The 82188-nt window shown below is 69.7% G+C and carries 72 protein-coding genes and 3 tRNA genes; 35 read left to right on the top strand and 40 right to left on the bottom strand.

The window, feature by feature from the left end:
- The first annotated feature begins 121 nt into the window (after nt 1–121).
- The gene (locus CEY15_RS06735) at nt 122–1312 is read left to right on the top strand and encodes an N-acetylmuramoyl-L-alanine amidase (protein WP_017835147.1); all 1191 of its coding nucleotides are present in this window, start codon (nt 122–124) and stop codon (nt 1310–1312) included.
- 41 nt (nt 1313–1353) lie between these two features.
- On the opposite strand, the gene CEY15_RS06730 is transcribed toward CEY15_RS06735, so the two are convergent.
- The 9 genes from CEY15_RS06730 to rpmH all read right to left on the bottom strand — a co-directional run bounded on the left by CEY15_RS06730 (nt 1354) and on the right by rpmH (nt 7815).
- Nucleotides 1354–2016 carry a hypothetical protein gene (locus CEY15_RS06730; protein ID WP_095717796.1) on the bottom strand — a complete coding sequence of 221 codons (663 nt, stop codon included), beginning with the start codon at nt 2014–2016 and terminating at the stop codon, nt 1354–1356.
- Entirely contained in the window at nt 2013–3113 is a 1101-nt protein-coding gene (locus tag CEY15_RS06725) for a ParB/RepB/Spo0J family partition protein (protein WP_095717795.1), read from the bottom strand. Before CEY15_RS06725 ends, CEY15_RS06730 begins: the two co-directional genes overlap by 4 nt.
- Nucleotides 3110–4033: a ParA family protein gene (locus CEY15_RS06720; protein WP_095717794.1), complete on the bottom strand. Its 924-nt coding sequence runs from the start codon at nt 4031–4033 to the stop codon at nt 3110–3112. The genes CEY15_RS06725 and CEY15_RS06720 overlap by 4 nt, the downstream gene beginning before the upstream one ends.
- Before the next feature lie 114 nt (nt 4034–4147).
- Nucleotides 4148–4855 (bottom strand): 16S rRNA (guanine(527)-N(7))-methyltransferase RsmG, encoded by a 708-nt coding sequence (gene rsmG, locus CEY15_RS06715; RefSeq protein WP_095717793.1) that lies wholly within the window; start codon nt 4853–4855, stop codon nt 4148–4150.
- 311 nt (nt 4856–5166) lie between these two features.
- Complete coding sequence (locus CEY15_RS06710; RefSeq protein WP_017835142.1) at nt 5167–5655, bottom strand: protein jag; 489 nt, start codon at nt 5653–5655, stop codon at nt 5167–5169.
- 129 nt (nt 5656–5784) lie between these two features.
- Nucleotides 5785–6984: a membrane protein insertase YidC gene (gene yidC, locus CEY15_RS06705; RefSeq protein ID WP_095717792.1), complete on the bottom strand. Its 1200-nt coding sequence runs from the start codon at nt 6982–6984 to the stop codon at nt 5785–5787.
- Nucleotides 6985–6997: 13 nt separating this feature from the next.
- Nucleotides 6998–7291, bottom strand: a complete 294-nt coding sequence (gene yidD / locus CEY15_RS06700) for a membrane protein insertion efficiency factor YidD (RefSeq protein WP_081615060.1) — start codon at nt 7289–7291, stop codon at nt 6998–7000.
- The gene (gene rnpA / locus CEY15_RS06695; protein ID WP_031264349.1) at nt 7288–7653 is read right to left on the bottom strand and encodes a ribonuclease P protein component; all 366 of its coding nucleotides are present in this window, start codon (nt 7651–7653) and stop codon (nt 7288–7290) included. The genes yidD and rnpA overlap by 4 nt, the downstream gene beginning before the upstream one ends.
- 18 nt (nt 7654–7671) lie before the next feature.
- Complete coding sequence (gene rpmH, locus CEY15_RS06690) at nt 7672–7815, bottom strand: 50S ribosomal protein L34 (RefSeq protein ID WP_007629603.1); 144 nt, start codon at nt 7813–7815, stop codon at nt 7672–7674.
- Between the two features lie 566 nt (nt 7816–8381).
- Here rpmH and dnaA point away from each other — a divergent pair.
- The 5 genes from dnaA to gyrB all read left to right on the top strand — a co-directional run bounded on the left by dnaA (nt 8382) and on the right by gyrB (nt 15749).
- Entirely contained in the window at nt 8382–9884 is a 1503-nt protein-coding gene (gene dnaA, locus CEY15_RS06685; protein ID WP_017835139.1) for a chromosomal replication initiator protein DnaA, read from the top strand.
- Nucleotides 9885–10541: 657 nt separating this feature from the next.
- Nucleotides 10542–11717: a DNA polymerase III subunit beta gene (dnaN, locus tag CEY15_RS06680; RefSeq protein ID WP_095717791.1), complete on the top strand. Its 1176-nt coding sequence runs from the start codon at nt 10542–10544 to the stop codon at nt 11715–11717.
- A 25-nt stretch (nt 11718–11742) separates the two neighbouring features.
- Nucleotides 11743–12930: a DNA replication/repair protein RecF gene (recF, locus tag CEY15_RS06675; protein WP_095717790.1), complete on the top strand. Its 1188-nt coding sequence runs from the start codon at nt 11743–11745 to the stop codon at nt 12928–12930.
- Nucleotides 12927–13481 carry a DciA family protein gene (locus CEY15_RS06670; RefSeq protein WP_176475036.1) on the top strand — a complete coding sequence of 185 codons (555 nt, stop codon included), beginning with the start codon at nt 12927–12929 and terminating at the stop codon, nt 13479–13481. The genes recF and CEY15_RS06670 overlap by 4 nt, the downstream gene beginning before the upstream one ends.
- Before the next feature lie 117 nt (nt 13482–13598).
- A complete protein-coding gene (gene gyrB / locus CEY15_RS06665; protein ID WP_095717789.1) occupies nt 13599–15749 on the top strand; it encodes a DNA topoisomerase (ATP-hydrolyzing) subunit B in 2151 nt (716 codons plus the stop codon).
- A 74-nt stretch (nt 15750–15823) separates the two neighbouring features.
- On the opposite strand, the gene CEY15_RS06660 is transcribed toward gyrB, so the two are convergent.
- Nucleotides 15824–17173, bottom strand: a complete 1350-nt coding sequence (locus CEY15_RS06660) for an alpha/beta fold hydrolase (protein ID WP_245847331.1) — start codon at nt 17171–17173, stop codon at nt 15824–15826.
- Nucleotides 17174–17437: 264 nt separating this feature from the next.
- On the opposite strand from CEY15_RS06660, the gene gyrA reads away from it, so the two are divergent.
- The 5 genes from gyrA (at nt 17438) to CEY15_RS06635 (ending at nt 22191) form a co-directional block, all read left to right on the top strand.
- A complete protein-coding gene (gyrA, locus tag CEY15_RS06655) occupies nt 17438–19960 on the top strand; it encodes a DNA gyrase subunit A (protein ID WP_017835133.1) in 2523 nt (840 codons plus the stop codon).
- A 6-nt stretch (nt 19961–19966) separates the two neighbouring features.
- On the top strand, nt 19967–20590 hold the full coding sequence (locus CEY15_RS06650; protein WP_095717787.1) for a DUF3566 domain-containing protein: 624 nt from the start codon (nt 19967–19969) through the stop codon (nt 20588–20590).
- Between the two features lie 91 nt (nt 20591–20681).
- A tRNA-Ile gene (locus CEY15_RS06645) sits at nt 20682–20755 on the top strand.
- Between the two features lie 59 nt (nt 20756–20814).
- Nucleotides 20815–20887 (top strand) — tRNA-Ala (locus CEY15_RS06640).
- A gap of 86 nt (nt 20888–20973) precedes the next feature.
- Nucleotides 20974–22191 carry an MFS transporter gene (locus tag CEY15_RS06635; RefSeq protein WP_095717786.1) on the top strand — a complete coding sequence of 406 codons (1218 nt, stop codon included), beginning with the start codon at nt 20974–20976 and terminating at the stop codon, nt 22189–22191.
- Here the strand turns inward: CEY15_RS06635 and CEY15_RS06630 are convergent.
- Both CEY15_RS06630 and CEY15_RS06625 read right to left on the bottom strand, forming a co-directional pair.
- Nucleotides 22184–22651, bottom strand: a complete 468-nt coding sequence (locus tag CEY15_RS06630) for a hypothetical protein (protein ID WP_095717785.1) — start codon at nt 22649–22651, stop codon at nt 22184–22186. The genes CEY15_RS06635 and CEY15_RS06630 overlap by 8 nt on opposite strands.
- Nucleotides 22652–22661: 10 nt before the next feature.
- Nucleotides 22662–23216 (bottom strand): nuclear transport factor 2 family protein, encoded by a 555-nt coding sequence (locus CEY15_RS06625; protein WP_095717784.1) that lies wholly within the window; start codon nt 23214–23216, stop codon nt 22662–22664.
- Nucleotides 23217–23268: 52 nt separating this feature from the next.
- Here CEY15_RS06625 and CEY15_RS06620 point away from each other — a divergent pair, with 52 nt between their 5' ends.
- From CEY15_RS06620 to CEY15_RS06610, 3 genes are read left to right on the top strand one after another with little or no spacing between them, the layout of a single operon-like run.
- Entirely contained in the window at nt 23269–24720 is a 1452-nt protein-coding gene (locus CEY15_RS06620) for an FAD-dependent oxidoreductase (protein ID WP_095717783.1), read from the top strand.
- Nucleotides 24720–25451, top strand: a complete 732-nt coding sequence (locus CEY15_RS06615) for a PaaI family thioesterase (protein ID WP_245847329.1) — start codon at nt 24720–24722, stop codon at nt 25449–25451. The genes CEY15_RS06620 and CEY15_RS06615 overlap by 1 nt, the downstream gene beginning before the upstream one ends.
- 51 nt (nt 25452–25502) lie before the next feature.
- A complete protein-coding gene (locus CEY15_RS06610; RefSeq protein ID WP_017835126.1) occupies nt 25503–26198 on the top strand; it encodes a PaaI family thioesterase in 696 nt (231 codons plus the stop codon).
- 16 nt (nt 26199–26214) lie between these two features.
- On the opposite strand, the gene CEY15_RS06605 is transcribed toward CEY15_RS06610, so the two are convergent.
- Nucleotides 26215–27036, bottom strand: coding sequence for an SDR family NAD(P)-dependent oxidoreductase (locus CEY15_RS06605; protein WP_095717781.1), 822 nt, complete (start codon nt 27034–27036; stop codon nt 26215–26217).
- A 12-nt stretch (nt 27037–27048) separates the two neighbouring features.
- Between CEY15_RS06605 and CEY15_RS06600 the strand changes: the two genes are divergently transcribed.
- A complete protein-coding gene (locus CEY15_RS06600) occupies nt 27049–27807 on the top strand; it encodes a PaaI family thioesterase (protein ID WP_095717780.1) in 759 nt (252 codons plus the stop codon).
- Nucleotides 27808–27835: 28 nt separating this feature from the next.
- Here the strand turns inward: CEY15_RS06600 and CEY15_RS06595 are convergent, their stop codons facing one another.
- Complete coding sequence (locus CEY15_RS06595; protein WP_238556188.1) at nt 27836–28471, bottom strand: TetR/AcrR family transcriptional regulator; 636 nt, start codon at nt 28469–28471, stop codon at nt 27836–27838.
- A gap of 43 nt (nt 28472–28514) precedes the next feature.
- Entirely contained in the window at nt 28515–30074 is a 1560-nt protein-coding gene (locus tag CEY15_RS06590; RefSeq protein WP_245847328.1) for a fatty acid desaturase, read from the bottom strand.
- 254 nt (nt 30075–30328) lie between these two features.
- On the opposite strand from CEY15_RS06590, the gene CEY15_RS06585 reads away from it, so the two are divergent.
- The gene (locus CEY15_RS06585) at nt 30329–32194 is read left to right on the top strand and encodes an ABC transporter ATP-binding protein (RefSeq protein WP_095717807.1); all 1866 of its coding nucleotides are present in this window, start codon (nt 30329–30331) and stop codon (nt 32192–32194) included.
- Between the two features lie 34 nt (nt 32195–32228).
- Here the strand turns inward: CEY15_RS06585 and CEY15_RS06580 are convergent, their stop codons facing one another.
- The 4 genes from CEY15_RS06580 to CEY15_RS06565 all read right to left on the bottom strand — a co-directional run bounded on the left by CEY15_RS06580 (nt 32229) and on the right by CEY15_RS06565 (nt 35776).
- Nucleotides 32229–33158 (bottom strand): SDR family oxidoreductase, encoded by a 930-nt coding sequence (locus CEY15_RS06580; RefSeq protein WP_017835120.1) that lies wholly within the window; start codon nt 33156–33158, stop codon nt 32229–32231.
- A gap of 96 nt (nt 33159–33254) precedes the next feature.
- Nucleotides 33255–34586 (bottom strand): TrpB-like pyridoxal phosphate-dependent enzyme, encoded by a 1332-nt coding sequence (locus CEY15_RS06575; protein ID WP_095717779.1) that lies wholly within the window; start codon nt 34584–34586, stop codon nt 33255–33257.
- Nucleotides 34587–34626: 40 nt separating this feature from the next.
- The gene (locus tag CEY15_RS06570) at nt 34627–35109 is read right to left on the bottom strand and encodes a GNAT family N-acetyltransferase (protein WP_017835118.1); all 483 of its coding nucleotides are present in this window, start codon (nt 35107–35109) and stop codon (nt 34627–34629) included.
- 10 nt (nt 35110–35119) lie between these two features.
- Nucleotides 35120–35776, bottom strand: a complete 657-nt coding sequence (locus CEY15_RS06565) for a hypothetical protein (RefSeq protein ID WP_095717806.1) — start codon at nt 35774–35776, stop codon at nt 35120–35122.
- Nucleotides 35777–35847: 71 nt separating this feature from the next.
- On the opposite strand from CEY15_RS06565, the gene CEY15_RS06560 reads away from it, so the two are divergent.
- Both CEY15_RS06560 and CEY15_RS06555 read left to right on the top strand, forming a co-directional pair.
- Entirely contained in the window at nt 35848–36378 is a 531-nt protein-coding gene (locus CEY15_RS06560) for a peptidylprolyl isomerase (protein ID WP_017835116.1), read from the top strand.
- Nucleotides 36379–36496: 118 nt separating this feature from the next.
- Nucleotides 36497–37231: a rhomboid family intramembrane serine protease gene (locus CEY15_RS06555; protein WP_095717778.1), complete on the top strand. Its 735-nt coding sequence runs from the start codon at nt 36497–36499 to the stop codon at nt 37229–37231.
- On the opposite strand, the gene CEY15_RS06550 is transcribed toward CEY15_RS06555, so the two are convergent.
- Together CEY15_RS06550 and crgA are read right to left on the bottom strand one after the other, a co-directional pair.
- The gene (locus CEY15_RS06550; RefSeq protein ID WP_245847327.1) at nt 37221–37727 is read right to left on the bottom strand and encodes a PH domain-containing protein; all 507 of its coding nucleotides are present in this window, start codon (nt 37725–37727) and stop codon (nt 37221–37223) included. The genes CEY15_RS06555 and CEY15_RS06550 overlap by 11 nt on opposite strands.
- Before the next feature lie 334 nt (nt 37728–38061).
- Nucleotides 38062–38328 (bottom strand): cell division protein CrgA, encoded by a 267-nt coding sequence (crgA, locus tag CEY15_RS06545; protein WP_031264343.1) that lies wholly within the window; start codon nt 38326–38328, stop codon nt 38062–38064.
- Between the two features lie 103 nt (nt 38329–38431).
- Here crgA and CEY15_RS06540 point away from each other — a divergent pair, with 103 nt between their 5' ends.
- Nucleotides 38432–39112 carry an aminodeoxychorismate/anthranilate synthase component II gene (locus tag CEY15_RS06540; protein WP_095717776.1) on the top strand — a complete coding sequence of 227 codons (681 nt, stop codon included), beginning with the start codon at nt 38432–38434 and terminating at the stop codon, nt 39110–39112.
- A 151-nt stretch (nt 39113–39263) separates the two neighbouring features.
- On the opposite strand, the gene pknB is transcribed toward CEY15_RS06540, so the two are convergent.
- From pknB to CEY15_RS18950, 7 genes are all read right to left on the bottom strand, one after another.
- Nucleotides 39264–41282 (bottom strand): Stk1 family PASTA domain-containing Ser/Thr kinase, encoded by a 2019-nt coding sequence (pknB, locus tag CEY15_RS06535; protein ID WP_017835111.1) that lies wholly within the window; start codon nt 41280–41282, stop codon nt 39264–39266.
- The gene (locus tag CEY15_RS06530) at nt 41279–42850 is read right to left on the bottom strand and encodes a serine/threonine-protein kinase (RefSeq protein WP_095717775.1); all 1572 of its coding nucleotides are present in this window, start codon (nt 42848–42850) and stop codon (nt 41279–41281) included. The genes pknB and CEY15_RS06530 overlap by 4 nt, the downstream gene beginning before the upstream one ends.
- Nucleotides 42847–44319 carry a penicillin-binding transpeptidase domain-containing protein gene (locus CEY15_RS06525; RefSeq protein ID WP_017835109.1) on the bottom strand — a complete coding sequence of 491 codons (1473 nt, stop codon included), beginning with the start codon at nt 44317–44319 and terminating at the stop codon, nt 42847–42849. Before CEY15_RS06525 ends, CEY15_RS06530 begins: the two co-directional genes overlap by 4 nt.
- Before the next feature lie 7 nt (nt 44320–44326).
- Nucleotides 44327–45769: an FtsW/RodA/SpoVE family cell cycle protein gene (locus CEY15_RS06520; protein WP_017835108.1), complete on the bottom strand. Its 1443-nt coding sequence runs from the start codon at nt 45767–45769 to the stop codon at nt 44327–44329.
- Nucleotides 45770–45772: 3 nt separating this feature from the next.
- On the bottom strand, nt 45773–47287 hold the full coding sequence (locus CEY15_RS06515) for a PP2C family protein-serine/threonine phosphatase (RefSeq protein WP_017835107.1): 1515 nt from the start codon (nt 47285–47287) through the stop codon (nt 45773–45775).
- Complete coding sequence (locus tag CEY15_RS06510; RefSeq protein ID WP_017835106.1) at nt 47284–47742, bottom strand: FHA domain-containing protein FhaB/FipA; 459 nt, start codon at nt 47740–47742, stop codon at nt 47284–47286. The genes CEY15_RS06515 and CEY15_RS06510 overlap by 4 nt, the downstream gene beginning before the upstream one ends.
- Before the next feature lie 86 nt (nt 47743–47828).
- Entirely contained in the window at nt 47829–48707 is an 879-nt protein-coding gene (locus CEY15_RS18950) for a DUF3662 and FHA domain-containing protein (protein ID WP_017835105.1), read from the bottom strand.
- Nucleotides 48708–48917: 210 nt separating this feature from the next.
- On the opposite strand from CEY15_RS18950, the gene CEY15_RS06500 reads away from it, so the two are divergent.
- The 3 genes from CEY15_RS06500 (at nt 48918) to pntB (ending at nt 52493) form a co-directional block, all read left to right on the top strand.
- Nucleotides 48918–49000: transfer RNA gene (locus CEY15_RS06500), tRNA-Leu, on the top strand.
- 480 nt (nt 49001–49480) lie between these two features.
- Entirely contained in the window at nt 49481–51064 is a 1584-nt protein-coding gene (locus CEY15_RS06495; RefSeq protein WP_095717805.1) for a Re/Si-specific NAD(P)(+) transhydrogenase subunit alpha, read from the top strand.
- 4 nt (nt 51065–51068) lie between these two features.
- Nucleotides 51069–52493: a Re/Si-specific NAD(P)(+) transhydrogenase subunit beta gene (gene pntB, locus CEY15_RS06490; protein ID WP_095717774.1), complete on the top strand. Its 1425-nt coding sequence runs from the start codon at nt 51069–51071 to the stop codon at nt 52491–52493.
- Nucleotides 52494–52514: 21 nt separating this feature from the next.
- On the opposite strand, the gene CEY15_RS06485 is transcribed toward pntB, so the two are convergent.
- Nucleotides 52515–53912 (bottom strand): ammonium transporter, encoded by a 1398-nt coding sequence (locus CEY15_RS06485; RefSeq protein ID WP_095717773.1) that lies wholly within the window; start codon nt 53910–53912, stop codon nt 52515–52517.
- Between the two features lie 403 nt (nt 53913–54315).
- On the opposite strand from CEY15_RS06485, the gene glnT reads away from it, so the two are divergent.
- The 7 genes from glnT to CEY15_RS06450 all read left to right on the top strand — a co-directional run bounded on the left by glnT (nt 54316) and on the right by CEY15_RS06450 (nt 62201).
- Complete coding sequence (glnT, locus tag CEY15_RS06480; RefSeq protein WP_245847343.1) at nt 54316–55608, top strand: type III glutamate--ammonia ligase; 1293 nt, start codon at nt 54316–54318, stop codon at nt 55606–55608.
- Between the two features lie 80 nt (nt 55609–55688).
- Complete coding sequence (locus CEY15_RS06475; RefSeq protein ID WP_095717771.1) at nt 55689–56594, top strand: glutamine amidotransferase; 906 nt, start codon at nt 55689–55691, stop codon at nt 56592–56594.
- A gap of 63 nt (nt 56595–56657) precedes the next feature.
- Nucleotides 56658–57407, top strand: coding sequence for a protein glxC (locus tag CEY15_RS06470; RefSeq protein ID WP_217987084.1), 750 nt, complete (start codon nt 56658–56660; stop codon nt 57405–57407).
- A gap of 32 nt (nt 57408–57439) precedes the next feature.
- Nucleotides 57440–58822, top strand: coding sequence for an FMN-binding glutamate synthase family protein (locus CEY15_RS06465; RefSeq protein ID WP_245847325.1), 1383 nt, complete (start codon nt 57440–57442; stop codon nt 58820–58822).
- Nucleotides 58823–58918: 96 nt separating this feature from the next.
- Nucleotides 58919–59575, top strand: coding sequence for a helix-turn-helix domain-containing protein (locus CEY15_RS06460; RefSeq protein ID WP_031264431.1), 657 nt, complete (start codon nt 58919–58921; stop codon nt 59573–59575).
- A gap of 133 nt (nt 59576–59708) precedes the next feature.
- Nucleotides 59709–60965 carry an allantoate amidohydrolase gene (locus tag CEY15_RS06455; RefSeq protein ID WP_095717770.1) on the top strand — a complete coding sequence of 419 codons (1257 nt, stop codon included), beginning with the start codon at nt 59709–59711 and terminating at the stop codon, nt 60963–60965.
- Nucleotides 60966–60992: 27 nt separating this feature from the next.
- Nucleotides 60993–62201, top strand: coding sequence for an NAD(P)/FAD-dependent oxidoreductase (locus tag CEY15_RS06450; protein ID WP_095717769.1), 1209 nt, complete (start codon nt 60993–60995; stop codon nt 62199–62201).
- A gap of 42 nt (nt 62202–62243) precedes the next feature.
- Here CEY15_RS06450 and CEY15_RS06445 read toward each other — a convergent pair whose 3' ends face one another.
- The 6 genes from CEY15_RS06445 to CEY15_RS06420 all read right to left on the bottom strand — a co-directional run bounded on the left by CEY15_RS06445 (nt 62244) and on the right by CEY15_RS06420 (nt 69992).
- The gene (locus CEY15_RS06445) at nt 62244–63104 is read right to left on the bottom strand and encodes a PhzF family phenazine biosynthesis protein (protein ID WP_095717768.1); all 861 of its coding nucleotides are present in this window, start codon (nt 63102–63104) and stop codon (nt 62244–62246) included.
- A 28-nt stretch (nt 63105–63132) separates the two neighbouring features.
- Nucleotides 63133–63609, bottom strand: a complete 477-nt coding sequence (locus CEY15_RS06440) for a hypothetical protein (protein ID WP_095717767.1) — start codon at nt 63607–63609, stop codon at nt 63133–63135.
- Nucleotides 63610–63640: 31 nt separating this feature from the next.
- On the bottom strand, nt 63641–64603 hold the full coding sequence (locus tag CEY15_RS06435) for a TIGR03885 family FMN-dependent LLM class oxidoreductase (RefSeq protein WP_095717766.1): 963 nt from the start codon (nt 64601–64603) through the stop codon (nt 63641–63643).
- Complete coding sequence (locus CEY15_RS06430; RefSeq protein ID WP_095717765.1) at nt 64600–66498, bottom strand: glycoside hydrolase family 15 protein; 1899 nt, start codon at nt 66496–66498, stop codon at nt 64600–64602. Before CEY15_RS06430 ends, CEY15_RS06435 begins: the two co-directional genes overlap by 4 nt.
- A gap of 2 nt (nt 66499–66500) precedes the next feature.
- The gene (locus CEY15_RS18945; RefSeq protein WP_281254054.1) at nt 66501–68540 is read right to left on the bottom strand and encodes an SDR family oxidoreductase; all 2040 of its coding nucleotides are present in this window, start codon (nt 68538–68540) and stop codon (nt 66501–66503) included.
- A gap of 168 nt (nt 68541–68708) precedes the next feature.
- Nucleotides 68709–69992, bottom strand: a complete 1284-nt coding sequence (locus CEY15_RS06420; RefSeq protein WP_095717763.1) for an acyl-CoA dehydrogenase family protein — start codon at nt 69990–69992, stop codon at nt 68709–68711.
- A 155-nt stretch (nt 69993–70147) separates the two neighbouring features.
- On the opposite strand from CEY15_RS06420, the gene CEY15_RS06415 reads away from it, so the two are divergent.
- Nucleotides 70148–71167: a TIGR03620 family F420-dependent LLM class oxidoreductase gene (locus tag CEY15_RS06415; RefSeq protein WP_017835409.1), complete on the top strand. Its 1020-nt coding sequence runs from the start codon at nt 70148–70150 to the stop codon at nt 71165–71167.
- A 17-nt stretch (nt 71168–71184) separates the two neighbouring features.
- On the opposite strand, the gene CEY15_RS06410 is transcribed toward CEY15_RS06415, so the two are convergent.
- Entirely contained in the window at nt 71185–71721 is a 537-nt protein-coding gene (locus CEY15_RS06410) for a hypothetical protein (protein WP_245847323.1), read from the bottom strand.
- A gap of 103 nt (nt 71722–71824) precedes the next feature.
- On the opposite strand from CEY15_RS06410, the gene CEY15_RS06405 reads away from it, so the two are divergent.
- The gene (locus tag CEY15_RS06405) at nt 71825–73243 is read left to right on the top strand and encodes an MFS transporter (RefSeq protein ID WP_095717761.1); all 1419 of its coding nucleotides are present in this window, start codon (nt 71825–71827) and stop codon (nt 73241–73243) included.
- A 233-nt stretch (nt 73244–73476) separates the two neighbouring features.
- Here the strand turns inward: CEY15_RS06405 and CEY15_RS06400 are convergent, their stop codons facing one another.
- From CEY15_RS06400 to CEY15_RS06390, 3 genes are read right to left on the bottom strand one after another with little or no spacing between them, the layout of a single operon-like run.
- Nucleotides 73477–74364, bottom strand: a complete 888-nt coding sequence (locus CEY15_RS06400) for an alpha/beta fold hydrolase (protein ID WP_095717760.1) — start codon at nt 74362–74364, stop codon at nt 73477–73479.
- Nucleotides 74357–74881, bottom strand: a complete 525-nt coding sequence (locus CEY15_RS06395; RefSeq protein WP_017835413.1) for an SRPBCC family protein — start codon at nt 74879–74881, stop codon at nt 74357–74359. The genes CEY15_RS06400 and CEY15_RS06395 overlap by 8 nt, the downstream gene beginning before the upstream one ends.
- Before the next feature lie 56 nt (nt 74882–74937).
- Nucleotides 74938–77190, bottom strand: a complete 2253-nt coding sequence (locus CEY15_RS06390; protein WP_095717759.1) for a catalase — start codon at nt 77188–77190, stop codon at nt 74938–74940.
- 226 nt (nt 77191–77416) lie between these two features.
- Between CEY15_RS06390 and CEY15_RS06385 the strand changes: the two genes are divergently transcribed.
- The 4 genes from CEY15_RS06385 to CEY15_RS06370 all read left to right on the top strand — a co-directional run bounded on the left by CEY15_RS06385 (nt 77417) and on the right by CEY15_RS06370 (nt 81401).
- Nucleotides 77417–78622 carry an AI-2E family transporter gene (locus tag CEY15_RS06385; RefSeq protein ID WP_095717758.1) on the top strand — a complete coding sequence of 402 codons (1206 nt, stop codon included), beginning with the start codon at nt 77417–77419 and terminating at the stop codon, nt 78620–78622.
- A gap of 56 nt (nt 78623–78678) precedes the next feature.
- Nucleotides 78679–79890: an acyl-CoA dehydrogenase family protein gene (locus CEY15_RS06380; protein ID WP_095717757.1), complete on the top strand. Its 1212-nt coding sequence runs from the start codon at nt 78679–78681 to the stop codon at nt 79888–79890.
- Complete coding sequence (locus tag CEY15_RS06375) at nt 79887–80366, top strand: hypothetical protein (protein WP_095717756.1); 480 nt, start codon at nt 79887–79889, stop codon at nt 80364–80366. The genes CEY15_RS06380 and CEY15_RS06375 overlap by 4 nt, the downstream gene beginning before the upstream one ends.
- Before the next feature lie 135 nt (nt 80367–80501).
- A complete protein-coding gene (locus tag CEY15_RS06370) occupies nt 80502–81401 on the top strand; it encodes an alpha/beta fold hydrolase (RefSeq protein WP_095717755.1) in 900 nt (299 codons plus the stop codon).
- Between the two features lie 114 nt (nt 81402–81515).
- Here CEY15_RS06370 and CEY15_RS06365 read toward each other — a convergent pair whose 3' ends face one another.
- Nucleotides 81516–81989, bottom strand: coding sequence for a hypothetical protein (locus CEY15_RS06365; protein WP_095717754.1), 474 nt, complete (start codon nt 81987–81989; stop codon nt 81516–81518).
- Between the last annotated feature and the right edge of the window lie 199 nt (nt 81990–82188).

Raw genomic sequence — 82188 nt, 5'->3', positions numbered from 1 at the left:
GGACACCCACTTTGTTCAGCAGTCTCCTAGCCCCCGACCCACTCGGGTGCGTGCCGGGCACGTCCGCGCCGAAGGCGGTAAGTTCATCCGGGTACCCAGTCGAGTCGAGCGGAGGAGAACCATGGCGTGGCGACGCGGTGACCGTGGGCCCGAGGTGGCCTCGATCCGGGCGACCCTCGCGGGCATGGGCCTGCTGCACAACATCGACTCCGTCGGGCTCACCGAGCCGGAGACGGGTTCGGTCCTCGCCCGGACCGACGCCGTCTTCGACGCGGACCTGGAGACCGCCGTGCTGGCGTTCCAGCAGGCCCGTGGACTGATCTCTGACGGAATCGTGGGCCCGTCGACCCAGGCGGCGCTCCGAGACGCCACCTACGTCCTGGGGACCCGCGACCTCAGCTACATCGTCTCCAAACCCATGGCCGGGGACGACGTCGCGCAGTTCCAGCGACGGCTGGGTGAGCTCGGCTTCTACGCGGGGCTGGTCGACGGGACCTTCGGCCCTCTCACCCACGCCGCCGCGACCGATTTCCAAAGGGACTGCGGTCTGCACGCCGACGGCGTCGTGGGAGCGGAGACCCTGGACACCCTGAGCAAGTTCTCGACCTTGTTCAAGGGTGGTGATGTCTCGTCACTGGTCGAGCGGGAGCGCGCGCGGACCTCCGGCCCGATGCTCGCCGGCAAGCGGATCGTGCTGGATCCCGGACCCAGCGGTTCGGAGAACCCGATCCGCATCGACACGCCGCTCGGAACCATCACGGATGCCGAACTGTTGTGGGACATCACCCGCCGGCTCTCCGAGCGGATGAACCAGGCCGGCGTGGAGGTCTTCCTCTCGCGGCCCGAGGCCATGATCCCGACGGACCCGGAACGGGCCGAGATCGCCAACGCCTTCAACGCCGATCTCATGATCTCTCTCCGCCTGGACCGCCATCCCAACCCGGTCGGCAACGGGATCGCCACGTTCTACTTCGGCAACTCCCTGGGAGCGGAGTCGATGCTCGGGGAAGCCCTGTCCGGCTTCATCCAGCGGGAGATCGTCAGCCGCACCGACCTGCGGGACTGTCGCACCCACGGTCGGAGTTGGCCGCTTCTCCGGATGACGCGGATGCCCTCCATCCAGATCGTCCTGGGGTACGCCTACAACCCGCGTGATCTGTCCATCCTCGGGGACCGGGCCGCCCAGGACACCATCGTCGACTCGATCCTGGTCGGCGTGAAGCGTCTCTATCTTCTCGACGAGGACGATCACCCCACGGGATCAATGTCCGTGAACGAACTGATCGACTACGAGCAGCGTCAGCGGGACTGAGGTAGCGGGACCGAGATAGGGCCCGCGCCGACCGTGCCGTCTCAGCCGTGCCGCGCTGTCGCCCCGGACAACACCCCCAGGGTTCTGGTGGCGAAACCCCGCTCTGCGAAGAGCTGATCGAGAGCTCTCTCCACGTCGGCCTTCCAGAGGTGCTCGCTCTCGATGTCGAGACGGAGCCGCGGGTGGGTCTCGTGCTCGGCCACCACGGTGAATCCGTGCTCGACGAGGAAGCCAGTCGGCGCGATGCACGACTCTGCTCCGCACATGTCACGTGACATTACGTCCCCGGTGTCCGACGTCGTGACCCCGAAAGCCTCGATCGCCTTGATTCCGCGCCTGCGGAGGTCGGTCACGACCGCGTCCAGCAACGAGGTCGGCGCACCTCCCGGCGCACCGTGCTCGATGCTCATGCCCGCCAGCAGGATGGCGTCCGAGCCCACCGGTGACGTCGGGAAGCACGCTGCACGCGGAACCATCGCCGGCGGCGCGTAGAAGGCTGCGCCGTTCGCGCGGTCACCCTCACTCGCGATCTGACCGCACACGCCCCACTCCAGGGAGACGTGGGAGATCCAGGCCTCCTTCTCGAACTCCGGATCTCCCGGCTGATCGCCGTGCTGCCCATCGGTCTGCCAGTACACACACTTGCGAGCACGCGGTCCGAGCTGGTCCACGGCCGAGAGGTCGAGTGGTCGGATCGAGTTCATCGTGACGGACCGGGCGACCCGCCCTCGAGTAGCGACAGGACCCGCTGAAGATCGTCGGCGTCCCCCACGTCTATGGTGATTCGCCCCTTACGTCGGCCCATCGTGACCGACACCGAGGTGTCGAATCGGTCGGACAGTCTGCCCGCGACCGCCTCCAGCTCGGGGTTTCGGCGGCGGCCCTTTGGGGCGGGGGAGGAGGTCGGCGCGGAGCCGTTGCCTTCTCGGTTCAGCAGCGTGACGATCTCCTCTGTCGCCCGGACCGACAGACCCTCCGCCACGATCCGCGCCGCGAGTTCGTCCTGCGCCGGCACGCCGGCTTCCAATCCGAGCAATGCCCGCGCATGTCCCGCTGACAGGACGCCCGCGGCCACTCTGCGTTGGACAGCGGTCGGCAACTGAAGGAGACGAATACTGTTGGTGATGGCCGGTCGTGATCGACCAATCCGGTTCGCGAGTTCGGCCTGGGTGACGTCGAACTCCTCGAGCAGTTGCTGATAGGCCGCAGCCTCTTCGAGGGGATTGAGCTGGACCCGATGGATGTTCTCGAGCAGAGCGTCCCGGAGCAGGTCTTCGTCCTCAGTCTGCCGGACGATCGCTGGAACGGTCTGGAGTTCGGCCCGCTGGCTCGCTCGCCACCGCCTCTCACCCATGATGAGCTGATAGCGACCGGCCGCGATCTCGCGGACCACGATCGGCTGGAGAAGTCCGAACTCCTTGACGGAGTGCGCAAGCTCGGCCAGTGCCTCCTCGTCGAAGTGAGTCCGCGGCTGTTTCGGGTTCGGCACGATCGCAGAGGGAGCGATTTCACGGTAGACAGCCCCCGGATCCACCAACTCTTTGGTTTCACGTGAAACGGTGGTGTCGTTCGCATCCTCGGCGGCCGGTCGCTGACCCGACCCCACGGTGGAGTCGGTGCCGGGCGCGGCCGGGCCTGATCTGCCCGACCGTGGTGTGGGGGGAGTGGTCCTGGGACCACTTCCTCTCGGTCCGAGGATCACATCTGCCGCGTCGCTGCCCAACCGCGGACCCTCGTCCGGTCCGGTGGGGATCAACGCCGCGAGCCCGCGGCCGAGCCCACCCCTACGTTGCTGACTCATCGACTGCCTTCCGTACCGGCCGAATCCCGGGTCCCCTCGCTGTGTGACACCAGGCGATCACTGCGATCGTTCAGTTCTTTTGCCGCATCCAGGTATGCGAGAGCTCCTCGAGATCCCGCGTCATACTGGAGAATCGTCATACCGTATCCAGGCGCCTCGGACACCTTCACGCTACGAGGGATCACCGTGCGGAGAACGGCGTCGCCGAAGTGGTTCCTGACCTCTCCCGCCACCTGCTCGGCGAGCTTGGTGCGTCCGTCATACATTGTCAGCATGATGGTGGAAATCTGGAGTTCCCGGTTGAGGTGCTGTTGGATCAGCTCCACGTTGCGCAACAGCTGGCCTACGCCTTCAAGGGCGTAGTACTCGCACTGGATCGGGATGAGGACCTCACTGGCGGCCACCATCGCGTTCACGGTGAGAAGGCCCAGTGAGGGCGGGCAGTCGAGGAAGACGTAGTCGATTCCCAAGGACACGAGATCGTCGATGTTGAGAACCTCGGCGAGCCGGCGTTCCCGATGCTCCAGCCCGACCAACTCGATCTCCGAACCCGCAAGGTCGATCGTCGCCGGGATGCAGAACAGTCGTTCGGCGTGTGGGCTGCGCTGCATGAGATCCTCGATCGCACTCTCCCACATGAGAAGCTCATAGCTCGACGGCGTTCCCTCGCGGTGGTCGACCCCGAGTGCGGTGCTGGCATTACCCTGCGGGTCCATGTCGATCACCAGGACCCCGAGTCCCCCGAGCGCGAGGGAGGCCGCAAGATTGACCGTCGAGGTGGTCTTTCCCACGCCACCCTTCTGGTTGGCGATGGTGATGATCCGGGGATGGGACGGCCTGGACAGCGGGCGAGCCTCCCCGTGCAGAAGCTCGTTCGCCTGCCGCGCGGCGGCGAAGATCGGTGTGTCGTGTTCGGACATCCGTCACCTTTCAACTACGTGTCAGGGCATGTCGGGCCCAGAGGTCATCACGGCGTATGGGCGCGCCATCAGTGTTTCACGTGAAACCGACATCCACTCCTGCGAGCCGGGCGGTCATCGCCCACCGCGAGAACCACGGGCGCGGGAGCGACCGCCACGAGTACCCACTCTAGTCGCGAGGGTCGCAATCACCAGCCTCGTCTCCTCAGCATCCGGCGCGGAGACCACATCGACCCCCATGTCCTCGAACCCGAGCTTCCGGAGGGCACGCCTGTCGCGCTCCACCTCGTCGGCAGCGGACGCCCCCTTCAGCGCCACCATCCGTCCACCCGATCGGAGCAAGGGTGCAGACCACCCGGCGAGCTTGGCCAACGGGGCGACGGCACGGGACGTCACCACGTCTGCTCCCCCCACCTCGGCGACGACAGACCTCTCCTCTGCTCGACCACGGACGACCCGCACGTCTATCCCGAGATCGTCCACCACCTCTTGGAGAAACGTGGAACGGCGCAACAACGGCTCGACCAGGGTGACCCGGAGATCGGGACGTGCGAGAGCCAAGGGTATGCCCGGGAGCCCGGCACCGCTTCCGATGTCCACCACTGTCTCACCGTCGGCGAGCGCCGCAGCGGCGGCCGCGCTGTTGAGGACGTGGCGATTCCACAGACGTGGGCGCTCGCGAGGCCCCATCAGCCCTCGCTCCAGGCCTGCGGTCGCCAGGAATTGGACGTACTTCTCGGCGAGGACCAGACGGTCGCCGAACACCGACCGCGCCCCTGCCGGGACTCCGGTGGAGCCCTCCCCGTCGATGGAATCCTCCACTCCGTGCGATGGCGATGTCCTCGCCGGGGCCTCGGGCGCAGGCTTTAGAGAACGGTCGTCGCTTTCGCCGTCACGTGTCGTTTCTCCGGTGGTGTCCTTATTCATCTTCCCTACGTTCACAATCGATCGATTTACCGACCGGTTTCACGTGAAACCGCGCCGGAATGACATACCTGTAAGTCGCCGAGGTCCAGCGTTGGCGGCCGGACACAACACAGGGGCGCGGGCTCCGCGCCCGCGCCCCTGAACCTCCCGCCGAGACACCTCCCGCCCGACCTGGCTTCCGCCAACCCATGGACCCAACCTAGAAGTCACTCCGGCAACACGACGACCCTCCGATTCGGTTCGGCACCCGTCGAGTCCGACGACACTCCTGCGATCTCCGCGATCGCATCGTGGATGATCTTCCGCTCGAACGGAGTCATCGGTTCGAGTTCCTCCGAGTCCCCCGTCTCGAGCACTCGCTGCGCCGCCACGCGGCCGGCCTCCGTCAGTGCCTCGCGCTTGGCGGCCCGCCATCCCGAGATGTCCAGCATCAACCGACTTCGATCGCCCAACTCCTGCTGAACGGCCAGCCTGGTCAGCTCCTGGACAGCGTCCAGAACCGAGCCATCCGAGCCCACGAGGCGGTCGAGGTCCTCACCGCCGTCGATACTCACGATCGCGCGGTCACCCTCGACATCCAGATCGATGTCCCCGTCAAAATCCAAGATGTCCAGGAGCTGCTCGAGGTAATCGCCGGCTACCTCGCCCTCCTCGACAAGACGCTCCTCCGATACCTCGATATTCTTCTTCGACATGGATCCGCCTCCGTCATCACCGCCGATCGCCGGGCCCGTCCTGGCCGGCGAGTAACTCTCCCAAGTATGGGACAAGGTCCCCAATCGCGGAGCATCGGGGACCTTGTCGGCCTTCTGATTGACCTGACGTCAGCGCTTCCGTTTCTTCTTCTTACCCTTGCCGCTTCCGCCGCCACCCTTTTGGGCGGGCCGGGTGCGTTGGCCGCCGGGTCGTTGAGGCTTCTGACCCGGCCTCGGGGCTGACCCGGGAGCAGATCCGTCAGCATGCCCGACGACCGCCGGGGCCGCCGTCGTACCGTCGTCGTCCGGCGACGCGACGCCAGCGGCCGTCGCCTGGGGCGCCACCGCGGTACCCGCCACGGCTGGCCGGCCCCTCTTCGGATTCACGGGCTTCACACCGACCCGGGGAGCGAGGGACTTCTGCTCCTCACGGCGCTTGAGCGCGGCCGCGTCATCCTCCTTGGCCATCTTCTCGAACAGGTAGTACTGCTGTCCGAGGGTCCACAGGTTGTTGGTGACCATGTAGACGAGGATGGCCAGCGGCCAGAACGCGCCGGTCACCAGAATGCCGATGGGGAAAGCCCACAGCATCAACTGGTTCATGATCTTCGCCTGCGGGTTCGCGGCGGCCTCAGGGGACTGGCGTGAGAGCGAGATCCTCGCGTTGAGGTGGGTCGTGACCGCCGAGATGATCATCAGCGGGATGGCGACGACGATGATGTTCCACCGCTGGAAGTCCAGCGCCGCGCCGGGATCGACGAACGCCTGGAACTGCTCGATGGGCTGGGAGATGAACGCGGACAGGGGAGAGCCGAACAACCGCGCATCGAGGAAGCTCTGGACCTCGTCCGCATTGAAGACGTAGTTGCCCGTGTTCCGCGTCTCCTCGGCGGTCATCCCCAGAGCGCCGAAGTTGTTCCCCATCCGGTTGAAGGACCGGAGGACGTGGAACAGGCCGAGGAACACCGGGATCTGGATGAACATCGGTAGGCATCCGAGAACGGGGTTGAACCCCTCGGCCTTCTGCAGCTTCCGTGTTTCGGTCGCCAGCTTCTCCCGGTCGTTCTTGTACCGCTTCTGCAGTTCCTTCATCCGCGGCTGCATCTCCTGCATCTTCCGCGAGAAACGGATCTGCTTGGCCGCCGGCCAGAACAGCAGGATGCGGAGGGTCACCACCAGGAAGATCACGGAGAGTGCCCAGATGGCGCCGTTGGAATCCGGCGCCTCCACCCAGGGGAGGAACCCCCCGAGGAACGCGAAGATCTTGTGCCAGAACCAGAGGATCCCGGAGATCGGGTAATAGACCAGAGGGTCGGTGATGAACGACATCGGTGGTGGAGTCCTAGCTTCGTTCGGAATTGTCGGGATGCTGGTGGTCCCCGCAATGGTCAGGGGCGCGGGGTTCGGGGACCGGATCCCAACCGCCGGGGGTCCATGGCCCGCACCGCAGTAGACGCCACACCGCGAGCCACGTCCCGTACCAGGCGCCGTGCACTCGAACCGCCTCGACCGCGTAATTGCTGCAGGTGGGTTCGAACCTGCAGCTCGGCGGGGTCAGCGGCGAGATGCCCTTCTGATAGAAGTCGAGCAACCACAGCAGCACCCGGGCGCCGGGGCCATGTCGACTCTCGGTCATCGCCGTGCCTCCCGCGCCCGGGACACGGCGGAGGTCAGACCGGTCCGCATGTCGTGAAGCAGATCCGCATGGGAGGCCGAGACCGCAGCCGGATTCGCGCGGACCACCACCAGGAGATCGGACTCGAGCCCGGGGAGGACTTCCGATGCGATGTGACGAAGCCGCCGGCTGACACGGTGGCGGGTCACCGAGTCACCGACGGCTTTGCTGACGACCAGGCCGAAACGAGGTCCGCCCACGCGGACATCGGAAGAGTCCACGTGGGCGTGTACGACCATGGTCCGGCGGCCCTTCCTGGCACCCTTTCGCACCACCGTCGCGAAGTCAGCGGATCGGTGGAGACGATGGGTCCTGGGAAGCACGCGCCACCCCGGCCCGGATCAGGCCGTCAACGAGGCGCGGCCCTTGCGGCGACGGGCGCCGACGATGCCGCGGCCGGCGCGGGTGCGCATCCGGAGCCGGAAGCCGTGCACCTTGGCACGACGACGATTGTTCGGCTGGAAAGTCCGCTTGCCCTTGGCCATGGTTGGCTCCTCACGTGAAGTAGGCGCCTCGTGTGCGCCTGATCCGGTTCCTGATGACGTCGAGACACAACCGACAGGCGGTACCGCGACGCGACGCGCGCCCCTCAGGCGCGCGACAGACCGTTCAAGATTACGCGCATGACGCCGCGCCCACCAAACCGCGCGAAACCACAGGCACCATCCGTACCATCCCGCAGGCCACCGCAACACGCCGGAACCGTCGATGCTTGACATCCGCCCTCCAGTTGATCTTGAGGGTTGCCCACTAGTTCACGGAGTTGTTACCGTCATTCATCATCGAGCCCCACGCGGGCCGCCTAACGTCACCACAACGCACAACAACCACGCCGAATCCACATAGAACACCCATGCGGCGGAACCCACCGTCGCAGAACCCAGGCCGAACCCGTCATCCCGGGGTGGTCTGTCTTCCACATCTGTGGACAACCGTGTGGATACCTCAGTAGACCTGGGTCGGAGCCTGTGGATAGAGTGTGGTCCCCGGTCGGGTCAGATCGCCCGGTGGCCCGGAACCGCTACCCATCGACGAGAGGAGACCGCCCACCGTGTCTCCCGATCTCGAACACGTGTGGAGTGCGGTACTCGACAAGCTGACCGACCCCTCTCTGGCGAGCGATGACAACCCGGCTCTGTCCCGCCAGCAACAGGCCTGGCTACGCCTGGTCCAACCCATCGCCGTGGTCAACGGATTCGCGATGCTCGCCGCCCCGTCGGCATTCGCGAGGGACAACATCGAATCGATCCTCCGCGGACCGATCACCCGGGCCCTGAGCTCCCAACTCGGAGAACCGGTCGATCTGGCGGTCAAGGTCGACACCTCGCTCGCCGGCCAACGCAACCACGTCGACGTGGACGCTCCACCGATCGACGTCGACGACATCCACCGGCCGGTGCCGGAGCAGGCCCAGACCGACTCCACACCTCGCCCCACGCGGATGACCGAAGAGCAGATCGCTGCAGAACGCCTGCTGCACGGCAGCGATCGCGACGAGGCCCTGTCCGCGGCGACCGCGCCCGGTCTCAACGAGCGATACACGTTCAGCGCGTTCGTCCAGGGCAACTCGAACCGGTTCGCCCGCGCCGCGGCTCTCGCGGTGGCCGAGGCCCCCGCACGGGCGTACAACCCGCTGTTCATCTGGGGAGAGTCGGGGCTCGGGAAGACGCACCTTCTCCACGCGATCGGGCACTACTCCCTGCGGATGTACTCCGAGCAGAAGGTCAAGTACGTCTCGACGGAGGAGTTCACCAACGACTTCATCAACTCCGTTCGCGACGGCCGCCAGAACATGTTCAAGAAGCGGTACCGCGAGGCGGACATCCTCCTGGTGGACGACATCCAGTTCCTCATCGGCAAGGAGCAGGTGCAGGAGGAGTTCTTCCACACCTTCAACACGATCCATAACGCGCAGAAGCAGATCGTGATCTCCTCCGATCGCCCCCCCAAGCAGCTCCAGCCGCTCGAGGACAGGCTGCGTACCCGCTTCGAGTGGGGACTGATCACCGACATCCAGCCCCCGGAACTCGAGACGCGCATCGCGATCATCGACAAGAAGGCCAAATCGGAGAACTACGTCGTCCCGCGGGATGTCCTGGAGCTCATCGCCACCCGGGTCCAACGCAACATCCGCGAGCTCGAGGGGGCGTTGATCAGAGTCGTCGCGTTCGCCTCCCTGAACGGTCACGACATCGATGTCCCGTTGGCGGAAGTCGTCCTCCGGGACGTCGTCTCAGACGACGACTCCCTGCAGATCTCCGCCGCGACGATCATGGCGGTGACGGCTGAATTCTTCTCGACCAGCATCGACGAGCTCTGCGGCACCTCCAAGACCCGGTCCCTCTCCCGCGCCCGGCAGATCGCCATGTACCTCTGCCGAGAGCTCACCGACCTCTCGCTCCCCAAGATCGGCGTGACCTTCGGCGGCAAGGACCACACCACGGTCATGTACGCCCAGCGCAAGATCCTCAAGGAGATCAAGGACGACCGCCGGATGTACGACCAGATCCAGGAGCTGACCGCCCGGATCAAGGAACGCTCGCGGTCCCTCTGACCGTCTTCCGACTTCCCTGCGCGTCTTACACCCCTCCGTTGGACGTCTCGGGCCCTTGGCCGCCGTCCGGCGCCCGCCGACCGGTGCCCTGATCGACCTCCCTCTCCGGTACGACGCAGCAGCCGACCGCCCCTGGGGAAGACCCTCCGGGACGAGAACCCCACCCGCTCAGCGGAGTCGACGACCCACGCACTACGCAAATGTGACCCCCCTCACACCACTGGTATCACCCTTCACAGCTGTGGACAACCCTGTGGTTTTCTGTGGACCGACGGTGGACAGACGGTGGACCGAGACTTGTGATTCCACTGCGCTCGCGGACAAGTCACAAGATCAGCAGAATCGGTCCACAAGGCTAATCACGCTTTGACCTGCATGGACAGCGGTCGGCTCACAAATTCACAGGACCTACTACTACTTCTTGTCTCTCTCTAGAGTTCTTGTAAGAAGTAGGGATGTGGAACGGCGAGCCTGCTTGACCGGGTTACAGGAGTCCGTGTGTTCACTGTCGGTGCGAGCGGTTACTCTCATGGAGATGATCCGCCGGACCCCGTCGGACGCCAGTGAACGACACCAGCGAACGCAGTTGCCACCGCCGCGAACAGGCCCACCGTCCAGATGCCGGCGGTGTGCACCCCGCCCAGAAAGAGGTCACCGATGGAGATCACGGATCCGACGTTCCGCGTCACCCGCGAGGACTTCGCCGATTCGGTGGCCTGGGTCGCACGGACCCTCCCGTCCCGACCGTCCGTGCCGATTCTCGGTGGTGTCCTCCTCGAGGCGGACTCCGGTCTGACGATCTCCGGATTCGACTACGAGACCTCCGCTCAGGTGTCCGTCCCGGCAGAGGTCTCCGAACCGGGGAGCACTCTCGTGTCCGGCCGGTTGCTGGCCGACATCGCGCGGGCACTTCCCGACCGTCCCGTCGAGGTGACCGTGAGTGCGCAGAAGATGTACATCAACTGCGGGTCCGCCAAATTCACTCTGCCGACGATGCCCGTCGAGGACTACCCGCAGCTCCCGGCTATGCCCGGGGTCACCGGTTCGGCCGCGGTCGACGCGTTCTCCGAGGCGGTGGCCCAGGTCGCGGTGGCGGCCGGCAAGGACGACACGCTCCCGATGCTCACCGGGATCCGGATGGAGATCGAGGGGTCGCGTGTCACCCTCATCGCCACCGACCGGTTCCGCCTCGCGATCCGGGACCTCGAGTGGGAGCCCGCTCGCGAGGACGTCTCGGTCGAGGTGCTGATCCCGGCCAAGACCCTGTCCGACGTGACCCGGTCAGCGGGTCAGGGAGGGCGAGTCGATCTGAGTCTGGGCGCGGGTTCCGAGGTGGGCGCCGACGGCATCATGGGCGTGTTGGTGTCCGGTCAGCGCACGACGACCCGGTTGCTCGACGCCGAGTTCCCCAAGGTCCGCCAACTCCTGCCCACCCAACACACCTCGATGGCCCTCGTCCAGGTGGACACCCTGGTCCAGGCCATCAAGCGGGTCGCCCTGGTGGCGGACCGGGGAGTACAGGTCCGGATGGCGTTCTCGGACGGGGAGGTCGCGCTCTCCGCGGGCGGTGACGACGCGGCTCAGGCGTCCGAGACCCTCCCGGTCGACTTCCTCGGTGAGCCCCTGACCATCGCGTTCAACCCCGGTTATCTCCTCGACGGGCTCGGCAGTATGCATTCGTCCCGGGTGGCGTTCGGATTCACCCAGGCCAGCCGGCCCGCGGTCCTGCGTCCGGCGCCCGAGGCCCTGCCTTCCCCGGAGGCGGACGGTGCGATCGCGCCCGTCGAGTCGGACCACACGTATCTGCTCATGCCGGTCCGCCTGCCGGGCTGACCGCGCTGACGCGACACCGCCCGGTATGCACCTGCGTCACCTGAGGCTTCTGGACTTCCGCTCCTGGCCGCTGCTCGAGCTGGAGTTACAACCGGGGGTCACCACCCTGGTGGGACGCAACGGGCACGGGAAGACCAACGTCCTCGAAGCCGTGGGTGTGCTCTCGACCCTGAGATCCCACCGGGTGGCCTCCGAGGCACCGATGATCCGCACCGGTGCGGAGACGGCCATGATCGCCGCGCTCGCGCACAACGCCGGGCGTGAACTCACCGTGGAGCTGGCACTCAACTCGGGACGGGCGAACCGCGCGCGGCTCAACACCTCTCCGTGCCGCCGACTCGGGGACATCCTCGGGGTGGTGCAGTCCGTCCTGTTCGCGCCCGAGGACCTGGCACTGATCCGGGGCGAGCCCGCCGAGCGGCGAAAACTGCTCGATGAGCTCCAGGTCCAGCGACGGCCCGCTCACGGGGGTGTCCTCACCGAGTACTCGTCGGTGCTCAGACAGCGCTCCGCCCTGCTCAAATCCGCCTCCGGCGTGCTTCGCCGTGGGAGGGGAGAGGGCGCGGACGCGGCGCTGGAGACGCTCGACGTGTGGGACGGCCGCCTCGCTCACCTCGGCGCGGGGATCGTCGCGGGGCGGATCGCCCTGCTCGACGAACTACGGCCGCTGGTCGCCGACGCCTATCGGGGGCTGGCTCCGGAGTCCCGGCCGGCGGACCTGGCCTACCGGTTTCGCGTGGCCACCCCACCGGACGAGTCCGAGCTCGCCGATCCGGAACTCGTCGAAGCGGTCCTGCTGGCCGAGTTGGGCCGCCGGCGTCAGGACGAGATCGACAGGGGTATGTCGCTCGTCGGGCCGCACCGGGACGACCTGGTCCTGTCTCTCGGCGAGGAACCCGCGAAGGGGTTCGCGAGCCACGGCGAGACGTGGTCGTTCGCTCTGGCACTGCGCCTCGGGTCGCTCGAGCTGTTCCGCGCGGACGGGGTCGAGCCCGTGTTGCTCCTGGACGACGTGTTCGCCGAACTCGACCGCCATCGCCGAGCTGCTCTCGCCGAGGCCGCGACCGGGGTGGAGCAGGTCCTGGTGACTGCGGCGGTCGGTGAGGACGTCCCGGACGGTCTGAGGGGGACCCGTCATGACGTGGTGATGACGGGGGAGGGAGCCGGTCGTCATTCGGTTATCACGGCAACGGACAGTGAGGTGCACTCGTGACCGACGAACACGGTGGGCGGCCGATAACACCGTCTGACGGGCCGCAACGTGGTTATGACATCGCCCGACAGGCCCTCGAGGAGGCCCGGAGTCGTGCCCGGGCGGACGGCAAGCAGATCGGGCGCGGCCGAACCGGGCCGGTGGGGGGTGCGAAGCGACTGCGCCGACGTGGCTGGACCGGTTCGGGCGCCGACCCCTGGGATCCCCAGCCACTCGGGCGGCTCGTCGGCCAGGTCGCCAAGAAGCGAGGCTGGGACGACAAGGTGACCACCGGCAGGTTGTTCGCGGAGTGGGACCGCATCGTCGGGGAGGACGTGTCCGCGCACGCGACCCCGGAGCGACTGGAGGAGGGTGTGCTGTACGTCCGTGCGTCGAGCACCGCGTGGGCGACCCAGCTCCGGCTCGTGGCGGCTGACATCCTCCGCAAGATCGCCGCGGCCATGGGGCCGGGTCACGTCCGGCGCCTGAGGATCCAGGGGCCCGATAAGCCGAGTTGGCGGAAGGGCCCGTTGCACGTGTCCGGTCGCGGACCCCGGGACACCTACGGCTGACGGGCGCGACCCGGTGGGCGTCCATCGGGGTCGTGTTGGCGAGCCCGGGGACCCCACGAGGGTTGTCGCAGGTAGACTGGGCCGGTCCCAGACCCCCGAGACGCGAGGAGTTCGCACGTGGCGGACGCCAAGAGCAAGGCCAGCACGCAGGGTGCGAACGACTACGGTGCGTCGTCGATCACCGTTCTCGAAGGACTCGAGGCCGTCCGGCTGCGTCCGGGCATGTACATCGGTTCCACCGGGCCCCGCGGTCTGCACCACCTGATCTGGGAGGTGGTCGACAACTCGATCGACGAGGCCATGGCCGGCCACGCGACCGGCGTCAAGGTCACCTTGCTCGAGGACGGCGGCGTCGAGGTGATCGACGACGGTCGCGGCATCCCTGTCGAGATGCACGAACAGGGCATGCCCACCGTGCAGGTCGTGATGACCCAGCTGCACGCGGGCGGCAAGTTCGACTCCGACTCCTACGCGGTCTCCGGTGGTCTCCATGGTGTGGGCATCTCGGTGGTCAACGCTCTGTCCACCCGGGTCGAGGTGCAGATCAAGCGTGACGGACGCCTGTGGCAACAGAACTTCAACATGGCGGAGCCCGAGGAACTCGTGGACGCCGGCCCCGCGGAGGGGACCGGAACCCGCGTGCGCTTCTGGGCGGACGCGTCGATCTTCGAGACCACCGAGTACGACTTCGACGTGGTCGCCCGACGCCTCCAGGAGATGGCGTTCCTCAACAGGGGCCTGACCATCACGTTGACCGATCGACGGTCCCGCGCGGAACAGGCCGCCGAGCTCGACGCGATCGCGGACAGCGAGGGTCGTGGATCCGACTCCGCTCCCGGGTCCGACGAGGGCTCGGACATCGAGCACGCGGTGGACGCGGAGAAGGCGTTCGCCGAGGGCGCCACCGAGACAGCCCAGACCGCCGAGGCGGTCGAGCAGTCCGAGGCCCAGACCACCGAGACCCCCAAGGTCCGCGAGCGCAAGCGCACCTTCCACTACCCCGAGGGCCTCAAGGACTACGTCACCGCGATCAACAAGTCCAAGACCGCGATCCACCCGACGATCCTCTACTTCGAGGGCAAGGGCACGGGACATGAGGTCGAGGTCGCGATGCAGTGGAACTCCGGGTACTCGGAATCAGTCCACACCTTCGCCAATACGATCAACACCCACGAGGGCGGAACCCACGAGGAGGGCTTCCGCGCTGCGTTGACCTCGCTGGTCAACAAGTACGCGCGGGATAAGAAGCTGCTCAAGGAGAAGGACCCCAATCTCACGGGGGACGACATCCGCGAGGGCCTGGCCGCGGTGATCTCGGCCAAGATCTCCGATCCCCAGTTCGAGGGGCAGACCAAGACGAAGCTGGGCAACACCGAGGTCAAGGGGTTCGTCCAGCGACAGGTCGCAGAACATGTCGGTCACTGGTTTGAGGCGAACCCGGCCGAGGCCAGGGTTATCGTCAACAAGGGCATCGCCTCGAGCCAGGCCCGCGTCGCCGCGCGCAAGGCCCGCGAGATGGTCCGCCGGAAGTCGGCGACCGATATCGGTGGGCTCCCCGGAAAGCTGGCCGACTGCCGCTCCAAGGACCCGGCCAAGTCCGAGTTGTACATCGTGGAGGGCGACTCCGCCGGGGGCTCGGCCAAGTCCGGCCGAGACTCCATGTTCCAGGCGATCCTTCCGCTGCGCGGGAAGATCATCAACGTCGAGAAGTCCCGGATCGACAAGGTTCTCAAGAACACCGAGGTCCAGGCCATCATCACCGCCCTCGGCACGGGCATCCACGAGGAGTTCGATCTCGACAAACTCCGCTATCACAAGATCGTGCTCATGGCCGACGCCGACGTCGACGGTCAGCACATCTCCACACTCCTGCTCACCCTACTGTTCCGGTTCATGAAGCCGCTGGTCGAGAACGGGAACGTCTACCTGGCGCAGCCGCCCCTGTACAAGCTCAAGTGGGGCAAGGGCGAGCCCGACTTCGCCTACTCGGACCGGGAGCGCGACGAGCTCCTCAAGATCGGGCTCGAGAAGAAGCGCAAGATCAACGTCGAGGACGGGATCCAGCGCTACAAGGGTCTCGGCGAGATGAACCCCAAGGAACTGTGGGAGACGACCATGGATCCGACGGTGCGCACGCTCCGGCTGGTCACCCTGGAGGACGCCGCCGCCGCTGACGAGCTGTTCTCGATCCTCATGGGCGAGGATGTCGACGCGCGCCGCAACTTCATCACGCGCAACGCCCGCGACGTCCGCTTCCTCGACGTCTGACCCTCGGCCCCGATCGGCGGGCATCCCGCGGGTGAGGCACAGACCTTCCCGCGGGATGCCCGCCGACCCGTGTGTTACAGGGTCCCGCAGTCGTTCGGGGCGGGCTCACCGGCCAGCCGGCGGGTGACGAAGTCCAAGGCTGCCGGGAAGTTGGTCGCGGCCGCCGCCGCGTGCGTGACGCCGGCGACGGGCGGGGTCGGCTCATAGCGGAAGTGCACGGCCGCCCCCTGTTCGCACCAGTCCCGGCCGAGCTGCTCGACCTGACCGAGCGGGATGATGTCGTCGTGGACCCCCCCGGCCACCATCACCGGGACGTCCGGTCGGAGGCGGCCGATCCGCTGATGATCGAGGACCCGCAGTGCCTCGGGTTCGGAACGGATCAGCTCTCCGAGGCTGCGGCCCGAGTGGGTCCATTCGTGAGTGGTGCGCATGCCGTACGCGGAGCGCAGGTCGAGGGTGCACAGGCCCGCGATGTCTGCGAGCGCGGCTCGCCCGGCGTCGTTCACCTGGCGGTCGACCACGTCCCGGACGGCGGGAAAGCGCTGGGACATCCCGTTGATGGCGTACCCGATCGCGCCGGTGAGCGTGGATCCGTCGATATGGTCGAGCACAGCCAGCAGATCCGCCGGGGGAGCGGAGGCGTAGGCGGCCCGCAGGTCGACATCCGGGGCGTACACGGGGGCGAGTTCGGTAGCGGCCGCCGAGGCACCTCCACCCTGGGAGTGACCCCAGAACACCACCGGGGCGTCCCCGCTCAGAGCACGTGCGGCCCGGGCGCCGTCCAGCATGGCGTGGGCCTGTTCCACCCGGTCGGAATAGGTGTGGACGCCTGGCGTACCGAGGCCGATGTAGTCGATCACCATCACCCGGAAGCCCTGGGCGGCCAGGACCAGCGCGAACGCCTGCTCATACGAGGGCACCGCGCCCCCGGTCTGCGGGTTCACGCCGAGCGCGGTCTCGAGATGCCGGGACGGAGCACACGCATCGCCCTGACCCTGCGTGCCGGGCCCGATCACGATGGTGGGCCGTGGGCCGGGACCGTTCCACGGTGCGGTCGAGTCGTACAGTGCACCCGAGGTGGCGACCGGTCGTCCGTCGACGTCTGCGGACTGGTACACGATTCGTTGGGCGCGAGCGGGTAGCGGCGAGGGCACGTGGGGGAGCCCTGGGAGGGTCACGGCCAGGGGGAGTTCGGAGTACTCGGCTCGCAGGACCTCCCCCGGAGCGCCGATGGGGAGGCCCCGGGTGTCGTAGAAGCCGCCCGGCTGGTCGAACTGGACGCTGTCCCGGTTCGCGCTCACCGCCGTCGACGGTTGTGCGCCGGCGGTCGCGGGAACGCCGCTGACGAGCGCGAAGACCGCGGCTCCTGCCAGCGCCACGAGACAACGAGTACGGAGGCCGGGTTCACTGCGGAGTGGCGACATGATGGAAATGTTACGTGCGGCACATCGTCCGGGAACGGAAATCCGTCGAGACGACACGGTCACCGGGACCACACGGACAACCAGGACGACCCAGGCCGTGGGTACGACGACGAGGAGATAATCGGGTGGCCGAGGCGTGCCCTCGAGCCCGTTTCCGCAGGACCTATAGACTGGGCGGGTCCTACGGCCGCCGTCTGAGCACGCGTGTGCCCGCGACATCGTCTGCGAGAGAAGCCAGCGCGACGAGGAACCGAAGAGGAGCCCATGACGGACACGACGTTGCCGCCCGACGCCGGGGGACACGACCGCATCGAGCCGGTCGACATCCAGGCGGAGATGCAGAGAAGCTACATCGACTACTCGATGAGCGTCATCGTCGGACGGGCTCTCCCGGACGTCCGGGACGGCCTCAAACCCGTCCACCGTCGCATTCTCTACGCGATGTGGGACAACGGCTACCGGCCCGACCGCAGCTACGTCAAGTCCGCGAAGCCCGTCGCCGACACCATGGGCAACTACCACCCCCACGGTGACTCGGCGATCTACGACACCCTGGTCCGGCTCGCCCAGCCCTGGGCGATGCGCTACCCGATGGTCGACGGCCAGGGCAACTTCGGTTCGCGCGGCAACGACGGCGCGGCCGCGATGCGCTACACCGAGTGCAAGATGACCCCGCTCGCCATGGAGATGGTGCGGGACATCGACAAGAACACGGTCGACTTCCAGCCCAACTACGACGGCAAGACCACGGAGCCGGCGGTCCTGCCGTCCAGGGTCCCGAACCTGCTGATCAACGGGTCCAGTGGCATCGCGGTGGGGATGGCCACCAAGATCCCGCCGCACAACCTCCGTGAGGTCGCCGAGGCCGTCTACTGGGTTCTGGAGAACCCGGACGCCGGGGACGAGGAGGCGCTCGACGCCTGCATGGGATTCATCAAGGGACCGGACTTCCCGACCCACGGGTTCATCGTCGGCGACCAGGGCATCAAGGACGCCTACACCACCGGGCGTGGGTCGATCCGGATGCGCGGCAAGACCTCCATCGAGGAGGACGGCAACCGCACCGTCATCGTGATCACCGAGCTGCCCTACGAGGTCAACCCGGACAACATGATCCTGTCGATCGCCGAGCAGCTGCGCGACGGCAAGATCGCCGGCATCTCCAAGATCGACGACGAGTCGTCCGACCGTGTGGGTCTGCGGATCGTCATCACGCTCAAGCGTGACGCCGTCGCCAAGGTCGTGCTGAACAACCTCTACAAGCACTCGCAGCTGCAGACCTCGTTCGGCGCCAACATGCTGTCGATCGTCGACGGCGTGCCGCGGACGCTCCCGATCCACCAGCTGGTGCGCCTGTACGTCGCGCACCAGATCGAGGTCATCGTCCGGCGCACCCAGTACCTGTTGGACGAGGCCGAGCGACGCGCCCACATCCTGCGTGGACTGGTCAAGGCACTCGACGCGCTCGACGAGGTCATCGCGCTGATCCGTCGGTCGCAGACCGTCGACATCGCGCGGGAGGGCCTCAAGGACCTCCTCGACATCGACGACGACCAGGCCCAGGCCATCCTCGACATGCAGCTGCGTCGTCTCGCGGCTCTGGAGAGGCAGAAGATCGTCGACCAGCTCGCCGCCATCGAGTTGGAGATCGCCGACTACAAGGACATCCTGGCCCGGCCCGAGCGTCAGCGCGCGATCGTCGGCGACGAGCTGCGTGAGATCGTCGAGAAGTACGGCGACGACCGGCGCACGGTGATCATCCCGGCCGACGGCGACGTCACCGACGAGGACCTGATCGCCCGCGAGGACGTCGTCGTCACCATCACCGAGACCGGCTACGCCAAGCGGACCCGCACGGACCTCTACCGTGCCCAGAAGCGCGGCGGCAAGGGTGTGCGCGGCGCGGAGCTCAAGCAGGACGACATCGTCCGGCACTTCTTCGTCTCCTCCACCCACGACTGGCTGCTGTTCTTCACCACCAAGGGCCGGGTCTACCGGGTCAAGGCCTACGAGCTCCCGGAGGCCAGCCGCACCGCCCGGGGACAGCACGTGGCCAATCTCCTGGCGTTCCAGCCGGAGGAGCGGATCGCCGGGGTCATCCGGATCAAGGGCTACCAGGACGCTCCGTACCTCGTGCTGGCCACCCGCAACGGACTGGTCAAGAAGTCCCGCCTCGAGGACTACGACTCCCCGCGGTCGGGCGGTCTCATCGCCGTCAACCTCCGGGACGGTGACGAACTCGTGGGCGCAGCGCTCGCCGGACCCGAGGACGACCTCCTGCTGGTCTCCGAGAAGGGGCAGTCGATCCGCTTCCACGCCAACGACGACACGCTCCGTCCCATGGGGCGGGCCACGTCCGGCGTCATGGGGATGCGGTTCAACGACGGCGACGCGCTGCTGAGCATGTCGGTCGTCCGCTCGGAGATGGACGAGAACCAGCTCTTCCTCCTGGTGGCCACCGAGCGCGGGTACTCCAAGCGCACCGCGCTCGCCGAGTACGCGGCCCAGGGCCGGGGCGGCAAGGGCGTGCTCACGCTCATGTTCGATCCCAAGCGCGGCAAGCTCGTGGGTGCGACGATCGTGGAGCTGCAGGACGAGCTCTACGCCATCACCTCCAGTGGTGGCGTGATCCGCACGTTCGCCAAGCAGGTCCGCAAGGCGGGCCGTCAGACCAAGGGCGTGCGTCTGATGAACCTGGCCGAGAACGATGCGCTGCTGGCGATCGCCCGCAACGCCGACGAGCCCGACGACGACGACCGGCGCGACGCCGCGTCCGAGAAGGAGTAGAGGGCTATGACCGAGCCGAGCGACGGGCCCGCGAGCGGCCCGGCACCCAAGGGTTCCACCCCTGCTCCGGGATTCGGCGGGTCGGCCGGATACCCGACCGGGCCGGAGGCGCCCGCCGGCCAGAACACCCCCGACGATGCGGGCGCGACCGCGTCGTTCCCCGCCGCGACCCACCACCGCGCGGAGGGGCTGCCCGGTGGCGTGTCGACCGCCCACTCGGGCGGCGCGGCCGGCCGCGCCGCCCCCATGGTGCCGCCGACGGAACGACGCGGACCGATGGAATCGGTGCTCGTGTTGCGGCGCATCGACCCGTGGTCGGCGTTCACCACCGTGCTCGGGCTGATGTTCGCGCTGTACCTGGTGTGGATGGTGGCGATCGGGGTCACCTACCTGCTGCTCTCCGGCATGGGCGTGTGGGACCGGCTCGGTGGACTGCTCTCCGGGGTCGCGGGCGACGAATCGGCTGCCGCCATCGGGCCGTCGACGATCTTCCTCTACAGCGGAGGCGTGGGGCTGCTCAACGTCCTGCTGCTGTCGATCCTCGCCACCCTCGCCGTGTTCATCTACAACCTCGCCGCCGGGCTGACCGGCGGCGGGGTCCAGGTGACACTGGGGGACCGTCGGAACTGAGACGCCGTCCGGCGTGAGCTCCTGCCGCTGCACCGAGCCCGCCGATTTGGGCGGGGGCGAGGGCGTCGGGTAGATTAACGCTTCGGTACGAGGGCCTATAGCTCAGGTGGTTAGAGCGCCAAACTGATAATTTGGAGGTCGGAGGTTCAAGTCCTCCTAGGCCCACCCCCGCACGGCAGACGCCGGATCGCCCGCCGCGGTCCGGCGTTCACGCTTTGCGGATCGGGGCCTTAGCTCAGTTGGTAGAGCGCTGCCTTTGCAAGGCAGATGTCAGGGGTTCGAATCCCCTAGGCTCCACTCACTCCCCTCCCGCCTCTCCCCTCCACGCTCGGTGGCCACCGGTGTGGACACCGGTCGTGGTGGACCCGACCCCAGGACCGCCCGTGGACAGCACACCCCGCTCGTGGACACCCTTCGTCCTGATGGCGCTCGTCGTGACCGCGGCTCTGATGTCGAGCGCGACACCGTCGCCCCTGTACGTCGACTACCAGCAGGCGTGGGGGACCAGCGGCACGATGATCACGGTCGTCTACGCGGTCTATGCGGTGGCGGTCCTGGTCCCACTACTGTTGTTGGGGCGCCTGTCCGACGCGATCGGTCGGCGGCCGGTGGTGATCACCGGACTGGTGCTGCTGGTGCTGAGTATGGCCGGGCTCGCCGCGGCACCCTCGGTGGCCTGGCTGATCGCCGCGCGGGTGGTGCAGGGCCTGGGCGTCGGACTGGTCACCGGATCGGCTGCGGCGGCGATCATCGAACTGCATCCGGCCAGGAACGCCCGCGTCGGTGCGCTCACCAGTAGCTCCACGACCAACTTCGGGATCGCGGCCGGTGTGCTCCTGTCGGGCGTGGTGGCCACGTCGTCGTCGTCGCCTCTCGTCCACCCGTACGTGGTGATGGGCGCCGCACTGGCCGCCCTGCTCGCCGGGGTGGTCTTCCTGGTGCCGGAGACCTCGGGAGCCGGGCCCCAGACCCTCCGGGACGCCGTGCGACTCCAACGCGTCGCGGTGCCCGCGGGGGCCAGGTCCGCGTTCGCCCTCGCCGCCCTGTGCGTGATCGCCTCGTGGTCGGTGGGCGGGGTCTTCCTCGGGCTCGGCGGGGCGATCGCCAAGGACCTCGTCGGTCGCTCGGACTACCTGGTGACCGGTCTGGTGGTCGCCTGCCTGCAGGGCGCCGCCGCACTGGCCCAGTTGGTGTGGAACCTTCGTGCGGGTCAGGAACGGTGGCGCAGTGGAGTGGTCATCGGCGGCGCGATGCTCGTCGTGGGGTTGGCGTCGGCCTCACTGGCACTCGAGGCGGCGTCGGTGCCGGCTCTCGTGGTGGGCTCGGCCGTCACCGGGGTGGGCATGGGACTGCTGTTCCTCATGGGCACGTCGCTCGTCGCGCAGAACGCTCCCGGCAGTTCACGGGGAGAGGTCTTCTCCGCCCTGTTCGTCATCGCCTACCTGTCGCTGGGGGTGCCCGCCGTCGTCGCGGCACTCCTGTCCGAGGTCGTCGGTCTCACCACGGCGTTCCATGTGATGTCCGTGGTGGTCTCGGTGATCGCGGTCGGCGCACTGCTCGCGGTGATGCGGATCAGACCACCGGGTCGGACCGTCAGCTGAGTGACTGCGCGGCCGCGACCACCCCGATCGCGGCCAGTCCGGTGCGGATCCGGTCCGAGGCCAGCAAGGTCTGGATGCGGTGCCGGGTGACCTGCTCCTGGGCGATCCCCATGTGGAGCGGGACGACCCCGGCGGTGAGGGCCGGCACGGCGACGGTGGTGAGGCATGCGACGACGGTGGCGGTCAGCCCGTCGCGGCCGGGCGAGCGGACTGATCCGTAGGCGGCCCAGGCGGCGGCACCCAACCCCGAGGCGTAGAGGGTCAGGGCCACCGGGGCGATCCGGCGGGCGTGGTCGGCCTGGCGTTCGCCGATCCCCAGCGTCGGTCCCTCGAAGAGCGTCGGGTAGACGACCGAGGTGACCATCGACTGGAAACCCAGATGGGCCGCGCACGTGGTGAGCAGGGCGAGCCGTCCCGCGCGGAGGGTGGGGTCGGGGACCGCGGGTCGTCGGCGGGTCATGGGCCCCACGCTACCCCTCGCGGGACCTGCCGAGCAGGCGTCTGCCCTCTCCGTCGTCGGTGACCGCCCGGGCGGTCCGCATCACCACCCTCCAGCCACGGTCCGGCGCGTCCACCGGACCGAGACGTTCGAGTTCCCACCTGTTCGCCGTCACCCGCGTCACCGTGTAGCGCCCCGGCCGGGAGGACCGGACCACCAACTGGGTGTACCCGGTCGCCACCGCCCGGTCGCCGACGAGGAGGACCACCGGTAGGCCGGGCACGTGACCACACCCGTGGGCGATGAGTCCCTGGTGGGCGTCACCGCGCACCATCCCCGCGAGGTCCGCGTGGCCCTCAAGGACGCCGGTGTCCACGTCGTAGACCCCGTCGGCGGCCCAGAGCTCGGCGACTCCCTCGGCGTCCCCGGAGTCGACCCGGGGGCAGTAGGCGGCGACGAGTCTGAGGATCGCGAGTTCATCCGTGGCCCGGAGCAACTGGTCCCGGATCGAGGCGAGAGCGAGCTCGGTCGACTCGAGCCTCGCCTCGAGCGCGTCCAGACGATCGGTGTCGGGAGCCGGAGTCATGAACCCGACAGTAATGCACGAACTGAAACACGTTACACGTAGAGTGTGGCGCATGACGGACAAGAGTTCAGACACCCGTCCGACCGTGCACTCGGCGGACGTGGTGGTGGTGGGGATGGGCATCGCGGGCGCGTGTGCTGCGATCGAGGCCGCGGAGACGGGGTCGTCGGTCATCGTGCTGGAGGGCGCCTCCGGCCCGGGGGGATCGTCCTCCCAGTCGGGCGGCGAGGTCTATCTGGGCGGGGGCACCGCCACGCAGCGGGCGCTCGGCGTCGAGGATTCCGAGGAGGACATGCGCGCCTTCCTCACCGCGGCACTCGGTCCGAACGCGGACGAGGCCAAGATCGCCGACTACTGCGCGGGTGCGGTCGAGCACCACGACTGGCTGGTCGCCCACGGTGCGGTCTTCAACCACAAACTGTGGGACACCCCCACCTGGATGCCGGGTGACGACTCGGGCCTGATGTGGATGGGTGAGCGTGCCGAGCCCTACGCCTCGATCGCGCGCCCCGCGGCCCGTGGTCACCGCCCGCCCGCCCCGAACTTCGCCGGGAACGTCCTGATGGACGCCCTGGTGGCCACCGCGCAGAAGGCCGGGGTGACACTGCACTGCGATGTGAGGGCTCGGTCGTTGATCACGGACGACGGTCGGGTGGTGGGCGTCCGGGCGACCGAGTTCGGGGAGGACCGCGAGTACCGCGCGGCCGGCGGGGTGGTCCTGGCGACCGGGGGGTTCGTGGACAACGACCGCATGCTCGAACAGTGGGCGCCGCAGCAGGTCGGCAAGGACAAGGTGTCCGACGGCCGCGATGACGGGTCCGGGATCGAGATGGGGATGGACGTGGGCGCTGCCGTGCGCCGCATGCACCAGACCGAGACGGCGATGCTCATCATCCCCCGCCTGGCGGTGGGGGCGATGCTCGTCGACGGCGACGGCCAGCGCTTCATCAACGAGGAGGTCTATCCGGGCCTGTACTGCCACGCCGCCGTGCACCACCGTCGGCCGCCGGTCTGGGTGATCATCGACGAGAAGGGCATCGAGGACGTCCCGGAGAGCGAGCTGTGGGGGATGCAGCCCATGCACGCCGCCGAGTCCATCGAGGAGCTCGCCGCGGACTGCGGGCTGCCCGCGGAGGCACTGGCCGACACCCTGCGCAGATACAACGCCGGCGCCCGGAACGGCGAGGATCCCCAGTTCGGGAAGAGCGCGCGCTGGGTCCGCCCGCTCGAGCCGCCGTTCGGCGCCTATCCCACCGGGGCCGGTGGGCCGGATTCCTTCAACGGACTCCCCCTCAAGGCGCAGGGATTCACCCTGGGCGGGCTCCACACGGATCTGCAGTCCAGGGTCCTGGACCGGGCGGGTGAGGCGATCCCCGGTCTGTTCGCCGCCGGCCGGTGCACCCACGGCCTGCACGGCGAGGGGTACATCTCCGGCACCTCCCTGGGCGACGGGTCCTTCTTCGGTCGCCGCGCCGGGCGCGGGGCGGCGCAGGGAACCGCATAGTGGCCGATCGACCGCCGGGCGGGGGCGTGGAGCAGCCGGTTGTCCCGCGGCGGGCGCGACCCGTGGTGGACACGGGTCCTCTGGACCCGTCCCCAGGTGGCGGGGCGCGGATCGACGAGGTCGACGACGACGAGGCCGGCCTCTACGCCCTGGTGGAGCAGGTGCGTCGGATCCGCGCGCTGACCACCGGGGGGTTGTTCGACACCGACCTCGCCCCGCTGACCGACCGGGTGCGCGAGGTGGCCGACCGGCTGGAGGCCGCCTCGGCGAGTACGGAGCGCAGGCAGGCGGTCACGTGGTCGTCGGGTGACTACGTCACCAACTGCCCGGTGGTGGGCCGCTCGAACGTCCTCGCCCCGCCGGTGGACTTCGACATCCTGGAGGACGGCACCCTCCGCGGCGAGGCGACACTGGGTCTGGAGTACCAGGGACCGCCCGGGTGCGTGCACGGCGGAGTGGTCTCGCTGCTGTTCGACGTGGTCCTGGGCAGGGCGAACTTTCACACCGGGGTCACCGGGATGACCGTCTACCTCGACGTGGACTACCGCAGCCCCACCCCTGTCCTCGAGCCGATCGTGGTGACCGGTCGCCAGGTGAGGGTGGAGGGTCGCAAGATCTGGGCCCAGGGCGCCATCCACGCGGGGGACCGCGTGTGCGCGACCGCCGAGGGCATGTTCGTCGATCCCGGCGGGCTGCTCCTGGAGAACATGCGTCGGCTGGCGGAAGGGTGAGCGGAAGGGTGAGCCCGGCGCGCGGGTGAACGCGGAGTAGATTCGGTTTTCGTGACCTCCGATGCCTCCGCCACCGATCCCCTCCCCGGAACCACCGGCACCGCTCCGGGCGACGAGACGGGTGTCCCCTTCCTGCCCTGGGATGACGACGCCACCGGCGCCACCGACCTGGCCCGCGAGCTTCGCCGGGTGCGGGGACTGGTGGCGGGGTCGCGCTTCGACGACGTCCACGACGCCGTCACGACGGTGCGGGAGCTCGCCGACCACCTCGAGGCCGTCGGCACCATGGTGCGGCCGTCGGACTATGCGACCTGGGGGGTTCCCGAGCATCTGGCCTCGAACCCCGCCATCGGCAGCCGCAACCCGGTCTCCCCGCCGTTGGAGCCGGTGGTGTTCCCCGACGCCACCGTGCGGGCGGATCTGCGACTGGGCATCGAGTACCAGGGCCCTCCCGGCTGCGTGCACGGCGGGATCGTCGCGCTGATCTTCGACGAGATGCTGGGCCTGGCCAACGCCGCCGCCAAGAGCGTGGGGATGACCGCCGACCTCCGGGTGATCTACACCTCGCCGACACCGCTGTACGCCCCGCTGAGGTTCGAGGCGCGCCAGGACCGGGTGGAGGGCCGCAAGATCTGGGCCAGCGCCACCCTGCACACCGGCGAGACGCTGTGCGCGCGTGCCGAGGCGTTGTTCATCGAACCCAGGGGTATCTCGGACGCGCAGCGGGACCGGCCGGTCGAGGGCTGAGCCGGCGGGCGGGGGGTCAGCTCTTCCCGCGCAGGGCCTTCATGCGCCTGTGCGCCCCGGCCACGATCCGGCCGCGATCCACCCCGGAGCTGAACTCGACACCCGCGCGATTGCCCTCCCCTCCGCAGACGTGGACGGGTCCCCGCCCGATCGACTCGAGCACCTCCTCGGCGACCTCGGCGGGCTCGCTCACGGTCATGCCCGGCAGATCCATGTCCAGACCGGCGCGGATCATGGCCGGGGTGCGGGTCACGCCGAGGATCACCTCGACAACGTCCACACCGTGGTCGCGCATCTCCAGCCAGAGGCCCTCCACGAAGACCCGGCTGAACGCCTTGGCGGCCGAGTAGATGCTCATGTCGGCGTGCCCGAGGTAGCCGGCCATCGACCCCATGACCACGATGCCGCCCCGGCCGCGGTCCCGGAGCGTGGGGGCGAAGTGACGGATGATCTGCAGCGGCGCGGTGATGTTGAGGTCGATCACCTGTTGGACGCGGTCCATGTCCGACTCGGCGAACTCCGACCCGTAGGTGTTGGCCCCGGCGTTGAGAACCACCAGCCCCACGTCGAGGCCGTCGCAGGCGGCGGCGATCCCGTCGGCGGCACCCGGTTCGGTGAGGTCGACCGAGAGCACACGGCACTCCACGCCCCTGGCGCGGACCTCGCCGGCGGTCTCCTCCAGGGGTCCGGTCCGACGGGCGACCAGCACGGTGCAGACCCCGGCCTCGGCCAGGAGGAGGGCGATCTCGGCCCCCACCCCCTCGCTGCCGCCCACGACCAGAGCCCAGGGTCCGTACGTGGAAGGGTCGAACTGTCTCTTTCTGACGGGTGTCGACATAGTCTTCAGAGTATGGCCCAGAACAACAACAGCCCTGAAGTCGGTCGCGGTCCCCTCCCGAGGATCGAGGGTGTGGACGATTTCCAGCTCAGCAGCATGCGGGCGCGGCTGGGGGAGACCTTCGATCCCATCCCCGTCCCCGACCTCCCCACACCGGATCCCGATCTGGATCGCACGGTGGCGGAGCTGCGCAGACTGCGCGAGGCGGTCTCCGGACTGGCCCACTCGGAAGTCCGGTTGGACGACGTCGCCGACCGGTTGGCCGAGGTCGCGGACCTCCTCGAGTCGCGCGTCCCGGAGCCCGTCCGCCGGCTGGAGACGATGTGGACGGGCGCCGGTTCCCGCAGGGCGAATCCCGTCGGCGGGCCGGAGAACCCGATCGCCCCACCGGTGCGGTTCTCCGCGTGTGATGACGGTTCGGTGACGGCCGAGGTCACGCTCGGACTGGCCTATCAGGGCCCCCCGGGATGCGTTCACGGCGGGATCAGCGCGCTCATCATCGACCACATGATGGGTTTCGCTAACCACTGGGGAGGCCGGTACGGAATGACCGCCCACTACGAGATCGACTACCGCTCACCAACCCCGCTCCTGAAGCCCCTGACGTTCCGCTCGTGGGTGGACGAGGTGGACGGGCGCAAGACCTGGACCAAGGCGACCATCCACGCGGGGGAGCGGTTGTGCGTGGAGGCCCGTGGTCTCTTCCTCGAGGCCAGTGTCGCGGTCCCGGGTCGACCGGATCAGCGGTCGACGGTGGGGGACGGAGCCTGACCGGTCCGTCGCATCCTGGGCCGCACCGTCACTGCTGGACGTCGACCTGCACGACCTTCTGTAGGTAGGGGGCGATCACCTCGGTCAGGCCCGAGGCCAACTGGTCCGGGTCCTCGGGCGGGAGCGAGATGAAACTGATGCCGATCCGGGCGATGATCGACGCGGCCAACCGGGCCTGGCTGGCCTCGATCCGCATCCAGCTCTCCGACAAGGCCGGCATGAGAACTTCCGTGGCACGCTCGATGAGCGGCCCGGCCTCGGTGGTGATCAGACGCAGCAGGTCCGGCTTGATGTCCCCGGTCACGAGCGCCCGGATCAGCGGATCGCGGCTACTGGACCGCAGGAACCCGTTGATCCCCTCGCTCAGGGCGAGCTCGATCTGCCCTGGGTGCCTGATGATCGAGTCCCGGATCTCGCCGGCGAACTTCTCCGACAGCTGGAGCGCGTACGCCTGCGCCAGCCCCTGACGGTTGCCGAAGGTGCTGTAGAGCGTCTGCCGACTCAGTCCCGCGGCCTGGGCCACGTCCGACATGGTCACGGCCGACCAGTCGCGGGACTCCAGTAGCTGGTGCATGGCGTCGAAGACGGTGAGGCGGGGCGACCAACGCCCCCCCTGGGAGTCCCCGGAGGAGCGTTGGTCACGTGTCGACGGGCGGCGCGGCATGAGGTCCATTGTTCCTGATCTGATGTCCGCGCGGAGTGGTGGGCTACTTCACGGGCAGGAAGTCGACCTTGTCGCGGACGCCGCAGTCCGAGCACCGCCAGGTGGAGGGGATCGCCGACCACGGGGTACCGGGAGGGAAGCCCTCGCGGGGCTCACCGGCCGCCTCGGAGTAGTGGTGCCCGCAGTTCGGGCACACGTACTCGCCGGTCGGTGAGGACTGGTCGGCGGCGATGTCGGTGTCGACGACGACCTTCTCCGCCACCGCGGTGGTGCCGTCACCGGTCGCGTCGACGCCGTAGCGGGCGAGGATCTTCTCGCGCTTGGACGGCTGGATGTTGGCCCGCGTGATGTCGCCCTCGTAGTGGGCCAGGACCCGCTTGTCCATGACCTTGCGCCACAGCGGCGGCACGTAGGCCAGAACCATCATGGTCGCGTAGCCGGACGGAAGCTGTGGGGCCTGGTCGAAGCTGCGCAGCACCTGGTAGCGGCGCATCGGGTTGGCGTGGTGATCGGAATGACGCTGCAGGTGGTAGAGGAAGATGTTCGTCACCAGATGATCGGAGTTCCACGAGTGCTCCGGGCGGCAGCGCTGGTAGCGGCCGGCCGAGGTCTTCTGTCGCTTCAGACCGTAGTGCTCGAGGTAGTTGACGACCTCCAGTAGCGAGAAGCCGAAGACCGCCTGCACGAGGAGCCACGGCGCGACCTCCCAGCCGAACACCGCGATGAGTCCGCCGAACAGGACGACCGTCATGAGCCAGGCGTTGAGGTTGTCGTTGCGGATGGTCCACGGCCCCTTGCCCAGACGACCGAGGCGCTCGACCTCGAGGTGCCAGGCCGATCGTGCGGAACCGACGACGCTGCGCGGGAGGAACGCCCAGAACGACTCACCGAAGCGCGAGCTGGCCGGGTCCTCGGGGGTGGCGACACGGGCGTGGTGACCGCGGTTGTGCTCGATGAAGAAGTGCCCGTACCCCGTGGTGGCCAGGGCGACCTTGGACAGCCACTTCTCGCTCCCGGCGATCTTGTGCCCCAGCTCGTGGGCGGTGTTGATCCCGATCCCTCCGGTGATGGCCACGGTCCAGGCCACGCCGATCGACGCCGCGATACCGAGACCCCCGTCGTACCCGAGCCACGACAGGTCCTGGGCGGTCCAGAGGTAGCAGGCGACGATGAGCGACGCGTACTGGAAGGGGATGTACAGGTAGGTGCACCACCGGTAGAACGGGTCGGCCTCGAGCTTGTCCATCACCTCGTCCGGCGGGTTCTCGCCGTCGGCGCCGATCGCCAGGTCACCGAGGGGGATCACGATGTACACCAGGACGGGGAGCAGGAACCACGCGGCGGAGGCGGCCCAGCCCAGACCCAGGGAGTTGAACCCGGCGACGAACGGCATCGACAGGAACAGGCCCATCGCCGGGATCAACCCGAGAAGCCACAGGTACCGCTTGGCGTCGGTCCAGGCGTAGGGCTCGACGGCGCCCTCGGTGGCTCCCTCGGCGGCGTCGCCCACGGGGGAGTCGGCCCGCCCCGCGGGAGACGTCAGGTGGTCCCGGTCGGGATTCTGGGCTCCGCCGCGGGGGCGGATGTATTCGGTGCTGGACATCGTCACGACCTCCGAAGTTCACTCGGGATGTGGCATACGCCACTGCATGAAGTCGAGATTAGACAAAATCCAGTGGCTTGTCTAGACACGATCTCCCGCTTTGTCCAAACGTGACCCTTCCGTGGCCCCTCCGCGTCGTCGGCCCGGTGGCCCGGTCAGCTCAGCCACCGCGGAATAAGGGCACCACACGCCCGGTTGTACCGTCAGGTCGTCGGAAACCCCTCTCCGACGCAGGAGGAGTGGCGGACGTGACGATGCAGCAGGCCGCCATGCGCACCCTGATGCGGGCCGAGAACAACAACATCACCCTCGACCGCAGCGTGTTCACCCGCGAGAACTTCCGGCGGATCGGACAGTTCGCGAGACCGCACACCAGGCGGATCGTCCTGTTCCTGATCCTGTCCGTGTTCGGCGCCTCCCTCGCGGTGGTGACCCCGCTGCTCGCCGGCCGCGTCGTCACGGCGATCGTGGACGGCACCGCCGTACGAGTGGTGTTCCTCCTCGCCGCCGCCATCGCGGTGATCGGCGTCGTCGAGGCGGTCAACGCCGTGGTGACCCGATTCTGGTCGGCCCGCATCGGCGAGGGCCTGATCCTCGACCTGCGCCGTGCGGTATTCGACCACGTCCAGACCATGCCCGTCGCCTTCTTCATGCGAACCCGGACGGGTGCGCTGGTCAGTCGACTCAACAACGACGTCATGGGCGCCCAGCGTGCGTTCTCGGACACCCTCTCCGGGGTCGTGTCCAACCTCGTCCAGCTCATCCTGACCCTCGTCGTGATGGCCGGGATCAACTGGCAACTCACACTCATGTCAGTGCTGTTGCTGCCGGTGTTCCTGTTCCCCGCGCGCTACGTGGGCAGGCGGCTGGCCAGGCTGCGTCGCGAGGCCTCCGACCTCAACGCGTCGATGAACGACCAGATGACGGAACGCTTCAACGCGGGTGGCGCGACCCTGGTCAAGCTCTTCGGCCGCCCCGCCGCCGAATCAGCGGAATTCGCCTCCCGCGCCGGCCGGGTGCGGGACATCGGGGTCCGGACCGCGCTGCTGATGAGCGTGTTCATGAACTCGCTGACACTGGTCTCCACCCTGGCACTGGCGCTGGTCTACGGCGTCGGTGGCTGGTTCGCCCTCTCCGGCGGGATGGACGCCGGGTCCGTCGTGGCACTCGCGCTCCTGCTGACCCGCCTCTACGGACCCCTGACCTCTCTGGCCAACGCGCCGATGGACGTGGTGACCGCCGTCGTGAGTTTCGAGCGGGTCTTCGAGGTCCTGGATCTGGACCCGCTGCTCAAGGACGCCCCCGACGCGGTCGACGTGCCGGAGGGACCGGCCGCCATCGAGTTCGACGACGTCCGGTTCTCCTACCCCTCGGCCGACAAGGTGTCCCTGGCCTCGCTCGAGGAGGTCGCCGTGCTCGACACCCGCGGTGGTCAGGAGGTCCTGCACGGGGTCAGCTTCCGTGCCGAACCAGGTCAGACGATCGCCCTGGTCGGGTCCTCCGGCGCGGGCAAGTCCACCATCGCGTCGCTGCTTCCGCGCCTCTACGACGTGGACTCGGGAGCGGTGCGGGTCGCGGGCCTCGACGTGCGTGGGGTCACCTCGTCGTCACTGCGCCGGACGGTGGGCATGGTCACCCAGGACGGTCATCTCTTCCACGACACGATCCGCGCGAACCTGACCTTCGCCCGCCCGGAGGTCACCGACGAACTCGTGTGGGACGCCCTGCGCCGGGCGCGGCTGGAGGACCTGGTCCGGTCGCTGCCCGACGGGCTGGACACCGTCATCGGAGACCGCGGGTACCGCCTGTCCGGCGGCGAGCGCCAGCGGCTGACCATCGCGAGACTGCTCATCGCGGAGCCGTCCGTCGTGGTCCTCGACGAGGCCACCAGCGCGCTGGACTCCACCAACGAGTCCGCGGTCCAGGAGGCCCTGACCGAGGCCATGTCCCACCGGACGTCGCTGGTGATCGCGCACCGGTTGTCCACCGTCCGCGCCGCCGACCTCATCCTCGTGCTGGAGGACGGCAGCGTGGCGGAGTCGGGCACCCACGCCGAACTGCTGGCAGCGGGCGGGCGGTACACCGAGTTGTACGAGACACAGTTCGCCGACCAGGAGTGACGACCCCCGCGCGGCGGCGCGGGGGAGGGCGTGGTCAGCTCTCCAGGTGGAGCCCCAGTTCGCGCGCCGCGAGCGCGGCGTACTTGGAGGTCTGTTCGAATGCGCTCTCCAGGCTCTGGGCGTCGGTGAGGTCGGCGATCTCGTTCCACCTCTCGGCCACGACCTCCGGGGTGCGGGCGTTGTCCGGGAGGTAGACCCCGCGGCTCTCGACCATCTGGGAGACGGCGAACACGCCGGCGCCGGCACCGAGGATGGTCTTGGTGGGCGCGTCCTCGCTGACCATGAACAGCGCGCCGGGCGCGATGGTCTCCGGGCCCATGATGTCCAGCACCCGCTGCGGCAGGAGGTCCTCGGTCATGCGGGTGGCGGCCGTGGGCGCGATGGAGTTGACCTTGATGTTCTTCTTGGCGCCCTCGATGGCGAGCACGTTCATGAGACCGACGAGGCCGGACTTGGCGGCGGCGTAGTTGCTCTGGCCGAAGTTGCCGTAGATGCCCGAGGACGAGGTGGTCATGAGGATGCGGCCGTATCCGGCCTCGGCCATGTGGGGCCAGACGGCCTTGGTGCAGTTGACCGAACCCATGAGGTGGACCTCGAGGACCTTGCGGAAGTCGTCGTTGTCCATCTTGGCGAACGACTTGTCGCGCAGGATGCCCGCGTTGTTCATGAGGATGTCGATGCGGCCCCACTTGTCGATGACCGAGGAGACCAGCGCGTCGACCGCGGCCTCGTCGGTGATGTCGTTGCCGTCGACCATGGCCTCGCCGCCGGTGGCGACGATCTCGTCGACGACTCGCTGGGCGGGTGAGGACGTGCCACCCTCGCCGTGGACGTCGCCGCCGAGGTCGTTGACGACGACCTTGGCGCCGCGCTCGGCCAGGGCGAGGGCGTAGGCGCGGCCGAGGCCGCCTCCGGCGCCGGTGATGATCGCGACGCGGTCGGTGAAATCGATGGGATTGACCATGGGTGACTCCTGATGTCGAGAGGGGGTCGGTTCAGTTGGTGGGTGGCTGTGCGGCGACGAGGCCGTGACCGCGCGAGGTCCCCGCCGGCTCCGGGCTCAGCCCAGCTCGCCGCGGACGTACGACTCGTAGGCCGGGAGATCGAGGAACCCGTGACCGGACAGTCCGATCACGATGGACGGGCCCGTGCCCGCTTCCCCGGTGTGCCGGCGGGCCTCGTCGAGCGCTCCGGCGAGGGCATGGGTGGACTCGGGCGCGGGCACGATTCCCTCGGCCTTGGCGAACTCCACACCGGCCGCGAAGGCGACGTTCTGCTCCACCGCGATCGAGTCGAGCAGCCCGAGGTGCTTGACGTGGCTGACCAGGGGTGCCATCCCGTGGTACCGCAGACCGCCCGAGTGGATCGGGTCCGGAACGAAGTCCTGGCCCAACGTGTACATCTTCATGAGCGGGGTCAGCCCCGCGACGTCCCCGTGGTCGTAGCGGAACTCGCCCTCGGTCATGGACGGGCACGCGGACGGCTCGACCGCGACGATCCTCGTCCGCGCGCCGGCCAGGTTCTCGCGGATGAACGGGAACGCCAGACCGGCGAGGTTGGAGCCGCCTCCGGCGCACCCGAACACGTAGTCGGGGGCCGTCTCGCCGAACATCTCCAACTGCTTGAGGGCCTCCTCGCCGATGATCGTCTGGTGCAGGCACACGTGGTTGAGGACGGAACCCAGGGAGTAGCGGGCCTCGGGATCACCCGCCGCCACCTCGACCGCCTCCGACACCGCCATGCCCAGCGAACCGGGGGTCCGGGGGTCCTTGGCGAGGAAGGACCGTCCGGCCTCGGTCAGGTCGGAGGGGCTGGGGTGAACGGACGCGCCGAAGGTCTCCATGAGCATGCGGCGGTACGGCTTGGACTCGAACGACGCCTTGACCTGCCAGACCTCCACCTCGATGCCGAAGGCCTGGCCTGCGAATGCCAGCGAGGCACCCCACTGCCCGGCGCCCGTCTCGGTGGTGAGCTTGGTGATGCCCTCCGCGGCGTTGTAGTACGCCTGGGCCACGGCCGTATTGGGCTTGTGCGAGCCGACCGGGCTGGTGCCCTCGTACTTGTAGAAGATCCTCGCCGACGTACCGAGCGCCTTCTCCAGTCGGCGCGCACGGATGAGGGGCGAGGGCCGCCACAGGCGGTAGATCTCCCGCACCTCCTCCGGGATCTCGACGTACCTCTCAGCGGTGACCTCCTGCTCGATGAGCGCCATGGGGAAGAGCGGGGCGAGGTCTTCCGGGCCGAGCGGCTCCTTGGTGCCGGGGTGCAGGTGCGGCGCCATCGGCTCGGGCAGGTCGGCCTGGATGTTGTACCAATGGGTCGGCATCTCGCTCTCGGGGAGCAGTGCCTTGACCAGAGGGGCCGTGACCGGCGGTGCAGCGTCAGACGTCATGTGGTGTCCTCGGGAGATGTCGGGAGGGGTGAGCCACACCTCATCTTACGAGGTCGCGCCGCATGGGGAGGTGTGGGATCCGCTCATCCAGATACTCCGGTCCGCAGCGGAGGAACCCGAACTGCTCGTACCACCCCTCGAGGTGGGACTGGGCGCCTATCTCGACGGGCATCGCGCCGCAGAGCCCGAGGCCGTGACGGATCAGGACACCGGCGATCCCCCGCCCTCGCCACCCGGGCGCCGTACACACCCGGCCGAGGTGCATGACCCCACCGTGGACCCCCGACCCGAACACGCGCAGGGTCGCCACCAACTCCTCCGGGCCGGACTCGGTGGCCGGAGCCCAGGCCAACAGGTGCGTGGTGCCGGGGTCGGCATCGACCTCGTCGATCTCCGCGTACGGGCAGTCCTGCTCGGCGACGAAGACGTCCACGCGCAGCTTGTACAGCGCGTGGACGTCCAACGGCCCCAGCCCGGCCAGCGGAGAGGCGACGACTCTCCACGGAGGGTCGTGCTCACCCATCAACTGCAGGTCAGGGCTTGTCGGCCGGGGAACCAGCGGCCGGGTCGTCGTCCGACGGCTGCGGCGCGGAGCCGGCGGCCGGGCCGGGCGCGGCGCTTCCGGCCGCGGGCGCCGTGCCGTCGGGCTGATCTGCGGGACCCTCGGGGTCGGGGGACTCGATGGTGAGGTCCTCGCCGGCCTCGGATTCACCGGCGGTGCCCGCCGGTTCGGTGGAGGCCGTGGTCCTGGGGGTCGTCGTGGGCGCGGCCCCGGAGTACTCCTGGCCACGCAGGAAGTACGCGGCAGCACCCGCGACCGCGGCGCCGCCGGCGAGTCCGACGATCCACAGGGGCGCGAGGCGCCGCCGCTTCTTCGGCGTGTCCTGGGGGGCGGTGAGAACGGAGGTCTGCTCCCGGAGGGACTCGGCGTGTTCCTTGGCGTCCGCGGCGAGGTTGCCCAGGATCTCCGCCTGCTCCGCGCGCCGTTCGCGCAGCACCTGGATGCCGCGGCTGGCGCCGAACAGGGCCAGACCCGCGGGCCCGCGGGTGGCGGCCACCGCCGCTTCACCCAGGAAGCGGGGATCCTTGAGGTCGAATGCCTTCCGGGCGGCGGTGCCGGCCTTCTCCAGGTCCTTCTCGGCGGACTTGATGGCCTTACGTTCAGCGGCTCGATCACTTCGTGTGCTCATGGGTAGATGGTGGCACAGGGCCCGGACCCCGACCACCACCTCACCGACATCCACCGGTACCGCGTGGCAGGATGGTCGCCGTGAGCATCGCAACGCAGAAGGCAACCATCCACACCACCAAGGGCGACATCGTCGTCGAGCTGTTCGGCAACCACGCCCCGGAGACGGTCGCGAACTTCGTCGGCCTGGCCGACGGTTCGAAGGACTACTCGCAGGCCAACGCCAAGGGCGAGAAGAGCGGCCCGTTCTATGACGGTTCGATCTTCCACCGCGTCATCTCCGGGTTCATGATCCAGGGCGGCGACCCCACGGGCACCGGTCGTGGCGGTCCGGGTTACCAGTTCAAGGACGAGTTCCACCCGGAGCTCCAGTTCAGTGAGCCCTACCTGCTGGCCATGGCCAACGCGGGCCCGGGGACCAACGGTTCGCAGTTCTTCGTCACCGTGGGCCCCACGCCGCACCTGAACAACCGGCACACCATCTTCGGGAAGGTCGCCGACGCCGACTCGCAGAAGGTCATCGACGCCATCGCCACCACCAAGACCGGGGCCATGGATCGTCCGGTCGAGGACATCGTGATCGAGTCCATCGAGATCTCCTGACAGTTGATCCCCGGGGTCGTGGCGACACGACCCGGCCAGCGGCGCGGGCACCGGTACCCCGGTCCCGCGCCGTCGCTGTCTCCATGACGATGCAGAAACGGTGACACCCCACCACGCCATGACCACTCAGACCCACAGCGGCGGCGCAGTCTCCCGCTTCTTCCGCCTCCAGCCGGTGACCGCGTGGCTCATCACCGCCAACCTCGCGGTCTACGCCGCGACGGTCGCCCAGTCGCGGAGTCTGCTCGCCAACCATTCCGCCGCGCTGTTCCAGGCCACGGCGCTGTATCCGCCGGTGGTCGCCGCCCGGGACGAGTGGTGGCGTCTGATGACATCGGCGTTCCAGCACTTCGGCCCCATGCATCTGCTGCTCAACATGTACATGCTGTGGATCCTCGGTCTGGGTGTCGAGCGCAGCATCGGCCACGCGCGGTTTCTCGCGCTCTACCTGGTCTCGGCCCTCGGCGGGTCCGCCGCCGTGATGTTCTACGGCCAGAACGCGCTCACGGCCGGGGCGTCCGGCGCGATCTTCGGGCTCATGGGTGCCTATGCCATCGTCGCGATGTCGATGCGCGTGGACGTCAAGGGGATCGGGATACTGCTGATCCTGAACATCGGCGTGAGTTTCCTGGTCCCGGGCGTCTCGCTGGCAGCGCATCTGGGCGGTCTGCTGGTGGGTGCGCTCGGCGCGCTGGTCCTGGTGGCGTTGCCCCGTCGGTTACCGAGGCGGGTGGGCCGTGGCGGACGGGAGGCCGTGTCGTGGCTCGGCTACCTGGTGCTGGTGGCGATCGTCGCGGCGGCCGCCTGGTACGCGGCCGACACCATGTCGCCGGGGTTCGTCCTCAGAGGGTAGAGCCCCCGAACCCCAGTTCCACCAACCGGTCGGTCACCTCACGCGGATCGGTCCCCAGGTCGCCTCGCGTGAACACCTCGAGTACCTCCCGACCCCGGTCGTCCACGTACTCCAGCCGCATGAGGTGCTGCCGCACGCCCCATCGCGCGACCCCCAGTGCCCGCGCCTCGACGACCCGGGCGGGCGGGACGAACACCACGCCCCTGAGCTTCCTGATCGCGAGCTGCCCGTCCACCACCTCGATGCGGGGACGCCGTATCAGCTGCATCACCCCCGCGGGGATCACGAACAGCGCCAGGAGTCCGGTGAGGATGAGCCCGAGCGGGTCCCCGTTCGCCGACCCCACCGCCACGGCACCGACACCGAGGGCGATCTGCGCGCTCGGCCACAGCACCCCCGGACCCCACGAATCCGCATCCCACGAATCCGCACTCGCCGAATCCGGACCCCCCGAACCCGAACCGTGCCCGCCGGGAGACGCCGCTGGCTCACTCATCCCCCCATCCTCCCTCATCCACAGGCGGCATCCACAGTGTGGATGAATCACACGGGTGGAGTTCGATCCGCGTTCGAGAGCCCGGCACCCCGACCTGCGGAGTCGTCTTCGTCGTCGTCGTCGGCGGTTTTTCCCCAGTGTGGAGGGAGTTGTCCACAGCCTGTGTGGGCGGGTCGGGTCAGCGGTAACAGCGGTCACTTCGCCGTATGCACCACGTTGACCTGCGTTGATGTCAATTCGATAAGAAAATGCAGGTCACCCCCCGCGTGATGCGGGGGGTGACCTGTGTATAAGACTGTGGATTACCCGGAACGGGGCTCCGTGAGAACGGGTGTCAGCGCCAGTTCATCGTCATGAGGAGCCCGACGACAGCCAGACCGAACCCGATGGCGAAGTTCTGCCACGTCTCGAGGGACTGCATGAACGGGATCCGCTCACCGGCGATGTAGTAGGTCACCAACCACGCGAGCCCCAGGATCATGAGACCGAACATCACGATGATGTACCACTGCGACGTGGGCGTCCCCTTGACCTTGACGGGGGTGCGGCTGACGGCCGCGTCTGTGTACTCGGTCTTCGACCGGACCTTTGACTTGGGCATGACGTCCTCGCGCTGGTGGGGCTGCACTGGTGGGGCTGATCCAGGGCAGTCTACCAAGCCCCACCCCGGACGTTCATCCCACCGACGGCAGTACGCTGCATCTATGCGCATCCTCGTCGTCGACAACTACGACAGCTTCGTCTACAACCTGGTCCAGTACCTGGGCCAGTTGGGAGCCACGTGCGAGGTGTGGAGGAACGACGACGAGAGGCTCGCCGGACCCGACGGTGGCTACGACCCGGCGTCGCTGGCGAGCGTGGTCGCGGAGTTCGACGGCGTCCTGCTCAGCCCCGGCCCGGGTACGCCGGACCGGGCGGGGGCCACGATCCCGCTCATCGGGGTCTGCGGGCGCGCCGGAGTCCCGGTGCTGGGCGTGTGCCTGGGACACCAGGCGATCGGGGAGGCGTTCGGGGCCACGGTCGACCGGGCCGCCGAACTCATGCACGGCAAGACGAGCCGCGTCACCCACGACGACTCCGGCGTCCTCGCCGGGATCCCCAGTCCCTTCACGGCGACCCGCTACCACTCGCTGACGGTGCTGCCGGAGACCATCCCGGAGGACCTCGTGCCCACCGCATGGACCGCGTCCGGTCTGGTCATGGCGATGCGGCACCGCGAGATGCAGGTGCACGGGGTGCAGTTCCACCCCGAGTCGGTGATGAGCGACGGAGGCCACCGCATGCTCGCCAACTGGTTGGGGATGTGTGGCGAGCAGCCGGAGGAGGCCCTGGTGGCGGGTCTGGAGCAGGAGCTCGACCGGGCCCGGGGCGCCGCGCTCGCCTGAGCCGCCGCGCCGCCCCGGCCGCGCCCACCCGCGCCCGCCCGCCCGCGCCCGCCCCCACCCGGCGGCCCTGCGCTTTCATCGATAAGAGCGTTCCGCACAGATCCACTCGGCCGATGTGCGCGGAACAGTCTTCTCGACGGAGGGGCGGGGCTCAGCCGGGGCCGGGTACCAGCCCGAAGCGGATCACGCGCACCACGACCTGGTCGTTCACCCCGGCCTCGCCGACAGGCGGCTGTTGCGAATAGATCTGCCCCACCCGGGTGAGATCCGGGTCGTTCTGCGGCAGCTCGACCAGCTGACCGCGGCCTCCCCGCCACCCGGCGCGCTCGAGCTCGGCCAGCGCCTCGGGCACGGTGTCTCCCACGAGGTTGGGCATGAGGAACCGGTTCCCCGCCGAGACCTGCAGCGTGATCGTGGCTCCCTTGAGCTGCGTCTGCCCGGCCGGGGTGGACTGGTCCACCACCTGACCCTCCGGCGCGGTGCCGTCGACCCTGCGGGTGTCGACCCGGAATCCCAGGCCCTCGAGGGTCGCCCGGGCCGAGTCGATGGACTGCCCCACCACCCCCGGCACCTGCAGTTCCTCGGGGCCGGACCCCACCGTCAACCTGACGGGACGGTCTGAGGGCACCTGGGCGCCCGGGGGCGGATCGGTGTCCACGACCTTGTCCTGGTCCTCGGTTGTCGAGGGGCGGGCCTCGTTCTCCGGGACCACCTCGAACCCTGCTTCCTCGAGGGCCACCCGCGCGTCCACGGGTGACATCCCCATGACGTTGGGAACCGTGAGGATGGGCCGGCCGGTGGATACCAGGAGAATGATCTCCGAGCCGACGGGGAGGCGCTTGCCGGCGATCGGGTCGGAGGCGACCACCAGGCCCGCGGGGACCCTCTGATCCGGTTGCGGGTTCTGGACCGGCTCCAGGCCGAGGGCGGTCAGTTCGTCGACCACCTCCTGCACGGGCCGCTGGGCGACCTCCGGGACGGTCACCTCCTGGACCTGGACGACCGCGCCGTTGCGGTCGGACGTCGCCCAGATCGACAGACCCGCCACGACGGCGAGGACGAGCAGGGCCGCGATCGCGATCGTCGCCGCGCGGGGGCGTCTCCGGCCGCCGTCACCGTCGCCGGGGCCCGCAGCCCGCGAGGCCCCGACACCGGTGGCGGCACCGGCGGTGAGCCCGGGCAGTGCGTGCGCCTCGGTGGGCGCCTCGGACGGCGGGATCCGGTCGGGCCGGCCCGAGCCGAAGCCCGCCCCGGCGAACCCGTGGGGGGCGTCGGGCCGCTGGCCGTCGTCGAGTTCGTCGTCGGAGAGCACCAGCGGCGCGGCGGGACGACCCCCGCTCAGGACGGTGAGCAGGTCGGTGCGCATGTCCCCGGCGGTCTCGTACCGGTTCTCGGGGTTCTTCGCCATCGCCTGCATGACCACGGCATCGACGTACCGGCCGACCTCGGGGTTGATCGCCGACGGAGGCTGCGGGGACTCCCGGACGTGCTGGTACGCCACCGCGACAGGGGACTCGCCGCTGAACGGGGGGGTTCCGGTGACCATCTCGTACAACACGCAGCCGGCCGAGTACAGGTCCGATCGGGCGTCGACCGTCTCGCCGCGGGCCTGTTCGGGACTGAGGTACTGGGCGGTGCCGAGCACGGACGAGGTGGTGGTGAGCGTCGAGGTCGAGTCGCTGACCGCGCGCGCGATGCCGAAGTCCATCACCTTGACGGCCCCGTCGCGCGAGATCATGATGTTCGCCGGCTTGACGTCCCGGTGGATGATCCCCTTCTTGTGGGAGAAGTCGAGAGCACCGCAGACGTCGGCCATCACCCCGAGAGCGCGTTCCATCTCCATGGGGCCGTCCATCTTGACGATGTCCCGGATGGTGTCGCCCTCGACCAGTTCCATGACGATGTACGGGAGTGCACCGTCGTCGGTGCGCTCCTCGCCCGTGTCGTAGATCGCGACAATGGAGGGGTGGTTGAGCGACGCGGAGTTCTGGGCCTCCCGGCGGAAGCGCTGGTAGAAGGTCTCGTCGCGGGCCAGTTCGGGCCGCATGATCTTGACCGCCACGTCGCGGCCGAGCACGGTGTCCCGTCCCCGGTGGACCTCGGACATCCCGCCGAATCCCAGGACCTCGCCGATCTCGTACCGGCCTGCGAGCAGATGGGGCGTGGTCATCCGCGGTCACCTGCCCTGCCGGGGCCGGGGGCCGCCGCGTCGGGCCCGGTGTTGCCGCCCGGGCTGCCGCCACCGTTGCCGCCCGGGTTGCCGCCACCGGCCTGGGCCTGCGGGACGAAGGAGTTGAACTCGGAGGTCAGTGAATCGAGCATGTCCTGCAGGTCGGGCGGCGGGGGTGTCTCGGTCGGCGTCGGCTCGGGAGGGGGAGTGGGTTCGGGGACGGGCTCCGGGGCGGGGGCCGGAACCTGGGTGGTCTGGGTCTGGGTCAGGGTCTGCGGAACCGTGGTCGCGGGCGGGGTCGTGGGTGTGGTCCCGCCGAACAGGCCTCCGGGCCCGAACACGCCGGCGTTGGACAGCGCGATCGCGGCCGCGACGGCGAGGGCCGCGAGCACGATCACCACGACGAGGAACCAGCCGGCGCACCCCGCACCGCCGCGTCGTCGGGGGGGCCGTGAGGTGACCGGCGGGGCGGGGTGGCGGCGCGCAGGCGCCTGTGCGGGGGACTGGGCGGGTGCCCGCTGCGTCCGGTACGGCGGTCGTGACCCGGCCTGCGCGGCCGACCCGGGATGGAGTCCCGTGTACGCCCGGGTGGGATCCGGACGCGCCCCGGTGCCCGGCCCGGGGGTCTCGTCGGGCAGCACCGTGGTGGCGGCGGTGGCCGCGCCCGCGCCGGCGGCTGCACCGAGGACCCCCCCGGCGGCCGCGGCGAACGCCTGCGGGGGCCGGGGGTCACGGCCCGCGCGCACGTCCGCGACCGCCTCGGCGAAGGCCTCCCCGTCGGGGTACCGCCGGTTCGGATCCTTGATCATGGCGTCGGACAGGAGCCTGCGCACCGGCGGCGGTACCGAGTCGGGGAGCGGGGGCGGCGTCTCGCGGACGTGCATCATCGCCACGCTCACCGGGGAGTCGGCCACGAACGGCCTACGCCCGGACAGGCACTCGTATCCCACGACCCCGAGGGAGTAGACGTCACCGGCAGGGGTGGTCTCGTGGCCCATGGCCTGCTCGGGCGCGATGTACTGGGCCGTGCCCACGACCATCCCGGCCTGTGTGACCGCCGCGGACCCCATCGATTTGGCGATGCCGAAGTCGGTGAGCTTGACCTGCCCGGAGGGCGTGATGAGGATGTTGCCCGGCTTGACGTCCCGGTGGACCAGCCCGATGGCGTGCGCGGCGTTGAGCGCGCGACCGGTCTGCTCGAGCATGTCCAGGGTGTGGCGCAGCGGGAGCGACCCCTCGCGCGACAGGACGTCGGAGAGCGGCTCGCCCACCACCAACTCCATGACCAGGTAGGACAGCGGGTTCCCCGAGGCCGGGTCGTCGATCTGCCCGTAGTCGTAGACCGTCGCGATACCCGGGTGGGAGATCCGCGCCGTCACCTTGGCCTCGGACCGGAACCTCTCCACGAATTCCTGGTCGGAGGAGAACTCGGCCTTGAGGACCTTGACCGCGACGTGTCGGTCCAGCACCGCGTCGGCGGCCTCCCAGACCTGCCCCATCCCGCCCGTGGCGATCAGGCGCAGCAGTCGGTACCGGCCGGAGAGCACCGCTCCGGAGTTCAGGCTCATCCCGCGCCCCCGAGGAGTGCCCCCAGGACCTCGCGGCCGATGGGGGCGGCATAGGTGGAGCCCACGGTGTCCCTGGTGATGCCGGGACCCGACTCGAGCGCCACGGCCACGGCCACGTCCTGGCCGGGGACGAAGGCGATGTACCAGGTGTAGGGGACGGTCGTCGCGGCGTCCACGCCGTGCTCGGCGGTACCGGTCTTGGAGGCGATGGTCACCCCGGGCAGCCCGCCGCCGGCGTTGCGCTCCGCTCCCTCCATGAGTTCGGTGAGGGTGGCGGCCTGCTCGTCGGTCAGGGCGCGCCCCGCGTCCTCGGGGGTGAACCCCTGGACCACGGAGAGGTCGGGCGCCGTGAGGGAGCGGATCAACTGGGGCTGCATGCGTACCCCGCCGTTGGAGACGGTGGCCGCCACCATGGCGTTCTGCAGGGTGGTCATGCGGACGTCGCTCTGACCGATCGAGCTCATGGCGAGCTGCGCCGCGTCCTCCATCTGGCCGAGTCCGGACGGTGCCGCGGGGATCCCGAGTTCGTCCGGTTCCCCGCCGTCCAGACCGAATCGCTCGGCCATCTCGGTGAACGCGTCGGTGCCGATCTCCTGGCTGAGCTCCACGAACGGCACGTTGCAGGAGAGTTCGAACGCCGTGCGGAGGGTGACGGTGCCGCCCCCACAGGTCTGGCCGGCGTAGTTCTGCAGGAACGTGGAGGTGCCGGGCAACAGCGTGCGGTCCGCGCCGGACACCGGGGTCTCCGGTCCCATCCCGGATTCGAGTGCGGCGGCCGTCGTGATGACCTTCATGGTGGACCCGGGCGGCAGGGACTGCTGCGTGGCGTGGTTGAGCAGCGGCCGGTCCGGGCTCTGTTCGATCCGCTCCATCTCCTGGGTGCGGACGGTCTGCTCCTGGCTGGACAGCGCGTTCGGGTCGAACGCCGGGCTGGAGGCCAGGGCCAGCACCTCCCCGGTCGAGGGCCGGACGGCGGCCACCGAGCCGACGAAGGGCCCCTGGCCGGCGCCCCGTTGCAGTGCCCCGAAGGCCGCCTCCTGCGCGGCGGGGTCGAGGGTCAGCTCCACCGACCCGCCCTGGGGGGTCCGGCCGGAGATGAGCCCGGAGATGCGCTGGGAGAGCAGCCTGGGGTCCGACCCGTTGAGGAAGGCGTCCTGGGACTGCTCGATCCCGGAGGTGGCGAACTGCAGGGAGTAGTACCCCACGGTCGGACCGAACGCGACCGGGCTGGTGGGATACGTGCGCTCGAACTCGTACCTACCGTCTGAGGGCACCGACATGGCCAGTACCCGGCCCCCGGCGGTGATCTGCCCGCGCTGGCGGGAGTACTCGTCGAGCAGCATCCGGGTGTTGCGTGGATCGGCCCGCAGTTCGTCGGCGCGGAAGACCTGGACCCAGGTGAGCTGGAGGAGCAGCGCCACCACCATGACGATGGCGGCGACCGCGACCCTGCGGATGGCGGCGTTCACCCGGCACTCACCCGGCCTTCCGGACGCGGGCCAGCAGCGGGGTCCGCATCATGCCGGTGGCCGCCTCGGCGAGGGCGGGTGTCTGACGCGGGGTGGGCATCGGCCGACGGGCGTCATGCGACAGCCGGAGCAGGATGGCCAACAGGGCGTAGTTGGCGAGGAGGCTCGACCCGCCGTAGGCCATGAACGGCAGGGTGAGCCCGGTGAGCGGGATGAGGGTGGAGACCCCGCCGACCACCACGAAGACCTGGATGGCGACGGTGAACGCCAGGCCGACTGCGACCAGCTTGCCGAAGCTGTCCCTGATGGTCAGGCCCACCCGGATCCCTCGCAGGACGACGATCGCGTAGATCATCAGCACGGCCGCGAGGCCGATCAGGCCCAGCTCCTCACCGATCGTGGAGGTGATGAAGTCGGTGCCCGCGAACGGCACCTGGTCCGGCCGCCCGTTGCCGAGCCCGGTGCCGCCCATGCCCCCCGAGGCGAGCCCGAACAGGGCCTGTGAGCTCTGGTAACCGCCGGTGTCGAAGTAGGCGAAGGGGTCCTGCCAGATCTGGAACCGCACCCGCACGTGGCCGAACAGGGCGTAGGCCAACACGCCCCCGATGCCCACGAGGACGACGCCGATGAGCAGCCAGCTGACCCGCTCGGTGGCCACGTACAGCATGGTCAGCACGGTGGCGAAGAGCAGCAGCGCCATTCCCAGGTCCGTGTTGAACACCAGCACGCCCAGGGAGAGGAACCACGCCACGATGATCGGCCCGAGGTCCCGCCCGCGGGGCAGGTCCACGCCGAGGATGCGACGCCCGGCGCTGGTGAACAACTCACGCTTCTCGACCAGGATCGAGGCGAAGAAGATGATGAGCAGGATCTTGGCGAACTCGCCGGGCTGGATCGTGAAGCCGGGCAGGATGATCCAGTTCTTGGCGCCGTTGATCTCGGAGAACCGGGCGGGGAGGACTGCCGGGATCGCCAACAACACCAGGCCGGAGAAGCCCATGGTGTAGCCGTACCGGGACAGCACCCGGTGGTCGCGGAGGAAGTACAACACGGCCGCCATGAAGGCCAGGCCGATCAGCGTCCAGAGCAACTGCCTGGTGACGTCCATCCCCGGCGGGTCGTTGCCGTTGGCCACGGCGCGCGCCGCGTAGGCCAGGTCGAGGCGGTAGATGAGCACCAGACCGAGGCCGTTGAGGAGGGCGACGGCCGGGAGAAGCACGGGGTCCGAGTACGGCGCCAACCACCGGATCAGCAGATGCGCCACCCCGCACAGGCCGAGGTAGGCCAGGGTCAGCCAGATCAGGGTCAGGCTCAGTTCCTGCTCCTGGGCCAGTTGGACGAGGAACAGGGAGAATCCGACGATCACCGACGCGGCGACGAGGAGGACGAGTTCCTTGCCACGGCGGGGCGGGACGGTGACCGCGGGCGTTCCGGATGCGGGGGTGGTCACAGGTCAGCTCACCGCCCGGCAGTCGACTCCCGGCACGGGGGCCGGGGAGGGGCGTGGAGTGGGTTCGGGAGAGCGCTCGGGGGACTGTTCCGGGGCGGAGCCGGGAGACGTGGTGGGCGACGTGGTGGTGGGCGACGGCGAGGTGATGGTCTCCGCCGGGTCCGTGGTCCTGCCCCCGTCGCGCCGGGGCGCACACGGCGGCAGCAGGTTGTCCTGGGCGAGTCGGAAGATCTGGGCCCTGGCGTCCGCGAGGCTGCCCGACGGCATTCCCGCCCGCACCGATTCGCGGGCCGGCTCGCTCAGATCGCCGATGGTGAAGACGTTGCAGGGCGACGGGAGCGTCCCGGCGTCGTGAAGGGTGAGCTCGTCGTCGTCGGTCAGACAGGCCTTCTGACTGACGGAGGCGAGGGAGATGCCGAAGACCTCGCCCGAGATGCCGCGCTTCACCACCACCTGGCTGTCCTCCTCGGCGACGAAGTAGTTGCTCCGCACGAGCAGCGCAGAGACCCCGACGAGTCCCGCGATCAGCACGATCACCCCGACGACGCTCACCGCGAAACGCCAGCGGGTGCCGCGGGGGGCGGCGGGGTCCGACTCGTCTGCGGCTCGCTGCTCCGTGCTCCCGGCCGGCGTCCCCTCGTCGGCCTTGTCCTCGGCGCCTCCCGTGCCGTTCTGAGAGGCGACCTGGGCACGGGAGAAGGCCGCGGCCCGGCCGGCGGCGGTGTCGGCGTTGACGGCGATCTCGCCGGGCTCGTCCGTCGAGGCCGCGCCCACGACCACGGGCACGATCGAGCCGCCGCGGGGGGAGTCGACCACGTCGGCCACGACGACCGTCACGTTGTCGGGCCCTCCGGAGCGCAGCGCGAGCTGGACCAGTCGCTCGGCGGCGGCGTCGGCGGATCCGGTGGCGAGGGTCTCGGCGATGGTCTCGGTGCTCACCGGGTCGGACAGGCCGTCCGAGCAGAGGAGGTAGCGATCTCCCACCCGGGCTTCCCGGACGGCGGTGGTGGGCTCGACGGGCTCGCCGGTGAGGGCCTTGAGGATGAGCGAGCGTCGCGGGTGCACGTGGGCTTCCTCGGCGGTGAGCTCGCCGCGGTCCACGAGCGACTGGACGAAGGTGTCGTCCTTGGTGATCTGAGTGAGGACGCCGTCGCGGAGCAGGTACGCGCGTGAGTCGCCCACGTGGAGCAGCCCCATGCGTCGCCCGTCGAAGAGCAGGGCGGTCAGCGTGCAGCCCATGCCGTCGGCCTCCGGATGCGCCTCGACGTGCGCGGCGATCGCCCGGTTGCCCTCGTTCATCGCGCGGCTGAGCGCGCCGGCGAGGTCGGAACCGGGTTGGTCCTCGTCGAGCCTGGCCAGGGTCGCGACCATGATCTGACTGGCCAGCTCGCCCGCGGCGTGGCCTCCCATCCCGTCGGCCAATACGAGGACGCGGGGAGCGGCGTAGGCGGAGTCCTCGTTGTTCTCGCGCACCATCCCCGTGTGGGAGCGGGCGGCGTAGCTGAGCGACGGGGTCACGCGCGCAGCTCGATCACGGTCTTGCCGATCCGGATCGGCGTGCCCGCGGCCACCTTGACCGGCGTGGTCACCCGCGATCTGTCCAGATAGGTGCCGTTGGTCGAACCCAGGTCCTCGAGGAACCAGTCCGGCCCGTGGGGGGACAGTCTGGCGTGCTGGTTGGACGCGTAGTCGTCGTCGATCACCAACGTGCACGAGTCGGCGCGGCCGAGCAGGACCGGCTGCTCGGACAGGGTGATGCGGGTCCCGGCCAGGGCGCCCTGGGTGACGACGAGGTGGCGTATCGCTTTGGTGCCGCGGCCGAGGAATCCACCACGACGCTCACCCTGGCCACCCGATCTCATCCCGACGTTGCCGAAGACATCGGTCTTCAGGGCCCGAAGGACGAGGTAGATGAACAGCCACAGCATCGCCAGGAGGAGGCCACGCGAGAGTTGCAGAACGAGTCCCTGCACGAGTTCGGTCCTCCCTCTCCGGTCAGGTCACCTCGGGCAACGTGTGATCGCCCCCGGCGGTTCCCGGGGGTCCATGCCTGTCGAGGCTAGTCGAACCGGACGGTGATCTCCGAGTGTCCTACCCGGATCACGTCGCCGTCCGCCAGCTGCCAGTCCTGCACGGGGCCCTCGTTGACCGTGGTCCCGTTGGTGGAGCCCAGGTCGGACAGAACCGCCTCGCGGCCGTCGAAGTGGATGTCCGCGTGTTGCCGGGACACCCCGGTGTCCGGCAGGCGGAAGGCGGCGTCCTGGCCGCGTCCTAGCAGGTTGGAGCCGCGCTGGAGGCGGAACGTCCGACCGGATCCGTCCTCGAGGTGCAGTGTCACCGAGAGCGAGGCGCGTCCCTGGGTGATCTGCGTGGGGGCGTCGGACGGACCGCCCCACCCGGTGCTCTGGCCTGCGGACCCGGAGCGGGTGGCGACGGGATAGTTCGAGGCGGGTGCCTGCATGGGTTGTCTCTCCTGACTGGCGTCCGGCGGCGCGGGGACCGGTGACGACGGGGCCGGATGGCCCGGTGCCGGTGCCGGCGCGGCGGCCGAGATGTGGAAGGGGACGGCGTCGGGGTCCACGACCCCGTTGATGCGCAGCTGCCCGGTATGGAGGTCGTCGCGCTCGACGAACGTGACCGTGACCGGGCCGTAGGTCTCCCATCCCTGCTCCGCGATGTGATCCGAGAGGTGGCGGGAGAAGGTCTTGACGGCCAGGGCCTCGTCCTCCGTGAAGGACGCGTAGTCCGACCGGGCGAGGGTGATGGTGTAGCTGTTGGATACCAGCAGGTGACCGTCGACCACCTTGAGCGAGGCCTCCGCCTGCCTGCGCAGCTGTGACTCCACCTCGGCCGCGACCACCTTGCCACCGAAGAGTCGGGCGAAGGCGTCCCCCACCGCACCCTGGAGTGTGCGTTCGAACTTGCCGACGATGCCCATGAGTGCCTCCTCTTCTGTGGTGTGTGCCCGGGTACGCGGTGTGCGTCTGGTTCCTCTGCCCCGCCACTGGAGTGGGCGGCATCCGGTCGATCATAGAGGCGGGAGCGGCCCGAAGCACGCCTCCGAGAACCGCGGGGGCCGGGTGACCGTGCTCCACCAGCGGATTAGTTCGGCCGGTGTGGCCCGTGTTAACGTATCCGGGCGTTACTCGGGCGAGTGGCGGAATGGCAGACGCGCTGGCTTCAGGTGCCAGTGTCCTTCGGGACGTGGGGGTTCAAGTCCCCCTTCGCCCACACATCGAGTGCAGCCGCGGTTGCCCGGGAGCCGGCCGAGAGGCCGGCTTCGTGCATTTCCGGGTGCGAAAGAGCTCCGGCGGGGCAGTGGGCAGACCGTGCCCACCCCACCTGAATCAAGTTCAATTTTCGTCGTGTCGTAAGCTCACCCAGACGTTCTCCCGGAGAGCGGCACCACCATGCCGAGCCCCGGAGAGGATCGCCATCCGGGTGGACGGAGCAGAGAGCACCCTCTCGCCCGCCCTGCCCGCGAGCTCGTACCCCGGCTCGCATCGAGCAGTTCGCCCGTGATGGAAGGCTTGAGACCGGTTTCCGGCCCGATCCCGGATGGCCCCACGCCGAGGCCGGACACCGTGTAAGGATCGGACATCGTCCGTGGTCGGTCGTGTCGGTCCACCTGCGTCGCTTCGTCACACCGCTGTCTTCCACAATCCTGTCGAAGGAACCCCCATGGCCTCGAGCCTCGAAGAGATCCCCGATATGTCCCCGCAGACCGAGGTGCCGGATCCCGTCGCCGCCCCCTCGGTGATCGGCGTGGTCGCCGAGTCCGGTCCCTCGGAGCGGCGGGTGGCCGCCACGCCGGCGACCGTCGGGAAGCTGATCGGCCTGGGATACCGGGTCGTGGTGGAGAGCGGGGCGGGAACCCGCGCCGAGTTCTCCGACGCGGCCTACGCCGACGCCGGCGCCGACCTGGTCGACGGCGACACCGCCTGGTCGAGCGACGTCGTGATGAAGGTCGCCGTCCCCACCGAGACCGAAGTGGCGCGACTGCGGCCGGGCGCCACCCTCGTCGGCCTCCTGGCGCCGGCCCAGAACGAGCGGCTGCTGTCCGTTCTGGCCGAGCGCGGGGTCACCGCCCTGGCGATGGACGCGGTCCCGCGGATCTCCCGCGCGCAGTCGATGGACGTTCTGTCCTCGATGGCCAACATCGCCGGCTACCGCGCGGTGATCGAGGCCGCCCACCACTTCGGTCGGTTCTTCACCGGACAGGTCACCGCGGCGGGCAAGGTCCCGCCGGCGAAAGTGCTGGTGGCCGGTGCGGGCGTGGCCGGTCTGGCCGCGATCGGTGCGGCCAGCAGCCTCGGCGCGATCGTCCGCGCCACCGATCCGCGCCCCGAGGTGGCCGACCAGGTCAAGTCGATCGGTGGCGAGTACCTGCCCGTCGAGGTCCCCGACGAGGAGAAGGTCGTCTCCACGGACGGGTACGCCAAGGCGACCAGCGAGGCCTACGACCGCGCGGCGGCGGCCCTGTACTCGGCCCAGGCGGCCGACGTGGACATCGTCATCACCACCGCGCTGATCCCGGGCCGGGCGGCGCCGCGGCTCCTCACCGCCGCGGACGTGGCGTCGATGAAGCGCGGATCGGTCATCGTGGACATGGCCGCGGCCCAGGGCGGCAACGTCGAGGGCAGCGTGGCGGACGAGGTGGTGGTGACCGAGAACGGCGTGACGATCATCGGGTACACCGACCTGGCCGGACGCCTGCCCGCACAGGCCTCGCAGCTGTACGGCACCAACCTGGTGAACCTCACCAAGCTGGTCACCCCGGACAAGGACGGGCGGTGGGCGCTGGATCTGGACGACGTCGTCCAGCGTGGGGTGACCGTGGCCAGGGACGGTGAGGTCCTGTGGCCACCGCCGCCGGTGCAGGTCAGTGCGGCACCCGCCGCGGCGGCCGCCGAACCGCTCGAGCCGCCCGCGGAGAAGAAGAAGCTCTCCCCCCGGGCCAGGCTCGGCCTGATCGCCACCGGGATGGCGCTGCTGCTTCTGCTCACCGCAGTCGCGCCCGGAGACATCCCGCGCCACATCACGGTGTTCGTCCTGGCGATCGTGATCGGGTACTACGTGATCGGCAACGTCCATCACGCGCTGCACACCCCGCTCATGTCGGTGACCAACGCGATCTCCGGGGTGATCGTCGTGGGCGCACTGCTCCAGATCGGGATCGACAACACCGTCGGTCAGGTCCTGGCCACCATCGCGATCCTCGTCGCGTCCATCAACGTCTTCGGCGGATTCGCCGTGACGCGCCGCATGCTCGGCATGTTCTCGAAGGGAGCCTGAGGAGATGTCACTCGTGACCGCCGCCAACGCGGCCTACCTCGTCGCCGCGCTGCTGTTCATCATGTCCCTGGCCGGCCTGTCCAAGCACGAGACCGCCCGCCGGGGCCTGAGCTTCGGCATCGCCGGCATGGCCCTGGCGCTCGTGGCCACCGTCGCGCTGGTGATCGACCATCATCCCGCCACCACCGGGATCGTCCTCATGGTGGTCGCGGTGCTCATCGGCGCGACGCTGGGGCTGCTGCGTGCCCGGCGCGTGCAGATGACCGAGATGCCCGAGTTGATCGCCCTGCTGCACTCCTTCGTGGGCCTGGCCGCGGTGCTCGTGGGGTGGAACGGTTACCTCGAACCCGAGCTGCACGGTGACCTCTCCGGCGCGCTGCTGGACATCCACCACGCCGAGGTGTTCATCGGCGTCTTCATCGGCGCCATCACCTTCACCGGATCGATCGTGGCCTACCTCAAACTGTCGGCGAAGATGAAGTCCGCGCCGCTGGTGCTGCCGGGCAAGAACCTCATCAACGCCGGGATCCTGGTGGCGTTCGTCGCCCTCACCGTCGCGTTCGTCGTCACGCCGGCGCTGTGGATGCTCGCGCTGGTCACGGCCCTTGCGCTGGCCCTGGGCTGGCACCTCGTGGCGAGCATCGGTGGCGGCGACATGCCGGTCGTGGTCTCGATGCTCAACTCGTACTCCGGGTGGGCCGCGGCCGCGACGGGCTTCCTGCTCGGCAACGACCTGCTCATCGTCGTCGGCGCACTGGTCGGATCCTCGGGTGCCTACCTGTCCTACATCATGTGCAAGGCGATGAACCGGTCGTTCATCTCGGTCATCCTGGGAGGCTTCGGTATCGAGGCCGCCTCGGGCGAGGGCAGGGACCACGGAGAACACACCGAGATCGACGTCGCCGGCGCCGCCGAGTTGCTGGCGGGCGCCTCGAAGGTGATCATCGCCCCGGGCTACGGCATGGCCGTCGCGCAGGCGCAGTACCCCGTCGCCGACCTCACCCGCACCCTGCGCGAGCGGGGCGTGGATGTGCGCTTCGCCGTGCACCCGGTCGCGGGCCGCCTGCCCGGTCACATGAACGTGCTGCTCGCCGAGGCGAAGGTGCCGTACGACATCGTCTTTGAGCTCGACGAGATCAACGACGACTTCTCGGACACCGACGTGGTCCTGGTGATCGGTGCCAACGACACCGTCAACCCGGACGCCGCCGAGGACCCCGGCAGCCCGATCGCGGGCATGCCCGTGCTCCACGTATGGGAGGCGACGGACGTGATCGTCTTCAAGCGATCCATGGCCGCCGGGTACGCCGGTGTGCAGAACCCCCTGTTCTTCCGCGACAACACCCAGATGTTGTTCGGCGACGCCAAGGACCGTGTCGACGACATCCTGGGCGCGCTCAAGGAGCAGCCTGTCGGGGCGGGCGGGTAGAGCCGGTCGCAGGATCCTGTACTACGAGGACCTGGACGACGAGGATCTGGACGGCGACGCCGTGGCCGCCTCCGTCTCCCCGGCCTCGCCGACCGGCACGGCGTCGGTCCCGAGCCCGTCGGGTTCGAGTGCGCCGCCCTCGAGCCCGTCGCTCTCGAGCACGTCCTGGAAGTACGCCATCTCGCGGTGGTAGGCCTTGTCCAGGCCCTCCCGTTCGTCCTCCTCGGTGACCCGCAGGCCCATCGTCTTGCCCAGGACAAAGGCGATGAGCAGGGTGACGGTGAAGGAGTAGGCGAGGACGGCCGCGGTGGCCAGGGTCTGGGCGCCGAGCTGCCCGAACCCGCCACCGTAGAGCAGGCCCGCCTCACCGGCCGGGGAGGCGGGATCGGCGATCACACCGATGAGCAGGGTGCCGATGATGCCCGCGACCATGTGGAGTCCGGCCACGTCGAGGGAGTCGTCGTACCCGAGGCGGTACTTCAGGCCCACCGCGTAGTGGCAGACCACGCCGCAGATCAGGCCGATCGCGATGGCGCCGAGCGGGCTGACCGCGGCGGCGGCCGGGGTGATGCCCACCAGTCCGGCGACGAGCCCGGACGCCACGCCGAGGGTGGTGGGGTGCTTGGCGCGGACCTGCTCGGTGATCATCCAGGCCAGTGCGCCACACAGTCCGGCGACCACGGTGTTGAGCGCGGCCACCGCGGCCGTGTTGCCCGCGGCGACGGCGGAGCCGGCGTTGAAACCGATCCACCCGGCGAAGAGCATTCCGGCGCCGAGGAACGTCAGGGGGACGCTGTGTGGCCTGCTGATCGCGGGGAAGCCGGCTCGTCGGCCGAGCACGAGCACCAGGGCGAGGGTCGCGACCCCCGCGTTGATGTGGATCGCGGTGCCGCCCGCCAGGTCGATGGCCCCCAGATTGTTGGCGATCCACCCGCCCGTGACCGAACCGTCGTCGGAATCGAACGCGAACACCCAGTGGGCCACGGGGAAGAACACCAGCACCGGCCACACGACGGCAAAGACGAGCCAGGTGGAGAAGCGCATCCTGTCCGCCACGCCGCCGGCTACCAGGGCGACGGTGATCCCCGCGAACAGGAGCAGGAACCCGGCGAACAGGGCGGGTGGTAGGCCCGGGGTCGCGGGTTCGGCCATGATGCCCCGGAGTCCCAGGTACTCGAGCGGGTCGCCGAGCAGGCCCGCGCCCCCGACCGAGTCTCCGAAGGTCAGCGAGTAGCCGATCAGGACCCACAGCACGGCCATCACGGCGACCGCGCCGATCGTCATCATCATCATGTTGAGCGTGCTGCGGATGCTGACCATGCCGCCGTAGAACAGGGCCAGGCCGGGGACCATGAAGGCCACCGCGACCATGGCCGCGAGCACCCAGGCGGTGTCTGCCGCCGCAATGGCTACGTCCATGTCTGTCTCTTTCCTCTGAGGCCACTCCCGGGCGGGGAGACGTGGGGACCGTGCGTTTCACAGTGTGAACCTTTGTTGCTTTCTGTCAGGTACCGCGCTCGTTGCCATTCGGTTACCGCGCGGTGGGCGCACCTGGCCTCGGGTTCGAGTTTGCGTGATCAGGCCAGTTCAACAACTCCCCGGGCGGCCGGTAATCCGTAACACCGAGGTAACCAACCTTCCGTTTAGTCGCAGTATATTTTGACCACCAAGCAGAAACAGTGGATCAGGAGACGTCATGACAGTCACCGCAGACCCCTCCGCCGGGGTCGCCGACCGCGCGAACGGCGCGACCAGGCAGTCGTCGTTCCCGGCGCTCGACTCCGACCGTGACCACCTGAGCGCCCCCGGCACCCTCGCCCGGATGGTCGCGGACACCGGGACGCGGTTCGTGCTGGCCGTGTTCACCAACCTCAGGGGCAAGCCGTGCGCCAAGCTCGTGCCGGCCTCCGCGGTCGACCAGCTCGAGGCCGGGGAGCTCGGGTTCGCCGGATACGCGGCAGACGCGATCGGCCAACAGCCCAGGGACCCCGACCTCCTCGTCGTCCCCGACCCCCGCTCCTTCACCCCCCTGGACTTCATCAAACCCGGGCTGGCGCTCGTGCACTGCGATCCCTGGGTGAACGGGGAGCCGTGGCGCTTCGCCCCGCGCGTCATCCTGGGACGGATGCTCGCCGACGCGGCGACCGACGGCCTCGAACTCAAGGTCGGGGCCGAGGTCGAGTACTTCCTGGTCCGCAGGAGCGATGACGGGTCGCTGCACACCGCCGACCCCAAGGACGACGAGTCGCACCCGTGTTACGACGCCCGGGGCGTGACCCGCATGTTCGAGCACCTCGCGGGGGTCTCGGACGCGATGAACGTCCTCGGCTGGGCCAATTACGCCAACGACCACGAGGACGGCAACGGGCAGTTCGAGCAGAACTTCGCCTACGACGAGGCGATGGTCACCGCCGACCGGGTCATGACGCTGCGCTACATCATCTCCATGCTGGCCGAACAGCGGGACATGATCGCGACCTTCATGCCCAAGCCGTTCTCTGACCGCACCGGATCGGGAATGCACCTGCACATGTCCCTGTGGCGCGACGGGCACCCGGTGTTCCCCGCGGTCGGCGAGGACTCCTACGGGCTCGGGCTCTCACCCATGGCGTACTCGTTCATCGCCGGCGTGCTCACCCATGCCGCCGGCATGCACGCGATCCTGTGCCCCACCATCAACTCCTACAAACGTATCGGTGCACGCACGACGGCGTCGGGGGCCACGTGGTCGCCCACGGACGCCACCTACGGCGGCAACGACCGCACCCACTACCTGCGTGTGCCCGACGGCAACCGGGTGGAACTCCGCGGCGGCGACGGCTCCGCCAACCCCTATCTCGCCGTCGCGGTGCAGTTGGCCGCCGGCCTCGACGGGGTGCGGAGGGATCTCGACCCCGGCGTCCCCGCCACGGTCAGCGAGGCCACCCACACCCTTCCTCCGACCCTGCTGCACGCGGTGGAGGAGTTGGGCCGGGACGAGGTCGTCCGCGCCGCACTGGACATCGGCGGGGACGGCGTCGCCGACTACTACGCGGATCTCAAACGCGAGGAGTTCATCTCCTGGCACAACACGGTCACCCAGTGGGAGATCGACGAGTACCTGACCGCGTTGTGACGCACCGCGGCCCCCGCCGCGCGGCCGTATCGCTCGACCCGACACCACCCCCAGACCCCACGACACCAGGAGAACCCCCCATGTGCGGCATCGTCGGACTCCACCTGCGCGACCCGGATCTCGAACCCCGGCTCGGCGACCTGCTCACCACCATGCTCGGCGAGATGACCGACCGCGGATCGGATTCGGCCGGCGTCGCGGTCTACGGCAACCCCGACTGGACCCCGGCCGGATCGGCCACCGTCACCGTGCTCGCCGACCTCACCGACGGCGTCGACGCCCGGACCCTGGCCTCGCGTGTCGGTGGGCACCTGGGGTGCGAGGTATCGGGCCGCGAGCTGGGTGCCACCGTCCTCCTGACCGCCGGGACCGACCCGCAGACCCTGGCCTCCGCCGTCCGCACGGCCTTCCCGGAGGCCGTCCTGGTGGGCCTGGGCACCGAGCTCGCCGTCCTCAAGGGCGTGGGACTGCCACTGGACCTGGCCTCGGGCTTCGGCCTACCGGGGGCCTCGGGATGGCAGGGCGTGGGGCACACCCGGATGGCCACCGAATCGGCGGTCACCCCCGCCGGGTCACATCCCTTCTCGGTGGGTCCGGACCAGTGCATCGTCCACAACGGGTCCTTCTCCAACCACGCCTCGGTCCGGCGCGAACTCGCCCGACGCGACATCCACTGCGACACCCTCAACGACACCGAGGTCGCGGCGCGGTTCGTGGCCGCCCAGATCGCCCTCGGGGCGGGCATCGACCAGGCACTGGCCGAGATGGCCGGCGTCCTGGACGGCTTCTACACGCTGCTGGTGTCGACCGCCGAGGAGTTCGCGGTGGTGCGGGACCCGATCGCCTGCAAGCCGGCTGTGATCGCCGAGACCGACCGCTACGTCGCCATGGCCTCGGAGTACCGGGCGATGGCGCACCTCCCGGGCATCGACAACGCCCGTCTCTTCGAACCCGAACCGGGCCGCGTGTACCACTGGCGGCGCTGAGCCCGTCCCCTGCGCATCCCATCCACCAGCACGCGGTGGAGTCCCCACCCGAAAGGAAGAACGATGACCGTGACGCCGGAACAGGCCTTCGCGCCGAGGGACCTCGGCCCCGTCGGCGACGCGCCGCCCGCCGCCCCGCAGGTGATCGACGTCCGGGAGGCCGGGCTGCGCGAGACCAATCGGATCCTCCAGGAGTCCGACGGCACCGGCAGATACCTCCTCACCGCTCCCCGGGGGGCGCACGCGCTCGCTGTGGGCCTGACGGAGCCGGACGAGGTCGTGATCGACGGGCCCACCGGGTACTACACCGCCGGGATGAACGACGGTGCCCACGTCACGGTCAACGGGAACGTGGGGGTCGGGGTGGCCGAGAACATGATGTCGGGGACGGTGCGGGTCGCCGGGTCGGCCTCGCAGTCGGCCGGGGCGACGGCCCATGGTGGGCTGCTGGTGATCGAGGGAGACGCCGGCGCCCGGTGCGGCATCTCGATGAAGGGCGTGGACATCGTCGTCGGCGGCTCGATCGGTCACATGAGCTGCTTCATGGGCCAGGCCGGGCGTCTGGTCGTCCTGGGCGATGCCGGCGACGCCCTCGGCGACTCGCTCTACGAGGTCCATATCTACGTGCGGGGTCGCGTCGAGTCCCTCGGCGCCGACTGCGTCGAGAAGGAGATGCGGCCCGAACACCACACCGAGCTCCGGGAGCTGCTCGACCGTGCTGCCGTCACCGGGGTCTCGACCGAGGAGTTCCGGCGCTACGGCTCCGCCCGCACGCTCTACACCTTCGACGTGGACAACGCCTCCGCCTACTGACCGCTCGCCGACTCTGACCACAGGAGCCCGACATGCCCTTCGACGGACACACCCGATCCGACCAGGCCACCCCACCGCAGATCCCGACCGCGACGGTGGACCCGACCCTGCGCGAATCCGCCACCTTCCCGCGTTCGGTGATCCACGAGATCCAGCGCGCGGCCGCGACCGGGATCTACGACATCCGCGGCTGGGGTGCCAAGCGGAAGGTGCCGCACTTCGATGACCTGCTCTTCCTGGGCGCCTCAATGTCGCGATACCCGCTCGAGGGATACCGCGAACGCTGTGACACCGACATCACCCTGGGCACCCGACACGCCACCAAGCCCCTCCACCTGGACATCCCCGTGACCATCGCGGGAATGAGCTTCGGTGCCCTGTCGGCGCAGGCCAAGGAGGCCCTCGGACGCGGGGCCAGTGCCGCGGGCACCTCCACGACCACGGGTGACGGTGGGATGACGGCGGAGGAGCGCGGCCAGAGTTCGAAGCTCGTCTACCAGTACCTGCCCTCGCGCTACGGGATGAACCCCGTCGACCTCCGCAAGGCCGATGCCATCGAGGTGGTCCTGGGGCAGGGAGCCAAACCAGGTGGGGGAGGCATGCTCCTGGGCCAGAAGATCTCCGACCGGGTCGCACAGATGCGGACCCTGCCCCGGGGGATCGACCAGCGTTCGGCCTGCCGGCACCCGGACTGGACCGGCCCCGACGACCTCGCGATCAAGATCCTCGAGTTGCGGGAGATCACCGGGTGGGAGAAGCCGGTCTACGTCAAGGTCGGCGCGACCCGCACCTACTACGACGTCAAGCTGGCGGTGAAGGCCGGCGCGGACGTGGTGGTCGTGGACGGGATGCAGGGTGGCACCGCCGCCACGCAGGACGTCTTTATCGAGCACGTGGGCATCCCCACCCTCGCCGCGATCCCGCAGGCGGTGCAGGCACTGCAGGAGATGGACCTGCACCGGAAGGTGCAGCTGATCGTCTCCGGAGGGATCCGCTCGGGGGCGGACGTGGCCAAGGCCATGGCCCTGGGCGCCGACGCCGTCGCGATCGGGACGGCCGCACTGATCGCGCTGGGGGACAACGACCCCCGGTACGAGCAGGAGTACCGCGCACTCGGCTCGGCGCCGGGGTTCTACGACGACTTCCAGGACGGGCGTGACCCGGCCGGGATCTCCACCCAGGACCCCGACCTGGCGAGACGACTCGATCCGGAGGCCGCCGGCCGGCGCCTGGCCAACTACCTGCACGTGCTGACGATGGAGGCGCAGACGATCGCCCGGGCCTGTGGTAAGTCCCACCTGACCCACCTGGAGCCGGACGACCTGGTGGCGTTGACGATGGAGGCCGCCGCGATGGCGCGCGTGCCGTTGGCGGGGACCGACTGGATCCCCGGCCGCGCGGGACGGGAGCTGTAGATGACCGTCGTGCCGGACGACCGGACCGGTGCCGGACCCGCGCCGGTTGCGGGTGGCGACTTCCGCCGGGCGGCGACGATGACTACCGTCGAGGACATGGCAGCCGGGCGGGATGACGAGCGGAGGGTCGTCCACCAGGCGGCGCCCCGTGAGCTCCCCGTGGACGTGCCCACCGGCAACGATCTCGAGCGCATCATCGGGTTCCACGTCCGCAGACTGCGTCTGGCGGAGAACCTGGGGGTCGCGGAGATGGCACAGCGGATCGGCATCTCCAAGGCGATGCTGTCCAAGATCGAGAACGCGCAGACGTCCTGCTCGCTGAACATGCTCGCCAAGCTCGCCACCGGGCTCGACGTGCCGGTGACCTCGCTGCTGCGCGGCGCGGACACTCGACGCGACGCCGTGTTCACCCCGGACGGGCAGGGGGCGACGATCGTGGGCCGCGGCACCTCGGTGGGCCACGACTACGAGTTGCTCGGCGCGCTGCGGGGACCCAACAAGCGGATCGAACCCGTCCTGGTGACGTTGACCGCCGAGTCGGAGACGCATCCCCGCTTCCAGCATCCCGGCACCGAGCTGCTGTACATGCTCTCCGGGGACATGATCTACCACCATGCCGAGTCCGAATACCGACTCCGTCCGGGGGACTCCCTGCTCATCGACGGCGAGGGCGTCCACGGGCCGGTGGCGATGCTGGAACTGCCCATCCGCTTCCTCTCGGTGACCGCCTACCCCGACGGCGTCGACGGCTGATCCGCCCAGGCCAGCCCGTCCAGCCCGCTCCGCTTCACCCACGCCGCCCACGCCGCGCCGCCCCCTCCGGCGGCCGTGGCACTCCCGTACCTTCCGCACCGTCCGGGCCGTCCGGACCACCGAGGAGCCCGTCATGACCATCCCGGTCGCCACCACCGTCACCTCGCTGATGTCCGCGATCGCGGACGTCGGGACCGACCCGACGCGGGGCGGGTACAGCCGCCCCGTCTACTCCCGCGCGGAACTGGACCTGCGCGAGTGGTTCCTGGCCGAGGCGGCCGCGCGTGGTCTGGACACCGAGACCGACCGCAACGGGATCATCTGGGCCTGGTGGAATCCGGGCGGCCATCTGCTGGAGGACGCCGTCGTCACCGGCAGCCACCTGGACTCCGTACCCGGGGGAGGAGCCTTCGACGGCCCGCTCGGCGTCGCCTCGGCGCTGGTCGCGGTCGACCTGCTGGAGGCCCGGGGCGTGCAACCTCGGCGGGCCCTGGCCCTGACCGTCTTCCCCGAGGAGGAGGGGTCCCGGTTCGGGCGGGCGTGCCTGGGTTCGCTGCTCCTCACCGGCGCCATGGACCCGGCCACCGCCGCGCGCCTGACCGACGACGACGGCACCACCTACGCCGAGCTGTGCACCGCCAACGGGCTGGACCCGTCGCGACTGGGCCGCGATGAGGAGGCGCTTCGACGGATCGGCCGATTCGTGGAGCTTCACGTCGAACAGGGTCGGGGTCTGATCGACCTGGACAATCCGGTCGCGGTGGCCTCGTCCATCATCGGCCACGGGCGCTGGCGGATCAGCTTCACCGGCCAGGGCAACCACGCCGGGACCACGCTGCTGGCGGACCGCCGCGACCCGATGATCCCGGCCTCCCGCACCGTTCTCGACGTCCGGCGCATCGCCCGCGCACACCGGGGGGCCCGGGCGACCGTGGGACGGATCGTGCCCACCCCCGGCGGCACCAACGTCATCGCCTCCCGGGTCGACCTGTGGCTGGACGTGCGCCACCCCGACGACGCCGTGACCGCCCGGATGGTCCACGAGATCGCGGAGGCGGCGTCGATGGCGGCCGCGCGCGAGGGCTGCGGGAGCTCGATCGTGCAGGAGTCGCTCAGCGGTTCGGTGACCTTCGACCCGGTGTTCCGTGACCGACTGCTCAACGACCTGCCCGGGGTCCCCGTCCTGGCCACGGGGGCGGGTCACGACGCCGGGGTCCTGGCCGCGCACGTCCCCACCGCGATGCTGTTCGTCCGCAACCCCTCCGGGGTGTCGCACTCCCCGGAGGAGCACGTGGAGGACGCCGACGCCGAACTGGGCGCCGAGGCGTTGGCCGACGTTCTCGCCGACCTGCTCACCTGCGATGACCTCCCGGCTCCCGACGCCGCCTGACCCGCACACCACGAGAAAGTGATCCCCATGACCGACACAGCGCACCCGGCCGACACAGTGAAGTTCCTCGTGATCGGCGGGGGACTCGAAGGGTTGTCGATCGCCTGGAACCTGGCCGAGCGCGGCGAGACCGACGTCCTCGTCGTCGAGAAGGACACCCTGTGCTCCGGCATGACCGGCAAGTCCAGCGGCATCGTCCGCTGCCACTACGGCTCGCCCACCATGGCGGCCCTGAGTTGGCACAGCATCCCGGTGTTCGAGAATGCGACCGGGTTGCTGGGCGACGACATGGCGTTCCGCCAGTGCGGGTACGCGGTGATCGTCGGCGAGGAGAACGTGATCCCGCTGCGCGCGAACGTGGCCATGCAGCAGAGCTTGGGCATCGAGACCGAACTCATCCCGCCGGACCGGATGGCGGAGTTGTGGCCCGGTCTGAACGTCGACGACGTGGCCGCGGCGGCGTGGGAGCCACGTGGCGGTCGCGGGGAGGCGTACATGACGGGGATGGCGTTCGCGGCCGCCGCCCGCCGACACGGGGTCCGGGTCCGCCAGAGCACCCGGGTCACGTCGCTGCTGCGGGGGCGGGGCGACCGGGTGGTGGGAGCCGAGTTCGCGGACGGCAGCACGGTGCATGCCGAGCAGGTGATCCTCGCGACCGGGGTGTGGGCGCCGCAGCTCGGCGCCACCGTCGGTCTGGACCTGCCCGTCCGGGCCCAGCGCGCGCAACTGGTGTTGGTGGATCAGGGCGAACCGCTGGAGCAGGTGCCCACGCTGTCGGACCTGGTGGGCCTGCAGTACCTGTGCCGCGAGCCCAACGGGGAGATCCTCGCCGGCAACTCCGACCACCACTCGCCGCAGTACATCGATCCCGACTCCTACTCCAACCGAGCCGACGACACGACGGTCGAGAAGGTCGTGGAGCGGCTCATGCACCGCCTTCCCGACATGCCGGATCCGGCGATCACCGGCAGTTACGTGGGGGCGTACGACACCACTCCCGACTACAACCCCGTGATCGGCCCGTCACCCCTCGACGGATTGTTCCTGGCGGTCGGCTTCTCGGGGCACGGGTTCAAGATGTCGCCCGCGGTCGGTCGACTGGTCGCGGAGTTGCTCCTCGACGGGACGACGACGATGTCGGGGGTCGACCCGGCGGACTGCCGACTCTCCCGATTCGCCGAGGGCAGGCCCACGATCAGCCTCAACCCCTATGTGGGCGCCGGCGAGATGCGCTGAGCCGCGCCCGCCGGCGTCGCCCGGCGGGATGCCGAGAGCCGGTCAAACCGCCCGGATCTCCCCGGTGACGAGGTGCGCCACATGACCGGTCACCCAGATGCCGGTGCCGGGAGCGTCGTCGCACCCGGCCGATATCGCCACGCGTCCCTCGCGGCCGAGCACGGTGCCCTGCCGGGCGGTGTAGCGCTGCGGCAGCGTGCCGTTGCCGGTGAGCCACACGGCCAACCCCGCCTGGAAACTCCCCGTCACGGGGTCCTCCGGGATCCCGGCCGAGAACGGGAAGAAGCGGACCTCGACATCGACCTCGGCCGGGTCCGCCGGGTCCGTGGGGTAGCGGCCGAGGACTCCCACCCGGTCCCCTGCCAGGGCCTGCATGTCGGGCCTGACGGCGAGAACGGTCTCGGCATCCCGCAGGAGCAGCGCGCACGAGCCGGGGCCGTTGTCCACCCAGGAGTGGTCCACCACGTCGTCGCGGCTCAGGCCCAGGCCCGACACCAGCCGCTCCACCTGCGATTCGCCGAGGGGTCCGGACCTGATCAACTCCGGCGCGGCGAACGACCAGTCTCCGGCCCCCTCGTCGCGGACGGTGATCAATCCGATCCCGCATTCCTGCACGGCCCTGCCCGGCATCCGGGGCCGGCCCCCTGCCTCGTGCCACGCCGCGCACGAACCGAGGGTGGGGTGGCCCGCGAACGGCAGCTCCCCGGCCGGGGTGAAGATGCGGACCCGGTAGTCGGCGGCCTCGGTGGTGGGCGCTAGTAGAAAGGCGGTCTCGGACAGGTTGGTCCACCTGGCGATGGTCGCCATCTGCGTGCCGGACAGTCCGTCCGCGTCGTGGACCACGGCGAGGGGGTTGCCCCGGAACGGGACGGGGGAGAAGACGTCGACCTGCGAGAACCTCATTCCCGAGACGGTACTCCCGGGGCCCAGCTCAGCTCTCGCGGAGCGCTCCCGTGGACTTCAGCCGAAGCTTCTCCAGCTGCGCGCCGTGCTCGACCGCGCGCTCCACCAGCGCCTCCAGGGTCGGCTGGGGCAGCCGCGGGTCGCCTATGTCCAGCAGGGCCCGGAACCCCAACTCCTTGCCCCGGACCGCGATCGTGAGCGCCTCCAGTTCGAGCAGATCGCTGAGCGGGGATCGTTGGGCGAACCGCTGGTTGGGCTTGAGCTGACCGAGCTTCTCCGCCGCCCGCGCCGGCAGGTCCTTGAGTGCCGACGGAGACGTTCCGGCCAGGGTCATGAGTTCCTCGAGGCTGTGGAGGTCGTCCTCGGTCTCGTCGCCGATCCGGGCGACGACCTCACGGATCTCCGGGTCCTCGTGGTCCTGCGCCACACGCCGGAACAGATCCACCCCGGCGGCGGCCCCGGCGTGGTGGTCCTGCATGTACGTGTGCAACATCTCAGTGGCCATGTCCGCGACGTTACGTCGTCTGGTCCTCAGGTCAACCGCGAGCGAGCGCCGGGAGCAGCTCCTGCTCCGCCAATTCCAGGAACCCGAGTTGGTCCTGGGAGACGTGGTGCAGGTAGATCTCGTCGAATCCCAGGTCCTCGAACTCGCGGAGCCGGGCGACGAGGTGGTCGACGGAGTCGGTGACGATCACGGTCTCCTCGATCTTCTCGTCGGGGATGTACCGGGCGACCAGGTCGAACTCCTCGGGGGTGGGCAGGTCGTAGGCGACCGGTGGGTCCACGGCGTGGTTCTGCCACTGGTCGCGGGCGACCTCGCGGGCGCGGCTCATGGTGTCCTCGATGGCCACGTGGACCTGGAGGGCGAGAGGGCCCCGGCCCCCCGCCGTGCGGTACGACTGGATGATCTGCCGGACCGATTCCGGGTCGTCGTTGATCGTGATGAGTCCATCGGCCCAGTTCGCCGCCCGCGCGGCGGTCTCCGGGGTGAGCGCCGGGCCCATGATCCGGGGTGGCGTCTCGGGTAGTGAGTACACCCGCGCCTTCTCGACGTCGACGAGACCGTGGTGCGTGACCTCCTCGCCGCGGTGCAGGCGGCGGATGACGTCGACGCTCTCCTCCAGGCGGGCCTGCCGGGTGGCCTTGTCGGGCCATTTGTCGCCGGTGATGTGCTCGTTCATGTTCTGGCCGCTGCCGAGGGCCACCCAGAAGCGATCGGGGAACATCTCCGCCAGCGTCGCCGACGACTGGGCGACCACGGCGGGGTGGTAGCGCTGGCCGGGCGCACAGACGGTACCGAACGTCATGTCGGTGGTGGCCAGTGCCGCACCCAACCACGACCAGGCGAAGCCCGAATGGCCCTGGCGGGTGGACCAGGGGGAGAAGTGGTCGGAGCACATCGCGATGCGGAAGCCCGCCCGTTCGGCCTGCTGGACGTCCCGCAGCAACCTGCCCGGGGAGATCTGTTCGTGCGAGGCGTGGAATCCGTACGTGGTCATCGTTCGCCTTCCTCTCGTCCCTTCCGGGCCGCCTGCAGGGCGTCGGCCGCCCGGATCAACCCGATGTGGCTGAACGCCTGGGGGAAGTTCCCCGCCAGGCGGCCGGATTCGGGGTCGAACTCCTCGGAGAACAGCCCCAGGTCGCTGCCCCGGGACACCATGGTGTCCATGAGGTTCTGGGCATCATCGATGCGGCCGCTCCCGGCGTACTGCTCGACCAGCCAGAAGGTGCACAGGACGAACGGGTACTCGCCGCCCTCCAGGCCGTCGATCCCGCTGTCGACCCGGTACCGGTGGACGAAGCCCTCCTCGGTGACGAGGTCCCGTTCGATGCACGCCACCGTCCCGAGCATCCGGGGGTCGTCGTAGTCCAGGAACCCGGTGTGGGGGAGCTGGAGCAGGGAGGCGTCCACCTCGGAGTTGTCATAGGTCTGGGTGAAGCTGCCCAGCTCGGAGTCGTATCCGTGCTCGTCGATCTCCTCGGCCAGGCGGGACCGCAACTCACGCCACCGCTCGACGGGGCCGTCGAGCCCGTGCTCCTCGACCGCGCGGACGCCACGGTCGAAGGCGGCCCACATCATGGCCCTGCCGTGGGTGAAGTGGTGGGTGGACCCGCGCATCTCCCAGATGCCGTGGTCCTCCCGGTCGAAGTGCTTCTCCGCGTAGCGCAGGAGACCCTTCTGCAACCCCCAGGTGTACTCGTCCTCGTGGGCCCCGGCCTCGCGCAGGTCGTGCAGCGCGATCATCACCTCCCCCACGACGTCGGCCTGGTACTGGTCGGCGGCTCCGTTGCCGATGCGCACCGGACGGGAGTCCTCGTAGCCGTCGAGGTGGTCGAGCTCCATCTCGATCAGCTGGCGCTCCCCGCCCAGGCCGTACATGATCTTGACGTCGTCGACGTCACCGGCGACCGCACGCAGGAGCCAGTCCCGCCACAGTTCGGCGCCCTCTGTGAGCCCGTGTGCCACCACGACCTCGATGGTGAACGCCGCGTCGCGGAGCCAGGTGTAGCGGTAGTCCCAGTTCCTCTCGCCGCCGAAGTACTCGGGAAGTGAGGTGGTCGGCGCGGCCACGATGGCCCCCGTGTCCAGGTTGGTGAGCGCTCGCAGGACGAGCAGCGACCGGGTCACCTCAGGCCGGGGATCGCAGTCGACCTCCAGCTGTGACGACCACTCGGTCCAGGCGCTGATGGTCGCCGCGATGGTCTCGTCGGCCTCGGGCGGGTCGGGCACGTCTGCGTGGGACGGGAACCACGTCAGGTCCCAGTCCAGCCGCTCCCCGGCGCGGACGTCGAACGTCCCCTCGAGTCGGCGGGCGCGCCCACCCTCCTGAGATCGTTCGTCGTCTCGCACGTCGGCGTGGGTGTCGTCGGTGGGCGACGAGTCGTCGTCGTCCTCGTCGGGCCACCGCAGCATCGGCCCGGTCACCAGGATGCCGTCGGGCCCCGCCAGTGCCAGCAGCGCTCGGTGCTCCCCGTCTCTGGCGATCTCCCGGGTCCACGGCGTGGCCCGTGCGTAGTCGAACCGCAGGCGCAGGTCGTGCTCGACGGTCACCTCGCCGTCGAGGCATTCGACCCGGCGGATCAGATCCCCCTGCGACTCGCTCCGCAGGAGGCAGTCGGTCACCCGGGCGGTGCCGGACGGGGACCGCCAGGTCGTCTCGAGCACGAAGGTCTCCGGGATGTAGCGGCGGTCGAGCACCTCACCGTCGACCACCGACAGGCGCCACCGGCCGGCCTCCGGTCCGTCGAGCAGGGCCGAGAACACGGCGGGGGAGTCGAATCTGGGCAGGCAGAGCCAGTCGATGCTCCCGTCCCGCGACACGAGCGCTCCGGTTCGCAGGTCGGACAGCAGCGCGTAGTCCTCCAGGGGTGTACTGCGTGTCGGGCTCGCCATCTCTAGAAAACGGGCTTGCCGCCGGTCACGCCGAGCACGGTGCCCGAGACGTAGCCGGCGTCCGAGGGCGAGGCGAGGAAGACGAACGCGCCAGCGCACTCCGCGGGCTGTCCCGCGCGGCCGAGGGGGGTGTCCGACCCGAACTCCTCCAGCTTCTCGCCGGGCTGCGTGGCCGGTTGCAACGGCGTCCAGATGGGGCCGGGGGCGACCGCGTTCACCCGGATGCCCCGGGACCCGAGTTCGGAGGCGAGGTTGACGGTGAGGTTGTTCAGGGCCGACTTGGTGGCCGCGTAGTCGAGCAGCGGCGGGGCCGGTTGGTAGGCCTGGATCGACGTGGTGGTGATGATCGACGACCCGGGGCCGAGGTGCTCCAATGCCTCCTGGCTCGCCCAGATGGTGGCGTAGAGATTGGTCTTGAAGACCCGGTCCATGTTCTCGCTGTCCATGGTCTCCAGACCCTCGCCGCGCGCGTGCTGGTAGCCGGCGTTGTTGACGAGGATGTCCAGTCCGCCGAGCTGCTGCGCCGCGTCCCGGACCATCTGCCGACACTGGGTCTCGTCGCGCAGGTCGCAGGGCAGCAGGACCGCCCGTCGCCCCGCGTCCTCGATCCAGCCCCGGGTGTCCTGGGCGTCGGATTCCTCCTCCGGAAGGTAGGAGATCGCCACGTCGGCGCCCTCGCGGGCGTAGGCGATGGCCGCGGCTCGCCCGATCCCCGACTCGCCGCCGGTGATGAGGGCCTTCATGCCCCGGAGCTTGTCCGATCCGCGATAGGTGTGTTCCCCGTGGTCGGGGACCGGGGTCATCTCGGAGCTGAGCCCGGGGGGCTGCTGTTCCTGGGCTGGGAACCCGCCGCTCTCGTTGGTCATCTCCTCGGCACGTCGTGTGATATCGCGTGTGGTGCTCATATTTCCAACGTACGTAACGCTCTCGTATCCGCCACCGGCACGCGGGTCGGGATGCGAGTCGGCACGCGGATGGGCATGGACGGGGACAGCCGGGCCGACGGGCGGCCGGGTGGCCCGGCCGGCGGCCGCCTCCAGCGCCGCCACGGCCTCGACCTGAGACATCCCGGTGATCCGGAGGAGGTCGATCACGGCCGACCGGATCTGCCCCACCGCCACGCTGACGGCCGGCGAGCTCGGTGTGGCATAGGTGGAGGAGGCCGAGATCGCCGAGTCCAGCGCCAGGCGGCGGACCAGTTCGGCGTCCCCGGAGCCGGTGGTCCATCGGCGGAGCTCCTCCACGGCGGACACCAGGTGGTCGAGCGCGTCCACGACGACCGGGTCGACGGGGTCGCCGTGGCGGACCAGGTTCGCTCCCGCCCGGCACAGCGCCCGCCCGGAGGTGACCAGCAGCACCACCCGGTCGCCGAGTCTCCCCGAGGCCCGCAGCGCCCGCCGGCGTTCGGCACGTGCGCGACCGGGACCCGCGGGGAGACGTTCCCGCGTGGCGGATGCGGCGTCGAGGAGTTCCTGGCGGGCGGCGGCGAGGTCGTCCATCTCCTCGAGCCGCCGCTCGGTGCCGATCAGCGACCCGGCGGCGAGGTCGTCTCGCAGGGCGGTGAGCACGGAGGCGAATCGATCCAGGTGCCGGGCGGCGACCGCGGTGACCCTGTGGCGGGAATGGTGGGGGACCACCGAGGTCAGCGCGACCGCCACCGCGCCGCCGATCACCGCGTCACCGAGCCTGATCCACGGGCCGGTCTCCAGGACGGGGACGAGGACCATGACGACGACTGCCGCGACCGCCGCCTGATTGCTCAGCAGGCCACTCGCACGGAACGCCACCGCAGCGGTGGTCGCCGCGAGGACCGCCACCGTGAGCTGCCACGCGCCGACACCGAACCACCGGGCCAGGAGTTCGGCGGCCACGATCCCCAGGAGCACGCCCGTGGAGATCTCGAGCGCCCGGACCCGCCGCTGCCCTGCCGAGAGCCCGGTCGCGACCACGGCGGCGATCGGCGCGAAGACCGCGTTCTGGGGGCCGAACACCAGCTCGGCGAGGAGAAAGGCGAGGCCGGCGGCCGTCGCGGCGAGAAGCAGGGTGGGCGAGTACCGGACGACCCTCGCCCAGGACTCGGACCCGCGTCGGCGCGCGCCCCCGACCAGCCGGGACCAGTGGGCGGAACTCTCCGACTCGATGCGACACCACCTCCGGCTACCGGCGTGAGTCCACGGTACGGGCGGGCCGCGGGGACGTCATCCGGATGATCAGCGCGAGAGCAGCCCCTTGGCGATGTGGGTCACCTGGATCTCGTTACTACCGGCGTAGATCATGAGCGATTTGGCATCCCTGGCGAGTTGTTCGACCCGGTACTCGGCCATGTACCCGTTGCCTCCGAAGAGCTGAACCGCGTCCATCGCGACCTCGGTCGCCGCCTCGGAGGAATAGAGCTTCATGGCCGACGCCTCGGCCAGGGTGAGTGGCTTCCCGGCCCGCGCGCGCTCGATGGACTGGAACACCATGTTCTGCACGTTGATCCGCGCCACCTCCATCCGGGCCAGTTTGAGCTGGATCAGTTGGAAGCGTCCGATCTCCTGGCCCCACAGGGTCCGCTCCCGGGAGTAGGCCACGCAGAGCCGGTGGCATTCCTGAATGATCCCCAGCGCCATGATCGCCACACCGGTGCGCTCGGCGGTGAAGCTGGACCTGGCGGACTCCCGCCCGTCGCCACCCCGGTGGTCCTCGGTCTCCCCGAGGAGGCGGTCGCGGCCGAGACGGACGTCGTCGAAGAACAACTCGCCGGTGGGGGAGCTGTGCAGGCCCATCTTCTTGAACGGGGCGCTCTGGGTCAGGCCGTCCATCCCCGTGTCCAGGACGAAGGTCAGGACCCTGCGGTCCCGCTTGGCGGTCGCGGCGGCACCGTCGTCGACACCGGCTGCCGCGCCCTCGTCGAGCTTGGCGTAGACGATCATCACGTCGGCGTGCGGGCCGTTGGTGATGAACGTCTTGCGGCCGTTGAGGATGTAGTCGTCGCCGTCCCTCCGCACGTAGGTCCGCATCCCGCCGAACGCGTCCGACCCCGAGTCCGGCTCCGTGATCGCCCACGACGCGACCTTCTCCATGGTCACGATGCCCGGCAGCCAGCGTTCCTTCTGCGCCAACGTGCCGCGCGACATGATCGTCGTGGCGCCCAGCCCGATGCTCACCCCGAGCGCGGAGACCAGGCCCATGCACGCTCCCGCGAGCTCGCTGATCACCACCGCCATCAGCGAGTCCTGGCCCTCGAACGCCCCGCCCGACCCGCTCGACTCGATCGCTCCGCTCGAGGTCTCCGACGCGCCCGCCTCCCGCGCACGCTGCCCGGCGAGCATCTTGCTCACCGCGTCGGCGGCCATGGTGTCGATCGCGAACTCCGCGAACAGTCTGCGGATGATCGGGTACGGCGTCATCTCCCCGCTCTCCAGGGCGTCCAGGTTCGGACGGATCTCCTTGTCGATGAAGCCCCGTACGGCCTCTCGGATCATCAGGTCGGTCTCGGACCACTCGAACATCGACGTCTCATCTCCTCGGTGTCCCAGGGCGCCGCTGGAACGTGTTCCGCCTGAAGTCTGCCGCGCCCCCGTCGGGCGGGGCGTGGTTTCGGCGTGAAACGCCTCGCAGCACTCAGGGCGCACAGCAGCTCGCACAGTCGGGCACACTCGGGTGCATGAGCGATTCCCCCCACGATGCGACCGATCGGGCTGACCACGACCGGGTTGACCACGAGCGGGCCGGCGGCAACCGGGCTGACGACAGTAGGGCTGCCGACAACCGGGCCGGTCGCGCCCAGCTGGGGAGGGTCGGCCTGTGGACGGGTTCGCTTGAGGGCGTGCCGCCGGCGGGGATCCCGGACCTGCTCGGCGAACTCGACGACCAGGGCTGGGGGTCGCTGTGGTTCGGGGAGGCCGTCGGGCGTGAGGCGTTCACCGCCGCGCAGCTCTATCTGTCGGCCACCAGCCGCATGGCCATCGGCACGGGAATCGCGAACATCTACGGACGGGACGCCTCGGCCGCCGGCGCGGCCGCGCGCACCATCGAGGCCCTGCACCCCGGTCGGTTCGTGCTCGGCCTCGGGGTCTCCCACGCCCCGCTGGTGGAACGGCACCGCGGACACCACTACGGTCGCCCGCTGTCGGCGATGCGCGAGTACCTCGACGCGCTCGACCGTTCCCAGCCCATGGCGGCGGGGGAGGACACCATGCCGCCGGTGGTGCTGGCCGCGCTCGGGCCCAAGATGCTCGAGTTGTCCCGGGACCGGACCTCCGGAGCGCACCCGTATCTGACCCTGCCCGAGCACACCGCGCGGGCGCGCGAGATCCTCGGCGGGTCCGGGGATGACGGGCCGGCGCTGGTGGTGGAACACGCCGCGGTGCTCGCCGCAGGTGTAGAGGACGACGACGAGCTGTGGCGGTCGCGGGCCCGGGACCACCTGAACATCTACACGGGACTGCCGAATTACCGGAACTCGTGGACCCGCCAGGGCTTCGACGAGTCCGACTACATCCGCGGCGGCAGCGACCGCCTGCAGGCGGCCTTGGTGACCCGGGGGATCGAGGCCACGCGGGTCCGGGTGCAGGAGCACCTGGACGCGGGCGCCTCCACGGTGCTCGTGCAGGTGCTCGGTGAGAACGTCCTGGCCCCGCCGGTAGAGGACTGGCGACGCGCGTCCGAGGGCCTCCTGGTCTGATCGCTCCTGGTCCCCGATCAGCCCTGGTACGCGGCGGTGTCGACGACGATCGGCCCCGCCACGGCTCCCCCGGTTGTGGTGAGGCGGTACTCGACCCGACCCGATCCGGTGGAGATGATCGCGTCGTAGGGGTGGGCGATGGGGTCCGGGACCCCGAGGGAGAACCGGGGGTGGGGGATCTGCGCGACCTTCTCCCCGCTCGCGCCGGTGTCCAGGTTGCGCCACGACAGCGTGGCGGTCAGGGCGCACGGACCCACGCCCGCGACCGCGAAGGCCCAGCTCACACTAGCCGTACCGGGATACCCGTCGCCCCGGAGTGAGGTGGACACGGCGCCGGCGCACGCACCGGTGGGAGACCCGCCCCAGGCGACCAGACGGTTCGGGGCGGGCAGGACCTGGACGACCGCCTCGGAGGAGCCCTGGGCGTGCGCCGTGGCCGGGGCCGCGAGGGCGGCCGACGAGGCGACGGCCGTGGCAGCGAGAGTCGCGACGACGGTGACGGGGAGACGGCGGGCGGACCGCCGGGACGTTCCGGTGATGTTCACACTGGTCATGCTCGCACCGGGTGATGCGGACCACAAGAGCGCGGGGTCGGGAGCGAACGCGGTCGACACCTGTCTGTAATGTCCGACTACAGGTCTCTGGAAGGACACGACGATGGGCGGTAGGACTCGGGGCGGGGACGCCGTTCGTGCGGAGCAGAACGGGCTGGTCCTCGTTCTGGCCTTCGGCGGCATCGTCATGTCCCTCACCCAGACCCTGGTCATCCCACTGCTGGGCATGCTGCCCGCCATCCTCGGCACGTCGGCGACCAACGCAGCGTGGGTCGTCACCGTCACCCTGCTCGCCGGAGCGGTGGCCGGCCCGGTGATGGGGCGTCTCGGCGATCTCTACCCCAAGAAGAACGTCCTCATCGGCGTCACCGCGGTGATGGTCGTCGGGTCCGTGTTGTGCGCCCTGGCCACCTCGTTGTGGCCGATGCTCATCGGCAGGGCGCTCCAGGGCGTGGGGATCGGGGTCATCCCGATCGGCATCGCGACGATGCGTGAGGTCCTGCCCGCCGTGCGCCTCGGCCCGGCGATCGCATTGATGAGCTCCTCGTTGGGGGTCGGTGGTGCGCTCGGGCTCCCGGCGGCGGCCGCCCTCGCGCAGTACGGCTCCTGGCAGTGGATGTTCTGGGGCACGGCCGTGCTCGGCCTCGGGATCATCGCGATGATGGCCCTGCGCATCCGGTCGCTGCCGGCGGCCAAGCCCGACGGGACCCTGGATCCCGTCGGCGCCCTGGGTCTCGCGGTGGGTCTGATCGCGCTCCTGTTGGCGGTGTCCAAGGGCGCGGACTGGGGCTGGGCCTCCCCTCTGACCCTCGGACTGTTCGTCCTGGCCGCCGTCGCGTTCCCCGTGTGGGGCTGGTGGGTCCTGCGTCACCCGTCTCCGCTCATCGACCTGCGGGTGGCGGCCCGGCGACCGGTCCTGTTGACCAACATCGCCTCGATCCTCGTGGGCATGGGGCTCTACGCGCAGCTGCTGGTGATCCCGCAGATCCTCCAGCTCCCCGTGGCCACCGGTCATGGTCTCGGCCAGTCGATGGTCGCGATGGGACTGTGGATCGCGCCCGGCGGGCTGGCCATGATGGCCGTGTCCCCCCTCAGCGGACGGCTCATCACCACCCGCGGCCCCAAGCCCACGCTCATCCTGGGATCGCTGGTCATCGCGACCGGCTACGCCTCCGCCCAGTTCCTCATGGGGTCGACGTGGGGCGTCATGATCGCGGCCGTCATCACCAGCGCCGGGGTGGGTCTGGCCTACGGCGCCATGCCCGCGCTCATCATGTCGTCGGTGCCGCACTCCGAGATGGGGTCCGCCAACAGCGTCAACACGCTCATGCGCTCGATCGGCACCACCACCGCCGCGGCGGTCCTCGGCGTGATCCTCACGCAGATGTCGGTGGACTTCGGGGGGTTGTTCGTCCCCACCGAGACCGGTTTCCGTGTGGGCCTGCTGCTTGGGTGCGGCGTCGCCCTGGCCGCTGCGGCGGTCGCCGCCGTGATCCCGCCGCCGTGGGAGGGGGAGGACTGACCCGCCGAGCGCCGCGAGACCCGCGGCCGCTCCATCGCCTCGGCGCCCGCACCACCGCGGGCCGCGCGGGACTCACGCGGCGCCCGCGGACTTGCGAGGCGTGTCGGGACCGATCCCGCCGCGTAACCGGGTCTCAGCCTGACATTCCGCCCGCATAGGCCAAAGGGGCCGCGCACCCGGGGCCGCGCACCCGGGGCCGCGCACCCGGGGCGAGGCGCGGTCGGTGAGGCGGGTCAGCTTCCGGCGCGCGCGGCGATCTCGCGGGCCAACTCCTCGGGGCGTTCCTCCGGTATCCAGTGGCTCGCGCCGCTCATCTCCACGAAGCGGTAGTCCGCGTCCACGAACCGGGCCGTCCGCTCGGCGCCACCGCGACCGAGGGCCGGGTCGTGATCGCTCCAGACGAACGTCGTGGGCACGCGGACGCGGGCGGTGGCCTTCCCGGGCGAGGCCAGCGGCAGCGCCCGGTACCACCCGAGTCCGCCGGGCACGGCACCGTCGGCGACCATCTCGCCGTGGTAGCGCGCGATCATCTCCGGCGTCATACCCATCCCGGCAAGTGCCCGGTCCGGCAGGCCGCCGCGCGAACAGAGCAGCCGCTCCGGCAGCCAGGGGAGCTGGAACAGTCCGATGTACCAGGACCGGAGCAGCTGGTCGGAGAGGAACATGGCCTGCCGGAAGGCCGCCAGGTGGGGCACCGATACCGCCGTCAGTGACAGGACCCGGTCGGGATGCCCGGCGGCCACCGCCCACGCCACGGCCGCGCCCCAGTCGTGGCCGACGACGTGCGCGGCGGGCAGGTTCGCGCTGTCGAGCAGGGCGAGGACGTCGCCCACCAACTCGGAGAGCCGGTACGCTCGCCGCCCCGAGGGGCGGGCGGTGGAGCAGTAGCCTCGCTGGTCCAGGACCAGGGTGCGGAACCCGGCCGCGTGGAGGTGGGGAATTACCGCGTTCCAGCTGCTCGTGCGCTGAGGGAAGCCGTGGAGGAGCACCACGACCGCGCCGTCGACCGGTCCGGAATCGATGGCCCGGAATGTGAGGCGACCCCGGGAGAACGTGATCTCCCGGGACGTCGCCGGTTCGGGTCGCGGCGGGGTCGGGCCGGGGGAGGTCGGTTCAGCCACGGACGTATCCTCTCCGGACAGCCCGCTCAAGGATGCCCAGGGTCGCTTTGAGCGCGGACGCGTCCAGCACCGGCAGGATGCCGGAGTCGCGCCACTTCGGGTGGGCCTCGGACCAGTCGTAGTAGCTCACGACCTCGGTCCTCTCGCCGAGCGGCGTCAGGCGGTACCCGTAGGTATGGCCGATGGGCGGCCTGATCTGGCCGTCGATGGTCCAGGCGATCTCCTCGCCCGGCACGTACCGGGTGATGATCACGGTCACGTCGTACCGGCCGAGGTCGTAGTCGCCGAGTGACTCCCGGTCCATGTGGACGACGAACCGGTCGCCCGGGGCCGTGACCACCGACCCCTCGGCGGACTGCAGCATCCCCGAGGAGTCGATGGCCACGTGACCGTCCGGATCGCAGAGCACGGCGAAGATCCGGTCCGCCGGCGCCGCGATGACCCGCGTGGCCTCGAGGCGGGTCCCGGGGGCGGCGGCGTCGGCCCCGGACGAGCTGGTCGGTTCGCTGTCCGTCATGCCGTCGACGCTACCCCCGGGTATCGGCCGGGCGCTGTGGCGAGGTGGGAGTCGCCTCAGATCCGTACGGGGTCCGGCCGGTCCCATGCACGGTGGGTGGCGAGCAGCGGCTTGAGCGCGGGCAGCACCCCGGCCGCCTCGTCCACCACCACGACTCCGGGGGAGTCGGTGGTGAGCCCCACGTCCGCGAGTCCGTCGAGGGGAGCCAGCGAGGCGATCGCCTTCTTGTGCCGGTACATCTCGCTGATCAGCACATCGGTCCTCGGGTGGGCGGGGAGGTCCACCACGACGAGCGCGTCGAACTCGATCGACCGCTGCGTCTGGTACGTCCGTGACACGGCGACGGTCGCATCCGGCTCGCCCTCGCCCAGCCGGCCACCGGTCGGGGCGATGACCAGCGGGACCATATCGTCGGCGAAGACCGCCTGTTCGAGCTCCTTGACCGCGGCGACATCGGACCCCTCGGTCACGAGGATCCCGATGAGACGCCCGTCGGAGGGCCACTCGCGCCCGATCTGGGACAGCGCGGGGCTGGTGACGACCTCGGCCGTGGGCACCTCGGCGGGTGCTGGCAGACCGAGACCGGTGGCGACGGTGACGGCGAGGCCGTGGTCGATCCGGGCCAGCTGCTCGACCTGCCGGATCTTGATGTTCTCCTCGTAGCACTTACCCAGTTCGAACGTGTACGCGGCAGCGATGTGCTCCTGCTCCACCTCGGTCATGCTGGCGTAGAATAGGGTCGCTTGCGAGAAGTGGTCGTCGAAGGTCGCCGGGGCGTCGCGGACCACCTGGGCGTCGGCGATCTGCTGGGCCACCTCCACGAGGGCACCGTCACTGGCGCCCGCGAGGAACGGGCATCCGCCGTCGAGGCTGTTCGGCTGGTACGGTGCGACCCCCACGTGATCGGCGGTCTGGTGCATCCCGTCGCGCAGCATGTCGTTGACCGGGGCGTGCGGCCGGTTGATCGGCAGCTGCCCGAAGTTCGGTCCGCCCAGGCGCGTGAGCTGGGTGTCGAGGTAGGAGAACAGCCGGCCCTGCAGGAGCGGGTCGCTGGTCACGTCGATGCCCGGCGCCAGGTGACCCGGGTGGAACGCGACCTGCTCGGTCTCGGCGAAGTAGTTCTTGGGGTTGGCGTTGAGCGTCATGGTGCCGATCACCTGCACCGGCGCGAGCTCCTCGGGGACGATCTTGGTGGGGTCGAGCAGGTCGATCCCGTGGAACATCTCGCTGACGCCGTCGGAGTCCACGGTGTCGGGGAACACCTGGATCCCCAGATCCCACTTCGGGAACGCGCCGGCCTCGATGGCGTCGGCCAGGTCCCGGCGGTGCAGATCGGGATCCATGCCGGCCGCGATCTGTGCCTCCTCCCACACCAGCGAGTGCACGCCGAGGTGGGGCTTCCAGTGGAACTTGACCAGGCTGGTCTCGCCCGCGTCGTTGATGAGCCGGAAGGTGTGGACCCCGAAGCCCTCCATCGTCCGGTAGGAGCGGGGGATGCCGCGGTCGGACATGTTCCACATGGTGTGGTGCTGCGCCTCGGTGTGGAGGGAGACGAAGTCCCAGAAGGTGTCGTGCGCGCTCTGGGCCTGGGGGATCTCTCGGTCCGGGTGGGGCTTGGCGGCGTGGACCACGTCGGGGAACTTGATGGCGTCCTGGATGAAGAACACGGGGATGTTGTTCCCGACCAGGTCCCACGTGCCCTCGTCGGTGTAGAACTTGGTCGCGAAACCTCGCGTGTCGCGGACGGTGTCGGCGGATCCGCGCGACCCGAGCACGGTGGAGAACCGGACGAAGACCTCGGTCTGCTTACCGTCGGCGAAGACGCCGGCCTTGCACACGCTCGCGGCGGCGCCGTTGCCCTCGAAGACACCGTGCGCACCGGCGCCGCGGGCGTGGACCGCGCGCTCCGGGATCCGCTCGTGGTCGAAGTGCATGATCTTCTCGCGCAGATGATGGTCCTGCAGCAGGACCGGGCCGCGGCGGCCGGCCTTCTGGGAGTGATCGGTCTCGGAGAGCCGCGCGCCCTGCGCGGTGGTGAGGAACTCTCCTTGTTGGCGGGCGGCGTCCTCGGTATCGGAGGACTCCGCTCCGGTGGGGCTGTACGGCGTCGCGCCCTTCTGGTCCGGCTTGGGGGGAAGCGGGCCGGTGGGGTCGGTGGGCTCCTCGAGCGACGGGGGCGTGGGGGCCGGGACACCGGGTACGACGTCTGCGCCGCCGATGACCTCGTCGGCGAGCTTGCCGGCGGCGTCGGCGACCTTCTTGGCGGCCGCTTCGGCCGTCTTCGATGCGGCGGATTTCTTGTCAGACATGTGACTCCTCCGATGGGTTGCGTGTGAGTGCACGGATGTCACACCGACTCTCCCACTCGGCGCGGACCACGCAACCAGTCGCGAGGGAGGTCCGGGTGCCGTACGCTGCACCGCCCGGTCGCCCGCACCCGCGTCGCCTCCCGTGGTCCCCCCGCGCCCTCCCGCCGGTGTGGCCGGGACTCACGAACTCGACGTCGACTGAGGTCAGCGCGCCTATGGTGTTCTCATGTCGACCCGCGGTGAGGACACCGGCACGACCGTGATCCCCCGATCCCATCTCCCGTATCCGGTGGTGCTGGCGGCGGCCTGGGCGGCGTGCCTGCTGCTGATCGCCGGGGGCGGGTGGATCCTCGGCCAGGCCATGGGCCGGTTGGCGATCATCCTGGCACCGCTCGCCATCGCGGTGTTGCTCGCGGCCATGCTCAGGCCGCTCGTGGACCGCGTGCCCCGGCAGGTCCCGCGGGCGCTGGCGTCCCTCGTCGTCGTCCTCGGCGTCCTGGTGCTGGTCGTCGGGGCGCTTGGTGTGGTCACCACGCAGCTCGCGACCGGGGTTCCGGAGATGAGGGACAAGATCGGAAGCGGCGTCGACACCGCACTGCAGTGGCTGGAGGAGGGGCCGCTCCACCTGACCGCCGACCGCCTGCAGGAGGCGGTGACCCAGGTCCGCGGCTGGATCGAGTCCCACTCCGAGGCCGTCGCCGCGGGCGCCGTGCAGTTCGGCCACACCGCCGTCGACGCGGTGGCGGGCATGCTCATCTGTCTGGTGGCCCTGTTCTTCTTCCTCTACCAGGGGGAGACGCTGTGGAGGTTCTTCGTCAGGTGGTTCCCGCGTGCGGGCCGCCTCAGGGTCGATCGGGCACTGCGGCAAGGATGGATCAGTCTCGGCGCCTACACCCGCACGCAGGTGACCGTGGCGGCGATCAACGCCACCGGCGTCGGGCTCGGTGCGTTGGTGCTGCGCGTGCCCTTCGTGATCCCCATCGTGGTGGTGGTGTTTCTCGCGTCGTTCGTCCCCATCGTGGGCACCCTCGTCGCGGGGGTGATCCCCACGGTCCTGGCGCTGGTGGACCGGGGGCTGGTGATCGCCATCGCCATGCTGGCGATCGTCCTGGTGGTTCACCTGATGGAGTCGCACCTGTTGCAGCCCCTCCTCATGGGTCACGCGGTGGCGCTGCATCCGTTGGCCGTGATCGTGGTGGTGGCCGCGGGCACGTACCTGTTCGGCATCGTGGGAGCGCTGTTCGCCGTCCCCGTCACCGCCATGGCCAACACGGTGGTGAGATACCTGGCCGGGGGAGACGACGACCCGGCCGACGACGACCCGGCCGGGCCACCGATCGACGGGCCGGGGCCGGTGCCCGACCGCGCCAGGGTGTCCGGGCCGGACGACGGCGAGGCCACTGCCCCCGGCGGCGGCCCCGTCACCCGCTGACCCGATACCCGCAGCTCTGCCACCCGCTGACCAGAAGCGCCGACCGAGAGGACCCGATGACCTTCAGCATGGAACTGACCGAGGAGCAGCGCGAGCTGCAGAACTGGGCCCACGCCTTCGCCGAGGAGGTCATCCGGCCGGCCGCCCACGAGTGGGACGAGCGCGAGGAGACGCCCTGGCCGATCATCCAGGAGGCCGCCAAGATCGGGCTGTACGGCTATGAGATCATGGCGACCCTGCGGCAGGACACCACCGGTCAGTCCTACCCGATCCTCTGCGAGGAGCTGTTCTGGGGAGACGCGGGGATCGGTCTGTCCATCATGGGCACCGGCCTGGCCGCCGCGGGGATCGCCTCGGCCGGGACGACCGAGCAGATCGTCGAGTGGGTGCCCCGCTGCTACGGCAGTGAGGCCGAACCGGCGGTCGGCGCGTTCTGCTCGTCCGAGCCGGAGGCGGGGAGCGACGTGGGCAACATGCGCACCCGGGCCCGGTACGACGAGGCCGCGGACGAGTGGGTGATCTCCGGGCAGAAGGCCTGGGTGACCAACGGTGGCGTGGCCTCCGTGCTGGTGGTGCAGGCGGTCGTGGACCCGGATCTCGGATCCCGCGGCCAGGCCGCCTTCGTGGTGGAAGCCGGGGCCGCCGGGATCCAGACCGGCTCCAGGATCAAGAAGCACGGTCTGCGTGCCTCGGCGACCGCGGACATCTTCTTCGACGACGTCCGCGTCCCGGGCTCGGCGCTGCTGGGCGGTAAGGAGAAGCTCGACGAGAAGCTGGCCCGCGCGAGGGAGGGCGAACGGACCGGCGGCCAGGCGGCCATGGCCACGTTCGAGCGGACCCGCCCCACCGTGGGGGCCATGGCCGTGGGTATCGCGCGGGCGGCGCACGAGTACGCGCTCGAATACGCCAAGGGTCGGGTGGTGTTCGGCCGGCCCATCATCGAGAACCAGGCCATCTCGTTCCTGCTCGCGGACATGGCGGTGGAGATCGACGCCTCCCGCCTGCTGGTGCGCCGGGCGGCGTGGATGGGCGCGACCGGGCAGCCCATGGCCCGGGCCGAGGGCTCGATGTCCAAGCTCAAGGCCGGCCGGACGGCCGTCTGGGCCACCGAGCGCGCGATCCAGATCCTCGGCGGGGTCGGGTACACCCGCGAGTACCCGGTCGAGCGGATGCACCGCGACGCCAAGATCTACGACATCTTCGAGGGGACCGAGCAGATCCAGCAGCTGGTGATCGCCCGTGCGATCTCCGGGGTGCGGTTGCCGTGACCGCCGAGGGATCGCGGGCGTCCGTCGAGGTGGTGCGGTCGAGTGTGGTCCGCGCCCCGCGGGACGAGGTATGGGCACACGTGGTGACCGCGGAGGGGATCTCCGACGAGTTCAGGCCCCTCCTGCGGATGCGGATCCCGGCGCGACTGGCCGGGGCCTCGATCGCGGACGTGCCGCTCGGCCGGCCGCTCGGGCGCGCGTGGATCCTCCTGGGCGGGGTCGTGCCGCTGGAGTACGACGACCTGGTCTTGGTCGACCTGGAGGCTCCCCGGTTCTTCCAGGAACGCTCGGAGCTCGGGTCGTGCCGGGTGTGGGAGCACCGCCGAGAGCTCGAATCGCTGGCCGACGGCTCCACCCGCGTCACCGACACACTGCGGGCCGTGCCCCGAGCCCCGGTTCCCGGGTCGGTGGTCCGAGTGCTGGTCGGGGCACTGTTCACGCACCGGCACCGGCGCCTCGTGCGGAAGTTCGGATGAGCGTCCGGGCCGGATGTGATAAAGGGAACTGCTCGCCGGGCCCCTGATGGCGCACAATGGGCCCAGGTACTCCTGGCGACGAGGTACGGCGCGGAGACCGTCCCCGAGGGGGAATGCGACATGCGGAAACCCGAAATGCAGAAAACAGTCCTTCACGGCCGCGAACTGGCCTACAGCGAGTCCGGAGCCGGCGAGGGAAAGCCCACGCTGCTGCTCCTGCACGGGATGGCGGGCAGCTCCGTCACCTGGCGCGAGCTGATCCCCCGTCTGGAATCGAAGTTCCACATCATCGCCCCCGACCTGCCCGGCCACGGGGAGAGTTCGCTGGATTTCGACGACTACTCGCTCGGGGCGATGGCCTCCGCCCTGCGGGACCTGCTGGTGGTCAAGGGCATCAGGCGCTGCACGGTGATCGGGCAGTCTCTCGGTGGCGGCGTGGCCCTGCAGTTCGTCTACCAGTACCCCGACTTCTGCGAGCGCATCGCACTGATCGGCAGCGGCGGCCTGGGCAAGGAGGTCAACTGGATCCTGCGGCTGCTCGCGGTCCCGGGTGCCGAACTGCTGCTGACCGCCGGCGCGGCGCCGTTCCTGGTGTCCGCCGGGGACAGGGCCCGCGGGTTCTTCACCGGAAAGGGCGTCCGCGCGATCGCATTCGAGGAGCCCTGGGCGGCGTACGAGTCGCTCGGCAGGCCCGGCCACCGGCGCGCGTTCTTCAAGACCCTCCGGGCGGTCGTGGACAACAAGGGCCAGGCGGTCTCCGCCAGCAACCGGCTCTACCTGGCGGCGCAGTTGCCGTTCCAGCTGATCTGGGGGGACCGGGACCCGATCATTCCCGTTTCGCACGGGCACACGACCCACGAGGCGATCCCCGGTAGCCGGCTCGCGATCGTGGAGGGCACCGGGCACTACCCGCACGTCGAGGATCCCGCCGCGGTCGAACGGATCCTCGTCGACTTCATGGAGTCGACGGATCCCGGTCACATCGACCACCAGCTGCTTGGTGAGCTCGTGACGACCGGCGGCGACACCCCGTAGGTTCCGCTGACCTGCCGGGCGCGCACTGACACGACCCGGCCCCGGCGTCCTCTGCGGAAACCGGGGCCGGGCCTGCGCCGTCAGGCGCCAGGTCGGTCAGATGCTTGGGGCGTGTCAGGCGTCGGTCTCGACCGTGTCCACGTCGACCGCGTCGTCGTCGCCCGTCTGGACGTCGTCGCCGGTGGTGGTGTCGTCGCTGTCGGTGGCGTCGCCGTCGGCGTCACCGGGGACCTCGGCGGCGATGCCACGGAGGATGTCGACGGCCCCGGAGATGTCGCCCGTCAGCGCGGTGGAGATGGCCAGGTCGGCGTTCGCCTCGCACTCGTCGCCCGACAGGCCGGGGGCGACGGCGCCGACGGAGCCCAGGAAGTCGTACGCCGAGATCGTGCCGCACAGCTGCTGCGCGATCTCCGAGACCTCGGCGGGGGTCTCGACGTCGTCGAGGTCGGTCTCGCCGGCCGTGGGGGCACCCACCGACCCGCTGTCGAGGCCGTCGAGGCCGGGGAGGTCGCTCTGGGCGGCGGCGAGTCCTGCACCGGAGAAGGACAGGGCGGCAGCGGAACCGATGACGGCGATGGTCTTCTTCATGGTGGTCACCTTTCGATCGAGCGCCGGGTTCTCCCGGAGTCACGGCGCAGACCATAACGGCGACGGCCGACTTCTGCTGTGCGCTGGCTCACTTTTTCCTCGGCTGCGGTGGGGGGAAACCGGGGGTGCGCAGGAGGGACGGCGCCAGGACAAATTCTTCTTCATGTCGCCGAGTGGCCGCCGCGCCGCGTCGCTGCGG

This window comes from Dietzia natronolimnaea, from assembly GCF_002289575.1.
GTDB classification, from domain to species: domain Bacteria; phylum Actinomycetota; class Actinomycetes; order Mycobacteriales; family Mycobacteriaceae; genus Dietzia; species Dietzia natronolimnaea_A.
The sequence above is the reverse complement of the archived record's forward strand: the minus strand, read 5'-3'. Positions and strand labels throughout refer to the sequence as shown.

What these genes read in the sequence shown, in the direction of transcription:
- CEY15_RS06475 (WP_095717771.1), top strand. Translation starts at nt 55,689, where the DNA reads ATGTGCGGCATCGTCGGACTCCACCTGCGCGACCCGGATCTCGAACCC.
- CEY15_RS06365 (WP_095717754.1), bottom strand. Translation starts at nt 81,989, where the DNA reads ATGAAGAAGACCATCGCCGTCATCGGTTCCGCTGCCGCCCTGTCCTTC.
- CEY15_RS06735 (WP_017835147.1), top strand. Translation starts at nt 122, where the DNA reads ATGGCGTGGCGACGCGGTGACCGTGGGCCCGAGGTGGCCTCGATCCGG.
- CEY15_RS06600 (WP_095717780.1), top strand. Translation starts at nt 27,049, where the DNA reads ATGGCCCAGAACAACAACAGCCCTGAAGTCGGTCGCGGTCCCCTCCCG.
- CEY15_RS06530 (WP_095717775.1), bottom strand. Translation starts at nt 42,850, where the DNA reads ATGAGCCTGAACTCCGGAGCGGTGCTCTCCGGCCGGTACCGACTGCTG.
- CEY15_RS06495 (WP_095717805.1), top strand. Translation starts at nt 49,481, where the DNA reads ATGTCCCCGCAGACCGAGGTGCCGGATCCCGTCGCCGCCCCCTCGGTG.
- yidD (WP_081615060.1), bottom strand. Translation starts at nt 7,291, where the DNA reads ATGACCGAGAGTCGACATGGCCCCGGCGCCCGGGTGCTGCTGTGGTTG.
- CEY15_RS06575 (WP_095717779.1), bottom strand. Translation starts at nt 34,586, where the DNA reads ATGACGTCTGACGCTGCACCGCCGGTCACGGCCCCTCTGGTCAAGGCA.
- CEY15_RS06620 (WP_095717783.1), top strand. Translation starts at nt 23,269, where the DNA reads ATGACGGACAAGAGTTCAGACACCCGTCCGACCGTGCACTCGGCGGAC.
- CEY15_RS06650 (WP_095717787.1), top strand. Translation starts at nt 19,967, where the DNA reads ATGACCGAGCCGAGCGACGGGCCCGCGAGCGGCCCGGCACCCAAGGGT.
- CEY15_RS06590 (WP_245847328.1), bottom strand. Translation starts at nt 30,074, where the DNA reads ATGTCCAGCACCGAATACATCCGCCCCCGCGGCGGAGCCCAGAATCCC.
- CEY15_RS06570 (WP_017835118.1), bottom strand. Translation starts at nt 35,109, where the DNA reads ATGGGTGAGCACGACCCTCCGTGGAGAGTCGTCGCCTCTCCGCTGGCC.
- CEY15_RS06420 (WP_095717763.1), bottom strand. Translation starts at nt 69,992, where the DNA reads ATGTTCGAGTGGTCCGAGACCGACCTGATGATCCGAGAGGCCGTACGG.
- CEY15_RS06465 (WP_245847325.1), top strand. Translation starts at nt 57,440, where the DNA reads ATGCCCTTCGACGGACACACCCGATCCGACCAGGCCACCCCACCGCAG.
- CEY15_RS06485 (WP_095717773.1), bottom strand. Translation starts at nt 53,912, where the DNA reads ATGGACGTAGCCATTGCGGCGGCAGACACCGCCTGGGTGCTCGCGGCC.
- pknB (WP_017835111.1), bottom strand. Translation starts at nt 41,282, where the DNA reads ATGACCACGCCCCATCTGCTCGCAGGCCGGTACGAGATCGGCGAGGTC.
- pntB (WP_095717774.1), top strand. Translation starts at nt 51,069, where the DNA reads ATGTCACTCGTGACCGCCGCCAACGCGGCCTACCTCGTCGCCGCGCTG.
- CEY15_RS06595 (WP_238556188.1), bottom strand. Translation starts at nt 28,471, where the DNA reads ATGCCGCGCCGCCCGTCGACACGTGACCAACGCTCCTCCGGGGACTCC.
- yidC (WP_095717792.1), bottom strand. Translation starts at nt 6,984, where the DNA reads ATGTCGTTCATCACCGACCCTCTGGTCTATTACCCGATCTCCGGGATC.
- CEY15_RS06415 (WP_017835409.1), top strand. Translation starts at nt 70,148, where the DNA reads ATGAGCGATTCCCCCCACGATGCGACCGATCGGGCTGACCACGACCGG.
- CEY15_RS06450 (WP_095717769.1), top strand. Translation starts at nt 60,993, where the DNA reads ATGACCGACACAGCGCACCCGGCCGACACAGTGAAGTTCCTCGTGATC.
- CEY15_RS06625 (WP_095717784.1), bottom strand. Translation starts at nt 23,216, where the DNA reads ATGACTCCGGCTCCCGACACCGATCGTCTGGACGCGCTCGAGGCGAGG.
- CEY15_RS06370 (WP_095717755.1), top strand. Translation starts at nt 80,502, where the DNA reads ATGCAGAAAACAGTCCTTCACGGCCGCGAACTGGCCTACAGCGAGTCC.
- CEY15_RS06430 (WP_095717765.1), bottom strand. Translation starts at nt 66,498, where the DNA reads ATGGCGAGCCCGACACGCAGTACACCCCTGGAGGACTACGCGCTGCTG.
- CEY15_RS06720 (WP_095717794.1), bottom strand. Translation starts at nt 4,033, where the DNA reads ATGTCCGAACACGACACACCGATCTTCGCCGCCGCGCGGCAGGCGAAC.
- glnT (WP_245847343.1), top strand. Translation starts at nt 54,316, where the DNA reads ATGGTCGCGGACACCGGGACGCGGTTCGTGCTGGCCGTGTTCACCAAC.
- CEY15_RS06540 (WP_095717776.1), top strand. Translation starts at nt 38,432, where the DNA reads ATGCGCATCCTCGTCGTCGACAACTACGACAGCTTCGTCTACAACCTG.
- CEY15_RS06410 (WP_245847323.1), bottom strand. Translation starts at nt 71,721, where the DNA reads ATGACCAGTGTGAACATCACCGGAACGTCCCGGCGGTCCGCCCGCCGT.
- CEY15_RS06395 (WP_017835413.1), bottom strand. Translation starts at nt 74,881, where the DNA reads ATGACGGACAGCGAACCGACCAGCTCGTCCGGGGCCGACGCCGCCGCC.
- CEY15_RS06445 (WP_095717768.1), bottom strand. Translation starts at nt 63,104, where the DNA reads ATGAGGTTCTCGCAGGTCGACGTCTTCTCCCCCGTCCCGTTCCGGGGC.
- dnaN (WP_095717791.1), top strand. Translation starts at nt 10,542, where the DNA reads ATGGAGATCACGGATCCGACGTTCCGCGTCACCCGCGAGGACTTCGCC.
- CEY15_RS06725 (WP_095717795.1), bottom strand. Translation starts at nt 3,113, where the DNA reads ATGAGTCAGCAACGTAGGGGTGGGCTCGGCCGCGGGCTCGCGGCGTTG.
- CEY15_RS06435 (WP_095717766.1), bottom strand. Translation starts at nt 64,603, where the DNA reads ATGACCACGTACGGATTCCACGCCTCGCACGAACAGATCTCCCCGGGC.
- rpmH (WP_007629603.1), bottom strand. Translation starts at nt 7,815, where the DNA reads ATGGCCAAGGGCAAGCGGACTTTCCAGCCGAACAATCGTCGTCGTGCC.
- CEY15_RS06605 (WP_095717781.1), bottom strand. Translation starts at nt 27,036, where the DNA reads ATGTCGACACCCGTCAGAAAGAGACAGTTCGACCCTTCCACGTACGGA.
- CEY15_RS06630 (WP_095717785.1), bottom strand. Translation starts at nt 22,651, where the DNA reads ATGACCCGCCGACGACCCGCGGTCCCCGACCCCACCCTCCGCGCGGGA.
- CEY15_RS06565 (WP_095717806.1), bottom strand. Translation starts at nt 35,776, where the DNA reads ATGAGCACACGAAGTGATCGAGCCGCTGAACGTAAGGCCATCAAGTCC.
- CEY15_RS06660 (WP_245847331.1), bottom strand. Translation starts at nt 17,173, where the DNA reads ATGTCGCCACTCCGCAGTGAACCCGGCCTCCGTACTCGTTGTCTCGTG.
- CEY15_RS06440 (WP_095717767.1), bottom strand. Translation starts at nt 63,609, where the DNA reads ATGGCCACTGAGATGTTGCACACGTACATGCAGGACCACCACGCCGGG.
- CEY15_RS06385 (WP_095717758.1), top strand. Translation starts at nt 77,417, where the DNA reads ATGTCGACCCGCGGTGAGGACACCGGCACGACCGTGATCCCCCGATCC.
- CEY15_RS06580 (WP_017835120.1), bottom strand. Translation starts at nt 33,158, where the DNA reads ATGGTCAATCCCATCGATTTCACCGACCGCGTCGCGATCATCACCGGC.
- CEY15_RS06560 (WP_017835116.1), top strand. Translation starts at nt 35,848, where the DNA reads ATGGTCGCCGTGAGCATCGCAACGCAGAAGGCAACCATCCACACCACC.
- CEY15_RS06470 (WP_217987084.1), top strand. Translation starts at nt 56,658, where the DNA reads ATGACCGTGACGCCGGAACAGGCCTTCGCGCCGAGGGACCTCGGCCCC.
- CEY15_RS06405 (WP_095717761.1), top strand. Translation starts at nt 71,825, where the DNA reads ATGGGCGGTAGGACTCGGGGCGGGGACGCCGTTCGTGCGGAGCAGAAC.
- CEY15_RS06730 (WP_095717796.1), bottom strand. Translation starts at nt 2,016, where the DNA reads ATGAACTCGATCCGACCACTCGACCTCTCGGCCGTGGACCAGCTCGGA.
- CEY15_RS06585 (WP_095717807.1), top strand. Translation starts at nt 30,329, where the DNA reads ATGCAGCAGGCCGCCATGCGCACCCTGATGCGGGCCGAGAACAACAAC.
- CEY15_RS06460 (WP_031264431.1), top strand. Translation starts at nt 58,919, where the DNA reads ATGGCAGCCGGGCGGGATGACGAGCGGAGGGTCGTCCACCAGGCGGCG.
- CEY15_RS06390 (WP_095717759.1), bottom strand. Translation starts at nt 77,190, where the DNA reads ATGTCTGACAAGAAATCCGCCGCATCGAAGACGGCCGAAGCGGCCGCC.
- crgA (WP_031264343.1), bottom strand. Translation starts at nt 38,328, where the DNA reads ATGCCCAAGTCAAAGGTCCGGTCGAAGACCGAGTACACAGACGCGGCC.
- CEY15_RS06710 (WP_017835142.1), bottom strand. Translation starts at nt 5,655, where the DNA reads ATGTCGAAGAAGAATATCGAGGTATCGGAGGAGCGTCTTGTCGAGGAG.
- CEY15_RS18950 (WP_017835105.1), bottom strand. Translation starts at nt 48,707, where the DNA reads ATGGGCATCGTCGGCAAGTTCGAACGCACACTCCAGGGTGCGGTGGGG.
- CEY15_RS06455 (WP_095717770.1), top strand. Translation starts at nt 59,709, where the DNA reads ATGACCATCCCGGTCGCCACCACCGTCACCTCGCTGATGTCCGCGATC.
- gyrA (WP_017835133.1), top strand. Translation starts at nt 17,438, where the DNA reads ATGACGGACACGACGTTGCCGCCCGACGCCGGGGGACACGACCGCATC.
- recF (WP_095717790.1), top strand. Translation starts at nt 11,743, where the DNA reads ATGCACCTGCGTCACCTGAGGCTTCTGGACTTCCGCTCCTGGCCGCTG.
- CEY15_RS06555 (WP_095717778.1), top strand. Translation starts at nt 36,497, where the DNA reads ATGACCACTCAGACCCACAGCGGCGGCGCAGTCTCCCGCTTCTTCCGC.
- CEY15_RS06550 (WP_245847327.1), bottom strand. Translation starts at nt 37,727, where the DNA reads ATGAGTGAGCCAGCGGCGTCTCCCGGCGGGCACGGTTCGGGTTCGGGG.
- CEY15_RS06380 (WP_095717757.1), top strand. Translation starts at nt 78,679, where the DNA reads ATGACCTTCAGCATGGAACTGACCGAGGAGCAGCGCGAGCTGCAGAAC.